The organism is Williamsia sp. z71, assembly GCF_059553375.1.
In genome coordinates this window covers 519,045-634,387 of the sequence record NZ_JCANWX010000001.1, presented here as the reverse complement: position 1 = coordinate 634,387, position 115,343 = coordinate 519,045, and the positions used below count along the sequence as shown (strand labels likewise).

Genomic DNA, 115,343 nt, shown 5'->3' with positions numbered 1-115,343 from the left:
ATCTTCACCTGCGCGGTCGCGAACGGGTGTCCGCGCTCGGTGCCGGTGGAGTACAGCATCGCCTGTCCGTCAACGGTGACCCCGTCGATGGCGCCTCCGGTGGTGCCGTACAGCGTGACCGCCGAATAGTTCGTCCCCGGCGGGAGTTTCAGCTGGGGATTGCCGAGACTTCCCGCCACGTACGGCGGCAGACTCGTATCGGTCAGGGTGTTCGTCAGCTTCACCTCGACGGTTGATGTGCGCTTCTCACCCTCACAGCTGCCGGACCGGTAGCTGATCGACCGTTCGAGGTAGTAGTCGATCTTGTTCCCGGCCAGGTTGCCGAGGACGACGTTGGCGTACGGCGCCGTGGTTTCGGCCACCTCGTGGGTCAGGCCGGCGGCGGCCAGCAGTCGCTGCTCCTCCTCGTCGGCGCTGTAGACCATGAGCCGTTCCTCGTGGACCGCATGCCCCAAGGCCTCCAACACTTTTGCGGTGTTCCCGCGCAGCGACGAGATCTTGGAGACCGCCATCTGCGCGATCTCCTGCAGGTAGGCCTTCCGGGCCCTGTTGTCGTTCTCGAATTGTTCGTACGAGGTCGACAACGTCAGCTCGACGACGTTGTCGCCGGTCACCTTCTGTCCGTCGGCCAGGGTGATGGGGCCGGCCGCGTCCAGCAGATAGCTCAGCGCGATCGGATCGAGCGCGATCGCACCGTCGAGTTCCATCCCGGATTGCTGCTGCCACATCGACATCCAGATCTGCGCCGCGTACGGGAAGTGTGCACTGATGTTGCTGTTCCGAACATCGTTGTACGGGCGGTTGATGCCGTAGTTGTAGTTGAATTCCTCGCCGAGGTCGAGCGGGTTCTGCGGGGCGTCGATGTCTGTGTTCGCACCGAGATCCTCGACATCGACGCGACCGTTCTCCGCACTCACCACACCGTAGGCGCCGAGAAGCCCTCCGGTGGGCCGGGATTCGGCCGGGGTCTGAAATCCGAAGAAATAGTTACGCTCTCCACTGTTGCCCAGCATCGGTGGCAGCAGCCTGGCCGCGGTGTCGGTACCGCGGATGAACCGGGCCGACTCGGTGAGCTGATCGAGCAATTGGGTGCGCGCATCGGACACGGTGCTCAACCAGGTGCCGTCGGTGCCCTCCACGTCCGCCAGAACCGCCTCGGCGCGATCAGCGATGAGCGCCAACTCCGGTTGTGCCTGCGCCAGTGCGGCGGTGTTGATGGCGCTGTCCTCTGTGCGGAGATTGTCCGGGCTGATGACATCGGCCAGCTGCATGGTCGGTGACAGCACGTCGGTGGCCAGCGCGTCCACGGATTCGGTCAGCTCCTGGACCGACTTCAGCGGATCCCCCAGCCAGGGAATCGCCGCTGCCGCGGACCAGACCACGTTGTGCGCATCGTCTTTCGCCGAACTCGCGGCGCTCACCGCCGCGTCGGCCGATGTCGCAGCCTTGTCTGTCTCACCGGCGAGGAAGGCGCGCTGCGCGGTGGTGACGTGTCCGCGCGCCGAGTCGATCGAGTCCTTGGCCTTCAACGCCAGGTAGCCGAGATACAACCCGGCGAGCACGAGGAGCACCAGGACTGCGAGCCCCCCACCGATCCACCATCGAAGTCGGTGAGACTTCTTCTCGGTGGTGGGCCCTTCCGGTACTGCGTCCGTCACCTGGTTCTCCTGCTCACTTCGTCGGTTCCGATGTCTCACCGGAATCTGTCACATGGTCGTCGCCCGGTAGATGCCGGATCACCAACTCGGCAATCGTCGCCATCGCCTCGGGGGCACCCATCGCGTGATGGGCCACCGGGATCTCTTCGATGACCATCGCCCCGGATACCAGCGATCGCCATTGCGCCGGGTTCGGATTGTCCAGCGCTGCGGCAAAAGCCGTGATCCCGGCGGTCACCGGGGCCGGCCGGTAGGCCATCGCCGCCGCGATCGCCTCGGCGCACCGGGTCCGGTACTGCTCGAACCGCTCGGGGTCGATGGCGCGCAGGGTCCGCTCGAGTGTCTCGTCGATGACCGCGCCGCCATGGGCGTCGAGATCGAGGCGGGGATCGAGCAGCACCAGCATCTGGACGGTCTCACCGGCCGCGGTCAGCTGGCGGGCGACCTCGTGCGCCAGGATCGCTCCCAGCGACCAGCCGAGAAGACGGTATGGGCCGGACGCCTGGTGGCGCCGAATGCTCTCGACGTGATGCGCGGCCATCTCCTCGATCGAGAACAGGTGAGGCGCAGCGGGATCGTCCAGACCCGGCATCTGCAAGCCCAGTACCGGGATCGGCAGCATCTCCCCCAGTGGGCGGTAGTCGAGCACCAGACCGCTGATCGGATGGATGCACCACAGTGGTGTGCCCCGCCGCTCGCCGGTGGACAGTTCCACCACCGAGCTCAGTGCCGACACCAGATCGGCGTAGTGGTCGAGGGCCGCGGCCAGTGCTGCCGGTGTCGACTGCGCGAACAGCACAGCGGCCGGTACCGGACGGTCGAGCCGCTTGGTCAAGGCCGCCGCGGCCGAGGCGAGGAGCAGCGAGTTGCCACCGATCGCGAAGAAGTCGTCGTAGATCCCGATCTCCGGAATTCCGAGAACATCCCGGAACACCTCGACCACAGCCGATTCGGTGTCGGTCCGCGGTGTCCCGCCGACGACCGACCAGGACGGTTCGGGAAGTGCTGCGGTGTCGAGTTTGCCGACCGGGGTGCGCGGAAGTTCGGTCATCGGAACGATCGCGGCGGGAACGAGGTGATGTGGCAGGGTCGTGACCACCGCATCCAGCAGGTTCTCGGGCGTCAGGTCCGAACCGTCCGTGGTCACGTAGGAAACCAGCACCGGGCCGGCGGGTCCGGCGCGCAGCACGGTCAACGCGGTGCGGGCGCCCGCTGCCACCAGGGCCGCGTCGACCTCGGCCAGCTCGATCCGCTGGCCGCGGATCTTGACCTGACGATCGGCCCGGCCGTGGTATTCGAGGTCACCACTTTGCAACCGGCGCACCAGATCTCCGGTGCGATACATCCGCTGCCCATCCGCGGCGGCGACGAACCGGGAGGCCGTCAGCGGCGTGTCCCGGTGATAGCCGATGGCCAACCCCGGGCCGGCGAAGTACAGCTCTCCGAGCGCTCCATCTGGTGTGGGGCGCAGGTGGGCGTCGAGCACATGGGTCCTCATGTCGGGCAGGCCCCGACCGATGATGGAGGCGGTGTCCGCCTGCATGGGTCCATGCGAGGTTCCGATGACCGTTGTCTCTGTGGGGCCGTACCCGTTGATCATGCTGCGGCCGTTGCTCCACCGGGAGACCAGTTCCGGCGGGCAGGCCTCACCACCGACGTAGATCGTGTGGAGCCGCGGTAATGCGGTCTCGTCGAGGGTGGCCAGGACCGAGGGGGTGATGATGGCCTGGTCGACGGTGAGCCACCGGAGCTGCTGCGTGAGACTGCGGCCGCCGGCGTCGTCGGCACGGACCACCGCGAGGGTCACGCCCGACCCGAACGCCCACACCATTTCCATGATCGATGCGTCGAAGCTGGGGCTGGCCATGTGCGCGATCCGCTCCTGCGGGCTCGTCGTGAACACCGTGGGCTCCACCAGAGCGCGCAGTCCGCGGTGCGCCACGACCACACCGTTCGGCACTCCGGTGGTCCCCGAGGTGAACAGGAGATAGGCCGGATGGCCCGGGGTCACCGACACCCAGTCCACCGCCGACCGGCCGAGGTTCTCCGGGTCGGGTACCTCGATCGTGGCGCAGGTGTACTGCGACGCCGTGCGGGACGCGATGGCGACCTGGGTGCCGCTCGCCGACAGCATCCGTTCGATACGTTCGGCCGGATACCGCGGGTCGATGGGTAGGTAGACCCCGCCGAGGCGCGCGATCGCCCAGAAGGCCACCACCGATTCGAGGCTGCGCGGCAACATCATTGCCACCGGGTCACCCGTGCGCACCCCGGCCGCGACCAGTTCGGCCGCCAGTGCGGACGACCACCGGTCGAGTTGGGCGTAGGTCTGGGTTCTCGTCCCGTCATCCACGGCCACCGTGTTCGGCCGGCGGAGCACCGAGGCCTGCAGCATCTCACCGAGGGTCAGAGCGGGCCCACTGGTGCTGCGGTGCAGGCGGTCGGCGCACTCTTCTTCGGTCCGAAGGTCGGCGGTCTCGAGTGACGGGTTGTCTTCGGAGACAACAAGTTGCAGGGCAACGTTCCAGCGCAATGCCAGGGTTTCGATGGCTCGTTTGTCGTACAGGGCGGTGGCGTGGGTGAACATCGCGGCGTCGCGGCCGACCGTCACCTGGAGGTCGAACTCGGAGGTGGGGCTGAGCTCGTCGGGGACCTGGCCGCCGGGTTCGTCGTTGACGGCCAGTGTCACCTGGACGATCGGGTGCCGGCCCATCTCCCGGATCGGATCTTGTTGCGCGACCACCTCGTCGAACGGGAGCAGGGCGTTATCGAGTGCGGCCAGGTCGGTGTCGCGGACGAGGTTGATCAGGTCCGCCGTCCTCATCCCGGTGTGCAGCGTTGTTCGCAGCGCCACCGTCGAGACGAACATGCCCACCATGTCGGCGGTCTCCGGATGTCGCCGCAGTGACACCGGTGTGCCGACCGCGACATCGTCGGTGCCGCAGGCGATCGAGAGTGTGAGGGCCAGGGCGGCGTGATGGACGTGGAATTCGCTGACACCGAGGCGCCGAGCGGTCCGGGCGACCGCGTCGGTGATGCTCTGATCGACCGGAACCGACACCGTTGCGGTCGCCAATGACCGTCGCGGGTCCCGCGGGGCGCAATCGGGCAATTCCAGGACTCCCGGGTAGCCGGCCAGGGCATGCTGCCAGAACTCCAGCATCGGTGCCCGCATCCGGGTGTTGACCAGGTGCTGCCAACGGGCCACCTGCCCGTAGTCGACAGGCAACGGCGACAGCGGGTTTCCGGCCAGTGCGGTGGCGAGGTCGCGGTGCAGCACACTGACCGACTCCCCGTCCATCGCGATGTGGTGGGCGACGATCACCAGGAATCGGTGTCCGGATTGCTGGACCAATGCCACCCGCACCGGGACCGACGCCGTCAGGTCGAAGGGCGTGGCGAGCAGGGTACCGACAACATCGGTCAGTTCGCGGTCACCGAGATCGACGACCTCCGGGGCGTCCTCGAGGGTCACCTGCACCGGCGCACCGCCGGACTCGGGATACAGCGTCCGCAGTGGTGCATGCCGAGCGGCGACCGCACGCCAGGCCGCGACCGGATCCGCCGCCGCGGGCACACCGACCACCACCGGGACCGCGTAGAGCGGGCGTTCCGGCAGCATCTGTTGCACCAGCCACAGGCGGTGCTGGGCCGGCGAAAGCGGGATTCCGCCGACATCTGCGGGCGCACCCGCACCCGTCAACGGGGGAAGTGTCTCGGCGGCAACGCTTTCGGAGGAGCCGAGCAGGGCTGCCAACGCGGCCGGGGTCGGTGCCGCGAACACATGTCGCACCGGCACGGTGGCGGCCGTCGCCTCTCCGATGATGGCGACCACCTGGGTGGCCGAGAGTGAACTGCCACCGAGGTCGAAGAAGCTGTCGGTCCGGCCGATCTCTTCGGTGGGCAGTCCCAAGACGGTGGCCATCGCCGCGGTGACGACGCGTTCGAGTTCCGGGTCGCCGGCGACGGGTGCAGCCGGCAGCGCGACGCCCACCTCGCCTGCCTCGTCCGCCGGCGCGCGGGCACCGGTGTCGGCGGTGTGCAACACCGGGAACGGCTGACCCGGCGCGGTGGCGATCGCGTGCAGCAGTTGTTGATAGTCGGCGATCAATGCGGTCGCCAACTCTTTCGGTATGGCCGGGCCGTGCACCAGGGTGATGTCGAGCGTCCCGTCGGTACCCGACGCCAACACCACCTCGATGTCGTATTTCGGGGCGACGAGAGATGCACTGTCCGTCACGATTTCGACGTCCAGTCCGGGCACTGCCAGGTGGTCGGCCGACAGTGAACCGAGGGCCTCCTGATGCACCAGCAGTACCGAGATCAGCGGATCTGCGCCCGCGCCGCCGACCACACCGCTGCGCCCACCGGTCACTGCTCGCGCCACCGCGTCGTACGGGACGTCGGCGTGAGCATGCGCGGTCAGGTTGGTGTCCCGCACCCGGCGCAACGCCTCGCGGACCGGCTGATCGGGGCCGATGGTGGTGCGCAGCGGCAGGGTGTTGACGAACATCCCCACCACCGACTCCCAGGCCGGGTCGTCTCGGCCCAGCACGGGTACCCCGATGACCAGATCCTGGTCACCGGTGCGCTGCGCGAGCAGCGCTGTCAGTGCGGTGTGGGCGACGTGGAAGAGGGTGGCCGACTCCGACCGGCCCACCCCGGTGAGGTTCCCGAGCGTCGTCGCGTCGATCGAGGCGTGGACCGCTCCCCCGGCAGCGCGCGCGGGGCTGTTCGCGAGCCGGCCGGGCAACCGAACCGGTCCGGTGACGCCGGAGAGTTCACGCTGCCAGAACACGATCTGCGTGGCATATCGACTGTGCGGATCGGACGGGTCACCGAGCCGCGCATTCTGCCACTGGGTGAAGTCGGCATACGTCAATTGTGCTGCCGGACTTGGATTTCCCACGTATGCGCTGATGAGGTCGGAGACCAGCAGCGGCATCGACCACCCATCGGCGGCCACGTGGTGCAGGGTGATGACCAACCAGGTCTCGCGCTCACCGCTGACCAGGATCTCACCGCGGAAGCCGGGCTCGGTGGTGAGGTCGAAGGGCGCGGTGACCAGGTCGATGATCCGCTGCGGGACGTCCTGGGCGGCGAGCTCGACCACCGAGGGGGTGATCACCCGATCCGGATCGCCGATGAGTTGCCGTGGCCCCTGCGGGGTTTGCGGGTATGTGGCGCGCAGGCTGTCGTGCCTGCGCTGGATCCCGGCGACCGCCTCGGCCAGGCGTGCGGTGTCCAGGTCGCCGTCGAGTCGCAGTACCAACGGGATCAGGTACGCGGTCGAGTCGGGGTCGATCCGGTTGAGCACCCACAGTCGCTGCTGCGGATAGGCCAGACCCAGATCCGTGGGCACGGGCAGATGCCGGGGCGCCTCGCCGGCCGGCAGTACGGCCGCCAACGTGTCCATGGCCCCGGCCAGGTCGGCGAGGGTTCGCGAATCGAGCACCTGCCGCACGGTCACGTCACGGCGGGTCTGTTCCCGCAGTCTGCCGGCCATCCGGCTGGCCGACAGCGAGGTTCCACCGGCGGCGAAGAACTCGCTCTGCCGCCCGATCGTGTTCACCGGGATCTCCAGGACCTCGGCCCACACGGCTGCGACAACGAGCTCGGTCGGTGTTTGTGGTGGCGTGAGTGTGTGATCCGTCGGCGCGGGCACCGGCAGCGCGCGCCGATCGAGTTTGCCGCTCGGGGTCATCGGGAAGTGGTCGACCACCGTGATGTGGGTGGGTATGTGGGTGGCAGGCAGGATCTCCCGCAAGCGCTCACGTACATCCTGGACATCGCAGGGGCGATCGGGATCGGCGATGAGCCAGGACGACAGCACCGGCTGCGCACCCGCCGACGAGATACCGGTGGTGGCACGTTCGACGCCGGGCAACGACTCCAGTGCCGTATCGATCTCGTTGGGTTCCAGCCGGATACCGCGAATCTTGATCTGACTGTCACTGCGTCCGTGCACCACCAGGTCACCGGATACGTTGCGGTGTACCAGATCCCCGGTTCGGTACATCCGTGAACCGCGGGCGCCGTACGGGTTCGCCACGAACCGCCCCGCGGTGATCGCACTGGCCCCCACGTAGCCACGGGCCAGGGCGGCACCCGACAGGTACAGCTCACCGACAACACCCCGCGGGACCGGCCGCAGTCTGCTGTCGAGAACGTAGGTGGCGGCAGCGGCCATCGACCGACCGATGGGGATGACCGCATCGGCGACCACGGATGGGTTGGCGGTGACCGCGATCGTGGCCTCGGTGGGACCGTAGAAGTTGACGATCCGGCGCTCGGGCGACGCCCAGCGGTGCGCGACCGTCGCGGACAGTGATTCCCCGCCGGTGGCAACAACTCTGACCGTGGTCAGGTTCTCGGGGTCGATCGTTGCCATCACCGCAGGTGTGGAGAAGAAGGTGGTGATCGATCGGCGTTCGAGCAGGTCACCGAGTTCGCTGCCACCGATGATCTCCGGCGGACAGACGACCACGGTGGCCCCCACGGCGAAGGCTGGGATCAGTTCGATGAGGTGCGCGTCGAACCCGGTGGCGTAGTTGTGCAGCACCCGACTCGACGGCCGCAGACCGGTGTGTTCGACCACCGCGTCGACCAATGCCGGAAGTCCGGCGTGAGTGACGCTGACGCCCTTGGGTTCTCCGGTCGACCCCGAGGTGAAGATGATGTAGGCCACGTCGGCGGGCATGATCGGGCGCACTCGTTCGCCGGTGTCGAACGGCAGCACGCCGGTCGGACCGGCCGGCGCTGCAACGATCTGCGACAGGTCGAGCCAGTCGAGGTCCAGTGCCGGTCGTCGATCGGGTGCGTGCACGCCCAGTGTTGCCCCGGACGCGGTGGCCATGGCACGTTGGCGGCTCTCGGGGTCGCCGACTCCGAGGGTGACGAAGGCTGCGCCGGTCTTGGCGATCGCCCACGTGGCGATCACCGACCACATCGATCGCGGTGCGCAGATCGCGACGACATCGCCTGGCCCGATGCCGCGTGCGATCAGTGCCCGGGCGGCAGTGGTACTGGCCGAGTCCAGGTCGCGGTAGCTCAGCTGCCAGTCGCCGTCCTCGCATGCGACGGCTGTCGGGTGGGAAGTCACGTTGCGCTGCAACAGTTCCGGCAATGTCCGGCCAACTGACACCGAGGGGACCGGCTCGTACTCCTCGACGGTTCCGACCAGATGTTGTGCCGGCGCCGCATCCGGATCGTCGAGCACCGCAAAGAGCAGGTTCGCGAGTCGATCCATGAACAGGTCGGCGTCCGCGGCATCCATGCGGTCGGCGGAGTAGGCCAGCCGGATCTGCAGGGTCCCGTCGACCTCGACGATCATCAGATCCAGGCCGAAACGCGCTTGGGGTTCTTCGGTCCCGCTGCGGAGCACATCGTCGGGCGCCTCGCCCAGGTCGGCCAGGAACACGTCCACCACCGGGCGTGAACCGCGGCCGTGATCGGGATCGGCCAGCGCGGCGACTGCGTCGGCGGGATATGCCGCATGCGCGAAACTGTCGAGATCGGTGCGGGTGACCTGACGCAGGATCGCCGAGAACGGCTTCTCGATGTCGATGGCCGTGCGCAACAGGACCGTTCGTGCAAGCATGCCGACGGTGCGGGCGAACTCCGGTACGTCCCGGCCGGCCGCGACGGTGCCGATGACCACGTCCGGCTCGTCACCGAGCCGCGACAGCAGGACCGCCAACGCTGCGTGGATGACCATGAATGGTGAACTGTGATGCGCCTGCGCCTGTTCGCGCAGTTGCCAGTACCTTCCCTGATCAACGGTGATCTCGGCGGTCGAGCTGGGCCCGGGTTCGCCCGACGGCGGTCGCAGGCCTGGTAGTTGCGGCCTCGCCACCGGTTCGGCGAACACGCCCTCCCAGTATCGGCGCAGGATCTCACCGCTGTGCGCGAGCACGTCGTCGGACCAGACCGCGTAATCGCTGTATCCGAAGTCTTGTGACACCAGTGGAATTCCGGCACCGATGTTCGCTGCCTCCTGCTGCAGGATCCGGATCGATTCACCATCGACCGCGATGTGGTGAACGACCGCGGCGAGCTGCATCCCATGCATAGGCGACTCGAACAACGCGACCCGCCAGGGCAATTCCGCGGTCAGATCGAACGGCCGGTCCAGCTCCGACAACGCGGCCACCGGATCGGCGACCACCTGCGTGTCCAGGTCCAGCTCGACCGAACCGGATTCCCACAGCTGTTGCCAGGGGCCGTCCTGATCTGCCGGAAAGCTGGTGCGCAGGGCCTCGTGCCGCGCGATCATCGTGCGCACCAGTGCCTCGACCCGGTCGGCGGGAATGTCCTCGATCGAGACCAACCCGCCGAGGTTGTAGTCGGTGCGATCCGGGGCGACCTGCCAGTGCAGCCAGAGAGCTTGCTGTTGCGGTGTCAACGGCAGCCGATCCGGGCGCGGCCTGGCCACCGGATGCACCATCGGAAGCACGGACGCGTGCGCACCGGCATCGTCAACCGCCGTGGCCAACAGTGCGATCGTCGGGCGTTCGAAGATCGACCGGACCGGCAGGTCAGAGCCGGTGAGCGCACTGATCGCCGCCGAGAGCCGGGCCGCCGACAGCGAATTGCCGCCCAGTTCGAAGAAGTTGGTGTCCGGGCCGATGGCGGCCACCGGGATGTCGAGCACCTGTGCAACGGCAGCGGCGACACCGACCTCGGCGCCCCGCAGCGGCAGCCTGGCCTCGATGGTGGTGAGCGCGGGCAGGCGGGAGACGTCGAGCTTGCCGGTGGACGTCGTCGGCCAGTCGGTGACGATCTGCACCTGTGCCGGGACGAGGTGGACGGGCAGGACCGCGGCACACGCCACCCGGAGTGCGGCCGTGGACACCTCGTCGGAGTCCACGACGACGTAGCCGACCAGTACCTCGTCGCCGGCGCGACCGCGGTTGTGCAGGAGCACCTTTGCATCGGACACCCCCGGCTGTGCGCGGAGGACGGCGGTGATCTCGCCGGGCTCGAAGCGGTGGCCACGGATCTTCAGCTGCGCGTCGCTGCGGCCCAGGTATTCCAGGTTCTCCTCGTCAACCCACCGCGCGAGATCACCGGTGCGGTACATCCGGGTTCCGGGCGGACCCCACGGCGCCGCAACGAAGCGGATTGCACTCAGCCCGGGCATATTTGCGTATCCCGCGGTGACCTGCGGCCCGGTGACATACAGCTCGCCGGTGGCACCGACCGGTTGTGGCCGGAGGTACCGGTCGAGGACCAGCAGCCCCAGACCCGGCAGCGCGGATCCGATCAGGCTGCGCGCATCCGTGACGTCGACGTCCGTGACCGATGTGTGCACCGTGGTCTCGGTGATCCCGTACATGTTCACCAACCGGACGTCGGGATGTCCGAAGTGCCAGTCCGACAGTGCCTTCGGATCGAGCGCTTCACCGCCGAAGAGGACCAGCCGGACCGAATCCGGCAGTGGCGCATCGGGCAGCTGCACCAGACGCGAGAACGCCGTCGGGGTCTGGTTCAGGATTGTCACGCCATGGCGACGCAGCAGCTCAACCAGATCAGCGGGTTCGCGTGCGGTGTCGTGGTCGACCACGATCACCTGTCCACCTGATGTCAGTGGCCCGAAGATCTCCCAGACCGAGAAGTCGAACGCGGCCGAATGGAACCAGGTCCACACGTCGCCGCGGGTCGCATCGACCACCGACAGTGCCGACTGCAACAGGGTCGTCATGTTTGATCGGGTCACCATGACGCCCTTGGGTTTACCCGTGGAACCCGAGGTGTAGATGATGTACGCCGGATCGTGCGGCAGCGGCGCCGAATCCCGATCCTGGAGTTCGCGCATCGCCTCTTCGGACGGTGAGACCACCGTGATGTCGATGATGTTGCCGAGCTCGGGGGTGATCGAGGCATGCCGGGTGTGTCCGACCACCGCGACGGGGTTCGAGTCGCTCAGGATTGTGGAGATCCGGTCGGCCGGATAGTTGGGGTCGATGGGCACATACCCTGCACCCGCGAGCAGAACTCCGACCATCGCCACGACGGTGTCACGGCTGCGGTCCGCCATCACCGCGACGAGGTCTCCCCGGCGTACTCCTCGGGCGCTGAGCACGCCGGCGACAGCAGAGGCTTGTTCGACGAGTTCGGCATAGGTGGTGCTGCCGTGGATGTCCACGGTCGCGATCGCGTCGGGCGTCGCTTCCGCCTGCAGCACAATCCTTTCGGTCACGTCCACGAAGTCATCGGGCTTCGGCTGCTCGAGCGACAGTGCAGCGTGCGCCAATTCGTCGGTCCGTGGCGTGGTGAGTTGGTGTATGGTCACCGCAGCCGGATCGGCCGCGTCCGCCATCGCCTCGACCGTCCGGAGGAAGGCTCCGGCCAACCGCTGCGCCATGGCCGGGTCGACGTGCCACAGGCCGTAGCTGAGTGTGACCTCCATGGCCGCACCGTCACCGTGGTCGGTGATCGTGAATTCCAGCGGGACGCGAGCGTGGCCGATTCTGATCGGGGTGACCGACAGATCCTGCCCTGCCGGGGCTTCCGGGGCGAGCTGATACGCGACCATCACATCGAGGTAGGCGTCCGACCCGAGTGATTGGGCCGGCGCCAGGTGCGCTTTGACCTCTTCGAAGGCGACGTCGGCGTGGTCCACCGCGTCGGCGACCACCTGATGGCTGGCGCTGATGGCCGCCCGTAGAGAGGCAGCCGGCCGGGCATCGGTGCGCAACAGCACGGTCTGGACGAACATGCCGACCGCCGAGAGCATTTCGGTGGTGCGGCCGGCGGTGGGTGTCCCGATGATGATGTCGTCGGTACCGGTGAACTGGCCGATCGTGGCCGCCAGCGCGGCGTGCAGTACGTGGAAGGCACTTGCACCTTCGCCAGTGGCCAAGCGCTGCAATGCAGTACGTGTTCGCGCCGGGATCGTCACGTCGAGATACTCAGCGGGCTCGGGCCCCAGTGATGCCTGACCCTGATGTGCCCGGAACGGCAGCGGCAGGTGGATCGGGGCGTCGTCGAGCATCGATGACCAGTGCTCCAGCACCCGGTCACGACGCGCGGTCGACCGCTCCTGCGTCCCCATCGATCGCATCGTGCTCCACGCGTGATCGCGGTACTGCGCAGCCGGCGCCGGCCAGAGCGGGGCGGTACCGGCCACCCGGGCCTGAAGAGCCCGGCCGAAGTCCTGCGCCAGAACTGCCATCGACCAGCCGTCGACCGCGACGTGATGCGCGACGAGTAACAGCCGGAGTCCGGAATCGGGACCGGCCGGTTCGAACAGATCACCGCGCCACGGGAGGTCGGTGGTCAGATCGAACGGCCTGCGCGCCTCCGACCTCAGGTTCGACTCCGCATGGGCGTCCGGCAGCGGCCGCGGTGTCAGCATGCCGGTCAATCGATTCCGGATCTGGTCCAGCGGTAGCAGCTGCGGCTGCGGGAGTCCGCCGTGATCGCTCAGTACCGTGCGCAACACCTCGTGCCGGGCGACCACATCCATCAATGCGTCGACCGCGGCCCGCGGTGTTGCCGCCGCCGGGAGTTCGATCACCGCGGGCAGATGGTAGACGGCGCTGCTCGCGTCGATCCGGCTGAGCGCCCACAGCGCCCGCTGCTGAGGTGTCGGCGGCGGCGGTGCAGTGTTGCCCGCGGAAGCCTTGTCGCGGCTGTGCAGCGGAGCCGCGTTCACCGCGGCCTGCAGGTCGTCGATACTTGCCGCACCGGCGACCATGCGAACACTGACATCGCGTCCGGTCCGCTCGGACAGCAGCAGCGCGATGTGCATGGCGGACAGTGAGTTCGCGCCGAGATCGAACAAGCTGACGGTCGAGTTGATCGTGTCGGGGTCGACGGCCAGCACCTCGGCCACCACCGCACAGACCGGCGAGTCGAGGTCTCCGTCTTCCGCACCACCTGCGGAAACCCGGATCGGGGGCTCCGGCAGCGCCGAGATGTCACGCTTGCCGGAGGCGTTCAGGGGCCACTGCGGCACCACCACGATGCGCGCGGGGACGAGGTACGCCGGCAGCAGCCGCTGGGCCATCGCCCGCAGGTGTTCTTCACCGGGCCGCTGGTCGACCGGCAGCTCATCGTTGAGCCGAACGTAGCCGGTGATGTCGCCGCCGCCCGCCGATTCGGTGTTGCGGATGACCACCTCGGCCTCGGCCACTTCCGGGATCGCCTGCAGCCCTGCGGCGATGTCGCCGGGTTCCACCCGATGTCCACGCACCTGGACCTGCCGGTCCGAGCGCCCGCGGTATTCGAGTTGTCCTTCGAGGGTTCGCCGGACCACGTCGCCGCTTCGGTACATCCGGCCACCACCGAGGTCGGCGGGGCAGGCAACAAATCGCTGGGCGGTCAGCCCCGGCCTACCGACGTATCCGCGGGTCACCTGCGGCCCACAGGCGTACAGCTCGCCCCACACACCGGCCGGCACGGGTTGCAGATTGCGGTCGAGCACCAGCAATGCCGAACCCGCCAGTGGTTCACCGATCAGCGACCGTCGATCCTCCGGTGCCACCGCACCGGCGGTCAGATGCACCGTGGTCTCGGTGATCCCGTACATGTTCGAGAGCAAAACGCCATCGCCGAAGGTGTTGTGCCAGTCCATCAATCGTTCGGGACGCAGCGCCTCACCGGCGAAGATCACCGCACGCAACCGGCCGAGCTCACCGCCGCGGGCGGCCACCGTCGCCAGCGGGTAGAAGGCCGACGGTGTCTGCGACAGGATCGTGACGCCGTGGCGCCGGAGCAACGGCCAGAGCGCCTGGGGGTCGCGGACCGTCAGCTGGTCGAACAGGACCACCTGCGCACCGGAGGTCCAGGCCGCGAAGATCTCGAATACGGAGACGTCGAAGGCGGTCGAGTGGGTGCAGCTGAACACGTCGTCGGCCGTGAAGCGGTAGACCTGCTCGCACGCATCCAGCAGCGCGAGGGCGTTGCCGTGCGTGACGGCAACACCTTTGGGTCGTCCGGTGGAGCCCGAGGTGAAGATGACGTAGGCGCCGTCGGTGGCCGCGAGACCGTCGAGTTCCGGCGCCGAGCCCCCGACATGGTCCCGAACGTCGGCATCGATGAGCCGCATTCCTTCCGGAATACGGTGGCGCGTGGCCGAACTCACCAGCACCACCCGTGGTTGCGCGTCCTCGAGGATGGCGAGGATGCGCTGCTCCGGGTAGCCGGGATCGAGCGGCACGTATGCCGCGCCCGCCCACATCACCGCAAGTTGGGCAACAAGAGCCCGGCCCTCGCGGGGCAGGGCAACAGCCACCAGGTCACCACGGGTGACGCCGGCGTTCACCAGGACCGTTGCCAGCGCCCGAGCCTCGTCGACCAGTCGGCGATAGGTGTATGTCTCGTCCCCGAACGCCAGCGCTGCCGCGTCCGGAGTCTGCTGCGCCACCTCCAGAATCCGGTGTACCAGTGTGCTGGACGCGGACGCCACCGCGGGAATGGGCACGTGCTGTCCTGGAACGAGTTGCGCGGGAGCCGCATTCGGCGCGGCCACCGACTGGGCGATGGCCGTCACATACGCATGGCACAGAGTTGCGGCCATCGGTGCGCTGAACCGGTCGCTGCGGTAGGTCAGCTCGATACGGAGTCCGTCCGCGGTCTCGTCGACGATCCATTGCAACGCGACTCGCGCGTGGACCGGCTCGTGGGGATGGACCTCGATGTCGAGACCGTCGATGTTCCATTGTCCGAGTGGATGGTTCTGGTAGGTCAGGAGGATGTCGGACAGCGGTGTTGTGGTGACGTCGCGCCTCGGTTCCACTGCAGACGCGACCGCGCCGAGCGGGACATCAGCAGAGTTCAGCGCGAACCCGATCGCTTCGGCCGATCGAGTGAGGACGTCCTCGAACGTGCCGGCCAGGCTGTTGCGCGAGCGAATCGCCACCGGATTGACGTACATTCCGACGGCATTGTCGAGGTGCGACCCGGCCCGCCCGGCCTGTGGAACCACGATCACGAAGTCGTCGGTGCCGGTGTAGCGGGCCACGGTCACGGCGAGGCAGGCGTGCAGCCACGCGAAGGTGCTGATCCCCCGCTCGGCGGCGGCCGCAGCGAGCAGAGACGACATCGATGCACCCAGGGTCCGCCGCACCACTGCGGCCGGGGCGAGCGCGTCCGCCATCACGGCGCTCACATCCGCGGGCAGCTCGGGACGCGGTGGCAGATCGGCGAGTTCGTTCTTCCACAGTTCGAGCTGCGCGGCAACAACTTCCGGGGCGGGGGCGCCGCCGACGGTCGCGTCGACGTACTGGGTCGTCGGCGCCCACGCCGGTGCAGATCCCGCCAGGCGGGCCCGGTAGGCGGTTGCCAGGTCGGCCGTCAGGACGCCCAGGGACCAGCCGTCGACCGCCGCATGGTGGGTGCGCACTGACAACCGGTGCGTTTCCGGCGCGATCTGCGTCAACCGCACGACCAGGGGCGGCCGGATGGTCGGATCGATCAGGTCGTCCGCAACCTCGGATTCGCTGCCGGTCACGTCGACACTGATCGAAGTCAGGGCATCTCGGGTATCGACGACGTCCTGCCAGGCGGTGCCGTCGGATTCCATCCGGATGACGGTGCGCAACGCTTCGTGCCGGTCGACGACATCGGCGAGCGCGGCCGCGAGTGCATTGCGGTCCAGCGGTCCACGGAGTTCGACGTCCGCGCCGAGATGATTCGCGGTGGATCCGGGTTGTAGCCGGTCCGCAAGGATGAGCGACACCTGACCTGGCGTGGCCGGTGGGCGCGCTGCCCTGGTGGTCACGTCGTGGCTCTGCGCCGCCTGGGTGGCGGTGCGGTCGATGATCTCGGCCAACTCGGCCAGGTCCGCGGCCTGGAGGACATCGCGGAGGCCGAGCGGGCGATCAGTGAGTTCCCTGATCCGTGCCGCAATGCGGGTGGCATCGAGCGACGAGCCACCGAGTGCCAGCACATCGTCGTCCATCGATGGGTCGGGAATGTTCAGGATCTCCGAGATGGCCTGCGCCAGTGCCTTTTCGGTCTCGGTTTTGGCCGGGCGGTGCGAGCGCGCCTCGGTGAGGTCGGGATGTGTAAGGGCGGTGCGATCCAGTTTTCCGGTGGTGGTGACGGGCAGCGCATCGATGACCACGATGTGCGCCGGCCACATCGACGTCGGCAGCCGAGAGGCGATGTGCTTGCGGACGCGTTTGGGTAGCCGTCGATCCTCGGAACCGGTGACCAGGTAGAGAGCCAACTGGTCCCCGCGGCCGACGTCGACCACAACAGCCGCGGCCTGCTTGACGTCCGGATGGGTCAGCGCGGCCATGGCGATCTCGCCCGGTTCCACGCGTACCCCGCGAACCTGGACCTGATCGTCACTTCGCCCCACGTAATGAAGCTGCGCGAAGGTCTCATCCCAGCGGACGCGGTCACCGGTGCGATACATCCGTCCGCCGTCCGGATTCCATGGGTTGGCCACGAACGCCGTTGCCGTGAGCGAGGACTGGTCTGCGTAGCCCCGCGCCAGTGCGGGCCCTGCCAAGTAGAGGTCGCCGACCACGCCGCCCGGCACCGGACGCAACCGGTGATCGAGGACCAGACAGGTCATGCCGGCGATCGGCGCTCCGATTGCCGGGCGTTGATCACCGGCCGCCAAGGGCGCGGTTGCCGTGGCCATGACCGTCGATTCGGCCGGACCATACAGGTTGAACACATCGCGGCCACTCCCCCAGCGGCGCACCACGTCTGGTGGGCAGGCCTCACCGGCCAACATCAACGTGCCACACACGTCGGCGCGCAGTTGGTCGGGATCCATCGTGCCCAACACACTGGGGGTGATCACCGTGTGCGTGATCGTGCCGGTGACGAGGAAATCGGCCAGTTCCTGGCCGGCGACAACATCAGTCGGCGCCGGACACCATGCGCCACCGCCCGACGCAGCGAGCAGGATCTCGAACACGGAGGCGTCGAAGGCCGGCGACGCCAAACCCGAGACCCGCGATCCCTCAACCACGCCGAGGAGTCGCTGCTCCTCCATCAGCGCGGACAGTCCCCGGTGGGTGACCTGCACCCCTTTGGGGGTTCCGGTCGAGCCGGAGGTGTAGACGAGATAGGCGACGTCGTCGACAGACAACGGACGAGCCGGCTCGACCGGTGTGTCGGGTGTACCGGCAAGCTCGACGTCGGACAGATCCCACCAGCGGTCGCCGGACTCGGGCTCAACTCCACCGGCAGCCGTCAGAACGACGATCGGTTCAGCCTGGGCAAGCACGGCTTTGACTCGCTCACGCGGGTGTGCGGGATCGATCTGCATGATCGTCGCGCCGGTCTGGGCCACGGCCCAGAATGCGAGCAGTTGGTCGAGACCCCGTCCGGTGGCGATGGCCACGGTGGTGCCCGGCCTGGCGCCCCGCGCCTGGAGATGGTGGGCCAACTGCCGCGACCGCGACGACAGGTCCGCGTAACTCCACTGCACCGACGTTGCGTGGACTGCGGGCACGGCTCCGTAACGGCAGGCGGCATCGTCGAGAAGTTCGCGCAGGGTTGCGGGGGCCGGGGCGGGGTGCGGAGTGCTCGGCACCCGGCTGAGTTCACCCGGTGCCATCAGCGCAAGGTCGTCGAAAGTCTGTGCAGGCTCGTGTAATGCCGTGTCGGCGACCGACGCCACGAAGTTCAGGAGTCGGGTGTGGTGGCCGCGGACTTCTTCCTCGGTGTAGCGGTTCGGGTTTGCTTCGAGGTCGAACCTGAACTCGTCGGGTTCGCTCGGGTTTCCGGTGCGGTACAGGTTGATCGCGAGATCGTCGACCGCGCTCGTCGACAGAATATGCAGCGATCCGTCGGCATCCCCGAACTGCAGAGCGTCAACGGTGAGCATGAGATTCAACAGAGGGCCGGTGAACTCCCGACCGGCCAGCGGGGAGTTGTCGCCCGGCATCAGCTCGAGCATGTCTTCGAACCGGAAGCGTTGGTGCCGAAGGGCACCCATCATCGCGGCCTGGGTTGAGCTCACCGCAGACTCGACGTTTGTCTCCGCCCCGATGCCAGTCGGCAGCGGTACGACGTTGGACACCGTGCTGAAGCTCTTCCGCAGCAAAGCCGTGGTCCGTGCGGCCACCGGCAAGCTCAATGCCACATCACCACGGCCGGTCACGCGCGCGAGATAGCCCGCGGCCGCGGCTGCGACAAGCACCGGCAGCGTTGTGCGCAGCGATGTCTCGGCGCGCTTCAGCGAGCTCACGGTTTCACGGGGAACAACCCCCGAGACACGGAGCGGCCCGGCTTCCGCCGGGCCCACACGGTGAGACAAGCTGACTGGAGGTGCCAGCTGCGCCACCTGTTGACGCCAATACTCCCGGTCCTTCTCGTACCGTGGAGAAGATCGGTAGTCGACGTCTGCCTGGGCGAGACCGGCCAGGTCCCGTGCAGGAACCGGCTCGCCGGTGCCCTCGGCGAAGCGCCGACCGTAGGTGCCGGCAACCATCTCCAACATCGAAAATGCGCCGGCCCCGTCGAACACCAGATGATGTCCGCGTTGGTAGAACAACCACGTGTCATCGGCAACCTGAAGGATCGCCGATGCCATCAGCCGATCGGCGAACAGGTCGACAGGCCGGGTGTAGTCGGCCCGCATCCACAGCTGCGCGGCAGCCATCGGGTCCGGCTCACCGCGAAGGTCTTTCACGGTGATGTGGTCGCTCAGGTCGCGGTCGACGACCTGCTCGACACCGTTGTCGGTCTGTTCGAACCGGGTAAATGCGATCCCGGTCTGCCGGCCGACCTCTTGGGCCACCGTACGGAGAAGATCAACATCGACGAACCCCGTCAGTTCGATGTATTCGGCGATGTTTATGGGGCACAGTGGCATCGCCTGTTGAACCGCCCACAGCGCCTGCTGTGCACGGGTCAACGGTTGACGAACCACCATGCCCACGACCCGCTCCTCACCTGAGTTGAGGCGCGTTGTCACCTATGTCTTCCGGGCGACACCGGCTCGAGAGCAACTTCGATGTCCTGGTGCTTACGCTGCTTCTTGCTGAAGCGTCCGAAGAACCCGGGCTTCTTCATGACGTCCGATGAGGTGTAGTAATAGCCGTATTTGTACGCTCCACCACGGGCTGGAACATCGGTCAGCACGACACCAACCAACTCGGCGTTCACGGCGTGGATCTGATCAACTGCTGAGCTGACTTCAGGCACGCGTGACTGGTTCGCCCTGGCAACCAACAAGATGCCGTCAGCCCATTGCGCCAACACGGCAGCATCAGTCACCGGCAACAGCGGAGGAGAGTCGATGACCACATAGTCGAACATTGCTGCCAGTTCCTCGATCGCCTGGCCAGCTTTCTTGGAACCAAGCAGCTCAGCGGGGTTCGGCGGCTGAGGGCCAGATGCAAGAATTTGCAGCCCGTCCACTTCACTCGATTGCAAGAGATCCACGATGGCTCCGTCACCTTTGAGGTAGTTCGTGAAACCAATGTCGCCCATACCGCCCGTCCGGTGATACACCTGCGGACGACGGAGGTCGGCGTCAACCAGGACGACCTTTTTGCCCGTCTCCGCCAACGCCGCAGCGAGGTTCATCGCAGTTGTCGTCTTACCTTCCGCAGCCAGTGCGCTGGTGACGACGATGCGCCGCGATGGCTTATCGACGCTGGTAAACGCCAAGTTCGTCCGCAACTTTCGGTAAGCCTCGGCGGCAAGCGTCGCGCCAGAGCTGAAGTCGATAAGACCTTGCTCCTTCAGGAGGTCGTCAGATGGGACGGCGGCAAGAACCGATGACCCGGTCACCAACCCGAGCTCCTCCTCGCCGCGAATTTTATTGTTGTACCGATCGCGGACAAATACTATTGCCAGGCCGACAATCAGGCCCCCGATCAGAGCAAGAATGGCGTTTTGCGGGATGTTCGGAGAAACCGGCGTCCCGTTCACAGTGGCCGGAGTCACAACCGTCAACTTCGCGAGCGGATCACTGCCGCCTGCAGGCGTTTCCAACTCTTTGACGTATGTCGTCATCGACTGAGCCGCGGCATTCGCCAAATTTGCGGCAGCGTCCTTGTTTGCGGTGGACGCAGAGATTTTCAGCAGAACAGTATCGGGGGTGGTAGTCGCCGTCAGCGCCTTCTTCGCGGCTCCTGTACTCAATGGAACGTCACCGGCATCGATAGCGGCCTGCACGACAGCTTGCGAATCAACCAACTGCGCATACGAATCGACACGCTGCTTAGATGCCAGTGAGCCTTGATAAGCGGACTGAGTGTTCGATTCACCACCCGATGTCACATACAGAGTTGCGGTTGATTTGTAAACCGGGTCCTGAAGCAATGAGTACACCAGCCCTGCGGCACCGAAAATCAGTGCCGCCACGACGACGACGACCCAACCGCGTTTGACCACCTCGACACTGGATCGCAGCGAACCTTTGCTCGACTGTTGTAGATCGTACGGTGTCTGGTCCATAGAACCAGGCCTCCCATTCCCATCGATGGTGAACGCATTCACTGAACAAATGTATTTTTCGGGCCGCCCCAGACCCCCGCAAAGTTGAACAGGAGCACCTTAATTCGGCGCCTGCATGCCGGCAACATCAGTTCACAAATGCCTTCGACTCCCGCGCGGCGGGCAGGGTCCTCAGATACGGTGTGCTTCAAATTATGCATTGCCTGGGCCCGCAGCGCTCACTGAGGGTGGGACAGGTGAGAATTTTGCAACTTGCGCGAAGCAACGACGTAACGGAGGTAAATGCTTCTGGTTCACCGCCCTCCCCCACAGCACCCAACCGGCCGCCATTTGTCGCTCAAGGGTAAGTCGAATTAGCTAAGTCACCTTTTCGAAACACCGGCAGTCAACGGCTCAAAGGGAGTCAACTCAAGCCTTCGATCGGTTCCGCCGCCCCGCGCCTCAGCCAACGTGATCAAATCGGCACTCAACATGGAATATTTCGACGTGACCAACCAGGTCACGGCACCTAGAATCGCAGGGTGCACAGAAGACCCAGGGCGCTGCGGAGACATGCTAGGGCAATAACATACGCGTCGAAGCGGAACGGGAAACGTTCTCATATACCTGCGCGGATTTTGCGAATCGGGCTGATCGCGGCAATCGTCACCGCATGTCAAGTCCAGTTCGGGTCAAATGCAAGTGTGCCCTACGGCTGCGTACCGAGGCCCGTTGCGACCTTCACCGCCGATTTCCAGAAATTCGGCGTCTCGCAATATACCTCATTTCATCACCGCAACAGGATGAAGCTTGTCAAGGATCCAGTACCGGACAGTAAATACAAGGTATTGAAGATGAGTGTCCTGCGCGGCGATGTCGGAGCCACCAGTAATCCACGGGCGCAGATGTCGACACCAGGACGAACGCTCGAAGAATGCACCGAGTTCTGGGCCTCTGTCACCCTCATGATCCCAGAATTCAGCAAATCGGAGCTGCGGGAGATAGCAAGGTCCAAAGGCCACATCATGTATGCGCAAATATATGGATACCCCTGGGCTGCCACCGCACCGTTGAGAATCGGCTGGAACTACGATTCCGAGAACGAACGACATCAGTTCGGCGTCGGCGGTGTGTCCATTGATGGCTCGTCCATCCACGCCGAGGACATCTGGCGAATAACTCCGATCGTCGACCGATGGATTACCGTTGCCGTTCACATGAAGATGTCAACGGACGCGGCCGACGGATTCGTCGAGGTATATGCCGACCTAGATGATGGCAATGGTCTGCGCAGACAAGTCTTGGACGGCGACGTGCTCCGTAAGAACTACGCAACATTGAATGCGGCAAACCACGAGAAAGAAGCCTACCGGGGAAATTCGATGGACCTCAACGTCTACCGCCCGAAGCGGATAGCGATCGAAGAGGTCACCGCATACTTCGCCGACAACCGAATTGGCAACTCGATCTGCGATATCTACGCGGGGAATCGCTTCCTAACGCCCGATGTCAACCTTGCTGCGGACTGCGAGAAACAGCCGGGGTGAAACCCTCGCGAGCCCAAATGTCAGACCGCGTGAGAACTCTTTGCTCGCGATTGCCATACGGACGCTGGACAAGGAGATCGATTTCTTGGCCTCGGCGAGCAGTTCACGTTGTTCGACCGGCGAATACTCCGAGGCTCCGACGTCCCTGATCAGCGACAATCCAAGGTTTCGCGAACGGAAGTATGCGACTGCATCCGGTGACGAATCGAACTGACCGGCAAGCTTTACGACGAAATCGCAGACCATACGAATCGAATCCACTCTGCGTCTCGACCGGCCGATGATCGAGCCTTCGCGGACGACATACCGATAAACCACATCCGGAATCTGCACCACGCAGTCGGCGCGGGCCAGTGCCTGCGCGGTCAACGGCAGGTCAGAATGCACTGGTGCTCGAACGATATCTGCGCCATCGAACAACTGCCTTTTGATCAGTTTGTCCCAGAGTTGGCCTCGAATGCGCCCCTTCAGCAGTAGTTCGAATGCCTGACCGCCGGTCATCATTGAAACACCGGGCACGTCCCCACCGCCCGATATTCCGCGGCCTTTGAGCGCCATCACCTCGGCTGCGCCGATGACCACGTCGGCATCCTTGCTACTCGCAGCGGCGACCAGCGCACCGAGCGCGTTAGTGGGTATCACGTCGTCAGCGTCGACAAACCAGACGAACTCTCCCGTCGCCTCGGCCAACCCCCTCTCCCGCGCGCGGGCGACCCCGCCATTGGTCACCAGGGAGATGAGCGTGACATTCTGTCGGTCCTCGACGAACTCCTGCACCACGTCAGCAGACGAATCACTGGACGCATCATCGATGACGACGATGTCCAACCTGCATGCGGTGTCCTGGTCGAGCAGATTCTGAAGTACACCGCGGATGGATTCGCCATCGTTGTGAACCGGGACAATCGCCGTCACCGATCGGGTCGCGGTGTTCATGCGTACATCACGTCAAAGAACTCCGACCGGAGCTTTCGCAACTCGATCCGCGCATTGTCAACAACGACGAGGGGATCCGTCTGTCCCGCGATCACGGTCTCCATCGTCTTCTGGATCAGAGCCGCATTGCAACCGCGGGTATCGAAAGCCACATTCCCGAGTCCGACTGCATCAAAGTGACGCTGAACCTTGGCCGATCCGCCCGGCACGGCTGCACTGACCTTCGCTCCCTCAGTGATGCCCGCTATCAATACATGAAGCCGGTTGCTCACAATCAGGGCCGATTCGGCGTACACGGCGCGCAGGTCGGTCTCCAACTTCACCATGTCGCGATCCCCGAACTCGAGTGCATCACAATCGAGTTCGCGCGCAAGCCATCTCGTTCGCTCGTCATCACGACCCACCTGGCTGACAGCGATGAGTTCGAGCCCGCGGGCATGCGCCACCCCACGAACGCCTGCCAGCCATTGGCCATCCGGTGTGGGGAGGTCTCCACGGAGGGACACCGTCATTCGCGGACGGCGGTCGGGCCAGTCGGCCGTTGTCGCGCCCTCTCCGAACGCGAGGTCGGGAATGGTGCGGCCCTTGCGAAGTACTCGGGTCGTCTCTTCGTCGCGCCACCACGACAGTACGGAGAGCCGGACCGACGGTGAGCAGGCTAATGCGTACACGCGTGAATCGCCGCGCGCACCCACGCCGACGCGCGCAACCTTGCCACCGCGGGCACGGACGAGCGCAAGAGCCGGCAACATCCCGAGATGTTCCTTCATCCCGGGAGCCGACAATTGGATTTCACCTGGCTTGAACACGTACGTCGCGGCCCGTTCTGCGCGCGTCAACTCCCGTGCCCAATGCCGGAACGAGGTGTGCGTCCGCATACGTGGATCGAGCTCCAGACCGGCAACGAAGTCCGCCGGAGCGTGTCCCACATAGACAGAACTGTCCGGTTCGAGCCATCTGCCGAGCTGGCGTCGAAGAATGATGTCCCCGATGTTGTCGTACTGACCGCGTAACGGTACGAACGTTGTCACACGAGCTCCCTGTTTTTCGACGACAAAGCCTTGCTCCAAACATCTTCCAGCTGCTGAAAGACCAGTTCGGCACTGTATTTCTCTTCGACAACGCGTCGCCCGGACGCACCCATCTGGGCAACGAGGTCGACGTTGTCGATCAACTTCTGCAACGCGGTAGCAAGCGCGTCCACATCACCGGGCTCGACGAGCAGTCCACGGTCGCTGCCGATGAGTTGCGGTATTCCGCCCACTGTTGTTGAGATCACCGCGTTCTCGCGCGCCATGGCTTCCAGCAAGAACATCGGAAGTGCCTCCGCGCGAGACGGAAGGACGGCAACCATGGACCGATCGAGCACACCAAGCAACGAATCATGATCCAATGGACCCTCAACGGCCGCCTGCGGCAGGTCGTTCCACGCATCGATGGACATCTCCACCGGACCGAACACTCGTAGCATCCAATCGCGGGGTTCGACCTGAGTCCAGGCGCTGAGCAGGGTGTCAACACCCTTTCGCAGACCAACCGTTCCGCCGAACACGATCGTCTTGGATTTTGTTTCGGTGAGTTCAGGGACCACCACCCCATTGGCCAGCTTGTGTACCGCGGCGCCCGGCAGCAACTGGGTCACCGCCGTCTCGGTCTCGTCCGAGAGAACGACAACCGCGCAGGCCCGTTTGAGCACGAACGAGCATCGGCGCCGGTTCTTCGCCGAATAGGCCGCAAACGCACTCCCGTGAAGGTGTGCGACAACCGGGAATCCGAGTGCGGACGCCACCAGCACGATCGCACCTTCCCGCAGGAACGAACCGCCCTGGGACAAGTGCGCAGCGATCACGGTCCGTCTGCGATTCCGGAATTGCGATGCCAGATGCAGCAATACCTTCGACGTCCGGAGGACGGTTCGAAGCGGCGAACCACTCGAGCGCGTCGGCAGCACGCCGACTCTGAAGTTCTCGAAGCGGCCGCGCTCTATCGCGGCGATGACCTGAGACAGGCCACCGGCAATATCTCCTGCCCCACCGATCTGGAGACAGATGGCGTCACGCTCTCGCTTCATCGAGTCCGCCCGCTGAGTGTTCCTGAACGACACGGGTCAGGACGGTCTGAATCGCCTTGCCGCTGGAGGTCTCGGAGAAGGTTTCCAACCACTCGGAGGCGTCGCACGGGCCCTTCGCCGCTTCTGATTCCACCGCATCGGCAAAGTCCTTGACCACGGGTTCGGCCACCAACACACCGGTGATGCCCGGGACCACGGCATCAGCCACGCCGAGTGCTCCCGAATATGCCACCGACCTGATCCCGACGCCGGCAGCCTCGACAAGAACGTTGCCCAGGCCTTCCTGGTCAGAAGGCAGGAAATGGACTGCACCAGTGGGCACTTCACGGAACCAGCAATCGGTCCAGCCCATGTCGACCAGCTTGACGTTCGACTCCGACGCCGCACCACGAAGGTTCTCTGCCAATGGCCCGGCTCCGAAGACCCACAGCTCCACCTCGTGGCCTCGGCTGTTCAATTCGGCAGCGACCTCGACCGCGACCAACGGCCGCTTCTGCGAAACCAGCCGACACGCAAGGACGATCACGATCTTCTGGTTCGGACCGGCGGCGGGTGTGGTCAGCGACGACCCGTCCGCCGAACCGACTTTCGCCAGCGACGGGTTGTTCACAACCACGCAGCGTGCCGGTTCGACCGCGAAGGCGCCGACCAGATCTGCGGCGACCGGATGTGAGATCGCGACGACCCTGTCAGCACGCCGATACAGCAGCTTCGCCAATAGAATCTTTGCGCGGTGCGATGCTCCTTGCCGACTCTTACCGATGGACACGAGGTTGCGCTCGCTGATCACCACCGGCGGCGAGCCGCCAAGGAGCGTGGCCGCCAGCAATTGCAGATTCGGATACAGCTGCAGACTCAGGCAGACGTCGGGCGAAGTAGATCGGACCACTTGCCGGAGCGAACGGACCAAAGCCAGATGACCGAGGCTCGATCCGGGGGACGACCACGTGATCTGCTGATCGAGCGCTTCGGGCCTCTCAAAAGAGGCCAACGTATGCACATGGACGCCGTGTCCGTTCCGTGCCAGCCAATTCGACCATGTCAGCGCAACGAACTCGGCACCTCCGCCACGCAACTTCGGCACTACGACCAGGATCTTCAACTTCTAACCTTTCGGAACACGGGGATCGAGCGAGAGCAGCGGATCAGGGTCATGTCCTGGTTCGCAACTCGGACTTGGGGGGGCGGAGGTTGGGCTTGAGGCCGGATTCGGGTTTGTGACCGGCAGTGAAAGCAAACGCCCCCATCAGCGCCCAAAGAGCGCCAGGGACACCCTGATTGGTGAAGTAGGGATTGATGAACGAGCCCACGATCAAGCCGATGAGCAATGCCGATGCCACTAGTGAAACGCCAGACCCGAGCACCGCCCGGGATCGCCTGATCACGATCAGCCACACAGCAAGCAAGAAGGCCAGTGCCAACATGCCGATTGCGCCCGACGTGACCATCGCCTTGGCAATTTCGGACTCCGGATATGGCCACACGATACTTGTCGGACGTTCCGGCCAGTAGCCACTCTGCCCGAATACCGATTGGCCCCAACCGGTCCAGGGCCGCTCGCTGAATGCCGGCCATGATTCGCTGATCCAGAGATCGATGCGAACTGCGATAGTGGAAGGTACCCAATCGTATTCGGCGGAAAGGTAGGTCGTGTACCTCGTCTGCACAGCAAGCCTGCTCTGGATCGATGGCAGAAAGTACCACACGATGAGGAAACCGATTGCCACGCCCGCGACCACCACGCGGGGCGATGGACGGAAGATCGTCGCAACAACACCGAGCACCAGGATCGCGATCAGAATCGGTGCGACGGTGAAGGTCGAGACGATCCCCGCACAGGCGAGGACAATCGCGGAGATCACCCATTTCGGCTGGGTGGTCCAGTGCCTTATTCCGTCACCGCGGTCTTCCCGGCGAAGTATCAAGATGACGAACAGCATGGCGAGGCTCACGCACAGGTAGCCGCCGAGCGCTGACCAGTGACCGATCAAACTGGTGGCACGGGTCATCCGGTCGTCCTCCAGTCGTCCCGCAGCGCCTGAACTCGACGTGAACTTGAGCAGAGTCGAAGTGACAGAAGAACCCAAGGCCACCTGCGCCACCGCGATCAGTGCGACCGGTGCACTCCACGCGACAAAGGTGCCCAGGAATGCCCGGAGCTGGCCTCGGTTCTGCACTGCCGAACGGGCGAGGAGGAAGACCAGGAAGTACCAGCAAACATTGGACGCCACAGCCATGTTCGCTGAATGACCTGTGGAGACACTATTGAATATCTCTGTTGCGGTCCTGGTGAGGATGTAGACCACCGCAGCCAACTCGAGCAGACCCCAGCGGATGTACTGCCGGTTCTTCGGCGCATAGACCAGAAGGTAGGCCAGCGCGACCAGCGGTATCAGCGACTGTGGATGCAGTCCAAGGATCGAGACCCGCACGCCGATGGTGGCGGCATACATCCCCAGGATGGCGCCCATGACCCGACTGAATCCGACGTCCACGTTCAGCGACGGATTCATCGTGGTGGGCACGTGTGCTCGTCCCCGTGTTCGACCCGCCTGTGAAACAGCTGCGCGCAGCGGCGCCGCGTGCGTCATCCCCGCGACCACAGGTCGACAGGAAATGCTCCCACAAGAGCATCCAGATCCGCAGTGTGACCCGGCTCGCCGCCGAGTGCGACTGCCTCGTCTACTGAAGTCGCGGGGCGGTAATTTGACCGACCGCTGCCCCGGTAGTAGTCGTCGTACTTCACCGACGACTCAACGGTCGAGGTGACGAGCCTCGCTGGAATTCCCCAAGACTCCGCGACCACAATTGCGTGCAGCGAGGAACCAACCACCAATTCCGCACTCGCGATCCGGCGCAGACAGTCTCGAAGCGGCGTCCGAGGATCAAGGAAGCCCGACGGCCAGCTTCCACGCTCGATGTCGTTCAGGTTGGGCGCGACCAGGACGTCCGTCGCAGGATGGCCGATGAAGTCCTTCCGATCGAAGTAGCGTCCGACGAGCAGGCCCGGGTCGCCCGTCACATCACCCACGGAGATCCCACGGGCACGAAGGAACTCAGCAGTGACCGGGCCGCGGACCGCCCGCACATCGAGTGATGAGAAGCGATACCACTTGTCGCTGTGCTTGCCACTGATGCCCGATCCCCACACAACGTCGCCATCGGCGGCCTGATGGATGATCGACCCGATGGACAGCAGCCTCTTCTGAGAGGGAATACCGGCGTCGCGGCCGGTTGGGGCGAGCCTTTCCTCGACCACGTTCCCAACGATGACCGGCCCCAGGAGGTCACCGAAGTTGTTGACCCGATAAGGAACTCGCTTGAACCTGGTGCTCAGCTTTCGCGGGGAATACCGAACCGGGTTCCAATGCACGATCTCGACACCATTGACAAATCGACCCGAGTCGTCCTCGACAGTCGGACTATCCGGAATGCTAGCCGTCATTTCTGTATCACCTCGTTGTATACCTGGAGATGCGCTTTCCCCGCGTCCGGCCACTCCCTGGCCGACAGATTCGGCAGACCGGAAGCAACCGCCACCCCCGCCGTCTTCAACGCCAGCAAGATGTCCTCGATGCGAAGAGGTGGCTCATATGTGATCAGCCAGTCGGAGCCGAATTCTTCTGCGTGCGCGATGGATACCGGATTCCGCGGGACAAGCACGGGCCGACCCACAGATAGTGCCGCGATCAGTGCTCCTGAGTTGTGCAGGTCGCGGTAGGGCAGCACGACCAGCGCGGACTCCAGAATCGACCGGGAAAAATCGGCGTCGTCGACGTATCCGAAGTGAAACTCTATCCGCGTGTCATCCCCGGCGCGACTCACCAGTGCGTCCGCGTATGCACGGTTGGCCGGCGTGCCCATCACCTTGAACCGGATGTCGGCACTTCGATCCGCCTTGAAGGCATCGATGACGTCTTCGATCCCTTTGTAGGGGCGCACCATGCCGATGAACAGCAACTGCCGTTCGTCCGCCGGTACCGAACCCTGAGGTAGCGCATACCAGTCCCGGTAGTGACCGTGCGGGATGACGACGGTACGCGCGCCGGCGAGAGATGACTCGTTTAGCTCGATGGTTATCGCCGTCATCTTCTCGAGTCGCCGAATCAGGAATCGACCGACGGCGCCGATGGGTTCATGAGCACTCTTGTTGTGGACCGTTCGAACGATCTTCGTATTGGTCAACCGTATGCGAATCAGCAGGAGCGCGAACAGGAGTGGTTTGCGGAATCTCTCGAATCGCCCCCTACCGCGTACCAGCCACTCGGGCCAATGGACATGGAAGACGTCATAGTGCCGCGTGAAGGCCGTCTTCCAGTCGAAGAACAGGACATTCGCGTCGGTCTGCACCGCATCGACGAGCTGGTTGACATACGGATTCGACTTGTTGCCGGGCTTGGCAAATGAGAAGAGAACTGTTGGTCGACTCATTTCTTCTTCCGCCGAACCAGAGCAGCAGTGTTCTTCAGCTCCCCTAGATCTCGCTTGGCCGCGGGCAAAGCCAAGAAGGTCACAACGCACACCACCGCGCACGCGGCGAGCCCGGCCAGCAACGACACGATCGCCGGCACATCAGCCAGCACCTCGGTTGTCACAAAACCCGCGGCAGCCGCAGGCACATACGTCAGAACTATGCGCAGGCCGTTCTTGAGCAACGCTAGCGACGGCGCCTCAGACACTCGACTGAGCCACCACAGTCCAAACGGCCACATCAAGAACAACCCGATGGCGTAGCCGGTTGCCACACCGGTCATGCCGAACATCGAACCGGCCAGAATGCAGAGGATCATGCCCGTTCGGGCAACCAGCGTATAACGAAGATTGGCTCCGGTTAGTCCGAGAGACAGGAAGGCCCAATACACGGCATATCCCGCCGCCTGGAACAGACCACCCACGATGAGGATCCGCAGAATCGGGATCACGCCGTCCCAGCCTCCACCCAACAGAACATCGACCAGCGGAGGGGCGACCGCGAAAGCGATTGCGAACAATGCAACCACCACGTGCATCAACGCCGTCTGGCCGCGGAGGATGAAGGCGGCGAAACGATCCTTATCGTCTTGCAATCGCGACAGAACCGGCAGTGCAACCTTGGTCGCGGGTGAATTCAGCTGATTCATCGGAAGCATGAACAGCTGAAATGCTCGACTGTAGATACCGACATCCGCCGCGCTAAAACGTGCGCCGACAATGATGGTGTCGATGTTCCTGCTCGCATACCCTACGGCTTGAGTGGCAAGCAGATTCCATCCGAAACGCAAGAATGTCCGCGTTCCCACCCCGCGTGTGAACCAACTGGGAACCCACGGATTCGCTATGGCGACAAAGACACATGCGGCAACGGCTTGCGCAACGTTCTGCCAGACGAGCGACCAGTAGCCGGCGCCGGCTAACGCGCAGAGAACACCGACCGCCATGGCGCATGCCTGTGCACCCACATCCACGACGACAACCGCTTTGAAGCGGAACCGTCGGTACAGATCGGCACGATGCTGCGTGCATGCGCCGTTCAAAACGAATGTCGCGGCAAGGCCCCAGGTGATCGCAGTGAGCTCCGGGCGCCCGTAAAGCCAGGCAATAAGAGGCCCGGCTCCGAAGGCAACACACGACAAAATTGCGCCCAGCCCAATGTTGATCCACCACAGATTCGAACGCTGTGCTTCGGTTACCGTGCGCGCCTGAATTGCTGCAGAGGACAGACCGAACTCTCGAATGAGATCCGCGATACCGACGATTGCCAGAACCATCGCAACCAGGCCGTAGTCTTCGGGCGACAACAGTCGCGCGAGCACCATAAGGCCGCCGAACTGAATGACGACCCGCGACAACTGCCCGGCAACCGTGATGGCCGCCCCGCGAGCAGCTTTGGAACCGAGTGACTGCGACTTCTCTTCGATATCAGGCATTCTGTGCGTCATACTGTGCCCACACTAGCCGTCGCGCGGCTCTTGCCGAGTTTCGCCTCGACGAGCCCGCTGAGTTCATCTGCATGACGCTGGAGCTGGGCTTGCGCCTTCTCGACCGCTGCCCCTATCTCCGCCGAGCGCGCGTCCACGGCGTTCAGGTGATCGAGCACCTGGCGGTGGGTCGCGTTCCGGGTATCGAGACAGACCCCGGAAATCCCTGCGGCGTCAAGCGTTCGGGCAAGTTTTTCCGGATCGCCCGTGGTGAGCCCGATGGGCAACGCACCCTCGGTGGCAGCAATCGCCAGCCCATGTAGGCGATTGCTCACCACGGTGTGGCAGTCCCGGTAGACCTCACGCAGGTCCTTCTCGGCGACGTCCAGCGAAGGACTCGTCCATTCGACGACGGAACCGCCGAACCTATCGGCATTCTCGCGTGCAGGCACCAGATCACGTTCGGTCTGGGCGGTCAGAACGATTCGCAGTTCTCGCTTCTCCGCGTATTCCCGGACGGCCGAGACGAATTCGTCCGACGGCCGATCCCGGTCGTGCCGCAACGCCACAGCCAGGGTACGACGATCTGCATCGTGACCGGATCGAACCTCGTCCGCCGGACCGGCACCGAACGCCCAATCCGGTTCCACCGACCCGATTCCGATCAGCCGCGCGCTCGTTTCATCTCGCCACGCAACAAAAGTGCAGGCCCGCAGTACCGTCCGGACCATCCGCAACCGGATGGCATCTTTGATTCCGCTGCCGATACCGCCACGAAGGCCGAGGCCGCAATGAAGAACTGCGCCCCGCTTGAGCCTGACCATCGACACCATCGGGAGTTGCTTCGCGTACGAGACGGCGAGCTTCGTGGTCAGGATCATCTCGCCGACGTGAAACGCGTAGACCACAGGTTCCCGCGCAGCGGTTTTATACGCAGCCGAACGCCACGCCTGCCGATTCGGATAGACGGTGTCGCGGTCGTCGAGTTCCAACCCCTGCAGGTATGTCTCCGGCGCAGAACCCAGCGTGACGTGAAGCTCCCCTATCGTTCGCAAGGCATCGAGATACGCGCGCCGCAAGGCCGTGTCCCCTACGTTGTCCCGCTGCCCACCAACGGCGATGAAAATCTTCGGAGTCATTTGCCACCTTGCGAAATCGACCACGCACAAGTGCGACGAAGATCGCTGCGCCTCATTCGGCGACCCACCGCATCGGCGCCGCACTCGCGCCGAAACCAGGCGCCGTCGTGTCACGTTCTGAGACAGAGATGTTCACCGAAGACGTCGCAAGGATCGACTCCAAGGTGATGTCGTCGACCTCCGCTGCCACCGCAAGGTTTCGCTTCGCCAACTCTCGGGCGATTTGTCCCTGGTGGTCGTCGACGTGCTCGCCGTGGGAACTCCGCCGCGGAACCAGAACCGGACATTTTCCCAAATCCAGTATCTGCATTGCCGATCCGACACCCGAATGGCTGATCACGACGTCAGCGTCCTCGATGTAACCCCGGAAGTCGTCGGCAGGAACGGTGCTGTGCACTTCACCCGGAAGATCGTCACGGACCGTATCGCCCAGTTGCCAGACGATCTCGAAACTCTCGGGGATCACCTCGAGCAACTTGTCGACGAGTCGATCGAATCGATACGGCTTGATCGTCCCCAACGTGACGAAAACCTTCTGCGGGCGGTCGTTGGCGACGCGTCCGGGGCCACTGACAGCGGAATAGTCCTCCAACACGGAGAACTGGTATTCCCACTTGTCACTCATCCACGCCGGATGCTGTGTGAACGTCCGGACCCCCGGGAACCTCGACACGAGTTTTCCGGTGACAGAGGGACCGTCGAACCGCGAGACGCTCTCGATGTACCACGCCTCGCGGCGCAGCGAACGAGACAGAGGCAGCACCAGCGAGGCAATGGCGGCTCCGGTGCTGATCGCCACGTCGAACTTTTCTCCGCGGAGAGCTTTCACAATCGACGGCGCAGCAAAGGCGAGTCCCCGATAGTCACGAGGCGCGATATAGGGCACGTACTTGACGCGCCGCCCTTCCAGAAGTGATCTGGATTGCGGATGGTCGAACGTAATGAACAGGGGGTCGTCGTCGATCGGAAGGTGCGGCAGCAAACGCACCATCTGCGCCAGGTGACCACCTGTGGATGCAGCGAGCACGGCACGCCGTTGCGTAGAGACAAGACTCATTTCGACTGCCCCCTGTCGGTGGCGTGGTTCCCGAGTGATTCCAGAACGAACTCGCACTGCCGTCGGGCCGGGCGCACGTCTGAATAGACCTTTGTCATGACTGTTCTCCGACCGCTCGTACTGCTAGACCGTTGCTGCGGACCAAGTGCCTCGACCCATGCCTCGGTACTCCCAACCCGCTGCGCTCCAGCGCTCGGGATCGAGGCAGTTGCGTCCGTCGATCACTTTGCGGCTCCGGACCTTTCGGCCCACAAGCTTGGGATCGAGCTTGCGGAACTCGTTCCATTCAGTCAGCACGAGAACCACATCTGCGCCCTCACAAGCCTCATTGCTCGTGCTGGCGTAGTTCAGCGTCGGAAACAGTCGCTTCGAGTTCTCCATCGCCTGCGGGTCGTAGATCATCACGGCCGCACCCTGGAGTTGGATCTGCCCGGCCACGTTGAGGGCAGGCGAATCCCGAACATCATCGGAGTCCGGCTTGAACGCCGCACCCAGAACAGCCACGCGAGTTCCCAGGAACGAACCGCCACATGCTTCGCGCGCTTGTTCGACCATCCGGGTCCGGCGTCGCATGTTGATGTTGTCGACCTCACGAAGAAATGTCAGTGCCTGATCGGCACCCAATTCGCCTGCTCGAGCCATGAATGCCCGAATGTCCTTGGGCAGGCAGCCTCCTCCGAAGCCGATACCGGCGTTGAGAAATTTCCGTCCGATCCGATCATCGTGCCCGATTGCATCTGCGAGCTCCGTGACATCGCCGCCGGCTGCCTCGCACACCTCAGCGATTGCATTGATGAATGAGATCTTCGTTGCCAGAAACGCATTCGCCGATGCCTTCACCAACTCTGCGGTGGCCAAGTTGGTCAGCACAAAGGGAGTACCCCCGGCGATCGCCTCGGCGTAGATCTCGCGCGCCAACTCTTCGGCGCGGCCGCCGCGAGACTTGTCCACCCCCACCACCAAGCGATCCGGGCGCAGCGTGTCCTCGACGGCGTGGCCTTCGCGTAGAAACTCGGGATTCCACGACACCTCGACGTCCACGTCGGACGGTGCAAGTTCCCGCACTCGGCAACCGAGTCGTTCGGCGGTCCCAACAGGGACGGTCGACTTCCCGAAAATCACCGACGGTCGGGTGATCAGGCGACCGATGCTCTCGATCACTCCGTTCACGTAGTTCAGGTCGGCTGCGTACTCGCCACGCTTCTGCGGGGTTCCCACCGCAAGGAAATGCACATCCGCGAACTCGGCGGCCTCTTCGTACGAATCCGTGAATCGCAGGCGTCCCGCGTCGATGTTGCGCTTTAGGACCTCTTCGAGCCCGGGCTCGTAGAAGGGCACCTCGCCAGCCTGAAGCTTGGCAAGCTTCGACGGGTCAACATCCACACCGAGAACTTCATGACCGAGTTCGGCCATACATGCGGCGTGGGTTGCACCCAGATAGCCGGTTCCGAGAACGGTCATACGCATTGGAAGATCTCCTACTTCGCTACTTGTTGAACGGGGACGTGCTGGACGATCTGGCGCTCGATCCAAGCCACCAAGCCGGCCATTGTCGCTTCAATGTCTTTGGCCACGCTGTCGAAGACATCGGCAGAACGGCCAATCGGGTCTTCGATGTCCAAACCGACATCGTTGGGTCCCGCGAACCCTCCTGAGGAAAAGCCCTTTTCGGTACTCGATCCCGAATTCTGGTCACCACTTGCGATCTCGCGAAGCGTGTGCATGTGGCGCCACCGCACGGGCGCGAGTTGACGCGCCGCGGCGCGATGATCCCGCGTCAGCCCAAGAACCAGATCTGCGGTGGAGGTGAGTGCTGGCGTCAGCAACCGACTGGTGAACCCCTCTGAACTGATGCCGCGTTCGCTCAACACCCGTACGCTCTCGGGGTGCATCGGCTTGCCGTTCAGTGCACGGGTTCCTGCGCTGCTGACCAGCAGATCCAAACCCAGTTCGGCAGCTCGTTGGTGCAACATTCGTTCCGCAACCGGGGACCGACAAATGTTGCCGGTACACACGAACAGAATCTTCATCGGCTCAGTACGCACCGTCACTCCGCACGACAGCCTTCAGTGTCCGCCACAGGATCATCGCGTCCTGCATGATCGACCAGTTCTCGACATACGAAAGATCGAGTCGCACAGATTCATCCCAACTGAGGTCGGATCGTCCGGAGACCTGCCACAGTCCGGTGATCCCGGGGCGAACGAGCATGCGACGAGACACGATTCCGCTGTATTGCTCCACTTCACTACGAAGAGGGGGCCGGGGCCCGACCAGGCTCATCGTGCCGCCCAAGACGTTGAACAGTTGTGGGAGCTCATCAAAGCTGTAGCGGCGAAGGAACTTGCCGACGGTGGTAATCCGGGGATCATCCTTCATCTTGAATAAGACGCCGGCACCCTCGTTTAGATTCGCCAGCGCGAGCTTTTGCTTGTCGGCCCCGTCCACCATCGTGCGGAACTTCCACATCTGGAACGGCGCGTTGTTCAGTCCGATTCGCTCGGCCCTGTAGAAGATCGATCCCCGCGAATTTACCTTTACTGCAATCGCACAAACGACCATCACCGGCGAAGCCAGAACTAGCATCGTCGCTGCGCCCAGCCTGTCAAATGCGGCCTTGAAGAACTTGTTGGCACCTTCGTAACGCGGTTTGTCGATGTGGAGCAACGGCAACCCCGCGACCGGCCGAACCATCATCCGTGGACCTGCCACGTCGGCGACACCAGGCGCAACCAACATGTCGACGTGCATGCCTTCCAGGTCCCACGAAAGCTCACGCATCACGGAATGACCCAGAGTTTCAGCGCAAGTGACAGCCACTGCTGTCGCGGCAGACTTCGCGACTCCCTCCCGCGCGTCGCTGCAATCACCGAATACCGCTAGGCCGCGATCACCGATCGTCACCATGTCCCGATGCCTGGCCGGGTGGCCTGGCGGCACGCAGAGGCCGACCACCTCAAGACCAAGGCTGGGATTACGATCGAGATGAGTGATGAGCGGTCCTGCCGATGTAGGCGTTCCAACCACGAGCACCCGATTCATACTTTGCCGATGGCTGCGCCGACGAGCAAGATTCCACCGCGCTCCCCACCTCGCTAGCAGTAACCCGAGTGTGCCCGCAGGTAGAGCGATCGCAAGCATCCCTCGGGCAACATCCCACTTGAAAAGAAGGTCCACTATCGCGAGCAACCCGAATACAGCGACCGATGCTCGAACAATTCGGCTATATTCCTCGGGACCAGAACCGACAACCCGCTTGTCGGTGCTCTGCACCACCCGAAGCGCAACCACCCACGCCAAAATAAACCCCGCCGAAACGAAAATGGCTGGAGTGCTGAACCGCCCAACGGGATCGACTACCGAAGGGAATCCAAACCGTATCTGCTGGGCTCCGAAGACCGCGACGATGATGATCAAAACATCAAAGCTCTGCACACGGCGGACATACGTATCTGCCCAGGTCTTCAGCCGCGGACGCGTCACTGGCTGCTGCGAACGAGTCGCGACACTCCACTCAGCACTCGCCGCCTTGGTGCTACGAGTCATACCCAACCTCCCCGACGCGTGATATGCCACCCCTTTGGACAAACGAGGGATACATGACCCCAGGCCGTCCCTAGGAAACGTCGATATGCAAATACTTGATGGTCACGGAGCGCTTCACTGCACGAACATTTAATGCAAGTCGCGCTCGGAACAATAGAAGCTTAACGCCTCCGGTATGTTTTCGCGACCTAAGCCTAATGATTTACACGCGAAACCCCTAGGTCACAAAAGATTACTAACATGCGGTGACACGTATCACAATCAGGAAAATATTTTGCTCCGGTCACCTCGGCGAGCAACCCTCCCCTGGACGTTAACCGTTCACCAATCCCGCTGGTAGAACATCAATTTGACCTAGTTTCGAATGTCGCACGATGCGCAGGGCCCCACTGACCATCGCACGCACTAAATCCAGGTGAACTCGGCGTTACGGCAGTGGACATTGCTCCACAGTTCCACAAGTTAATGTCAGCAACGGATCCCTAGCGCTCAGTCGTAACAGTAGCGAACAAACAAACAATACTGCGGAAACGTACATTAAAGAAAGGAGCAATTGAATTACTGCGCAACAAATGCGGACCCTCAGAAATCAGTCACCGTAGAACCCGCGCCACTCCCCAACCGTTCACACTTCAACGAGCTCATCTAACGCCCCGGTTCTCGGTGACGCAGCACCAACCGAATGATCTTTACGGTCATTTATAGCCCATATGGCGGGCCGTGTCCATTTTGTTGCCTAGGTATTGTGAACCAGCGCGATGTTACTTGCCGGTAGTCGGTCTCAGATTGGCCGCGATTCAGACCACGGTCTTTCAGACCCCACAAGGGTAGGCGACATGCGTCCACGAGAAACCCTCGCGTGAAGATGAAGCCTCGGACGTCGGGCCGTTCGGGCGGACTCACGGTCCCCATCGCGAGATATCGCATTCGGCAAATGCCAGACCAGCGATCAATACCGATCAAGACACCCGTACAAGCCTGGTGATCAGCTTCAGGTCATTCTTGGACCAGTTCCCACGACGCCACAACTCCCAGTCGCCCACGATACTTCGAAGTGCGAGGCCCGAGCGATCGTCCGCTCAGTTTCCCCAAACCGAACAAACGACAACGTTGCGACACTCAGCCAATACCCAGCGAACGCGACAGCATAGGCCATGACGCGTGGAAGTCGTCGTTCCAATAGCTCCAGGCGTGGGTGCCCGTGAACCTGAAATGTGTGGTCGGCTTCATGCCGAGGGACGCCAACCGAATTGCGAAGGCCCGCATACACGCATTGGAAACCGCCTCGATCGATCCGCCCGCGATTATCTGGTCAGCGAGCTTGGCGATATCGCCGTCGATGTACGAGTTGTTCAGCGCATCATATTGCCCCGGTAGGCCGCTACCCGCAGACAGAAAGACCTCGGTCCCCCGCAGTCGCTCTGCATGCACAAACGGGTCGTGTTCAGCCCAGGCCGGGTCACTCGGCGGGCCGTACATGTTTTCGGGCTCGCCAACTCCAACATGGTTCATGGTGATCCGGATCAACGCTTGCCCCACCGGGTCGCTGACGTTGGCACATCCGCTATACGCGGCAACTCCTTGGTATAGACCTGGTTTCGCGATCGCGAGTTGCAGCGCCGACGTCGCCACTCGGGACATGCCGATCACGGCATTGCGCCCTGTTGTGTCGAGCATCTCGTCGATGACCGGCGGCAGCTCCTCGGTCATGAAAGTCTTCCACTTGGCCACGCCCAGGTCGGGATCGGTCTTCTGCCAATCCGTCCAGTACGCGTTGATGCCGCCGGTCGGTGCCACGAGGTTGACGTGATCGTCCTCGAGGAACTCCTCGATATCGGTTCCGCCGTAGCGCCCACCGCCGTCGAGTAGGTACAACACAGGGGCAGGCGTCGACGTGTCCGCCGGCCGACGAACATGGACCGTCACATCCCGGCCCATCGACTCCGACCACACCGGCACCTTGAACTCGCGCGGCGCCGCGGCTGATCTGCTCAGCAACGATCCGTCCCTGCGGGATAGTTCTCGATCCCAATACCCGATGTCACCGCTGTCAGCAGCACCTGACTGAGATGGAGCGGGTTCACCGACCGCAGTACCGGTTCCCGCCAACAGGCAGGCAGTGGCAGCCGTACAGATCCCTACACGTGCAAGGAACGACGTGGTCGACAATTCCCTAGCCCCCATCCAATGACATCAAGAAGAACTACATCCGTAGCAGGCTAACCCGTATGGCAGGCGTCGGCATATTCGACGGCGACGTGTTACCCGATCGCACTCAACGCAGACCGCCAGGTATTAAAGCCATTTGGGCCGGTCGTCCACCGAATTATCAACGTGTGCGTCGTCTGAACGTATGAAAATATAATGGTTTGCCCGTGAAAGCAGCCAATGGCATTGTGCGCCAGGCGTTCACGCGCAGCGCTTCTCAGGTCCCGCGCGGAGCAAACAACCGCTAGTCTTTTGGTTTAGACCTGATTTTGAGCACCGCCCAGACTCTGCGTGCGGGGTTTCGATGGGCAACATCAACCAAATCGAGTGGAGAACATCGATGCACGACGCTGCTGTACTCGGGATCTCCATCGATACCGACGAGATCACCTCCGCGGTGATCGACGCCCGCACCGGCGAAGTGTTGACCCGGGCTCGCGTTCCGATCGGGTACCACTCCGATGTGCTGGCGAGTCTTGACGAGTTGGTCGAATCAGCACCCAGTGGGATTCGCGTGATCGGCATTGCCTGCACCAACCCCGCCACCCAGAAATACCTGTCCGGTCTGATGAAGCTCCCCACCGACGCACCGGAGGGCAACGGGCCAATGGCCCCGCTGTGGTTGGCGCGGAGCACCATCATGGCAACCTCGACCGCGCTGGCCGCCGCCGCGTCAGACCTGTTCACACATGGTGGGCGCGTGGTGATCGCGAATGTCGACGCAACCGGCCGGCCAGTACGCCATCAACCGCTCATCCTCGTCGATCCGTCAAACAAGAGAATTGTCGACACCGCGAACCTGAAACTGCCCGGAGCGACGCCGATACCCATCACCGAGACTGCCGGGGCCGAGTCGCTGGCCTCCGCACTCGCGGAATTACCGTTGAGCGGCAACAACACCGAGCTGATCGCCTTGGCCGGCGCAGGCGCGGGAATCGCCGACCTCGCTGCCACATTGGCCACCGCTCTGAACCAGCCCGTCCGCATACTGCGAGACAGCACGTACGTTGCTGCACGTGGCGCCGCATTGTTTGCGCGTTCTCCCCGCACGAATCCTGGCGCCGCCGCACGACCACTGGGCCGTCGCCGCGGCCTGTTGATCGCGGCCAGTGCGGTCGGGCTCACCCTGGTGGCGGTGGGCGTCGTCGCCGCGGTGACGATGGGAGACACATCCGAACCGGAGAACACCGGCCGCCCAGTGCTCAGTTCCACGGCGGTGTCGTCGACGGTGCCATCGGCCGTCCGCAGCACCTCCACCCCGCAGCGGAGTCGCTCGTCGCCGGCGACCACCCGTAGCAGCCCGCCGCCCGGAACTCCCGCGACCACCAGCGGTCAAGCGCTTCCCGTACTGCTGCCAACCTTCCAGGCCTCGGAGCCCGTCCGTCGCGCGCCCACCTCGCGTTCACGTTCCGCAACCGAAACTGCCACGCCGCGTAATCCACCGACATTCACGCAGCAGACGCGCCTGACAACCAGCACGCCTACATCATCGCCGTCACTCTCCCCGTCCACGGCCACACCAGTTACACCGACCTCCGACGGCGCCCTGTAAATCGCCTTCGCCAGCATCGATCTCGGCGATGGACTCGGATCGCCCCGGCCGGTCACACGTCAGTCGACGGCAACGGAATAGATGCGGAACTGCGCTCCCCCATTGGGGCCGTGGATGGTCATCACCAGAGTGGCAAACCCGGCGCCGTCTTCCCAGAAAGTGGGATACCGGACATTGATGGAATCGAGCTCACCGAGTCCGGATGGCCTGGGCGCCAGAATGTATCGCACACCCTCGCGAGCCGGATCGTTGAGCTTGGTGAAGAAGTCGTAGTCACTGCGCACCACAAACTGTTTCGGGTGTTCCGACCACAGCCACATGCGCGAAAGACCGAAGGTGTCGACGAGGATCGATCCTTCGGGAAGGTTCTGTGCATCAAACCATCGAACGGTGTTCCTCGAGACTTCACCGAACCAGTAGAACCAATACTCCGACTTGGGATATTGCCCGGGCCAGAATGCGGACCGTAATCCGTACTCTTCCTTACCTATCGCCGGGTTGAGCATCGAATTCCACGTCACCGGTACCGAGGTCAACAACACCGCAGCCATGAGCACCGTGGCCCGCGCCGATGGTCGTCGCCACCGAGACGACTTGGCAGCGGACCGAGCTCCCGGTGGTCGCCACGTACACATCAATGCCACCACGACCAGGGGAATGGAACCCATGAAGAACCTGAACCAGCCGAACGTCGATCCCGACAGAATGGCGTACGACTGGAAGGTGAGCACCGACCCGAACACCGCGAGTGGCGCTGCGGCCTGGAGCGTCCGATTCCGAACAGAGAAGGCCACCACCGTAATCGCGACCACGAATATCAGCGGTTCGGTCCCGAAAAGGTTTGCCGCAATGGTCTTCAGCAGCGGAACGTACCCAGTGCTCTCGGCTGAGACGATACCGGCTGCCTCCACCTGGGCCGCGTTACCGTACTGCGAGGTGAACTGGGCGAACAGGGAGCCGTCCAACATCCAGCCAGTCAGTGCCCAGAGCGCAAAAGCACCAGCCAACGGGAAGGTGACGATCACCACGTCGTGAACAGCCAGTGCTGCAGCTGATTTCAGCGCTCGCCCGGCACGATGCTGCCGAAGCACCGACACACCGGCCACCAGAATGGCGACAGCCACACCGGCCACCACTGCCTCGTAACGCGTCAGATACGCCAAACCCAGCGCGATGCCTGCCCAGGTGAGGTCGTCGACGCGTGCCGTTCGCATCCACTGCAGCAAGCGCCGGCACGCCCACAGGAGCAGAAAGAAAAACGGCGCCTCACTCATACCCGACCCGGCGTACAGGATCACCATCGGGTTCAACCCAAAGGCCGCTACCGCAAGCCATCTCGCGGCCTTCGGGACCTGACAGTCGAGTCCGATCCGGCGTATCTGCCAGACTGCACCTGCCATGAACAACGCGCTCATCACGGCGCCGGCGAAGCCCACCGTCTTCAACTCCGGCCACCACGCGCTCAACGGCAAGAGCGGTATTTCCAGAAGACTGGGCAGCGGATTCCACACGAAACCGATGGCGCCCAGGTGAGGATCACGACTCATGATCGTGTAGCCGGCATTACCGACCCGGCTGCTGGCGTCGGGGTTGATGTACCCGACCACCAGATAGAGGTAGTAACCCACCGCGAGGTATGCACCGGCGGCGAATACGAACAACGCCAGACCCCAGCGTTTCTCGCTTTTCCCACGCAACCGGTCCCGCTGACCGATGTCGACCGCCTCGGCGTCACCGCCCGTGGTCGGCGCGATCAGTTCAACTGTCATGATCCGCGGTGGTCGGATCTGCGGTGGTGGAGCGGCGGCGGCGGAAGACCAACAGCCCTGCAGCCATGGCGCCGAGACCTATCCCGACCACCACAGCGGCCCATACCCACACCGTCCAACTGTCTCCGACGCCGGGTCCGGAAGCCGTCAGTCCGTCATCGTGAACGGTCAGGACCGTCGGCACTCCCCCACGACCGGCGACCAGGACGTCACCGGTCAGGTTGCTCAAGCCGCTTTCCAGGGAGTCGAGATACCCGAACAAGGGGTCGACCAATGCCCAGTCTCCGGATGTCGTCACCAGGACCAGCGTCCGATCGCCCTGTGCGTATGACTGGATGCTGCCGAGCCCGCTCGGGATCTCCGCCACAATCGCTGCCGGCACGTCGATGGTGGTGGTCTCCCCCACCGTGTCGACCGGTGGATCCAGCCCTGCCGTGGCGACCAGCTCAGCTGACGCCACGATCAGGGCGCCCGAACCACTGCGTGCGGCCGTGTCCAGATCGACGACGATGGGCCGCAGGATCTCCGGCGACAACCGTTGTACCGCAGCAACCATGTCAGCTGCATGGGTGAGCGCACTCGGGTCGGAGTCGTCCGTCGCCACCTGGAACGTAGGAGCCCACGCCAGCGGCAGCGCCGAGAAACCCCCGACCGCCCCATCGCGCGTGTGGGCCGTGGCCGTAGAACTCGGCTCCACCTCGAAGGTCAACGGCACGGTCCGCGGATTGCACGGGCCAGGTGCCGGCTCGTACGACACCACGATCGCCAACTCGGCGCCGGACGCCACGCGTTGGGCCGGAATCGTGAATTGGGCGTGCAGCTTCCCGCTCTCGCCAAGGGCCGCCGAGTAGATCGTCTGCCCGTCGGCCTGCACCAGCACCGTGGACTTTTCAGTCGTCTGCACCGGCGTGTAGATGGCCCGCAGATCAACATCGACCGTACCGGGGTTACTCAACGCGAAGACCGCGGAATCGAACCCGGTGTAGAGGGTCGCCTGGCCCAGCACCGATAGCTTGAGATTCTCCGAAAAGTGCTCGAACATCACCGTATTGGAACCCTGCACCGAGGACGCATCCGCGGAGTCGACGGCCACTGAGGGGACTTGTGCCAGCGCCAGCAGTCCGGTGGTGAACAGTTCGACCTGCTTCGCCAACGCCTCGTCTTCGCCGGTGATCGCCAGATACGGTGCGCCGCCGTTCGGATCCAGCGTTATCGCCCCGTCCACGGAGTCCCGGACCACGATGGTTCGCGAAAAGTTGTCGAACTTCGCCTGTGGTGGTTCGATGTTGCGGCCGAGCGTCCGGACCGAGATGTCGATCGGGATCGGACGGTAGTGATCTGTCAGTGCTGCAACAAGACTCAGAACCGCCTGCTTCTCAGAAGCGGTCGGCACCGGATCCACGTACACGACGGCGTTCGGCAGTATCGACGGGAAGAACTGTTCCACCGTCGCCGGAAGTAGCGGCCCGCCCGCAAACCTCACCGCCAGATTACTCAAGGTCAACTGTGGGATTGGACCGCAGACCTCGTCGACATCAGCCGAACGAAGCACCAGCCTGATCACGGCGGCATCGCCCTGCACACCTGCCGCCGAGAGGTCGACGGTGAACGGGGTCGCCCGCGCTGCGGCATTGGCCGCCGGAACCGGTATCGCGCCGATGACCTGTCCATCACCGCTCTGGACCTCGACGTAGCCGTTGACGACGTTCACCGCCGGCTGCAACTGCCCGGTCAGTGTCGTGGGCCGAACACCGTCGGGAACCGGAATCGTCACGGTCTGAGGCGCATTCATCGCGCCGAACGAGACCGCCGATCCCATCCCCAGCTGCCGCCAGTCCAGCGTGGTGCTGGTTTCGGCTTCGTCGCCGGGCGCAGCCCACGCCGGCCCAACACCCCACACCAGGCCGAGCACGACCAGGAGAGCACTACACAAACGACGCAACGTCTTCACTTCTTGTCCACTTTCTTCGAAGACAGCCCGTGGACTGTCTTCTCCCAATACGAAGGTTTGTAAGCGATTTGGAGCAGACCCTTCACCGCTGCGAGGGACTGCAAGATCCAGTACGCCGGCACCAGGAGCGCGGCGACCAACAGATACGGCTTCTCTCGCGCGCGCGTGGAGATGATGCCCAACATGATCGTCAACAGATTGCCGACGGTGAACATCAGCAGACAGACGTAGTAGACCGGGCCGGGAAACAGATTGAGCATGAAATCCGGGTGCCCGGCGTACCAGACCAGCAGCGACGCCCAGAACGCCAGATTGAGCACGTTGGCCACCGGCATGCCGACCGTCAGGTTGGCGATCCGCAACAGCGGGACGAAACCGACCTGGCGGTACAGCGACAGCGGTTGACGGGCGTGCACCAAAAACGTCTGGACGTACCCCTTGTACCACCGAGAGCGTTGCCGAATCCAGTTCACCACATCGGGATTCGCTTCCTCTTCGGTCAGCGAGTCGAGCACCAGAGTCCGGTAGCCCTGGCGGCCGAGCCGGATACCGAGGTCGGCGTCTTCGGTGACGTTGTAGGCGTCCCACCCGCCGAGAGCCCGCAACACCGAGGTTCGGATGTGGTTGGAGGTACCACCCAGGGGAATGATGCAGTTGGATTCGCTCAGCGCCGACAGCATGTACGAGAACCACTGGTCGTACTCGATCGCAAACCACTTGGTGAGCAGGTTGTCACGTTCGTTGTAGTACCCGAGCCGCGCTTGAATCGACGCCACGTCCGATGGACTGTGCGCAAATACCCATGCCGCCCTGCGTAATTGGAGCGGATCCGGAACGTCCTCGGCATCGTAGATGGTGACGTACTCACTGCGGTCGAGGTCCAGCGCCATCGCGTAGTTGCAGGCTTTGGGCTTGGTCCGGGGCTCACTCGGCGGTACGAGGACCTTGGTCACACCCGCCAGTTCAGCGGCTTCGTACGCGGCGATCGTGGCCTTGTCGTCGGCCTCGAGCACCAGGAAGATGTCGAGTTTGTCTGCCGGATAGTCGAGTTGGCCCACACCCTCGACCAGGGTCTGCACAATCTCGGGTTCGTCGTATACCGGCAACAGCACCGTGTACCGCGGGAGGTCCTCGTCGGGTATCGCCAACGCCTCCTCGTCCGAGACCTGCACCAGCCCCTTGCCGTACAGCCCACGCAGCAGCAGCACTGTCTTGTCGATGGTGGAGATCAGAAAATAGATCGACGCCACCGACGCGAGGCAACTCAGCGCCGCCCGCCAGCTCAGGATCGACGCCACCACAACGACAAGGACGAACACCACACCACCGACCTGCTGACCACCGGTGAACGGGCGGCGCGCAGAGAACTCATCGGGCAACGGGACCGTGCGATCACCTTCGAAGGTCGCGCTCATCGGCGATCCTGCGCGGAATCCACGATGATCTCGGCCATACCGGTCAACTGCGGTTCGAGGTTGGTTCGGGTGCCCTGGTCCGACGTCGGTGCGATCAGCAGCCACTCGAGTGGCTTCAACACGGTGTTGGTGTAGTTCAACGACGACGGTTCGGGAACCCTCTCCGGCGCTCCCTCCTCGCGCGAACCGAGCAGATACACCGTCTGATACTGCGTATCGGGACCGTTTTTGGTGCGCCACAGCCAGTACCGTGCCGCCCAGAGCGACTGCCCCGGCGTCGTGGCCGTATCAAGTTGGTTGCTGAGTTCTCCGAATCGGGTGACCTCGCGATCGTTCCCGACAAATCCGGCTCCCAGTACCACCGGAGGCGCCGACGCGTACCAGATCCCGCGCCGGAAGCTGGAGAACCGGCCGAGATGCGGGCTGGTGAAGACGTCGAGGAATGCCACCTCGTCGCCGATCTGCACCCGGTGGCGCACCACCGAACCGTCATCACCCATGAACCTCGGACCCCACTCGAACGTCTGAGGTTCACCGACAACAACGCCGCTGGTCCTCAGGTTGTCGATCCAGTCGGATTGGGCCCAGATCAGTCGGTCCGAATCGGGCAAATCGAGCGGGCGTGGTCCGGTCGCCAAGATCACGAACGCCAGCGAGAACGCCACCACGACGGATACAAGTGACCGTTGCGGCAGCGAGATCCTGGTCGGAACGTGAACGCGCCGCGCCACCAGGACGATCACACCAGCAGTGCACACGGCAGTCGGCAGCAGATAGACCACCGGGGTCGGCTGCTCCTTGAGCAACCAGGTGCCCGCCATTCCGATCACCACAAACGCCGGCGGTACCGACCACTTCAAGGGCGAACCGCGCAACGCCAGGAACGCGGCCGTCGCACCGTAGAAGACGGTCACCGCACCGAAGGCGAGGGTGGATCCACCCAGAAGCTTCCCGAGCATCAGAAAATTGGGTGGGAAGCAGGCCACCATGAAGACCCAGGTCAGGTAGTCGCGGACGACGCGACGGATACCGAACGCCACGATCGACACACAGAAGATCCAGATGAGGGGTGGGATGAGGTCGGCATGCCAAAACGCCGCCACCCCCGGGAGCCGAGGTATGGCCGCGTTGGCACAGATGATGCCGATGGTGCCGAACACCACGGCAACGATCCGGTCGAACTCCCCGTCGTTGATCTCTTTACCGCGCGGAGTCCGATCCAAGCTGTAAGTGATCATCCCGGACCAGACCGGAGCAAAGAACAGGTACGCCACGGCCGATCCCGCGAGCACCCACTCCATATTGGCAACCCACACGGGCCAAAACGCAATAACGGTACTGCCGATTGTGACAAAAACCCGGGTGTTGAACGAGAAGTCGCGGGGGCGCCCGACGGCCGAGAGAAACCTCGACAATTGCTGACGCGGCAGGCGAGAAGGTGGCGAAGGGGCGCTGGAGTCATAAACGTCCGGCGAATCCACCGTCATCGCGACTTCCCCGAGCCAGACTCATTCGAGTGACGGAAGCAGATTTCGAGATCGTCAAACCCGCCGCGAATCATCTGCAATGTCGACGTTCCCGCGCATTTCCTCACGGCATATACCTTTTCACTCGGCTAACTACTTACCAATTCACACATGCGTTGACACAGACTGTCAATTCGAGCCGAATCGAGGTCACGCCCCCCGAGTGTTGAAGTAACGCAGCAACTTCAACATATGAGTGTCACGGTCATAGATATGTGATCGTCTCGATCATAACTGCATTTAGAAGTCTAGTTTGGGCGGTTGACGTCCGCGTGTGTGAGGTGAAACCAGATATTCATCCAATTTGTGCATGAGTTACCTCAGAAGGTGCGTCAAAGGTGCGCAGTCGGGGATTCACATTCCAGGAACGACAAACCACAGTGCGCTACTCAGTGCGACGCTGCGCGCCAGCCGGGGAATCCCCGGTTCCCAGGACCGCAAATCGGCGACAACTCGAACCACCCCGCAAAGAATCGCGCTTCGAACGCCACACGGCCCTCAAGCGTGAAAGTCGGGGTCGAGCCCGCAACTATCCCGGAATGCAGCGATTTTCATCACACATGCGTCATCATATTTACGGTTCAAGTTCTCGCGGTCGAAATATTTGTGTTCGATAAACGTCCGCGAGGAATTACGAGCCACCCACAGTAAACGGAAGGAACGCATATGTCGTCAGCATTCTTCGGGTTCATTGAGCTCATCGGCCCCATCGCCGAGTTCATCGCCACTTCGCTCGTTGGCGCGCTCGGTAGTTCATAACCGAGCGATCGGCGGTCGGATCCGGAGTCAGCAACTTCCGGGTCCGGCCGCTTTCCCTCGCGCGGCCCAACCGATGCGCCTTTCGCCGCTCCCGGCACCTGCGCCGACCTTGCCCCCTTGCCCGTTCGGGCCCAGTCCCCCGACGGCCGGCAAAGCCGTCGACGTGTGGCCTGACGCTACGGGGCAACACACCACGAGAATCGGGCAACCGGTGCGAACCGCCTGACGGTTCGAGCTCACCGCGAAGCAGCCCCCGAGCCGTGGCCACCGAGAGCGGACGTCCACGCCGCCATAGCATCAATCCGGGCAGAATGGCTAGCGCCCGAATTGATTCTTTCGGGTAGTCCGAACGCTTGAATCTTCACTCGAAGACAGAAATTTGATTGCGAATTAACCCGTAGTATAAACGGCCGATATTTCCACATATCCCATGAGCAGACATGTGATTGTCACGTTCATATTCGATTCATAGGTGCATGGTTTCCAGTTCGGCCCGCCCAGCACCCATGCCCTCGTGGCTCGACGTTGATCGCCGAGGTCCTCAGGTCAGAGTCCTCAGAATCTGTTGTGCGGCAATCATTTAACACGATATCTTCCCCTGCAATCTACCCCGGACCACACAACTCTGCAGCCCACATGTGCAGCGTCCGGTCGAGGTGGTTCGAGCGAAGCCACGCGGCCTCTTCTCGTCGATCCAGAGGCACTTTCGTCGGAATATTCGACCAGTCTTGGAATAGAGTGCCTACACGGCTGGAAAATCAATCGAGGGCGCGACTGCAGCCGGACGATTCAAAGGAGACCCATGGATAAGGCATTCCGTGCCGCTGTCATTGGTTCCCCCACCTCGCGTCCAGTGCCGGCGTCCGGGCGGCAGGCAGCAGACCTTCCACGTGCCATGGGTGTGACCGGTGGTTAGCAACCAGGACACACCGGCAACAGATCGGTCACCGCACGATGAGTTGGGCATGTCAGCCTCCAAAGCGGTGCTCTGGAGCTTCGGAAATACTGCGCTCTCACGTTTGGGCACCCTGGCAATCGGCATTTTCCTCGCCCGCCAGCTGGGACCGACCGAGTACGGCACATTCGCAGTCGCAACAGTTGCCCTGCTGGCAGTACTCAGCTTCAACGAATTGGGTATCAGCCTGGCCATCGTCAGGTGGCCGGGCGATCCGCGGGTGATCGCTCCCACGGTGATGACGATCTCGGTGGCCAGCAGTGCGATCCTGTTCGCGGCAACCTACCTCTGCGCCCCGCAGTTTGCGTCCGCCATGGGCGATCCTGCCTCGACAGATGTCGTGCGGGTCATGGCGGTCTGCATCATCCTCAACGGAATGGTCGCGGCTCCGGCGGCCCTCATGCAACGAGAGTTCCGGCAAAAGGAACGGATGGCGATCGACCAGGTGAACGTCTGGCTGGGAGCCGCAATCTCCGTGGCACTGGTGCTTGTCGGTGTCGGTGCGATGAGCCTGGCAATCGGTCGAGTCGTCGCGACAGTTGTTTCCGGGCTGATGTTCCTCGCCTATGCGCCGGGTGGGCTGCGGTTCGGATTCGAGCGCTCCCTGATTCGGCCACTTCTGAGATTCGGACTCCCACTTGCTGCCGCCAGCGTGCTCGTCTTCGCTGCCGGTTACTCAGACCAATTGATAGTCGGATCCACGCTCGGCGCGACGCAGCTGGGTTTCTATGTGCTTGCTTACAACCTCTCGTCGTGGCCGGTCAGCCTGCTGTCACAACCACTTCGCAGCGTCGCGCCGGCGTTGTTCGCACGTGTCCGTCATGACCCCGAGGTCATGACTTCGACGGTTCGTACGATGATCGGCCTGGTCGCGGCCGTCTCCGTGCCTACCTGCATGGTCATCGCCGGCGCCGCCGGCCCGATCGTCGAGTTCGTTTACGGATCAGAGTGGGCACCCGCCGCATCGGTCCTGACTTTCCTCGCAGTCTTCGCACTACTCCGGATCTTGTTTGAACTCATGTACGACTACCTCGTCGTCGTCGGGCGCTCGACGCAGATTTTCGCGATTCAATTCGGCTGGTTGATCGTCCTACTCCCAGCCGCGTTTGCAGGTGCCACCTTGGTGGGGATCGAAGGTGTCGCGCTGGCGCAGGTTCTGGTCGCTGCACTTGTGGCACTCCCCCTCTATTTCGTTCTCATCCACTCAACCGGCCTTGCCGTCACACACGCCCTCCAACGATTGGCGCTGCCCGCCGCGAGTGGCATCGCTGCGTTGGCTGCCAGCTGGGCTCTCTCCATTGTCGTGCCGTACCCCGGCGTTGCCTGCCTTGCCGCAGGCCTTGTAGGCGTCGCCCTCGCGGTGGCGCTGTTGTTCCGGGATCGCCACCAACTTTCCGAAGTGCGCAACCTGCGCGCCGCATAGGTGGAATCTGATGAAAATACTGGTGTACCCGCATGACCTCGAGATCGGCGGCAGCCAACTGAACGCGATCGAGCTCGCGGCGGCTCTCTCAGCGCAGGGGCAAGAGGTCACGGTCTTCGGCTATCCAGGAGCCATGGTCGACTACATCAACGAGCTGGGTCTGGACTTCGTCCCGGCTCCCCGCCCGCGTCGACGCCCGTCGCCCTCAGCGGTCTACGCCCTGATCAAGATCGTCCGGGAACGAGAGATCGATGTGCTTCACGGCTACGAATGGCCGCCCGCCTTGGAGTGCTGGCTGGCGGCCGCATTCACCCGGAAGCGCAGCATCAGTACCGTGATGTCGATGTCCGTAGCGGACTTCTTGCCTCAATGCGTTCCCCTCATCGTCGGGACCGAGCAGATAGCGGCTGCAGAGCGCTCTACCGGTCGCAGACGCGTCTCCACGCTTGAGCCGCCCGTCGACCTCACACTCAACAACCCGGCAAAAGACGCCGGGGTCGGAGCCTTCCTTGAAGAATGGGATATCGACCCTCACACGCCGACAGTGGTGGTGGTCGGCAGACTGTCCACCGAACTGAAGCTCGAAGGCCTGCTCTCTGCAATCGACGCCTTCGGCGAGTTGAGGACGGTCACGCGAGCCCAACTCGTCATCGTGGGCGACGGACCGGCCGCAGAGACCGTTCACGCCCGGGCTCGCACAGTGAACGCACGCTTTCCCGGCACGATAGTGCTGACCGGGTCGCTTGCCGACCCGCGACCTGCGTACGCCGCCGCCGATGTGTCGCTCGGCATGGGGGGTTCAGCATTACGTGCATGCGCTTTTGCGAAACCCGTTGTGGTGCAAGGAGAACAGGGCTACTGGAAACTCCTCGACGCCAACTCCGTAGATGAGTTTCTGTGGTCGGGTTGGTACGGGGTCGGTGATGGTACCGAGGTCGGCAAGCAACAGTTGATCGATATCCTCACTCCGCTATTGCACGACCAGGCGAAGCGCGAGGAACTCGGGGCGTTCGCGCTGGACGTGGTCTCCGATCGATTCTCGTTGACAAAAGCCGCGGAAAAACAACGGGCACACTACGAGAACGCATTGACGAGCATCCCGGCTCGGCGCCTCCGAATCGTCGATGGTGTGCGCTCGGCAGGCCGGTACCTCCGCTACTTCGTGGCCAGAGAGATGTCCACGGTCATTGGTCGGGCGACAGCCGATGATTTCAATGCCACGCCTGTCGCAGCCGAACGCACCACAGAAGGTGACCATGTGAACGGCACGAAGGCGATCGTGTTCTTCGCCGGCAGCAGGTGGGACGAGATCCCCGGCACAGACGCAAATCTGGCACTCGCACTGTCTGATTCATGTCCCGTTGTCTGGGTGGATCCGGCGGTGCCGGCAACCTGGTACCTACGTTCGAGAATCCGACCGCCTGCGCATGTGTCCGCGATCAACAAAAATCTGGTCCGTTTCAGCGTGATCGGATTGCCTGCTTCGTCGAAACCGGTGAGCAGGAGTCTGACGCAGACCATCGTCCACCGCCGACTGCGGTCATACCTCCGGGCCTCGCACATCGAACCGGTCGCAGTTGTCGTTGCATCGCCAACGATCACGTTCCCCCAAAGAATCGGCGGGACAAAGGCCTACGTGGTCACCGACAACTGGGCCGCAGGTGCCGAGATGATGGGGATCGGCAGGGGGAGAATCACTGAGGTCATGCGGCGGAACCTCGAAGCCGCCGACGTCGTCACGGCCGTCACACCCGCATTGACCGAAACCCTCACCACGCTGCGGCCCGGGATCGACGTGCACCTCGTACCCAACGGGTGCAGCCCGGAACTGTACGCGCAGGAATGCGAGCGACCCGCGGGGATCGCCGACGGACCCTACGCCGTGCTGGCCGGGCAGATCAACGAGCGGATCGATATCGCTGCCATTCGTGCAGTGGCAGATGCGGGAAGCGACCTGGTCCTCGTAGGTCCCAGGACGGAGTCTGATCCGGAATGCACCGCGGCACTGGATCAGCTGTTCACCCACCCACGAATCAGCTGGGTCGGCTCGAAGAACAGGACCGAGGCGGCTTCCTACATCGCACATGCAGCGGTCGGATTGACGCCCTACAAGATCAACGAGTTCAACAGTCAGAGTTTCCCTCTCAAGACGCTCGACTATCTCGCAGCCGGCATTCCGGTTGCCTCGACAGACTTACCGGCGACTCGATGGCTTGCCACGGACCTTGTTGCGGTGACGGGCTCCGCTCACGAATTCGGCAAGGTTGCCGACAACTTCTGCCGCAATCCTGCAGCCGGGTCAGTTGCCTCCCGAGAACGACGCGAACTGGCCGCGACACACAGCTGGACAGTGCGTGCAGACGCCCTTCGTCAGTTGCTCGACAACTCTTCGGAAAACCAACCAGGAAACGCCATGGACTCCAAAAGCACTGGCAGGCAACGCATCGATCACGCCCTGCTGACACGATTCAACTTGCCCTCAGAGGGCAGGGAGCAACGGATCCGCCTCGAAGACGGCTGGTTGACGGAGCGATGGGAGCTCTTCACCAGATTTTGCGCTCCCTCCGTCGAGCGCCAGACCAATCAAAGCTTCTCGTGGATCATCTACTTCGACCCGGAGACGCCGCACTGGTTGCGAGAGAAGGTATCGGAGCTCAGCGCGGGTGGTCTCTTCACACCCATCTACCGAGGCTCCGTCAGCCATGCCGAACTCTTCTCCGATATCGCAGAGGCCACCGGCGGCAATGGCGAAGTTCTGATCACCACCAACCTGGACAACGACGACGGACTCGCGAACGATTTCGTCGAGCGCGTGCAAGCTGCCCCGCCGGATCAGCAGCGGTACGCGATCTACCTGACCAACGGACTGATCCGACGAGAAGGCAGGCTATATCGGCGGACAGATCGCCACAATGCGTTCTGTTCGGTCAGCGAGACCTGGGAAGAACCGCGCGGTTGCTGGGCCACGTGGCACAACCTGCTCGCGAAAGAGCTACCGGTCATCGAGGTCGGCGGCGAACCAGGTTGGTTGCAAGTCATTCACGGCCGTAACGTCAGCAATCGGGTACGCGGCAGACTCACCTCCCCGGTCGACTTCCGGCTCAGGTTCCCGGAACTGCTGGAGGACGTGACCGTGCCGACCCGCTCGCAGCGGCTCTACGACCTTTCGGTTCAACGTTCATCCAGGACCGCCTATGAGGCCGCACGGAGCGCCACCAAGTCGGCCGCAGTTGCTGCATTTGGAGCCGAGGGAATGGCGCAGACGCGCAACCGAGCAGAAGAACAATTGACGAAAGTTCGTGCGCTGAAGCGAATTCGGCGTGCACAGACCGCCGCCGCAGCGACCAGCGGACTTGATCAGGAGACAAACTAATGGATTTGTTCGACGTAGCCAGGGCATGTGCCCGACGCTGGTACATCACTCTGCCCTTGGTGTTGCTGACGTTGGTGATCAGCGGCATCACTTATGCGAGCGTGCAGACGAAATATGTTGGCACCACCGTTCTCGGAATCGCGCCGGCGGTCGCACCTGCGAGCCCTGGTTCTGGGCTGCCCTCCAATGGGTTGATGGATACCGGCGGTATCGGTTTGCTCTCGAACCTGCTGTCCCTCGGCCTCCAGGACGAAGCCGTGCGAATGCAGATCGAGAGCAGAGGCGGACTTCCAACCTACGTCACCGCCGTCTACGCCGTGCCGGGAGGTCAATTGCCGCTGGTGACAGTTGAATCCACGTCCTCCGATCCCGAGGAAGTCGCGAAAACCCTCACGCTGGTGACACAGCAGGCGCAGGACACTCTGAAGCAGATCCAAGAGGGCGCCGGCGTTGTCGCGTCCACCCAGGCGACCACTTACCCGGTCAGACCCCCCACCGCACCTGAGGCGCGTAAACCAGGACGGGCGCGTACCACTGTGGCCATATTCGTCGTGGGCATCGCGCTGTCTGTATTGATCGGAGTAGCCGGTGACGTGGCGATCCGACGACGCTCTCGTCGTCGCGAGGCGGCGGCCGATGGAGCAGAATCGGCGGACCAGGTGGTCTATCCGGTCACCGAACTCAATCACCATCCGGTTGCAGGCATGCAACCGAAAAAACAGACCAGCGATACGTAGTGCAATGACAACGGCCAACACGTCCGTCTCCAAAGTCACCAGAGAATCTGTCCCATGGCTGGCCGCCATCGTCTGCTTCATCGTTCCGGTCATCCCGACCATCTCCGTATTGCCTGGCCCCCTGCGTGGCCACGGCTCACCGGCACGAATGCTTGCTTATATCTGCATGCTGCTGGTCGTGGTCGGATTCTTGAAAGCGCGCGCAAAGCCGAAGCAGGCAATGCCGAACACCGGCACACTCCTGATGCTCGGGTTCCTGTTCCTACAACTGCTGACATATGCAATGGGACTGCTGGACGTCGGCAACGCAGTCGTGGAATCCAGCAAGACTCGGACGGCGCTGATAACGCTGGCGGATGTCGGTGTCGCGCTGTACATCATCCAATCGGTCCACACGTTCCGCCAACGCTCTATCGTCCTGGGCACGCTCGTGTCCGGATTGGCATTTGCCTGCGCCGTCGGAATCCTGCAGGGCCTGACTCCGCTGGACCTCCGATTCATGCTTGTGCCACCAGGGTTCGTGGAAAACCTCGAAGCGTCCGGCCTCTCTGTCCGCGGCGCGGCCGTCCGAGTGCTCGGAACCTCTGATCATGCAATCGAATTTGCCGTCGTCGCGGCCGCCACGGTGCCATTGGCTCTCCATTTCGCCCGTTTCGGCAGCACACCCATTCGGCGCCAGCTGAGCACGATCGCGTGCGTCCTGGCGTTCATGTCCGTACCTCTGGCGGTTTCACGCACTGGCGTCATCACGCTGATCGGCGCGCTGATCTTCTACGCCTTCTCCATGAGACTCCGATTCCTCGGCAATGCAGCAGTCATCGGAGTGGGCATCCTGCTGTTCTACAAGATCGTCTACCCGGGCCCATTGAACTCGCTGATATCAACGATCACCGGCTCTGGGACGGACGACAGCATTCGCACGCGCACCGAAGACTATGAGGCCGTACGCGAACAGTTCCGGGAAGATCCGTTCTTCGGACTCGGATTGGGCGGCTACCCACCGACCGAGTTTCGTTACCTGGACAATCAGTGGTTGCAAGCCATCGTGCAGGGCGGACTGGTCGGTTTGACCGCCATGGTGGTGCTCACGGTGGGCGGCATTGTCGGAATCACATCCAGCCTGCGTCGATCGACCACCGAACGCGACCGGGACCAGTCGTACGCGATCGGGGCGGCATTCATCGGGTGCCTCGCATCGAGCTTCACCTTCGACTTGTTCACCTTTCAACAGGCGACATTCATCGTCTTCATTCTCTTCGGTCTACTGTGGTCCGCACGCGGCCGGGACACGACGGAAGCCGGAGAAGCCGCCACCACGGCGACGATCAAGTCCTGATCGGTACCGGTCTCGGAGCTACTATTCCGCCCGAGGGGTTGCACGAATCAGCTGCCGAACGAGCCGGACGAAGAACCCACCGCGATCTTGTAGATGTGGTAGCTCGACTCCGAAGCGAAGTCGTCTGAGAATGTTCCGTCGCTGACCTGTAGCTTCCGGTCCTCGCCCACCACCTCGACCGAGTCCGACAGGCCTGTCGGCACCACAAACGTACGTTCACCGCTTTCGCCGTCGGTCATGGCGAAAACGTATGCAAATCCATCCTTGACCTTGAGCATCGTGTCGGTCCGATCCCCGAAGTCCCATTCATAGCTCTGCGTGTTCAAAACGGCTGCCTGCGAGCGGAGAAGGTTGTTCACCTCCGACATCGCTGCCACCTGATCCTTGCCACAAAAGCTCTCGCCCTGGTCTTGGGCGTTTCGCAGCGATTGTGAGGTCTGGCAGGCGCCGGCAAATGACTGTTGGAACCACACAATTCCTCGTGCCTCGTTGATCACCGATGCCATCGCCGCGCCTTTCACCTCGTCCGGCGCAATCTCGCGCACATACGACTTCTCGTCCCCTGCACCGTTCAGTACCTCGACGAAGTTCCATATCGGTTGGAGTTTTCCGTCAGCAGAGTCACGTGTACGCAGGGAGTCGGTCATGCGGCCGTAGCTCGAAGCGGTTCGGCAGGTGGACTGTGGAATCGGGTTCACGTAGAGGTCTCCTCGGTACTGTTCCCAGTCGCAGAACGGAATCGTATAGAGATACATGTCGAGACTGACCACATCTGTGAAGTCATTGACATACTTTTCCTGAGCCGAGACGGGCAGGTCAGAGCCGACGACCATCTGGGTGTAGTTGCCGTACAGGAACTGCCCGCGATCGCGCAGCTTGTCTTCTATCTCCTGGAGATAGGCGTGGCCGTCGGCCGGATTCGGGAAACGTCCGTCGACCTCATCATCCGTGATCTGCCCGGGCCAGTTCTTGGAGGTCTCGTCAAACCCTTCATTCACTTTTCCTCCCACCCAGTACATTCCGGTGCTTTCGAGGGTCTCGAAGGATGAGTCCTTCCACAGTCCTCCGGTGTAGAAGTTGATGCCCAACTGCTGGTCCCACCGAACCTGTTCCGCAGTGTCGAACGATCCGTACCAAAGACCTATCGGAAAGAAGTCTGGAGACGTCCAGTCTGAGGCATTTTCGAACTGTGCCCAGTACTCGGGCCCGCCTTCCCACGCGACCTTCGGCAAGTCCGTGACACTACTTCTGGAGTCGGCCCCCGAATTCCCCTGCGTTTCGCACGCGGTGGTGGCCAGGCATAGAACGACTGCCATTGCCGCGAACCCGCGAACCGCCGTCGACGAAGGAATACGCATTTCTCTAAACCAATCTGATAACGACTGCGGTTGCAGTATCGGACAGGATCCTGTGCTGAATCTCGAGCGCGCCGAAAGCTCCGGCGTCCCCGAGTTCGTTCATACGGAGACCGCAACCTGTTTGCGACTGCTCTCGTCCCGCTCCCATGAACCGGGACGAACATGACGCGCATCGCGCCTGGCGGCGACGGTGAGTGCGACGTACGTGCCTGCATCCCAAGCTGATAGCGGTCCGCGAATACCGCTGACCACGGCATGGAGAGTACGCCCGGCGCCCGGAGCCGAATCGACCTCGGCCTTGCCTCGGTATACCCGCTTCAACATGTGCAGCAAGCTGCGCCGGTCGCGCGGGACAACAACTGCAGTCGGTACTGTTTCGACGACAGTTTTCTCATGCGCTTCGAACTGGGCGTCCACCCAGAGGTCGTCTCCGGTCAGGTCCGGAAACGGGCCGATCCGGCGATGCCCGGCCTCGCTGAGCCCGTACGCACCAGCACCCCACAATGCCGTGCGGAACCAGGCGATCCGAGAGCGGGCGCGATAGTACGAGCGCACAATCGCATCGGCGCCTTCCACATCGAATCTCGACGAGGGCCGCGCAGCGAGCACGGGGCCTGATCGGAGTTCATCAAAGACCTGCGCCACAGCCGATATGGAGACCTGAGTGTCTGCGTCGAGGTAAAGACGTGGCCACGACCTGGCCGCGTCGTCCCCCAAGTTCAGCGCAGCGATCTTCGAGGCCTCCGCGGTTTCCACCACCGTCACGCCCTTGTATGCGCGAGCGACTTCCGCAGTGTCGTCGGTGCATCCGTTACAGACGACGATGAGTTCGATCGTCCCCTCGGAAGCAGCAGCGGCCAACGGTTCAAGCGTCCGCCCGATGACGGCAGCCTCGTTGTGCGCGGGCACGATCACCGCGCCGAGGCCGCGCCCCTCCATCCGAATCGGGGGTGATGCCGCACTGGGCAACTTTTGCCACCGGGCAGCATCACAGAGGTACCCGAGTGTTCTTCTGTGACCACCGTCGTACGCCCGCAACAATTCTCCGAGGATGACCGCTGTCCGAAAGCATCCGGAACGGATCTTCCCGTGGTGGTTACGGAAATAGCGGACTCGGTTGACTGCCATCAACGTTGACAATGCAGGTGAGCTACCCGACCCTGCTCCGCGGTGTGCCACCACTGCCGCCGGCTCGTACCACACCACGTACCCGGCTTCCCGAACCCGACGGAGACAATCGACTTCTTCGGAATACAGGAAGTATCTTTCGTCCCAGTCGCCGACGGCCTTGTCGACATCAGCGCGTATCAGCAGCGCGGCGCCGGTCGCCCAATCGACCCGATGAGGATACTCATACTCTGCCGGTTCCCAGACGGTCTCCGACATCCATCCGGGACGCCGGGCGAAGTGGTGTCCGAACATACTGTCGCCCAGTGCATTACGAACAGTCGGCTCGATACGCAACGACGGGTAGGTCTCGCCGTCTTCGTCAACGATTCGGGGAATGATCACACCCGCACGTCCGTTGTCGAGTGCATCCAGCATGATCCGCACAGCACCGGGCCGGATGCGCAGATCCGGGTTCAGTATGAGGATCGCGCGACAGTCACCAGCATATCGGCGCGCAACGTTGATCCCCCCGGCATAGCCGATGTTCGCACCAGCCGATATAAAGATCACATCATTGTGCTTGGATACGAGTTCCATTGTGCCGTCCGATGAATCGTTGTCGACCACCACCACGCGCATCGAACTCGCCCCGGCCTCGCGTCGAAGATCTGCAAGTAACCAGCCGATGTCTCCACAGCTGTTGTAAGTCACCACGACCACTGCCACATCAACTGGGCCTTCGGCTCCGAGAAATTCACCGACATTCGTCATGACGCAGCGCTCCCGCTTGGTTCGAGCACGTCCCCATCGCATCGATAGGTGCTCCCGCAGTCACCGCAGATCAGATCGTCGGGCAGGCGTTGTCCACACAGGCACGCCCAACCAACCCTCCGGCCGGGATTTCCCACGATGAAGCCGTAGGCCGGGACATCAGCGACCACCACGGCACCCGCGCCGACGAAAGCGTGCTCCCCAATTGTTGTTCCGCACACCACAACGACGCCGGCACCCAACGTCGCGCCGCGTCGCACCCGGGTGGTCGACAGCGCATCACCGCCACGCTTGATGTGAGCGCGTGGACGCAGGTCGTTGGTGAAGACGACCGCGGGACCCAGGAACACGTCATCTTCGATGGTGACTCCCTCGAAGATCAGGACCCTGTTCTTGACGGTGACCCGATCCCCGACCACCGCCCCGCCCTCGATGTAGGCATGGTCGCAGATATTGCAGTCACGCCCGACCCGTGCCTGGTCGAGGATGTGGGCGAACGCCCAGACCCGGGTGCCCGGGCCGACATCGCCGCTTTCACACAACGCCTGCGGGTGGATCCGCACGTCGGGGTCACTGAGCACAGTCATATCAGTCGCCTTCATAGCTATCCGCACCGCGCGTTCACGGTGTGGTCAGGGTGAGTGTTTTCGGTGTCGGGCAGGACCATTCGGTTCCGGTGGGGTCGGCGGCGCGACCTCGGCCGCAATCCACGCCGAAGCAGCAGGGCTACACCCACCCGACTTATGTCGACAAGCCTCGCGACCCGGCCGACCTTCGTGTTGAGGGCATCGACATATTCTTGGAGTTGCCGCTGAACTGCTTCACCCAACCCGTAGGCCGCCACCACTTCTCGTGAATACGTGCCCCGGTACTCACGAAGTCGCTCACTCTCGAGTAGCGGCTCGAGTGCAGTCAGTAGTTCAGTTTTCCCCAGACGAGTTCCGCTACCGACGCCGTACCATCCACTCCAGGTGAACTCCTCGATGGTCGCATGGCTCAATGGCCTGAAGAATCCCCGTTCACCTGCAATGACAACCGGTTTCCCGAAGGCCATGCCATGAGCCACCGAGCTGCCGGACGCCACCACCACGTCTGCGGCCGCGTACGCAACTCGACGATCGAGCAATTCACCTGCAAGCACGACCACCTCACGCCCGGAACGCGCGTTGAATTCGGTTGCTCGCACCGCTGCCGACCCGTGTAGTGCTCCATCGCCGACCACCAGCAGTTGCACGGAGGTGCCTTCGGCCGCGATGTCCCCGATTGTCTCGATCACAGTCATCAGCCGGCTGATGGATCGTTCACTGTCCAGTGATGTCACCAACGCCACCACCAACCCGCTGGTGTCGATGTGGCAGCGCTGCAGGAAGTTTCCGGTGGCGGCGGGTAGTCCCGGTTCGTTCTCCACTGTGTCGACCCACGGCTCCAGCACACCCACCCGAGCGAAGCCGGCGATCCGCTTCTCCGCCGCCGCGCTCCGGGCTCCCATCAGCAGGGGGACCGTGTGCGGCAGGATCGGGGATGGGCCTCTCGAATGAATCGTGCCGACCACTGCCACTTCCCGGCTGCTCAGATTCGCGGCGATGAACGCTTCAGATATTGCTTCCCACTCGAAGGCGTGGATGACATCGATTGATCGCTCCCGGATGACCTTCCGCAACCGCAGGACCGTCTGCAAGGTGCTCTTCACCGGACCGCAAGGCAGCAAAACCAGCTCCACATCGAGCTCGCGTACCCGTTCGACCAGCATCCCGGGCACGCCGATCACTGTGACCGAATGCCCGATCGCAGCCAGGGCCCCTCCCAGTTCGACTGCACTCCGCTGGCTATCGCCGGATCGGAGGTCTTTGGGATAGACCAGTATTCGCATTCGATTCACCTTCGACGACGGTTCCCACACCAACGTGGTGGTCGCAAGCACTGCCTCATCTGGCGCCACCGACGATCATCCCCAAACAGTCGGCGACGCGCTCTTGCTGACCGCTCGAGATATGCGGAAACATCGGCAGCGAAAGTATTTGACCCGCCGCCTGCTCACTGACCGGGAATTGCCCGGTCCGATGTCCCGCCCTGTATGCCCCCGTCAGATGAATCGGTGTCGGATAGTGGATGCCCGCGCCGATCCCTTCGGCGCCGAGTCCCTCGAGTACGCGGTCGCGGTTGTCCACCCGCACCACGTACAGGTGCCACACATCGACATTTCCCGGGGCCGAGCTGGGCACGCGCACGCCCTCGAAGGTCGCGAGCAACTCGCCGTATCGGTCGGCGGCGTTACGCCGCAGTTGATTCCACCGTTCCAGATGTCCCAGCTTTGCCCGCAGGACCACGGCCTGGATGGCATCGAGCCTGGAGTTCAGACCGATCAGATCATGCACATACTTTTCCCGACTCCCATGGGCAGCAATGGTCCTGACCCGATCCGCTAATGATTCATCACTCGTCAGCACCGCACCGGCGTCACCGGCTGCGCCGAGGTTCTTGCCCGGGTAAAAGCTTGTCGCCGAGGCGATCCCGATCGTCCCTGCCGGGACGCCGTATCGACTTGCACCCTGGGACTGGGCGCCATCCTCGATGATGGCCACACCGTGCCGGTTCGCCATGTCAACAAGCTCTGCAACGGGCGCACTCTGACCGAACAGATGGACGGGGATGATCGCGCGGGTGCGGGTGGTGATCGCCGCCTCGACCTGCTCCGGATCGATCAGCAGGTATTGCGGGTCCACATCGACCAGCACCGGCGTCGCACCTGCTCGGCTCACGGCCTCGGCAGTCGCGATGAACGAGTTGGCCGGCAGAATCACCTCGTCACCCGGTCCGATTCCGACTGCGCGCAGCGCGATCTCGATGGCATCGGTGCCGTTTCCGACGCCAACGCAGTGGCGCGCACCAGAATAAGCAGCGTATGCCGCCTCGAAATCTGCCACCGGTTTCCCGCCTATGTACCCGGCGCTCTGCAGCAGGTCTTGCACCTGCGGCATCACCTCGGCGGCGACGTCGTCGAACTGCGACACGAGATCCACAAAGGGCACTTCGGTGCGCGGGGCAAGTCGCTCTATCGTCATTCCCTGCTGGCTCCATGATTGATGGGATGGGCGGGGTTACCCGCCCAGACCTGGTGGTCCGGTAGGTCGACCAGCAGCACCGAGCCCATGCCCAGAACCGCACCAGTTCCTACCCGCACGTTCTGTTTGACGGCGCTGTTCATACCCAGATACGCCTGTTCTTCCACCACGACGGACCCGCCGAGAGTCACTCCAGCACAAAGGGTCCCGAAGTCCGCGATCCGATTGTCGTGCGTACAGACCACGCGCGGCATCAGCACGGCGTGGTCTCCGATCGACACCGAGGTGGTGAGCACGGTGCCTGCCAGGAGAATGGCCCCCGAACCGACCTCGGAATCCGTGGGGATTCGCACGTCCGGGGCGATGACAGTGGCATACCGCGCACTGTCGATTCCCAGCCGGAGCAACCGTTCGACTATCAGCCGGCGCGACCGGCCCGATCCGGTGCAGACCAGGAAGTCGGAGTCGTCGTGGTCACCGGCCGAGTCGATCCCACCGAGAACGGGCAAGCCACCAATGTCGGTGCCGTGCACTGTTGTGTTGTCGTCCAGCAGACCGATCGCCTTGTACTCCGAAGAGTCTTCGAGCAATGCGATGACCTCTCTGGCGAGGCCGCCGGCACCGATCAAGATCACCGATCGCATCAGTTGCCCCTGATCACGTCCACGACCCGGAACAGGTCGTCAGAGGTCATCTGGTGAAACAGTGGCAGGATCAGCGTCGAATCGGTCAACCGTTCGGTGACTGTCAGGTCAGCGTGCTCGCGCCACGCATGCGCAGGCTGACGATGCGCGGCCATGATTCCCCTGCGGGCCGAGATTCCGACCGTTGCGAGTTCACCGAGTAGTTCGTCACGGGAGTTGCGATGCCCGGCACCGACTTCGATCCAGAACGATTGGAAGTTCGCTCGCCCGCCGACGGGGTCGGCCACGCAGCGCACGCCGGGCATATCCGCGAGCGCATCCTGATACATCCCCGCCATGACACGACGCCGGGTCACCATTTCGCCGAGCCGACCCAGCTGCACGATGCCGACCGCAGCCTGTAGGTCGGTCATCCGGTAGTTGAATCCGACCTCGAGGTACTGCTCTGCCGGAGCCAGTACGCTCTGGTGACGTTGTGTTGCACTCACACTCATCGCATGCTCACGTAACTTCCGCGCACGGTCGGCCCAGTCCGGCCGGTTGGTGGTCAGCATGCCGCCTTCACCGGTGGTGAGCAGTTTGCGCGGATGAAACGACCACACCGCGATGTCGGCGTGCACCCCCACCGGGCGGTTCGCGAGCCGTGAACCCGCCCCGCACGCCGCATCCTCGATCACCGTGATGCCCCGTGGTTCGCACAGCGCCTTGATGGCGGCGATGTCGGCGGGTACGCCGCCCTGATCAACGGCGATCACCGCAGTGGTTCCCGGTGTCAGTGCGGCTTTGATGGTCGCGGGGGTCACGTTGCCGGTGATCGGATCGACGTCGGCGAACACCGGGTTGGCGCCGACATACGTCGGCGCGTTGGCGGTCGCCACAAATGAAAATGACGGCACCACCACGTCGTCGCCAGGCTCTACACCTGCCACCACCATCGACAGATGGAGGGCGGCAGTACAACTCGACACTGCAACCGCATTGCGGGAGTCCACCGCCGCAGCGAAGCGGGTTTCGAATTCCGCGACCCTGGGGCCTTGTGCGACCCACCCGGATTCGAGGACCTCGGTCACCGCCGCGATCTCTTCGTCACCAAGGTACGGCTGCATCACGTTTAGCCTGGTCACGGCAGTCATGAGGCCACGCCTCGCCCGGCCGCGATGCTTTCACGCTGAGGTTCCCACCATCGCACGAGCGCACGTAGTCCGTCCTCGACATTCACTTCCGTGCTGAAGCCGAGGTCACGCCGGGCCGCTGCGACGTCGGCGAGTCGTCGTGCCACCCCGTTCACGGCTCGCTCCGGACCGTGCTCTACCGACAACGGCGAATCCATGGCGCGCAACAGGGAATCGGCAAGCTCCAGCAGTGACGTCTCGGCGCCGCTGGCAATGTTGTAGACCCCTTCATCGATGTCACTGAGAGCGGCCAGAATGTTCGCGCGTGCGATGTCTTCGGTGTACGCGAAGTCCATCGTCTGCGACCCGTCACCGAAGATCACCGGCGGAAGGCCATCCGCGATCCGTTCCATCCAGCGGACCAGCACCTCGGTGTACAAACCATGCACATCCATCCGCGGCCCGTACACGTTGAAGTACCGCAGTGCGACGTACTTCATCCCGTACATCGCCCGAAAGCTGCGGAGCATGCCTTCGTTGAAGCTCTTGGCCGCACCGTAGAAGGTGTCGTTGTTGTGGTGGTGGTGACGCTCATTCGTCGGGAACTGCTCAGCCATTCCGTACACGGACGCAGACGATGCCGCGATCACCTTGCCCACACCGTGCGCGGCGGCCGCTTCCAGCACCGTGAAGGTACCGTTGACCAGCACATCGAGCGCAAGCCGCGGCTCTTCGGCGCACTGGGTGATCCGGATGGCTGCCTGATGAAACACCAGGTCGGACCCCTTGGTCAGATCATTCACCAGATCACGATCACGTAGATCGCCGACCACCAACTCGGTACGTGGATCATCGAGCGCGACATAAAGATTCGCCTCGCGACCACGAACCAGGTTGTCCAGGACCACGATCCGATCCACACCCTGATCCAACAACTGGTCGACGATTGTTGATCCGATCGTGCCGGCGCCACCGGTCACCAGGACGGACGCACCTGTCAATGCGGTCATGACGCACTCCGGAAGGCAAGAGCCTTGTCGTGCTGACGCGGCTTGATCGGGCGCCCACGCGCGGCCAGGCTTTCCGAGACCGCTTCGAGCACCGACAGCACCCGCAGGCCAGCCGCGCCGTCGGTGCGTGCCGTCCGCCCGGATCTGATCGCGTCGGCAAACTCTCCCACCATCGTCGCGAGTGCTTCTTTCTCGTTGAGTGCCGGAACCGTTATGTCTCCCAGGCGGTATGAGACTCGCGCGGCCTGCCGTTCATCCTCGGACCGGCCGAAGGCCAGGTCGACACCCCGGTCGTGAACAGCCACCCGGCGTTGCGCGTCGAGATCATCCCAGACGACGGTCCGATGGCTGCCGCCTATGACCATCTGCCGAATCTTGGTGGGCGAGAGCCAATTCACATTGATGTGGGCTGTCGAGCCGTCGATCATGGTCAGCGAGATGTGACCGACGCAGGCATTGCCGACCCGAAGCGGGTCGGCGCCGGTCGCACTCACCTCAACCGGATTGAGTCCTCCCGGAAGAATGAAGTCGAGAATCGACAAATCGTGCGGCGCCAGGTCCCAGAAGACGTCGACATCGGGCTGCACCAGTCCCAGGTTGATCCGAGTCGAGTCGATGTACATGATGTTGCCGAGCGTCCCGGCCTGCACGGCCTGGGCGATGTACTGCACCGCCGGTGTGTAGCAGTACGTGTGATCGATCATCAGGACTCGATCCGCGTCACGAGCGGCCTCCACCATCACCCCCGCCTCGGCCACACTCGGGGCCAGGGGCTTCTCCACCAGCACATGCTTGCCGGCTTCGAGTGCGGCCATCGCCAGCGCCGAGTGGGTCTGCGCCGGTGTGGCGATCGCGACGGCGTCGATGTCATCTCGCTCCAGCAGTCGCTCGAATGACGACTCGGCGACCACCGTCGACCGCGGTCCGATCACCGCGCGAGCACGCTGCTGGTCCAGGTCACACACCGCGACGAGATCCCAGTCCGGCGAGGCCCGGAAGTTGCGTACCAGGTTCGGGCCCCAGTAGCCGGCGCCGACGACTGCCACGCCGAGTTGCTTCTTCATCGATTGCTCCTTGATAGAACGCGTGGGCGACCACCGAGGTAGCCAAGATGCACGCTCGTCCGGGCGGATGTGTCCGTCTCCCGGTCGCGGACGTGGGTCACAATGCCGATTATGCGTGGGGTATTGCCGAAATCGCGAGCCAGATTCGAAACTGAATACGTTCAGACGATCTTCCTTGTGATTAGCATAAGTACCGTTTGTAGGCGGATTGATTGAATTTGTTCGTAAGCAGCCAGAAAAGCCCGAAGTAAAGGCAATGACTTCCGACCTCACATACGCGCGTGTGATGCATATCTGAGCTTTAAGTTCATTCTGAGCTTGGCTATGGATGATCTTCTATTGATATAGATACCTACCGACTCACAACCAATTCTGAAATTTATCGGGTCACATATTTGTCCGAATCACCCTGTAACCCAAATGGACTATGTGGTCAGTCAAGTGATCAGCGGTAATTTCGCCCATATTCGATTACTGGTGGCATCAGAAAACCTGCATCCACACTCGAAATACGAACAGTGGAAGGGGTACGGCGGTCATGCTGAACGAAGCGCACACTGCACCGACCCAGACCGACAGACCACCCCTTGAGCTGGTAACCGGCACTTTAGAGCGATGGGCGGCGGCGTATGTGCGACGCATCCGCTGGACCGACCTGACGTTGGTACTCGGCGCAGTGGCCGGCGCGGTAATAATCCGATTCTCCAGAAACGGCGATTTGGCAATTGCTCATAAAGGCCATCTCCTCATCGAGACAATTGCGCTGTCACTGGCATGGATTGTGGCACTGCGAACAACGCAGAGCACAGACAAGAGAATCATCGGATCGGGCGCGACAGAATACAGTCGCGTAGTTACTGCCTGTTTTATGGCTTTCGGTTTCTTGGCGATTTTTGACTTGGTATTCAAACTGGATATTGCTCGCGGGTTCGTGGCAGTCGCATTGCCCTTCGGCACAATTTCCTTACTCTTCGGGCGATGGGCGTGGCGTAAGAATCTGACCCGCCAGCGGGCGAATGGAACAAACCTCCAACGAATACTTGTGGTGGGTGATTCCGATTCTTCGATTCCGTTGATCGACCGCATCGAAGACAACCCGATCCTGGGTTACAAAGTGGTCGGCCTGGTGAACACCAGGGGCCATACGTCTTCCACCAGCGGCCACCATGGTTCGAGTGCGACGCCGCTTGGGCCGCGTCAACCGCCGGCCGCGGACCTTGACGGGCTCACCAACGCCGTCAAACAGACCGGTGCCACAACCGTCGCGGTGACTTCCGCATCGGCCCTTGGTTATTCGGTGATGCGCGAGCTCTCCTGGGAGCTCGAGGCGATGGACGTCGACATGGTGGTCGCGCCCGGCGTCACGGACATCGCGGGGCCCCGGATGATGTTGCGCCCGGTGGCCGGGCTTCCGATGGTGCATATCGATAAACCGCGTTATGCCGGCGCAAACCGGTTCCTCAAAGCCGGAGTCGACCGAATCGGAGCAGGCGCGCTTCTGCTGCTCCTGACACCCATCCTTTTGACCTGTGCAATTGCGGTTAAGTTCAGTTCGCCCGGGCCGGTCTTCTATCGCGCCGAGCGGATGGGACTCAGCAATAACCCGTTCCTCATGTGGAAGTTCCGCAGCATGGTTGACGGCGCTGACCAGCAAAAGGCTGCGCTTGCCGAGAACTCCGATGGGAACGGCGTCCTGTTCAAGATGCGTCAGGATCCCCGCGTCACTCGTGTCGGCGCCTTTCTGCGGCGTTTCAGCCTCGACGAGCTCCCCCAACTGATCAACGTCCTGACCGGCGAGATGAGCCTGGTCGGACCGCGACCACCACTGCGCGAAGAGGTCGCGCAATACCGCGGCCCGGTGGTCCGCAGGATGCTCGTTCGCCCCGGGATGACCGGACTCTGGCAGATCTCCGGGCGATCCGAGCTGTCCTGGGACGAATCCGTACGCCTAGACCTGCTCTACGTCGAGAACTGGTCCATCATGCAGGACCTCGTAATCCTCTGGCGCACTTTACATGCCGTCATCAAGAGCCACGGCGCCTACTAGCCGGATCACTCGCAACACCACCCCATTTTCAGGAGAGCGACGATGCACTCACAAACAACCCGGGCACCCCAGACGGTCACGATGATGGTCGGGGACGTCCCCGTCGAGCTCTGTACGGAAGAGCTGGTGCTCGATGCAGTGCGCAGACGCCTGAGCGGTCCGCGGACCACACCGCTGGCGATCGGGTCGGTCAACCTCGATCACCTTCATCATTTCGCCTCCCCCAGCGGCTCCCGGCTCGACCACCCTGACCGGCACGGCGATGACGGTGTCGACTGGACGCTGCTGGCCGACGGGGCGCCCATCGTTGCGCGCGCGACGAAACTGACAGGGCGACCCTGGCCGCGCTTGACCGGCGCCGACCTGCTGCCATCAATACTTGCGGAAGCAGATCGCGCCGGAAGCAGCGTCGGTTTCTACGGTGGCTACCCTGACCTACACCAAAAGCTGGACACGCGAATTCAACAGGACTTCCCTGGCGTCGGCCCCGTGCGCTACTGGTCTCCTGATCGCTCCGACCTGGCCGACCCGCGCAAATGCGTGCGGGACGCCGACGAGATCCGCAATGCCGGCGTCGACATACTCGTGGTCGGATTGGGCAAACCTCGCCAAGAAATGTGGATTGAGCACTTCGGCACGCGTACCGGATCGCGCGCATTGCTGGCCTTCGGGGCGGCGGCAGATTTCCTGGCGGGAACCACCGTCCGCGCCCCGGTTCAGCTGCAACGCCTGGGCCTCGAATGGCTTCACCGGCTCGGATCCGATCCCCGAAGGTTGGCTCGCCGATATTTACTCGAGGGCCCGCCGGAATTGCTGACATTGCGCCGCGCAAAAGTCATCCGCGATTTCCGATCCGCCATTGTCGAATCGACAGTCGCTGTCCCGTCTCGATCCACGGCTCCGTTCGACGCGGTGAATCAGGCCTGTCTGGACCCAACTGCAGGGTCACAATCCCGTGTATCGGGAACACATTCACAGACGCGCGTATCGACGTCGACGCCGTCCACAATCACCACCTAATCCTGCGGTTTGGGCAGGTGAGCGCTAGGATATGTTTTGACCAGCTCAAGTACATGGGCCCGAGTTCGAACAGAACCGGCAAAATAAACGTCGTGTCTGCTCAGGCACGGCATGACTTAGTAGGTTCCACCAATGGAGGCATCCGCTATTTCTCACCGTGTGACCCATGGGTGAGACGCGCGAGTTTGCCCGAATTGGAGTCGTAGAAGATTTTGCGACCACTCGGCGGGGCCTCGTCTCGATCATCGATCAAGCAGATGGGTTGTCGGTGGTGGCCGACGCGCCTACCGTGCCGAAGCTCATCGATCAGGGGGAACCGATCGATCTTGCTCTGCTCGACCTTCGACTTTCCGACGATTCGAGGCCGCGTGGCAATATCGAGCAGTTACACACACTCACTCCCAATGTCTTGGTATTCACCTCTGCATCCGAGCCATTCCTGATCCGTGAAGCACTCGCCTCCGGGGTGCTCGGCATCCTGCGGAAATCGGTCGACGTAGACGAGCTGATCAGCGCGATCAGGTCGGCACTGTCCGGCATGGTGGTTCCCACGATGGAGTGGGCAACCGCCATCGACTCCGACCCCGACCTCGCAGCGGTTGACCTCAGCCCCCGACAGCGGCAAATCCTGGAGCTGTACGCCGCGGGTGAACCGGCAACGCGGGTGGCCTCGATCACCGGACTGTCGGCCGAAACCGTGAACTCCTATGTGGGGCGGATCAAACAGAAGTACTCCGAGGCAGGTCGTCCGGCACGCACAAAGACCGATCTGTACAAACGGGCACTGGAGGACGGATGGTTACCAATGCCGCGGCGCTTTCGTCGCTGAGGCCGGCGGCGCTGGCGTTGCCGCTTCCGACATCGGCCATCGATCTCACCGCCCGACAGGTCAGCCGCTTCGGGTCGATCGCGATGTGCCTGTACCCACTTCTGCTGATCACCCCGATCCGATCGCTCGCCGAAGTGGTTCCGGAGTGGTGGACCATCGCCGCGCTGGTACTCATCGTGGTACCCGCCGCGACCATGTTCGTTTCCACATACATCCCGGACACCCGTTGGACCTATCGCACCGCATGGGCGGTCTCGATCGCCTACGTTGTTGTCTTCACCTCGTTCCCCCTCGTGTGGGACGGAGTGCCGACCGCAAACGGCGGCGGCGCTTGGATCACGCCGATCGTCGGCGTCGCGAGCGTTTCGGCAGTCGTTGCGATGCCGCTCCCCGCAGCGGTCGTCTATTTATTGGTGTCGGTGACGTCAACCCGCCTGATCAGTGCGTCCGTGGCAGAGCGAACCACCGCCTCCGAGTTCGTCACCGACCTCGCGTGGGGACTGTTCGTGGCAGCCGTTCCGTTCAGCATCGCGGTCATGGCCCTGGAAATCGGGAGGCTTCGCGATCGCGCCCAGGTCCGCGCCAAAGCCCGTGCCGAAGCCGCCGCCGCCGAGCAGAGCCGACGAAATGAGCGCGCGCGACTGGACGCCATCACGCACGATCGCGTCATGTCGGTCATGTGGGCTGCGTCCCGCGAGGGGACCAACGCCGAATTGCAGAGTCAGGCGCTGGCCACCCTCAAACAACTCGACGACCTTCGAGCCGATGACGATCTGCAGCGCGCCATGGCCCCCACCGAGGTGATAGCGGAGGCCGAGTCCGCCGCCGAGATCGTGGATCCCGGCTGCCAGGTACGCAACGCCGCAGCGATCGAAGTGTCGACGACCTATCCGCAGGACGCCGTACACGCGATGATGTCCGCCATGTCCGAGGCCTTGCACAACAGTGTCCGGCACGCCGGGCCCGAAGCCACGCGCTCGGTCCTGGTGACAATGCGCACCGACGCACTCATCACCGAGATCTCAGACGACGGGGTCGGATTCGATGAAAGTCTCATCCCGTCAGATCGTTTGGGCATTGCGCTGTCGATTCGCGGAAGGATGGAACAGATCGCGGGCGGTTCGGCGACGATCAGTTCGCAACCCGGCCATGGAACCACCGTTGTCCTGACCTGGCGGCGATCGACGTGACCGCCAGAATCGTCGTCGCCCTGGCGTTCCTGAGTTTTGTCGTGATCACCGCCTTTGTTGCCTTCGGCAGCCTGCCCGCCGACAGCTCCGTCTGGCCGGTCATCGTCACGCTGGGGTTCCTCTGCCTCTCCGCAGGCGCGATCACGTTCGGGCGCAAAGACCCCCTTGAACCCCGATCCACGGCCATCGCCTGCCTGGCACTACCGGCAGCGGTGCTCACGCTACTGATCGCTGAGCCCGAGTTGATCGAGAGCAGCCGGCCACCTTGGTTGTTGAGCTTTGTGGCCATCCTGTGCGTGATTCTCTGTCTACGCGGTCGAATCCTGCTGTCCTGGGCTAGTTTTGCCGGCTGCTACGTCCTGATCCTCACGTGGTCCGCGCTGTTCTCCGAGGGACGCCCAGACGTTGTCTTGTTGATGCTGGTACCTGGCCGACTGGTCATCGGCACCGCCTTCGCGGTGGTCCTGCGGCATTCGATCCTCGCCATCGAGGCCATGAACCGCGCCGAGTCCGACGAGGCGGCCCGAACTGCCGCCCTCAACGCCGCCCGTGAGGAACGCATATCGCGGCTGGCCGATCTCGAATCGATGGTCCGGCCGATGCTCACGCGGATCGCCGAGGGTCAACAGCTCTCCGACGCCGACAAGAAGACCTGTGCCTTGCTCGAGGGTGAGCTCCGCGATCAGATACAGGCGGCGGCACTGACCAACGCGTCGGTCGCCGGCAACGTACGTGCCGCCCGGCGCAGAGGTGTCGATGTCGTGATGATCGACGACGGCGGGCTCACCTACATTTCGCCCGCGGTCCACCAGAGGGTCACGCAGCATGTGAACGAGGTGCTTCACACCTCCGATGGCGGGCAGCTGAGAATCCGCGTTCTACCACCCGGCCGGTCCAGTTTGATCTCGATCTATCGCAGTGACGAAAAGTCTGGCACGATGCGGATTGATCTTGACGTGCATGGGGATCCGGCCTCCGACCTTGCTAGCTAGTTAGGGTAACGATGAGGCATTTCTGGTGTAACCAGAAGATGTGTCTATCCGAACGCCGCCATTCGTAAGAAGATCATCCTGGGCCGGGAACCCAATCACCAGGAGATCTTCCGATGACCTTGTCACTTGCCCCTCTGAGCATCAGAGGGCTTGCCATGCCACGTCTGACCGCGCGAGAAATCGAAGTGCTGCGCTGCTGGGTGAAACATGACTCGAAGTCCAGCGCTGCCAGCGAATTGTCCATCACTGCGGCGACCGTCAATACCCACGTCAACCGGATCCGAGGTAAATACGCGGCCAGCGGCCGTCCGGCACACACCAAAGCGGCGCTCCTGGCGCGCGCCCTGCAAGACGGCTACGTCACGCTCGACGAGTTCTGACATCCCGGAAACCACACGGCAGCGCACGGCGTTGAGTGTGGCGCTCGATTGGCACCCGCAATCGGGGTAGTCCGCTACCCCACCCCCGCCATCCGAATCGGATGACGATGCACGGGTGGCCACCGATACGCCTGATCACGACACCGCCATGAGTGAACTGCCGGTGGTGTATTCGATCGCGCTTCGTTTGCGGGCCGCCGGAATCCCGGCACCAACGGTCGCCGACTGCCTCGACGTCGACATCACCGCGTTGCCGATGCTCTACGCCGTCGCCGAGCAAAAGCTGGCACACCTACGCCGGCGACGCATTCAAGCGGACTAATTCGCTTGATCGCCCAGCCGGCCGGACCTAGCGTCACACGTATCGACGCGGCAGTCGCAGCCAGACCGGACAGAGCTTTCAGACATCGTGAATTGTGATCGAGGGGGCCGATCATGTTCGTCGAGTGGCCGATCGCAGGACGCCGCGAAGAAGTCGAACTCGCCACTGCCGCGATCACCCGTCGCGGCGGCGGCGGCGGCATCATCATCGGTGGCGCCGCCGGTGTCGGCAAGACCCGACTGTGCACCGAGGCCCTCTCAGCGGCAGGCCGCCTGGGATACCGGTGTCATCGGGTGTCCGCGACATTGTCGTCGCGGGAAGTACCCTTGGCCGTTTTCTCCGACATCGGCCTCGACTTCGACGTGGACGCACAGCCACTTCGGCAGATTCGCGGACTGCTCGACCAGCTGACGTCGTCGGACGAGACGACCCTGATCGTGGCGGTCGACGACGCCCACCTACTCGACAACCAGTCCGCGTTCGTGATCCATGAACTGACCGTGCGCGGGCTCGCCAATGTGCTGGTGTCGATACGCTCCGGAGAAGCCGTGCCCGATGCCATCGCCGCACTCTGGAAGGACCGGCATCTGCCGCGCCTGGAACTGCAGCCGCTGTCCCGGGACGAGACCCGCCGGCTCCTCGAACGAGCTTTCGGCGGACCGATCGAATCGACAAGCCTCAACCGGCTGCACACCCTGTGCGACGGAAATGTCCTGTTACTGCGGCAACTCGTCGACGAAGAACACGCCGCGGGCCGTTTCAGCAACACCTCCGGCTTGTGGTTCTGGTCAGGTGACCTGAGCATCTCTCCGACCCTGGCAGAAGCGATCCGTGCCAACATGACCACGCTCCCACCTGCAATAGCGAATCTGGTCGACCTCCTGGCCGTCAGCGAGCCGCTGACAACAGCCGAACTGGCCTCACTGGTCGACGAGCCGACGCTGGAACTCGCGGAATCATTGGGCGCCGTCAGCACCCGCGCCTCACCGGCGGGAACGATCACCGTCCGACTCGGACACCCCCTGCTGGGCGAGGTCCGACGCGCCGAACTCGGTCTGCTCCGACGCCGGCGCCTGGCAACGGAGATCGCAAACACACTCTCCGACGGTGCGCGCCAGGAGCCATCCGCGGTGCTCCGGCACGCGGTACTCCTGATCGAGTCCGACCTTCGTCCCGATCCCCCGCTCCTGGCCCGGGCATCGCGGATCGCACTGCTCTCGCTCGACGTCGACCTGGCCACCCGATTTGCCACATCTGCACTGGCCCTGGACATCTCACCAGACGATGCCTACTTTCACCTGATGACCCTGGTGGTGGCCGGTCAGGGACTCCGAGCCGAGCAGGCGTTCACCGAGCACGCCGCCGAACCGGGCCATCCGGACTTCATCCGCTGGAACATCTTGCGGGCGGCGAACCTGGTCTGGATGCTCGCCCGCCCTGCCGAAGCATCGGAACTGCTCGATGACATCGATCCCGAAACACTCACCCCGGCCGTACGCTCGGAGCTCTACGCGGTCCGCGCCTGCATATTCTCGGTGCAGGCATCACCCAACGACGCAATCAGGTTGGCGATGGCGTCACTGGCCGAGACCGGTGCCGGCGACTTCTTCTCCATGATGGCCACGGCCGCGATGGTGATGTCCGCCGGAGCCATCGGAAAGTGCGATACCGCAACCGAATACGCACAACGCGGCTTCGTCAGAGCAGAGAGCTCCTGGCAGACAGCACAACTACAGTTCTGGCTCGCAGCCATCCACGCCCGCGCCTGCCGAGCAGCCGGACGCGTCGACCGCTGCCTCGACGAGGCCAACCGATTCACCGAGGTCGCACGTGATGTCGGCGGTGCCACCCACATCCAGGCGACGTTCCTACGCGGGCACGCGGCGCTGGCAAGCGGGCGGGTGCAGACCGCGATCACCGAACTCCTCGATACGCGAGTGGGAATCGAGAACGACACATCGAACCCGCACGGCCTGAGCCCGTCCTGTCTCATCTGGCTGGCAGAAGCGCAGGCCGTCAGCGGTGAAATATCCAGCGCTCGAACAACTCTGCAGACGCTGTCGGAGCTCTGGCCTTCCGAGTACACCTTCATGGAAGCCGGGTTGGCACTGGCCACGGTGTGGACCCACGCCGTCGAGGGTGCGGTCAGCCACGCGATCAAACTGGCAATCGCGTCCGCCGATGATGCGCGGCGCCGCGGCCAATTCGCCTACGAGGTGATGGCACTGCAGACCGCCACCCAACTCGGCTGCCTCACCCTGGCAGACCGTCTCGGCGACTTGACTTCTCGGGTCGACGGGCCTCGGGCGCTCATCGCCGCGCGGCACGCGGCCGCACTGGCGACCGATGATGCGGCCGGCGTGCTCGCTGCCGCCGGATACTACGAAACAATGGGTGACCGGCTGGCTGCCGCAGACACCGCGGCACAGGCAGGCCGGATGTTCACCAGCAGGCAACGGCGCGGATCGGCGCTCCTGGCCTCCGAGATGTCGCGCCGTCTGGCCATCGAATGCGGCCACACGGCAACTCCTGCGCAGCTGCAGTCCACGGTGGCCGTACCTTTCACGGCGCGGCAGTGCGAGATCATCACTCTGGCTGCAGCCGGCCTGTCCAACAGCGAGATCGCCACCCGGTTGACCGTCTCTGTGCGGTCCGTCGAAGGCCACCTGTACCGCGCCGCACAGCGGGCCGGGGTCAACAGCCGCGAAGAACTGTCACAGATCCTCACCGGATCCCGATTGAGGTAGTCGACTACTCGCCGCGGGCCTGATCGCGGGGCAAATACTGGTCGTCAGACACGTATCCAATTCCTGATCGGCGGTTGATCATGGTCCAGACAGTCGACCCCGTCGAGGTGGCCACCCTTCCCCTCGCGCCACGCAACCCCCTGCCCTACCTACAACGGCTGAAAACCGTGCGGAACTTTCACACCGGTCCGGAAATCCTCCGTGATGCCGGCGGGCCGGTCACCCGCCACAAACTGGCTCCCGCGTGGGTTTTTCCCGAGTTCGTTGTTGCCACATCACCGCAGGCAATTCATGACGTCCTCGACCGGCCCCACACTTTCGTCGACAAGGGTCTCCCGCTGCTTGTCGAGCAGCAGCGACTGCTCGGCGACAACCTCTTCAACGTCAAGCACGACAAGTGGCTGCCGCGCCGGCGCGCGATGCAGCGGGTTTTCACCAAGAATCATGTCGAGCAATACGCCGACAACGTGGCCGAGGCCGCCGAGTCCCTCTTCGAGAAGAGCGACAGCCGCGGCATCATCGACCTCAGCGAGCTGTGCCATGCCCTCACCCTGCGAGCACTGGGACGATCGGTGCTCGGGCTCGATCTCGACGAACACGTCGCTGAGATGGCCGACGCCATGAACATCTCGCTGAAGTATGTGACCGACCGGGGCATACATCCGGTCCGAGCTCCGAGCTGGCTGCCCACCCCGGCCCGGCGACGTGCCAGGACGGCTGCGACCGCAATGCACAACCGGGCTCAGACGATCCTCGACGAATGCCGTATCGATCCCACCAAGGATGCCCCACTGGTCCGTTCATTGATCGAAGCCAGGGACCCGGAGACCGGAGAATCACTATCGGACAGCCAGATACGCAGCGAGCTGATCGCGTTCATGATCGCTGGTCATGACACGACCGCGACAACCTTGACTTACGCGTTGTGGGCGATCGGCCGTCACACAGCGGTTCAAGACCGCCTCGCCGCCGAGACTGCCCAGCTCGGTGAGCGCAGATTGACCTCCGGCGACCTGCATCGTTTGCCCTACACGGTGCAGGTGCTGCATGAGGCCCTCCGGCTGTGTCCACCCGCTCCGGCACTGGGCCGGCGCGCCATCGCTGACGTGGACGTCGACGGCTATCGCGTCACCCAAGGCACATGGATGGTCATCGGAATCTATGCGATGCATCGTGATCCGGCGCTGTGGGACAACCCGCTGGAGTTCGACCCCGAAAGGTTCGGCCCCGAGCGCTCCGAAGAGTTGGACCGTTGGCAATATCTGCCCTTTGGCGGCGGACCACGCGGATGTATCGGTTCACACTTCGCAATGCTCGAAGCCACCCTGGCCTTGGCCACCATCGTCGGGCAGTATCGCATCGAAGCAATTAAAGACGACTTCCCCGTTGCCATCCCGTTCACGATGATCCCCAAGGGACCCATCCCGGCCAGGGTGTCCGCCCGCAGCCTGGTGTGACAAATGCCCAGAGGCCAACGCCCACGTAGTCGTTGGACTACGCGGGCGCGAAGACGGCGGGCGATTCTGCAGGTGCGCGATCAGCGGTGATTGAACTTCGCGTCGCGCTTTTCCACAAACGCAGCCATGCCTTCGGACTGATCCTCGGTGGCGAAGGTGGAGTGGAAGACCCTGCGCTCGAACAGGACTCCCTCGGTGAGACCGACCTCTTGCGACCGGTTCACCGCCTGCTTGGCCAGGATGGTGATCGGCAGCGAGAGTTCGGCGATCGTGTTGGCGACTTCCAACGCATCGTCGAGGTAGGACTCGGTGGGCACCACCCGGGAGACCAGTCCGGCGCGCTCGGCCTCCTCGACCTTCATCCGACGGCCGGTCAGGACCATGTCCATGGCCTTGGCCTTACCGATGGCGCGCGTGAGACGTTGCGAGCCACCGATTCCCGGGATCACACCGAGGTTGATCTCCGGCTGACCGAAGACGGCGTTCTCGGCGGCAATGATGATGTCGCACATCATCGCCAGCTCGCAGCCACCGCCGAGCGCGAACCCGGCCACGGCCGCGACAACCGGTGTCCGAACGCTGACCAGGCCGTCCCAGGCACTGAAGAAGTCCACTGCCAGCATGTCGACGTAAGACTTGTCGGCCATCTCTTTGATGTCGGCGCCGGCGGCGAATGCACGCTCGGAGCCGGTGATCAGGATGGCACCGACAGTCTGATCGGCGTCATACGCCTGTGCCGCCGCGACGACTTCGTTCATCAGCTGGGAGTTCAAGGCGTTCAAGGCCTTCGGGCGGTTCAGGGTGATGATGCCCACCCGGCCACGCTGCTCTGTGAGGATCGTTTCGTAGTTGCTCATCCGTTGATTCCGTTCGTCAGTTCGAGTTCTTTGGGGACCGGGTCGAAGAAGGCATCGATGTCGGCCTTCTCCACGGCGGTAAGACTTGGCGGTGACCACTTCGGTGAGCGGTCCTTGTCGATGACCTGCGCGCGAATGCCTTCCGCGAGGTCGTGATGGGCGAGGAAGTGAATCGACACCCGATATTCGGTCACCAGCGCGGTCTCCAGCGTCGTATCCGCGGTGATCTCGCGCAGCGACCGCACGGTCACCTCGACCGATGTCGGAGACTTCGCCGCAACCACATTGGCAGTGTCGTGGGCATCGGACTCGTCGTGGCCGCGCAGACGTTCCACGATCCCGACCGCGGTATCCGCGCCGAAGGCGTCGTCGACCCAACGCTTCTTGGTCATCAGGCCCGACGCCGGCGGTTCGATGCAGTATTCGGCGATGACCTCTGCCGCGGGACGCGTTGTCAGTGCCGAGATGAAGTCGGCGATCTTCTCTGACGGCAGATAGTGGTCGGCGAAGCCGATCGCGATGGCGTCGGCACCGTTGATCTGCGCGGCGGTCAACGCCAGGTATGTACCGATTTCACCCGGGGCATTGGCCAGCAGGTAGGTGCCGCCCACGTCAGGAGCGAAGCCGATCCCGACCTCCGGCATCGCCATCTTGGTGCGGTCGGTGACGATTCGAGTGTTGCCGTGCGCCGAGATGCCGACCCCGCCGCCCATGACGATGCCGTCCATCAGGGCTATGTACGGCTTCGGATAGTGCGAGATGTAGGCGTTCAGGACGTACTCGTCGTACCAGAACCTGCCCGAGGGCGACACGATCGCGTCCTCGAGCGTGGCGGACTGCAAGGCGTCGCGGTGGATGGCCACAATGTCACCGCCCGCGCACAGGCCCCGCTCGCCCGCTCCGTCGAGGACCACCGCTTCGACGGCGTCGTCATCGGCCCATTTTCGTAGAGCCGAGTCGATCTCGAGGACCATTTCGTGGGTGAGGGCATTGATTGCCTTCGGGCGGTTCAAAGTGATTCGGCCAATGCGGCCTTCCGTTCGGACCAGGACGGTGCTCTCATCTGACATGACACTCCAATGATCGACTGCGACGGCGCTCACAATACTTGCATATCCTAGTAACCCGGTCCAGGACTCCGCCGGGTGGCCAGGCTCACGGCGGCAGTTCCCGAAACAACGGGCTCGACGCGGCAATACTGTTCTGATGATGTCGCACGCAGCCTTCTACGGAGTCGTCGTGCTCAATCTCCTGTTCACCTGCTGCGCATGGACGCTGGCTCGGCCGAGTCGCCCGGCGGCATTCGTCTTGATCGGCGTATCGGTTGCGTGGGTCCTGTTCAACGGGCCGTGGGAGGGGCACGTCCTGATCCGGTTCACACCGTCCAACGGCCTCACCGTCTCCGACCTGTTCAGCGCCGTCGGACTCGGCATCGCCCTCTACGCCTTGCGGAAGCGCCGACGCTGGTAGGTCTCTACGGCTGACCCGGGTTTAGTTTGATGAACAGCCCATCGGCCTCGGCGCACAGGGTGTCGCCGTCGTGGAGGCTGCCTTTGAGGAACACCTTGCGGCCCTCGATGCGGTCGACCCACGACCTCATCACGAGCTCTTTGCCGAGCGGGGTGATGGCGCGGTAGCTGATGGTCAGGTACGCCGTCCGGGTGATTCCACCGGATCCGAGCGCGCCCGACATACCCAGTAGGTCGTCGAAGGCCACCGCGACCTGTCCACCGTGGGCGGCATTGTTCCCACCGAGGTGATAGCGCCGGAACGTGATCCGCGCCTTCACGCTCTCGGCCGTGGCCTCATCGACCTCGTAGGGCGGCAGAGTGATGTTGCCGCGCGCCGGCAGATCGATGCGTCCGCCCGACGGTGCCCGCCATTCGTCGATGGCCACGGCGTCGAGCCGGTCGTTCATCACTTTCAATTCGTCGATCAGCTCATCGACAAGATCTTCGGGCGGACAAGCCGCCTTCACCCGATCCATGAACGTGCGAACCTGCTCGATGAACTCGCCGTATCGCGGTCCGCCGCGGGTCAGATCGAGATCGAACTTCGGGCGAAATCCACCCTCATGACGCTCTTCGAGAGGTGTGTCGTCCCCGAAGGTCCCGGCAGTCTCTTCGAGTGGGTTTCCCTGGCTCATGGCTACGACAGTATCCATCGAGCCCGAACTTGCTCGAAGTGGCACCGCGCACGCATTCCGTTACTAAGCAATACTACTGATATTGGCGTCGAAGCCGGCCCGATCCGAGGAGCATGAGTACGGCGTGAACCGATTCAACTTGGTATCCGGCACCACCCCCGAAATCGTGCGGCAGCTACAGCTCCGAGCTCTCCGCATCTATTTGGCCGCAACAACATTCCTGTACACCATCGGTCTGCTGTTCCTCCTGTTCCCGGCACCCATCATGAAAGTCGACGGCGCCGACCCCACGGGCGCGATAGTTGCGGTGGCGATGGGAGTCTTCGGATTGGTCTATTTGCGACGCGGACCGGCCAATCAGGTTCCGGCAATTATCGCCGCAATGATCGCGACTCCCGCGGTGATCACATTCCAAGTGCTCGCCGGTTCGGCATTCGTCTGCCTGATCGCCGCCATGTTCTTGTCGATGTACATGATCGCGTTCCTGAGAATCGCTCTCGCCCGCACACTCATCGCCGTCCTGACCGTGTCCACGGTGTTCGCACTCTCGGTGTCGATTTCGGCATCGCCGCTGACCTATGTCGCATTTGTCCTCGCCATAGTCGGCGCGGCCGAATCGTTCGGCTTGGTGACGCGGGCGCTGATCACCATCGCGTGCACCGACTCCCTGACCGGACTGCCGAACCGGGCCGGCTGGGAGATCGCCACCGCCCACCGACTCGGCCGGGCGCGTTCCGCGCATACGACCCTGAGCGTGTTCGCGCTCGACGTCGACAACTTCAAGGCCATCAACGACGAGTTCGGGCATCAGGCCGGAGACCAGCACCTGATCGAGTTCGCCCGCCAACTCCGGTCGTCGATCCCCGAGGATGCCGTGTTCGCCCGCCTGGGCGGCGACGAGTTCGCGATCTGCATCGAGGGCACATCGTGCACACGATCCGACGACGTGCTCGCCCGGATCCGCCCACAGCACTTCGACACCAGCATCGGCGCCGCCTGCGCCCCCGCCGCGACCGTCACCATCGCCCAATTGCTTGCCGAGGCCGACGCCGACCTCTACCGGGCCAAACGGGCCAAAGGCCCCAGAGAGTTCGAGCAGACCTCCTGACCTGAACGGGAAATTCTGCCACTACGCTCAGAACCCATGAGCTCCTCACCAGATCAGCCGTTTGATCCAACGCAGTGGAAATCGGTCGAAGGTTTCGACGATCTCACCGACATCACCTATCACCGTCACGTCGGAGCAGGTCGCGCACACGGCATCGTGCGGATCGCATTCGACCGCCCCGAGGTACGCAACGCCTTTCGCCCCCACTCCGTCGACGAGCTGTACCGCGTCTTCGATCACGCGCGCCGCAGCCCTGATGTGGGTGTGGTGCTGCTGACCGGCAACGGCCCGAGCCAGAAAGACGGCGGCTGGGCCTTCTGCAGTGGCGGTGACCAGCGCATCCGCGGCCGATCCGGTTACCAGTACGCCGGCGGAGACACCTCCGACACCGTGGATTCGGCCCGGGTCAAGGCCGAGGGCGGCCGGTTGCACATCCTCGAGGTGCAGCGCCTGATCCGAACCATGCCCAAGGTGGTGATCGCGGTTGTCAACGGCTGGGCAGCCGGAGGCGGCCACTCACTGCATGTCGTCTGCGACCTCACCCTGGCCTCACGCCAACACGCCCGCTTCAAGCAGACCGACGCCGACGTGGGCTCGTTCGACGCCGGATACGGTAGCGCCTACCTCGCCAAGCAGGTCGGCCAGAAGAACGCCCGCGAGATCTTCTTCCTCGGCCGCGCCTACGACGCCGAGTCGATGCAACGGATGGGTGCGGTCAACGAGGTGGTCGATCACGCCGACCTCGAGGCGACCGCCATCGAATGGGGCAAGACCATCAACGGCAAATCCCCCACCGCCCAGCGCATGCTGAAGTTCGCGTTCAACCTCACCGACGACGGCTTGATGGGCCAACAGGTCTTCGCCGGCGAGGCCACCCGGCTGGCCTACATGACCGATGAGGCCGTCGAAGGCCGAGACGCCTTCCTGGAGAAGCGCGATCCCAACTGGGACGACTACCCGTTCTACTACTAGTCACAAACAGAACCAGGCCCCGCCGGATCCGGCGGGGCCTGGTTCTGTTTGACTGCCTGGCGTTGTCAGGCGCCGATCGGACGGGCCAGGGTCGGCCACGAAAGATTCAGCTGCTCTTCCCAATAGCCCCACGAGTGGGTTCCGGTCAAGGGGAAATCGTACGTCGCCGGGATGTTCAACTTGTTGAGCCGATCAACCAGCACTGCGGTGCACAATCCCGTCGCGGCTTCGATGCCACCGCCCACGATCATCTGATCCAGCAGCTTGGTCGGATCACCGTCTGCGCGCTCGAGGGTCTCGTACTTGCCGGGCAGGCCGGTGGCGTTCGAGATGTAGAGCTTCAGACCGCGCAGTTTCTCGGCGTTGAGGATGGGGTCGTTGGCCGCCCAGCCCGGTCCGTCCAACGGCCCCCACATGTTGGTCGGGTCGCCGCCACCACGCGCGTCGACCGTGATCCGGATGTACATCTGGCCGACTTCACTGGAGGTCGACGCACAGCCGCTGTACGAGCCGACCGCCTTGTAGAGCCCCGGATGCTCGATCGCCAGGTTCAGCACCGAGGTCGCGGAGGACGAGATACCGGCGATGGAGTTGAGCCCCGAGGTGCCGAGAGCTTCGTTGACGATGGGCGGCAATTCCTTGCCCAAGAACGTGGACCACTTGTTGCGACCCAGCACCGGGTCATCCTTCTGCCAGTCGGTGTAGTAGCTGAAAGCACCGGCGTTCGGGGTGACCACGTTGACGTTCTTGTCGGCGAAGAACCCGTTGATGTCGGTTCTGGCCTGCCAGTTCGCATTGTCCTCACCGCCACCGGCACCGTTCATCAAGTACAGCGTCGGCCGCGGCACCGACCGATCCCTCGGCAAGATCACCGAGAGCGGGATGTTCCGGTCCATCGATGCCGAATAGACGAGTAGATCGAGATTCTTCGGACCGGTCGGGGTAACCCCCACCAGCTTCGATCCACCGGGCGATTCGATGCCGATCTGCGGCAGGTCTTCAGCGGTGGCCGGCGACGTCACCAGCAGCGTGGTGGCAGCCATCACCGAGGACACTGCTGCGGTCAGCGCGACGCGCGCGTACCGACGGGTCTTTCCTGTACTCATTCGGGTCACGAAGCGACATTAGCCGGAAATCGGTCGAGCGGGAAAGTAATACCGGAACCACCGGCCCGGGTCGGGGCCGAACCAACTGTTCGATGTACCCACCAGATGGCGCACAACCAGCAGGATTTGCTATCGCAATCTTCCGATCCACTTGTCATCCGAGCGGCGTCCCCCCGACACGTCATCGCCTCCGGTCGCGACATTTGGGGACACAAATCAAAAACTAATTTTCCATATTAATTCCAGCTCAAAGCGACATATTCAAACCATTTGAAAATTAGCCGACGAAAACACATGACATATCTGAATTACGATGGCAGGGTGAAGTTGGCTCAAGTTGGTCGGGGAGTTCAACACTCGAGCCCCCTACGACGAGTCGTGTTCAACCAAATGAAGTCTACGGAAGGTAGAAAGCATATGGGATCGACAGACCTGTCCTCCGAAATCGGACTTGGCACAATCATTGCGATCATCGGGAAACTCCTCGGTGGCGGCGGCGAGACAACTCCCGCCGAATAGATAAGCAGCACAAGACAATCCCCCCGGGGCTCCCAACGGGAGTCCCGGGGGGATCGCTGTCGGCAGGTGAGACAGCACCTCTGTGAGTATCACCCGATCGGGCGGTCGACGAATCGGCTCGCATCGAGACCTGCCCAATGCGCAAGGAGAATGTCGCCGCCGGGAAAGTATCGGCAGGAGCACCACGCCGATGACCCGTCCAACTATTTCTCAACGGTATCCCGTTTTCCGACTTGCAATTACCGCCACATGGCGCACGCCCTCGCGACGCCGCACGCCCACCCTTTCTCGAGAACGGGCGGATCAGCGAACACGCCGACCGCTCATCTGAAAACCAGGGTGAAACGATTCGGCCAAGTAATCCCGACCCTGCCGGCAGACAACGTGATAGGCCCGAGTGGAACGTCGCCGTTGCGCCAAATCGCCCATATCGGACACGCGGTCTCGAGTTGGTAAAGGCAATGGCAAACCTTCCCGGTGAACGCGGAAGCACGCAGCCCACCGCAGAGCAGTTCACCGAACCGACAATTTTCCCGACCTGCTATCGCCACCCACGCACACCCCCGATGCCCGGCCTTCGCGATTCCGAATTCTATTCACACGCTGGGTGATTCGAGAACGGAATGGTACGAGTCAAATGCATACGCATGCAATTTCCATTGATCCTGCGGCTCAGAGGTTTTCGGCGATCAAATCGGACGTCACCGCACAAACCTCCAGTTGCGGTCTACTCCAAAGCTTTTCAATGATCTTGAAGCTCAGTCAATTTCGCCATATGATTTTGTTCCGCTAAAGAAGGACGTCGCGAATTGGTCGGGCGCAGTTGAGAATTCATTTCATCAGTTTTCTCAAATGTCCTTGCGATCAATCTGTATGTGTCAATCTGATCACGACTCGCCTGGTCGGGGGCTCCAAAAGGCCAAAGCCAACGGGTCGCAGTAGTAATCACAACAAAGGGAGAAAACATGCTCGCATCATCGCAGGACATCGAAAACCTATTCGCTCAGTTGCTCGCCTTCGTCGGCACCCTTCTGGGAGCTGCCAGCTCCGAGCCGACGACGCCTTAGGGTCACCGCGCAACTGGCGTGATAGCACGTCCCTGAGGTGCGTTTATGCATCTCAGGGACGTGCTGAGCTATACCAAATCGAGTTCTCCGACGCCCGCCCGGCGCCTTTGTAACCTTTCTGACGGAAGGTGACAAACTGCTGCGGGGATGGCATTGTTACACAGGCTCATTACCAAATGAAATGGGCTATGTAGAACAACGTCGAAGGGAACTCTCAATGAGCTCGTCAGAAACAGGTTTGCTTGCATTCATCGCGCTGATCGGAGGCATCATCCAGGGCCTTTCCGGTAGCGCGAGCTAGTTCAAGCGCATAGTTTCCTGTCGCGTCCCCGGTGGCGCCCTGACGGGCCCCGGGGACGCGTGGGTGCGTATGACAAAAATTTCTGACAGAGTTCTGACCACGGTATTGCGGCCACATGCCCGCGCCCTCCGCGGTCCACTACTTCTATTGTTTTTCCTGCAGTTCACTGCTGCGGTGACAACACTGTTGATGCCCAATCTCAACGGCCGCCTCATCGACGACGGTATCGGCCGGGCAGATATGGACGCGATCCGAACCATCGGCGCGATGATGCTTGCCCTGGCCGTCGTCAGCCTCGTCGTATCCGTGTTGGCGACAATCCTCGGGTCATACATCTCGACATCCGTCGGTCGCGACCTCCGCAACCAGACCTACGCGCGGGTGCAGAGCTTCGCCGACACCGATTTACACCGGTTCGGTATCCCGTCCCTCATCACCCGCAGCACCAACGACATCAACCAGCTGCAACTGATGATCTTCGTCGTGATGACCATCCTCGCCACGGCACCGGTCCTGGTCATCGGCGGCGCCGTGATGGCCCTGAGTGAGAACTACCGGCTGGCACCTTTGGTGGTGCTCGTCGCCGCCGCGCTCACGGTGATCGTGGTCGTCATCGTCGGCAAGCTCGTCCCGCACTACGAGAAGTTGCAGAAGTCGGTCGACCGGGTCGGACGGGTGCTCCGCGAACAACTCACCGGCATCCGGGTCATCCGCTCGTTCGGCCGCGAAGACCTCGAGACCTCCCGCTTCGCGACGGCCAACACCGACCTCACCAAGACCGCGTGGAGTATCGGCTCGCTGCAGGCCCTGCTGTTGCCCAGCATCATCTTCATCGCCAACATCGGCGCCGTCGCGGTGATCGGCGTCGGAGCCGTCCTGGTCGACAACAATTCGATGCAGGTCGGCGGGATCGTGGCATTCGTCGGATACCTCACGCAGATCGTCATCGGGCTCTCCATCGGCGCGGCCATGGTTGCCCTGCTGCCCAAGGCGAAGGTGAGTGCTCGCCGAATCCATGAAGTGCTCAGCACCGAGCCTTCGGTGCAGGACCCGGCTGCCGGCCGTACCCCGGACTCACGGACGGGCCACGTGAAACTCTCAGGCGTCGGTTTCCGCTACCCCGGGGCACAGCACCCGGTCCTGCATGACATCGACCTCGACTGCCGACCGGGCACCCTCACCGCGGTACTGGGTGGAACCGGAGACGGCAAGAGCACACTGCTCGGACTCATCCCACGCTTCAACGACGTCACCGCCGGGCAGGTCCTGATCGATGGCATCGACGTGCGCGAGCGTCATCGATCCGAACTCTATGAAGACATCTCCTACGTCTCGCAGGTGCCGGCCCTGCTCTCGGGCACTCTCGAATCGAATCTGCGTCTGGGTAATCCAGCGGCGAGCGACGACGAGCTACGGTCTGCGCTGCAGATCGCCTGCGCCACCGACTTCGTGTTCTCGCACGAAGACGGCCTCGACCAGCGGGTGCAGCATGGCGGCAAGAACTTCTCCGGGGGCCAGCGCCAACGTCTGGCGCTCGCACAGGCCATCGTCGCCAAACCGCGACTGCTCTTGCTCGACGACCCCTTCTCTGCCCTGGACCCCGAGATCGAGAGCATCGTGAAACATCGCCTGCGCCAAGAACTTGCCGACGCGGTCATCATCCTGACCGCGCAACGCGTGTCGTCGGCGCGCGGCGCGGACACGATCGTCGTCCTGGCCGACGGCCGTATCGATGCCCTGGGTACCCACGACGAACTGGCCGTCTCCAGTTCGGTGTACCGCGAGATCCTCGACTCACAGGCCGCGCTGCGATGAACCTGAAGTGGTTGTTGGCCAGGCTCGCCCACGAGCGGCAGAAGCTGGTCATCGTGGGACTGGTCGCGTTCACCAATGTCGTCACACTCATTGCGGCGCCGCTGATCCTGGCAGGCATCATCAATCAGATCTTCTCCGGCTCCATCGGTATGACCCTTCCCGGGGGCCTGACCACCGACGAAGCCGTCGCCCGGCTGCGTTCCGAGGGCCGAGAGGAATACGCCGACGTCGTCCGGGGTGCCGACGCGGTGCCGGGCGTGGGCATCGACTTCGACACCGTGTGGAAGCTGCTCGCGGCGCTCGTCGTCGTGTATGCGCTCGGCTCCCTGGGCAATTGGGTCCAGGCATCGATGGTCAACAGCATCACCCAGCGGGCGATGAACCGGATGCGGGCCGACATCGAGCAGCACATCCACCGACTGCCGGTCGCCTACTTCGACACCGCCGCCCGCGGACAGATGCTGACCAGGGTCACCGCCGACATCGACAACGTCTCATCGGTGTTCAGTCCGCTGTTCGTGAAGTTGCCGGGGGCGGTGCTGACCATGGTCGCGTTGCTGGTGGTGATGCCGATCATCTCCTGGCAGCTGAGTTTGGTTGTGCTGGCGTCCATTCCGCTCATCGTCACGTTCGGTGTGCTGATCGCGAAGCGGGCCAGACCCCACTTCCAGGACCAGTGGGAGGCCACGACGAATCTCACCACACACATCGATGAGAGCTACGCGCAACTCCACACCCTGCGGGTCTACGGCGCACAGGAACGGGCACGTGACGACTTCGAGGAGATCACCGCCGGACTGGCGCATTCGTCGCGAAGCGCGCAGTCCTATTCAGGATCGATCCTGCCTGTGCTGCAGGCGATCACAACGCTCAGTTATCTCACCGTCGCGGTGGTCGGAGCGTTCCAGGTCCTTGCCGGCTCGCTCAATGTCGGACAGGTTCAGGCCTTCGTCTCGTTCTCGCGCATGTTCAGTCAGCCGCTCAACGACCTGACCGCGATGATGAGCCAACTCCAGTCGGGTTTGGTGTCACTGGGCCGCATTCGGTCGCTGCTCGAAGAACCCACCGAGGATGCGCCGGCCATCGACGAGGTGACGCCAGAACACATCGGCCGCCATACCGAGCCGCCGGCACTCGATTTCGACAAGGTGCGGTTCGGGTATCGCCAGGCGTCGGACGACGAGAACCGGACGGTCGACGTCATCAATGACCTCTCACTCCACATCGACAGCGGTTCCACGGTTGCGATCGTGGGACCGACCGGCGCAGGAAAGACGACCCTGACCAATCTTGTTCTGCGGCTCTATGATCCGTCATCCGGATCGGTGCAACTCGATGGTCGGCCGCTCGAGCAAGCACAGCGGTCGTTCGTCCGCAGCCAGTCCGCCATCGTCACGCAGGACCGCTGGGTGTTCACCGGGACCATCGCCGACAACATCGCGTTCGGCCGCCCGGACGCCACCCGCGCCGCCATCGAACAGGCGGCCCGGGACAGCCACGTCGCGCAGTTCATCGATACCCTCGCCGACGGGTACGACACGATCATCGGCGATGGCGGGACCGCCCTGAGCGAGGGGCAACTCCAACTCATCACCATTGCCCGCGCCATGATCGCCGAGCCGAGAATCCTGGTGCTCGACGAGGCGACCAGCGCGGTCGACTCCCGCACCGAACTCCTCATCGCGCGCGCGTTGGAGACCCTGCAGGACCGCACGACCACAATCGTTGTCGCACATCGACTCTCAACGATCCGTGAAGCCGACAGCATCGCCGTCGTGGAGGCCGGCGTGGTCACCGAACAGGGAACCCACACCGAACTCCTGAAGCACGGAGGCCGCTACGCCATCATGTACAAATCCCAGTTCGAGTAGCCGCGCGCTCTTCTCACGCTCGCTCGGCCTGCAGAGCGAGCGTGAGTGAGGACAATGAGCGGGGGCAGTCGTCCCCAATTTCCGGACTCATCCACAGGTCGAGCGGAACCGGGCTCACCTAACCGGCTCCGTCGAGGCAGATCCCCCATGGTCATCGCATGGGGGACTTCACCGAGGACAACGATGGCCTGATCTGGCGCTCGACGGCAACAGCGCAGGGGCATAGCGACCAGGAGATCAAGCGCGCAGTACACAGCGGACAACTGCTCCGCATCTGGCCGGGTGTGTACGTATCTGCCACTCACCGATTCACGCCGGACGGGCTGGCACGCCTGCGTATCGTCGCCGCGGTCCGCAGTTGCGGCGAGGCCATGCCTGTTTCGCACCAATCCGCCGCCCTTCTACATCGCCTGCCGACGCTGCAACCTTCTTACGACAGAGTGCATCTGACAAACGGGCGCGACGGCGGAGGACGTATCGAAACCCGACGGCACGTGCATTCGGGACTATTACTGCCTGGCGACCTCACCGAGATCGATGGCCTGGCGGTTACCACAATCGAACGTACTGCTGTCGATACCGCGCAGGCGGGAACGTTCGCGCAGGGTCTGGCCGCATTCGACGGCGCACTGCGGCTCGACGCCGACCGCGAGCGGCTCACCACCTTGACCGACGGCCGACGCGGTAAACGCGGTGTCGGAAGCGCCCGGCGCGCTCTCGCCTGTGCGAATCCCTTGTCGGAGAGCGTCGGCGAGTCGTGGAGTCGCGCCCAGATGCTTGCGTGCCCCGACATTCCCGAGCCCCGCCTGCAGCACCGTTTCTACTCCGCGGACGGCAGATTCGTCGCCCGCACCGACTTCGACTGGGACGGACGGCTCGTCGGCGAGTTCGACGGCCTGATGAAATACGGTGGTGGATCGATGAAGCCTGGTCAGACCGCCACCGACGTGGTCATCGCCGAGAAGATCCGAGAAGATGGCCTGCGCCGGATGGGGATAGAGGTGGTCCGATGGGTATGGGCCGATCTCGTCAACGGCACCCTGCCGGCGATTCTTCGCCAAGCGTTGGTCCGCGCAGGACTACGTTGACCTTCTCGCTCACCGTTCTCACGCTCGCGAGGCCTGCAGACCTCGCGAGCGTGAGAAAACTGAGCGGAGATCAGATCAGCTGGTGAATTCCTTGAGCTGCCGGATCTGGTCGACACGGGCCTCGTGAGTCGGGGCGGGTGAACCGACGAGCAGCATGCTCAGGCCCGCCTCGTCGAACGCGGCCAGACGCTCTTTGACGTAGCTCGCCGGTCCGATCAGCGACATGCCGGACGCCAGCTCGTCCGGGATCGCCGCGGCCGCTTCGGCCTTCTTGCCGTCGAGATAGAGGTCTTGGACCTTCTTGGCGGCGTCGGCGTAGCCGTAGCGCACTGCCAGGTCGTTGTAGAAGTTCTTGCCGCGCGCACCCATGCCGCCGATGTACAGCGCCGAGTGGTGCTTGACCATTTCGAGAGCGTTCTTCTGCTCATCTTTGTCGTCGGTGATCAGTGCCGTGACGGTGGCCGAGACTCCCAGCTTGCCGAGTGACGGGTCGCGCTTGGCGTTGCCCTTCGCGAGCGATTCACCAAAAACGGTGGTCAGGTGCTCGGGATGCAGGAAGATGGGCTGCCATTCCTCGAACATCTCGGCGGCGAGTTCGACGTTCTTGGGGCCGATGGCGGCGAGCAACATCGGGATCCGCTCGCGGATCGGATGGTTGATGATCTTGAGCGGCTTGCCGAGTCCGGTCCCGCCGTCTTCCTTCGAGAACGGCAGCTTGTAGTACTTGCCGTTGTACTCGGTCCGTTCCCGGCGCCAGACCATCCGGCAGATCTCGGCGGTCTCCCGCGCGCGACCGACCGGGGCGTCGTACTTCACGCCATGGAAACCCTCGATCACCTGCGGTCCGGACGCGCCGATGCCCATCACGAAGCGACCGTTGGAGATGTAGTCGAGGCCGGCTGCGGTCATTGCGAGGTTCGTCGGTGTGCGCGTGTACATCGGCAAGATGCCGGTTGCCAGTTCCAAAGTCGTCGTCTTGGCTGCGATGAAACCGAGCTGACTGACGGCGTCGAAGCTGTACGCTTCCGGAACCGTGATCCGGTCGAGGCCAACCTTTTCGAAGTCGACAAGATTGTTGATCGTCTCGGCAAAATCCCCCGAGTAGTTGATGCCCATACCGATCTTCATATGTGTCCTCCCAAAGAGCCGCGCAGATCTACGAGACAGGTTTCGAAAAGTGTGTCACATCACCCTGAACCCGCTTCAGCCCGTCCGGGGAGCGGCACAAAGGTGAACAATGAATGAACATATTTGCGGAGCAAAGCTAACCGCTGGTCAGGCTGTGTTTCAGATCGGTGACCGTTTAGGCGATTCCGCCACGTCGACCGCAGAATATTCAGCATGAGCGCAGAAATGTTGATCCTCGTGCTGCTCGTCATCACTGCACTTGGGTTCGACTTCACCAACGGCTTTCATGACACAGGGAACGCGATGGCAACGTCCATCGCAACTGGCGCACTCAAGCCCAAGACAGCGGTGACGATCGCCGCCATCCTGAACCTGGTCGGCGCCTTCCTCTCGGTCGAGGTCGCTGCCACGATCACCAAGGATGTGCTGAAGATCCAGCAGACCAGCGGTGACGATGCCGGCAACCTGATCGGCGGTCTCGACGCCCAGAAGGCAATGCTCATCATCTTCGCCGGCCTCGTCGGCGGCATCCTGTGGAACGTCTTCACCTGGCTCTTCGGACTTCCCTCCAGCTCATCCCACGCACTGTTCGGCGGATTGATCGGCGCCGGTATCGCCGCGCTCGGCTCGTCGGGCGTCAACTGGGAAGGTCTGACCAAGAAGATCCTCATCCCCGGCCTGATGGCACCGGTCATCGCGTGCATCGTGGCCGCCAGCGGCACGTACCTCATCTACAAACTCACCAAGACGATCGCCGACAGCAAGAAGGCCCAGGGATTCCGGGTCGGCCAGGTTGCGACCGCATCGCTGGTCGCGCTCGCCCACGGCACCGGCGATGCCCAGAAGACCATGGGCGTGATCGCCATGGCGATGATCGCCGGTGGACACCTCGACGCCTCGAGCGTGGAGCACGGCCTGCCGTTCTGGATCGTCTTCAGCTGTGCCGCCGCCATTGCGCTGGGCACCTACCTCGGCGGCTGGCGCATCATCCGCACCCTGGGCAAGGGTCTGGTCGAGATCGAATCCCCGCAGGGCATGGCGGCCGAGGCATCGTCGGCGGCCATCATCCTGACGTCGAGTGCCGCCGGCATGGCGCTGTCGACCACGCAGGTCGCCACCGGATCGATCCTCGGCTCCGGCATCGGCAAAAAGGGCGCCTCGGTTCGCTGGTCGGTGGCCGGCCGGATGGCCACGGCCTGGATCTTCACGCTCCCCGCAGCCGGGCTGATGGGTGCGGTGTCGTTCGCGATCGCCAACCTGACCGGCGGCGCGGCCGGCGCGATCGTCATCTTCGCGATCCTCGTCGCCGCGTGTGGCTACATGTACTGGCGCGCACAGCAGCAGAAGGTCGACAGCAACAACGTCAACGCCGATTGGGACGAGACCACCGGCAGCGTCATCCCGGCCGAACTCGCCACCAAGGAATCCGACGACGCGGCCATCACCGCTGCCATGCAGGCGAACATCCCGGTCGCGATCATCGACGACGCACACGCCGCCGCATCTCCCAGACCGTTCAGCCACAAGGAAGGGGTCTGAGCCCGATGGGAACCTTCGAATCGATCCTGCGCGTTCTGGTTGTCGGCCTCATCCTCGGCGCCGGTTTGCCCGCCATCTACGCGATCGGCATCCGCCTCTACGCGGCCGGATCCGGGGACGTGCAGGCCGACGGAACGGTGACCGGACCGAATCTGCTGTTCAAAGGTATCGCCTACGTGCTGTTCGCGATCATCGCAGCTGTCATCCTGGTCGGCATCCTGTGGATCACGCGCGGAACGATCGACTATTACTTCGGCATCGACCTGTTTCCGTTTGTCGAGGGCTGATCAGAAACGAACGTAGATGAGCTGGATCAGTAAAATCGGGTGAGCCCGGGCAGTCTGGAAGAGGCTGCCGGGGAACGCCTCGAGTTGCGAAGGAGGCGAATATGGATCGGCCGCAATTTCTCACCAGAGTGGTCAGTTGGCTCCGTGAGGGCTATCCCAATGGTGTCCCGTCCAGTGACTACGTGCCCCTGTTCGCTCTACTTCGCAGACAGCTGTCCGAAGAAGAGGTCACGTCGGTCTCCCGGCAGCTGATCAGCAGCGGGCAGATCCCCGATAACCGGCCCACGCCCATCACCTCGATCGACGCCGGGGTCCTCATCACCAAGATCACCGCGGAACTGCCCCTCGAAGCCGACATGGAACGGATCCGCAAGCACCTCGAATCCAAGGGCTGGCCGTTCGACCCCCACCCCCTGACCGATACCGCCGGTAGATCCGAAACCGGTGAGTGACCTGCGGGTCCTGCAGCCACTGCCGTTGTCGGCGACACCCGATACCGGCGCATTGACCGATCTGCTGGCGGGATCGGCCAGCTACCTACCGGTCCCGGCCGCCGACCCGATCGAGACCGCCCGACTGTGCGCCGCGTTGGGTGCCGGGGAGCCCATCGACCCCGATGTCGCGCTGGTGGTCGCCACCTCCGGGACGACCGGCACGCCCAAAGGGGCACTGCATTCGGCGACCTCGCTGATCGCATCCATCGACGCCACCCACGAGTATCTCGGTGGTCCCGGCGGCTGGTTGCTGGCGCTGCCACCGCACCACATCGCCGGACTGCAGGTGCTCCTGCGGTCCATCCGGGCCGGCCACGTCCCGATCACCATGGATGTGTCCGCCGGATTCGACGCCGCCGCCCTGGTCGATGCGATCGCCTCGATGACGTCCACGCGGCGTTACACCTCGCTGGTGCCGACCCAGTTGCTCAAAGTCCTGGAGCATCCCGCCGCGACCACCGCGCTCAGCGAGGTCGATGCGGTACTCGTCGGTGGTGCGGCAACCCCGGCACCGTTGCGTCGCAGGGCAGTCGACGCCGGGATACCCATCGTCCGGACATACGGCATGAGCGAGACCTGCGGCGGCTGCGTCTACGACGGCAGACCCCTGCGCGGGGTCGAGATCCGCATCGACGGCACACCGCCGGGCCGTGTCGTCCTGGGCGGCCCGATGGTCGCCTCGGGCTACCGCGGACTACCCGATCATCCGGCTTTCGCCGAGGACGGATGGTTCCGGACCGACGATCTGGGGCAGGTCGAAGAGAACGGTGTGCTCACCATCATCGGCCGGGCCGACGAGGCGATCACCACGGGGGGTCTGACCATCGTGCCGCAGGTGGTCGAGGCCGTGTTGCTGTCGGATCCGGCGATCAGCGAGTGCGCTGTACTCGGATTGCCGGATGACCGTCTCGGCGAGAAAGTGGTCGCGGCGGTGGTACCGGCACGGGGTGCTCAACTCAGCGCGGAATCGGTCAAAGCCGTTGCCGCCCAACAACTCGATCGTACGGCCGTACCGCGCGAGGTATACCTCGTCGACGAGTTGCCGAGGCGGGGTCCGGGCAAGGTCGATCGCGCTGCGCTGCGCGTGCTCCTGCGCCGATAGCGCTCGCCACCGGAGTCTGCGGGTATGGAATCCCGGGATATCGGGTAGTCGACTACCCGAGACCCACACGAGCCTCACAGAGCAAACTGTGAATCAGGCACTCGTCAGATCCGAAAGGCCGTCGACATGACTTCCATCCTGACCCGAAGAGCGGTCGCCCCGCCGACGGCGTACTGCAAGGTCGACGACAGCGGCGGTCCGATCATCCCCGGAGATCTACTGATCCCGTCCACCACCACATTCGGCCACGCGATGAAAGTTGATGGTCCAGATAACAATTCGGCCGTCATCGGTGAAGCCCTCGAACCATTCGACGGCGGCTGCGGATTGATTCGTATTGCCATCGGCGGCAAGCAAGCGACTGTTATGCGAAAGCAAATCGCCAAGACCAATCGGCGAAAGAATCCAATTTACCGGTTCCTCAAACATTCATGAGCACGTCGGTCGATGTTTCATTCCAGGTTGCGATGGGTAAAGTTAGTCCACAACCCGGAATTTCGGCCGCGCGGCAGCCGAAGCCGTGCAGGAAATTTCTTGTGCCGGGGCTGGAAATGAACGCGGGCTCCCCTACCCGAGACCTTCGTGTGCGGGGCCCGGCGATGACCGGGGGGACAGGTGAGCATCAGCGATTCAGGACGCAGCTACCGGGTAGGTGTCGTCGAGGATTTCGAGTCGCAGCTCAAGGGTCTGCAAACAATCATCGAAGAAGCGGATGGAATGACGTTTGCCGCAGGTGCGGCCACCGTCAGTGAATTGCTCGACGTATCCACCGATCTAGATGTCGTTGTACTCGACCTGCGTCTCGAAGACGGTTCCAGCCCGCAGTCCAACGCCGAACAATTGCACGCCCACAACATCAACGTCCTGGTGTTCACCACCGCCGACTATCCCGATCTGGTCCGGTCGGCGATCGCCGCCGGGGTTGCCGGCGTGATGCGCAAATCCGCCCGCAACGAAGAACTCGTGGAGGCCATCCGGCTTGCTGCCCAGGGACATACGGTGGCAACCATGGATTGGGCGGCAGCCATCGACGCCGACCCCGACCTGGCCACCGTCGACCTGAGCCCGCGTCAACGTGAAGTGCTGGAGCTGTATGCCTCCGGGGAGCCGGCGGCGCGCGTGGCATCCATCACGGGCCTGTCGATCGAGACCGTCAACGCCTATCTCTCCAGGATCCGGCGTAAATACGCCGACGCCGGTCGGCCCGCCCCGACCAAAACCGATCTGTACAAGCGGGCTCTCGAGGACGGGTGGCTACCCATCCCGAGATTGTTCCGTCGTTGAATCAATTCGGTTCATCGCTGAGCACATCTGACTCCGGCAGCTCCGCGGACAACATCTTTCGCCAGTTCAGTCGCTATCTCGGAGTCGCGTACATATTCAGCTTCTTCGCATTCCTCGGCACCATCGTCGACACCCTCGAGGTGGTCCCGCTCTGGTGGACGATCGCAGTCGTCCTGGCCGTCCACGGCACCGCCGTGGTGATGTTCGCAGCCTCCTTCCGTCGCGGGGACGTCGCCTGGGTGCGGTGGTCGGGACGAGCCCTGGTCATCGGCTACGGGCTTGCCGTCGCGACCTGGCCACTGGTGTGGAACGGCGAACTCATCGACGCCAACTACGGCATGTGGTTCACCCAGTTCAACGGATTCGCCGCGGTCACCGCCGCCGTGGTCTGGCGCGTTCGGTGGTCGCTGCCCTATCTGATCTTCGTGCTGGTGTCGGTGCAATTCGTCAACGACGCCGTCCGCATACCCGTATACGCCGCGAACGTACCCACCGACATCGCCTGGAGCGTCTGCCTGTGCGCGATTCCTTACGCGATCGCGGTGGCCGCGCTTCGATCCGGGCGCGTACTCGACGCCACCCGGGCCCAGTCGGCCCAGGCCGTGGCAGACGTCGCGGCCGCCGTCGCCCGAGCCGACGAGCGCGCCCGTTTCGATGCGTTGACCCACGACCGCGTGATGGCGACTTTGCTGAGCGCCGCACGGCATCCGATGTCCGATGAACTCGTGGCACAGGCGACGAGCACGCTGTCCAAACTGGAGGTCCTCAAAGCCATCGGTGAGGCCGACGTTCGTCCGCTCGAGGTCGACGACGCGGTTCGAAAGATCATCTTCGCCGTCACCGAGGTCGATGGAACCATCGCTGTGCACACGGATATCTCATGGCGGGCCCGCGATGAGCTGATTCCCGGACCGGTGGTCGGCACCGTTGCCGAAGCGGCGGCCGAGGCGGCGCGCAACAGTATCCAACACGCAGGTGCCGAGGCGACGCGAGCGCTGAACATCATCGTGACCGACGGCGAGCTGTGCGTGGAGGTGGTCGACAACGGTGTCGGATTCGATCCGAACAGCATCCGCCCCGATCGGCTCGGCGTGTCCGGGAGCATCCACGCGCGCGTGGAGGGACTGACCGGCGGGAGCGCCGAGGTGATTTCCGCCCCAGGCCAGGGCACCATGGTGCGGATGCGATGGGACAGAACATGACCGATCCGGTGCGCTACGTCGACCCCGTGGACGTCCGCGACATCTTGGGCCTTCGTACCCCGGTGACCTGCGCGATGGTCGGCCTGGTGGTGGTTGCGATGCTGTTCGGGGCAGCCCAGAGTCTGGCCGGAGTGTCGCCCCGCTGGCCGGTTCTGCTGGTCACCGGGATCATCGCCGCGGCCACGATCGCCCTGATCACCGTGCCGCACGATCCACTGCCGCTCGGCCCCGCCATCGCGATCGCCCTGGCTCCCCCACTGGCCGCCGCCATCCTTTTGTTCGTCGTCCCGGTACCGCTGGCCATCGGCAATCAGGTGTGGGTGTCGGGGTACGCGACCCTCATCTACGTCTTCATGTGTATCCGTGGACGGTATTTCCTCGCCTGGGCCAGCGTCGCGGTCTCGGTCGTCGTGCATGCCGGGTGGTCCACCGCGACCGACCAGGGCATCTGGGCGGGCGCACAGATACCGGTGTTCAACGCGGGAGCACTCCTGGCCGTCACATTGATCGCCCACGCGCTTCGGACGACCACCGCATCGGTGCTTTCACTGCGCGCTGCCGGCTTCCAACGGGTGGCCGATGCGTCCGCCGTCGCCGCCGCCCTCGAGGAGCGGCACGCCCGACTCACTGAACTCGGCGAACTCGCACAACCGACTCTCGCTCGCATTGCGACCGGGGTTCCGTTGTCCGATGCCGAGCGCCAGTCATGCGAGTTACTCGAAGCCAATCTGCGCGACCAGCTCCGCGCACCGGCACTGGTCAGCCCGGAAATGTCAGCGGCGACCCGCGCGGCCCGCGCCCGGGGTGTCGAGGTGATGCTGATCGACGACGGCGGGCTGGTCGATATCCCCGAACCGATCAAATCGGTCGTCCGACGCGAAGTCATCGCGGCACTGCAGAGCGCCGACGAGGGCGAGGTCCGGGTCCGGGTGATGCCGCCGGGCCGCAGTAACGTCGCGACCATCTATCAACACGACGAGACCGGAACCCACCGGATCGACATCGACGGCATGGGCAACCTGGCGAAAGACACTCGGGCGCCTCACCTCCCGGGTCAGCCACAGACAATGTAGTTAGCTCCGCCAAGGATGACCCCCGAACGGGTGGCACACCCTTTGGCGACTACCGACGCCACCGGCGCGCTGGTTAGGGTTATCCGCCGGATAGCCCCATCCGGTATCCGAGGAGTACCCCCGAACATGTCGCTGCCGTCGAACACTTCTGAGCCCCTACCCGCGCCCAAACTCACAGCTCGCGAAATCGAAATTCTGCGTGAATGGGCCATGCGGGACACCAAATCCGAAGTTGCCGCGACCCTGTACATCACACCCGCGACCGTGAGCACCCACATCAACCGGATCCGGCTGAAATACGCCGCCATCGGACGCCCGGCCACCACCAAGGCAGCCCTGATCGCACGCGCCTTGCAAGACGGACACGTCCACCTGAACGAACTGTGAGTTGGGGGGTGCGCGCCCTCCCCCCACCAACCGCAGACCTCTGTTCAGCAGGGCCCGAAACCGGCGCGGATTCATCAGGTCGGCCCACGTCCAGTACCGCCAACGCCTCGAGATAGTCACCTTTCCGCGCGACGTCGGCCACGGTCCGCGCCAGGCTGGTCACCCGATGCCCATCGACCATGACCACATCACCCGGCAGAACATCCGACTCGTGCAGGTGATCGGTCATCGCACCGGCGCAAACACCCTCCACCCACTGAGGTGTCAGACGAGGTGACAGCCGACGACAGCCGGTGTCAGTGAGACGACAGGACGTCGATGCACTGTCTGTTCCATGAACACACCCCTGCACTCCGGTGCGCCGGCCATCGAGGCCCGCGGACTGGTCAAACACTTCGGCTCCACCAAAGCCGTCGATGGCGTCGACCTGGTGGTTCCCACCGGGACGGTCTACGGCGTCCTCGGCCCCAACGGGGCCGGCAAGACCACCGCCGTCCGCATGCTCGCCACTCTCCTGCGCCCGGACGCCGGGCAGGCCAAGATCTTCGGATACGACGTCGTCGACGATTCGGTCGCGGTGCGGTCGCTGGTCGGTGTCACCGGCCAGTACGCCTCCGTCGACGAAGACCTCTCGGCCACCGAGAACCTCATCGTCTTCAGTCGGCTGCTGGGCAAGAGTCGACGAGCCTCGCGGCAGCGAGCGAGTGATCTGCTCGAGGAGTTCGGCCTCACCATGGCCGCCAAGCGGCCACTCAAGGAGTTCTCCGGCGGTATGCGGCGACGACTCGATCTCGCCGCCAGCCTGATCGCCACTCCCCCGCTGCTGTTCCTCGACGAACCGACCACCGGACTCGATCCGCGGACCCGAGCCCAGATGTGGGACACCATCCGGCGACTCGTGGCCGGCGGCAGCACCGTCCTGCTGACAACCCAATACCTCGACGAGGCCGACCAACTCGCCGATCGCATTGCCGTCATCGACCACGGCCGGGTCATCGCCGACGGAACCGCCGACGAATTGAAGAACTCCATCGGCTCGACCACCTTGCAACTCACACCCGCCGACAAGTCCCTGGCACCGGCCGCGTTGGCGACCATCGAGCGGATTCTTTCCGAACACGCCACGCTCAGCCCCGAGGCCGGAAGGATCACTGCCCCGCTGGTCCACCCGGATCTGTTGCCCGACATCCTCATCGCACTGCGTGAACAGGGCATCGTCGTCGAGGGCATGAACGTCCAGAAGCCGAGCCTCGACGAGGTCTTCCTCACCATCACCGGCAAACCCGCCGAATCCGATACCACCTCGCAGGAGGACGCAGCATGACCACCATCATCGAAAAGCCCACCACCACAGATCGATCCGGACCAGAAACCGCCACCAGCATCGGGCTCCGCGACACGATCACCCAGTCGTTCACCATGGGTTACCGCGGACTGCTCAAGATCCGCCACAACCCCGAGCAACTGTTCGACGTTGTCCTGCAACCGATCATCTTCACCCTGATGTTCACCTACATCTTCGGTGGAGCCTTGGCCGGAAGCGTCGCCGACTACCTGCCGATCATCATCCCCGGCATCCTGGTCCAAACAGTGATCGTCACCAGCATCGTCACCGGCACCCAACTTCGCGAGGACATGGACAAAGGGGTCTTCGACCGCTTCCGGTCGTTGCCCATCGCCCGGATCAGTCCACTCGCCGGCGCGCTGCTCGCCGACGTGGTCCGGTACCTGATCGCCACGGTGATCACCTTCGTCGTCGGTATCGCCATGGGCTGGCGGCCCGACGCGTTCGGGGTGATCGGCGCGACGCTCCTGGTGATCGTCTGCAGCTTCGCCGTGTCGTGGATTTTCGCCTTCATGGGTACGGTAATGAAGAAAGCATCTGCAGTGCAGGGTGTTTCGATGCTCATTCTGTTCCCGCTGACTTTCATGTCCAACGCATTCGTACAACCCGACACCATGCCGGGCTGGATGCAGGCCTTCGTCAAGGTCAACCCGATCTCACATCTGGTCACGGCCGTACGCGAGTTGACCAACAACGGTCATGTCGGCATCCACGTGCTCTGGTCACTCGTCGGGGCCGCGATCATCATCGCGATCATGGCGCCGCTCACCGTGAAGTCGTACATGCGCAATGCCTGAATCAGGCGACGGCAACGTACCTTTCGGTGATCGACAAGATGTCCTGCACGGCCTGCCTGCGGGACATCTTGTCGATTTCTGCGCCCAGTTCCCGCCACTGCGCATCACCGAGACCGGCCAACTCTTGCCGCCGGTCCATCACAGCGACCAGCGCCGGGTAGTCCAGCCGGCACCCGACCCTCTTCGCCAGGTGCAGCAGTCGGGCACCTTCGAGCGAGCCGAACGACCGTCCGCAGACCGAGGTCCCGAAGGCCATCGCCACCGAACCGAGTTGCGGAATGTCACCGAATCCAACAGGACCGAACATGTACTTTGCCACGTTGGCCAGATTCGGTAGGTACTGTTCGGTCTTCGCTGCTCTGCCCGCCAGTGTCATCCCACAGACACTGACGCTGATCACCATCGCGACAAACGGATCCTGCTCCGCCAGTGGATGATTCTCCAGCAGTCCACGCACCGACCGCTCGAACAACTCTGCAGCGGCCTCGCCCCGGCCTTCGGACCACTCCAATTCCGCTGCCGCCAACATGATCCCGGCAGCGATCTCAGGGTGGACGCGTGGGTCCGGATCCGCGGGCACCCAACCCTCGGCGAACTGCGCGAACTCCGCGCGCGCCTCATCAAATCGTTTCGCACCGATCAGCGCGGCCACGACATGCCCACGAGTCTGACGGCCATCGTGCTCCGAACCGATCATATCGAGCAACTCGATTGCCCGGCGATAGCTCTCGATGGCCGACTCGAACTCTGCCGCCTGACCATGCAGGCCACCGATCTCGGCCAACGTCATCGCCGTGATCCAGTGGTCCTGCCGGGCCTGCGCCACCACCAGATTCGCCCGCGCCATCCGCAGTGCCCCGAGACGATCGGCCTTGTTCTCACGGGCATTGACGCACAACATGGTCGCGATCATCCGCACCTGCGGAGCCGGACGTCGCGCACCGGCCACCAGTCGGCGCAGTGTGCCGAATCCGCTGTGCGACAGCACCAGCGATGACACAAAATCCATCGGACGATCGTCGGCGCGATCACCGCGGTACAGGAACCGGAGTTGCCACTTGGCAACTGCCAGTGGACGCAACCGGCGGGACATCAACAAATGACCACCGGCAATCAGATATGTCGCCTGCCTGCGCTCACGTTCCGCCTCACCCATCGCGTCGACCGCGGCTCGATCCAGGTGCGGCAATTCCTTGATCACCCGGGGAGACCAAGCCATCACCTCGCCGTGGAGCCCGCGGATGGCCCAGAATCCCGCGATGACCGGGAAACAGCTGACAAGTGTTCGTTCCCAATCCTCCGGCCGCACAGCCACATCGGCCTCCATGCAACGGCGCAGGACCCAGACGAGGTTGTCGACCTCTGCAGAGACCGCGGCCACCACCTCCGGTTGGCGCCCATCCTCGAAGGGCGCATGGGTGTCGTCGGCAAACCTGCGAGCCCATGCCGCTATCGCCGAATTGACCTGCATCCCTTCATCAGCGACGGCCAGCTGCTCCTCACCGAACTCGCGAACCGTCTCGAGCATCCGGTACCGTACACCGTCGTTCTCGACAACGTTCAGGAGCGACTGATCCACAAGCGCGTCGAGAACATCATCGAGTTCGAAGCCGGTGACCCCGACCACTGCGCCGGCGGCGGGGCGCGAGAACCCGCCGGGAAATCGGCACAACCGGCGCAACGCGATCCGCGCCGGCTCGTCGAGCAACTCCCAGCTCCATTCGATGACCGCATGCAGGGTCCGATGCCGGGCAGGCGACGACCGGTCGCCGGTACTCAGCAGGTCGAATCGGTGCGACAGACGCTGCAAGATCTCACGAACACTCATCGTCCGGACCCGCGCCGCGGCCAACTCGATCGCCAGCGGCAATCCATCCAGCGCCCGGCAGAGTTCGGCGACCACCGCGACGTCGATGCTCACGTCGGGCCGGATCGCGTGGGCCCGAGCGGCGAACAGATCCGTGGCCGCCGAACCGTACTCGTCGATGGAAAGTGGCGGAAGTTGATGGATCACCTCGGCGCCTACCCGCAGCGGCGAACGGCTGGTGGTCAGTATCCGCACATTCTCGGACATGCCGACGAGATCGGCTGCCATCCGGGCACAGGCATCAACCAGGTGCTCGCAGTTGTCGAAGATGACCAGGGACTGCGCGGTCAGCGCGTCGGTCAGCCTGGTCCGCAGGTTCGTATAGGCGACCCGGGGCCGACCACCGGGACCGGTGTCAGATTCACCGACCCCGAGCGTTGCCGCCACCGCGGCCAGCACGTCGTCCTCACTGCGTACGGAGGCCAGTTCCACAAAGAAAACCCGGACGCCATCGGCGGCGACCAGGTGTCCGATGCGGTTGGCGGTACGTGTCTTCCCGGATCCTCCCGGCCCCTGGATCGTCACCACTCGGGACCGGTGGAGCAGCGCGAGAATGTGCGCTACGTCCCCGGCGCGGCCCAACAACTCATTGGGTTCCGCCAACAATCCGACCGACGTCGCACGTCCGGCTCTGCGCGCGGGTGAAGCCACGGCCGGATGCAGCAATTGTTCATGGAGAGCGATGATCTCGGGCCCGGGATCCGTTCCGAGTTCGGTGGACAACGTCCGGCGCAGGCGCGCGAACACGGCCAGGGCCTCGGCTGCACGCCCCAACCCGGACAGCGCACGCATCAGGGCCGCGTGCGCCGACTCGTCGAGCGGATCGGCGTCGCATCGGCGCTGGGCCAGGGCCCTGGCGGTCTCGAAGTCGTCGTCGGCCAGCGCATTTTGCGCCCGGCGCTCCTCGAGTTCGATGCGGACACGGTCGGCGGCCTGGCGAACCGATCGGGCGAGGTCGTCGTCGCCGAGATCATCGCCAGGATCACCGCGCCACAGCGCGGCAGCCGCTCGTAACGCATCGGCCGAACCGTCGGCGAGCAAGGAGCCGACCAGGAAGACATCGACGTCTTCTGGCGCCAGAGTCAGTCGATATCCGGCCGGGCCGGCTTCGATGGCACCCTCGGGGAGCAGTGGCCGCAGGCGTGAGATCTGCGTGTGTAGCGCGGATTGCGGCGACCGCGGGAGGTTGTCGCCCCAGACACCGTCGATGAGCGCCGACTGCGACCGGTGGCTGCCCGGCATCAGGGCCAGGACGGCCAGCAGCCGACGTGCCCGGATCCCGGGAACCGGTCGCATTTGCCCGTTTTCGTCCGCGATCGAAACCGGTCCGAGCAGTCCGATGATCGGCACTACTGCGGGAGGTGGCACGTTTTCCTCGCAAATCATGGGCGGATTCGATGCATAACTGCAGGTCAGTGGAACTCGCTACAGACTAGCGCGGTGCCGAGCTCAACTGTTCGGTAGAGATTGCATGTGGCCGGATGGAGCATAGTGCGGGGGCCGGACAACAGGTATGGCTCGGTACGGAAGGATGCTCACATGGCTTCCGCAGCGCAATGGTTCGAAGGATCTCGGCCCCGTACCTACCCGAACGCGATCGCCCCGGTGATCGCCGGAACGGGCGCGGCCGGCTGGGCCGGCGACATCGTGTGGTGGAAGGCAGCGCTGGCCCTCGTGGTCTCGGTGGCGCTGATCATCGGCGTCAACTTCGCCAACGACTACTCCGACGGCATCCGCGGCACCGACGATGTACGGGTCGGACCCATGCGTCTGGTCGGCTCCAAGGTGGCCACCCCGAAGTCGGTGAAGACCGCGGCGATGGTGGCTTTTGCTGTCGCCGGGATCGCCGGGTTGGTGCTCGCATTGTCGAGCGCCTGGTGGCTGATCCTGGTGGGCCTGGCCTGCATCGCCGCCGCCTGGTACTACACCGGCGGCCGAAACCCATACGGCTACAGCGGTTTCGGTGAGGTCTCCGTTTTTGTCTTCTTCGGTCTCGTCGCCGTGCTGGGCACGCAGTTCGTCCAGGCCGAGGAAATCGACTGGGTGGGAGTGCTGGCCGCAGTCGCCGTGGGCTGCTACTCCAGTGGGGTCCTGGTGGCCAACAACCTCCGCGACATCCCCACCGACACCGAGTCCGGCAAGGTGACGCTGGCGGTTCGGTTGGGCGACAAGCGGACCCGGATGCTGCACACGGCACTCGTGGCCGTTCCGACGCTGGTCACCCTCGCGTTGATCGCGGCGACGCCGTGGGCGTTGCTCGGTTTGATCGCGGCTCCGCTGGCCTACAAGGCCAATGCGCCGGTTCGGGCCGGTGCCGGTGGACCGGCGCTGATTCCAGCGCTCGGCCTGACCGGCCTGGCCATGCTCCTCTGGTCGATCGGCACGGCCGTCGGCCTGCTCGTCGCCTGACCCCGCCCCCCGATGATGTGCCCTTTTGGCGGCGCCCACCTGGGCTTTTGTTCGCCAGAAGGGCACACTATCGGCTAGCTGGTGGCCTGTAGCACGGCCTCGCGCAGGGCTTCCGGGGTTGTCACCGATTCGATGAGTGCCTTCGAGGCAGCATCACCGGTGTCCAGGATGCCGAGCAGGACGTCCTCGGGCAACAACTCGCGGCCGGCATCACGGGCGGTGATGCCCGCGCGCGTGATCGCGGCCTTGGCGTCGAGGGAGAACCGGGGCCGACGCATGCCACCGCGGGGTCCACGACGACCTCGGCCGCCTTCCCACGGTCCGCCGTCACCTTCTTCGCGGTCCCACGGGGGTGTGTCGTCCCCTTCGGGACGCTCCCAGGGCCCTGGCCGAAAACGGCCGTGAGGTCCGTGCGGTCCCCCGCGTCCATGCGGTCCGTGCGGACCACCCCGGCGACGCCTGTCCCCGCCACCGCGGCGTTTACCCCAGTTCTCGGTGATGTCGTCGCCGAATTGGGATTTGACCGCTGCGCGAACCTTGTCGAGATCAATTCCGATGGCCGCAAGGGCGTTCCGGTCTTCGTCGACGTGGTCTTTGTCGGCATCGGTCTTGTTGGCCTCGTGGTACTCGCGCACCACTTCACGGGCCTGAGCCAGGCTCAAACCCTGCTCACCGAGAATGTTGAACACCGAACTCCGGGCGTTGCAGAGCATGCCGAGGATGAGGTGGTCGTTGCCGAGTGTGGGATGTCCGAGGTCGGCGGCCTCCTGATATGCGAAACCCAGGGTCATCCTGTTTTCGCGAGTGAACTGGTGAAACATGTTGTCTCGCTTCCTGATGTGGAATGCGGCGGCTATTCGCCGCGGGAATGCTTTTGGTGCACGGCTTGACGGCTCACCTGCAGGATGTCGGCGATCGCTTGCCAGCTCCAGCCTTGTTGCCGAGCATTGGCGACCTGTACGTCTTCGAGGCGATCGGCCAACGTACGCAGTGCCCTGACCGCTGCCAACCCTTTGGCCGGGTCACGATCTGCCACTGCCGTGGTGATGTCATCTTCGTTGTCTTGCACGATTGTCAAGTTACCCTGACAACATCAGGGTGTCAACATTTATTGACACCCCGCCTCCCTTACCCCGATAGTGTGCCCTTTTGGCGAACAAAACCCCAGGTGGGCACCGCCAAAAGGGCACATTATCGGGGTTTGGGGGCCCATCCGCGCAGGGTGAGTTCTCGTCGAAGCTGGGCAACGAACTCATCCCGTCCGCTTCTGATGTTCTGCGCGGTGACCGTGATGACGACCCATCCGGCAGCCCGCAGACGATTCCACCGTTCCAGATCCAGGGCGTGCTGATGCGGGTCCCGATGGTGTTCACCGTCGTATTCGACCGCCACCAACAGATGCGGCCAGGCGGAGTCGAGTCGGTAGCGGCCGTCCATGACCCGGTGCTGCAGAACGAACCCGTGGAAACCCTCGTCGATGAAGACGAGTCGGAGGCGGGTTTCCCACGGCGACTCCGACAGCGGATCGACCAGCTTGAACGCGGTGATCGCCTTGCCGATCCCCCAATGACGTTCCCAGCGCCGCAGTGCCGGCCGGACGTCCTCGAGAAGTCCCGGATGCCGACGGGCCAGGGAATCCAGGGCGGCTACCGCGTCGTCGCGGGAATTGAAGCGTCCCAAGTCAATTGCCGTGCGCGTCAGCGTGGTGACCAACGATCCGTCGATCTCGGTGTATTCGTCCTCGTCGATCTGCAGCCGGCGCACCTTGATCCCTCGGAACTGACGTCCGTTGATCGGCACGATGACCTCGGGTTGCACGTCTTCGGGCCGATACACGTTCCCCCACAGGTCGGCCGCCGACCACCCGCACAGAATGCCCGGCACGTCCTTGTCGCCCCCGGGATAGGCGAGCCCCGCCGCGAAACTCAGCATCGTGAAGTCGACGACCTGATCACCTCGGACCCAGACGCCCCGAAACAGGAGCCGGTAGTTCTCCCGCAGCTGATACCGCGACATCACCGCAAGTAAGTTCTCCGCCCGCATCGGGCCGGTTGGTAATTCCCCCATACCGACACCGAACACACCCCGACCGACCGAAGGCGCACTCCACCACCGAGTTATCCACAGCCCTGAACCCGAAAGTGTGCCCTTTTGGCGAACAAAAGCCCAGGTGGGCCCCACCAAAAGGGCACATCATCGGGGGCGGGGTTACTCGGTGAGGAGGGACTCGCTTATGTTCATCCGACCGGCGCGGGCGGCGGGGAAAAACGAACCGGCAAAGCACAGGACAAAGGCCACAACCACATATCCGGCGATCAAGATCTGCGGCGAATATTCGATCTGCACCGACGTCGTCTGGGTCAGGATCTTGTTGCCGATGACGTGCATGACGGTCCCCATCACCACACCCAACAGCGACCCCACCGCCGCCACCGCAGCAGCTTCGGCAAGAACCATCCGCCGGACGAACTTCCTCGACGCACCCATCGCCCGGAGGACACCGATCTCGCGTTTGCGTTCGATCACCGAGAGCAACAACGTGTTCAGCAACGCAATGGCCGCGACCACGGCCACGATCCACTGAATGGCGATCGCGAACGCGCCGGACTGTTCCACCGAGGCCTTCGTGGCGTCGAGGCCCTCTTGGCCGGTGTAGATGTTCACGGGCATGGTGGACGCGCCCGCGGCCGCGGCTTCGAGCTCCGGACGAATCTGCTCCTGGTCGACACCGGGTTCCAGCGTCACCTGCAGATAGGTGTCGCCGGGCCGGTTGAACCACTGCGTCAACAGGTCGTAGGAGATCGCCGCCGTCCCGGAGTTGATGCTCACGTAGTCGACGAGCTGCAACACCGGCAACGAGTGGTAGCCCGTCGGCGACGCGATCTCGACGGTGTCACCGGTCCCGACATCGAGGTTGCGGGCCAACGTGCGCGACATGATGATGCCCCGGCCGGCCAACACCTCCTCGATGACCTCCGGGGAACCCTTGCGGATGAACGGGGCGATCGTCCCAGGGGCCAACCCCTGCAACATGACCCGGGATTCACCGACGTTCACCGACGCCCACTGACCGCCGAGCACATTCTCGACGCCATCGACCCGCTCCACCGCTGCGGTCACGGCCGGATCCAGGATCGGACCATCAGGGATCGTCGACTTCTCCTGCGACGACACGTAGAAGTCGGTGTCGCCCAACCCTTCCAACGAACCGGAGATCGAGGAGACCAGGTTGTTCATCACACCGGACGTACACAGACCGACGGTGATCGCCACTGCCACGGTCATCAGCGTCGCCCAGGCCCGGCGCGGGGCCCGGTCGGTGTTGACGGCGCTGAGCTTGCCCGGACCACCGAGGCGGCCGGCCAGCCAGGTCACGCCCGCCACAAGCGGTTTGGTGAGCGAGTAGCAGATCAGCAACATCCCGACACAGACCACGATGCCTGCGAACGCAACACCTTGGTTCTGGATCTCGTTGGCCATCACCCAGCCGATCACCATCAGGATGACGCCGACCACCGCGGACACCTTGGCGGCCACACCGGTCCCGGCCTTCTGATCGGCCACCGCGCCACCGGTCATCGCCTCGATCGGCGACACGGTGAACACCGACCGCGCCGCCAGCATGCTGGCCCCGGCACAGGCGAGGACACAGGCGATGACCGCAACGGGTGCGGCATAGGACGGCAGGCCGAATTCGATGGTGGCGCCATACGACGACAACACGTCGGGCAGTTGCCCGATTGCCCAGCGCCCGGCCAGGATTCCGACCGGGACGCCGATCAGACCCCCGACCAGGCCGAAGAGCGCGGCCTCACCGATCAGATCGGTCACCAGCGGACCCCGACGACCACCGAGGGCGCGGATCATCGCGATCGACGAACGCCTCGACGCCACCGCCATGTTCATCGTGTTGAACACCAGGAAGCCGGCGATGACCAGTGAGATCAGGGACACCAGCAACGTCGAGTCCCGGGTCACCGCACCGGCGGTCTCGGCCTGCTTGGCCCGGAAGTCCGGATCGACGACCACCGCACGGCCATCGACAAGGTCGTTCAACTGCTCCCGCAGCGCAGCGGTGGACGAACCCGACTCCTTGGTGACCAGGATCGAATCGACGCGACCGTCATGCCCGGTCAGCTGTTGCGCCAGCCCCAGGTAGGCAAAGATGAACTGGCCGTTGTTGATCGACCTCGCCGCCGGCGCGTCGATCACCATCGTCACGGTGGTGTCGACACCGTTGATCGAAACCTGTTGGCCCTTCTGGAATCCGGTCGCCTTGCCGACGCTGATCCCCGACATCAGCGCGGTGACATCAGCACCCTCTGTGGCCGACGCCACGGCATCACGCAGACCGCCCTGGATCGAGGCGATGTTGTTGTCGCTGCCAAGCACGGTGGTGCGTTTGCCGTCGACAAAGATCGAGCTGTTGATCAGCGGGACAACATTTTTCGCGGCCGGGGCGTCGCGGCGGATCTCACCCATCAGTTCGTCGTCGACACCCGAGTCGACGATGCCGGCGATCTCCAGATCGGCGGATCCCGAAATGGTCGCGCCGAGCTTCTGCACCGACGACGTCAACGACCCGTAGGTTCCCAACACCGCCACCAACAGTGCTGAGGCAACCACGACCACCAGCAGCGACGTGGTCACCCGCAGGCGATGGCCGAGTAGTTCCCGAAGATTGACAAGCCTGATCCGCGTCAGGCCGGCGCGCACCGCCCCGAACAGTGCCGACGGCTTCACTCCTGGATCTTCCCGTCGCGCACGGTGATCGTGCGATCGGCGTGCGCTGCGGCCTTGTTGTCGTGGGTCACCATCACCACCAACCGGCCGTCACCCTCGCGGGCGACCTCGGAGAGCAGCTCCAGGATCGACTCACCCGTCTGCGAATCGAGGTTTCCGGTCGGCTCGTCGGCCAGCACGATCCGCGGGCTCATGATCAGCGACCGCGCGATCGCGACGCGCTGCATCTGCCCGCCGGACAACTCGGACGGGCGGTGCTTCGCACGTTCGCCGAGCCCGACCCGATCGAGCAGCGCGATGGCCTCCGGTTTGGCCGACCGCAGAGACTTGCCGTCGAGCAGCCGCGGCAATGCGACGTTCTCCCAGGCCGACATCGTCGGGATGAGGTTGAAGAACTGGAAGATGAATCCGACCCGGTTGCGCCGGAATGCGGACTGCTCTTCCTCGGACAATCCCGCCAGGTCGAGACCGTCGACGATGATCTGTCCGGAGTCCGGGACGTCCAGTGCCCCCAGGACGTGCAGCAAGGTGCTCTTGCCCGCACCCGACGGCCCGACGATGGACACGAACTGACGCGCCTGAAGGGTCAGATCGAGACCGTCGAGCGCCCGGACCTTCTCCTGGCCCATCTGGTACTCCCGCACCAGATCGATCGCCTCCACGATCGGCCGTCCATCCATCTCCCGGATGTCGCCCAGTCCCGAGCCCTGCTCACTCAATCCACTCCCCCGTCGTGAAGAACGTCTCCAGTGTCGCTTCGGCGCGGGTCAGATCCAGACCGGCACCGGCAACCCAGTCGTCGTTGTAGTACGTGCCGGAATACCGGTCCCCACCGTCGCACAGCAGGGTCACGACACTGCCGGGCGTCCCTTCCCGCCGCATCTCGGCGACCAGACGCAGGGCGCCCCAGAGGTTGGTGCCAGTCGATCCACCCACCCGCCAGCCCAGAACATCGCTGGCGCGCCGGGCGGTGGCAATGCTCGCGTCATCGGGCACCGACACCATCCGGTCGATCACCTGTGAGACGAACGACGGTTCGACCCGCGGACGACCGATCCCTTCGATGCGTGAGCCCGGCACCGGTCCGGCCAGGGCGTCCGGATCACCGTCGCGATAGGCGGGGTAGAACGCCGAGTTCTCGGGGTCGACAACACACAGCCACGTGTGGTGCCGCCGGTACCTGATGAAGCGGCCGATGGTGGCCGAGGTCCCGCCGGTTCCGGCTCCCACGACCACCCAGGTCGGCACGGGGAACTCTTCCTGCGACAGCTGGCTGAAGATCGATTCGGCGATGTTGTTGTTGCCTCGCCAGTCGGTGGCGCGTTCGGCCATCGTGAACTGGTCGATGAAATGACCGTTGGTCTGATCGGCCAGCTGCTGCGCGGCGTCGTACACCTCGTCGGACCGCTCCACGAAATGGCACAGTCCACCCTGCCGCTCGATCAGCCCGATCTTGGCCGGCGATGTCGTCGCGGGCATCACCGCGATGAACGGGACACCGATCAGCTGCGCGAAGTAGGCCTCGGACACCGCCGTCGACCCCGACGAGGCCTCGATGACCGTGGTCCCCTCGGTGATCCAGCCGTTGCAGAGCGCATAGAGAAACAACGACCGTGCCAGACGATGTTTGAGCGAACCCGTGATGTGGGTGCTCTCGTCTTTCAGATAGAGCGAGATCCCGGTGGCACCGGCGCCGGTGCCCCACCGGGACCAGGCCGGCAGCGGAAATCTCAACAGATGGGTATCGGCACTCCGGGTCGCATCGGCGTCGATCAGCCGGATCGCGTTGTCGACCCACCGCCGATCACCCCGTCTGTCGACCTCACGCGTCCACTGCGCCCCGCCGCCACCGTTCACCATGATCTTTTAGGTGTCAGATCCGTTTTCACCACGCAGTCGCGACGTCAGGTTCTCGCGCTGCGCCTTGCGGCCGGCGTCGACCGTCGCGATCCCGACGTTGACGCGGTCGCGCAGACCCTTGAACAGCAGCATCCCCAACGGCAGCGCGATGATCACCGCAAAGAACGCGGCGACCAGGATCGGGACGTCGATCCCCACGGCCTGGCCGATCAGGTAGATCCCGGCGGCCAACGCGATGACGAGGGCGATCCGGGCACCGGTGAAGAGCACCAGGTCGATCGCCAATCGCCGTCCCGCACCGGGCGTCGGTTCCACGGCGGGAGGGGTGCGGTCCTTCTTTGCAGAGGACCGATTGTTTCCAGAGGGCTCATTCGTGCTCACGCCCTAGACCTTACTGCGCAAAGAGCAGGGCTGACACGTGCACCTTTGCAATCGCATTACCAACACTTAACTATTCGAATACTTGGGCATTTCGGTGTAACCATGGTGTTCGTAGGCTCCTCCAGAGACATGTGGGAGACCTGCACACAATCCGTGCCACAGCTCCACCCTGAGTCGCGGCATGCGGTTGACGGCCCACTCGATAGGAGCAGCCATGACGTTTGCAGGCCCACTCGGACAACACACACCCAGCCCAGCTCTGAACAACCCCGGCCCGGTTCTCTCACCCCAGGCCGCCAGCCAGCACACGCTGACTCCGGGCCAGGTGGCCGCGATGTTCAACGTCAACCCCAAGACCGTCGCCCGTTGGGCCAGTTCGGGGCTACTGGGGGCGATCCGTACACCCGGTGGCCACCGGCGGTTTCGGGAAGAAGACGTGGTCGAACTTCTCAATCGGCGTACCCCCGCGACCGGTAGCTGACCAACGGACCGATTCCGACAGATCCCCAGGCCCCCACCCGGACGGTCTGGGGATTTTCGATCTGCTGTTCGGCGCAGCCGGCACCGCCCGCTGACGCCTCCAGTAGCCTGGCGTCAACGGCTTTGATTCTTGGAGGTGCCGAAATGATCTACCTACTTGCCATCATCGGCTTGCTGGCACTGACCTACCTCGCCTGGCGCGCCTTCGGCCCGGACGCAGCCGGCGCAGAATCCAGCGGGCCACCGGTTCCACGGCGGCAGATGAAGCGCGGACCGGTCGGCCCGGACGACGATCTCGATTTCCTGAACGACCTGGAGCGCAAGGCCCGCGACAAGAACCCGAAGTTCAAGTCCGACGGTGACGAACGACCCAACCCCACCGATTGACGCCGGCGATCCCGGCTGGGGTTCAAGAAACACTGAACAACTGTCCAAGTTTTTTTGGCCTATTGTCCAAGAATTAAAATCCAATTGCGCTTTCGCATTTGCCGGACTAAGTCCGAAATTAACGTGCGCAAATTGCCGGAAGTCGCCCGCTACTCGGTACCCCTTTTGCGAACTTTAAAGGTAGAGTCACGCTCTAGTTCGACCGCTTCACACTGCTGCGGTCCAATCAGAGGTCTGGGAGTTAGATAAGTGGCTGCTGTACACGATGGAAAAACATTCGCCGACCACCTGAACGAATTGTTCAGCACTGTGCGCGACGAGAATGGAATCCCCTACACGGGCAAGAAGATTGCCCTCAAGGCCAACCAACTCGGCTACACCTTGAGCGACGCGTATATCTCCCAGTTGCGGACCGGCAAGGCCAAAACTCCGTCGTTTCGAACCGTCGAGGCAATTTCCCGGGCATTCGAAATCAGCGTCACGTATTTCTTGACGGACCCGGATGAAGATCTCAAACGTGTCGAACAGCAACGTGAATATGTGCAGATGGCCGCCGAGACCGGAGCGCACCTCGCGGCCTTCCGTCACGAGGCCATCTCCACCGACACGATCGATGTCGTGATCGAACTCCTGAAGGTCGTCAAGAAGCAGCAGAATGACCGCGTGAGCTGACCTACGTCGGAGAAGCCCTTGATCTGCCCGTCGTCGGCGCCGATGTGTGCGCGCCGATGACACACCCCTGATACGCCAAAAGGCGCCCGGACCCGAAGGTCAGGGCGCCTTTTGGCGTGGTGTCAGAGCCCGGCGTAGGAGTGCAGGCCCGAGACCACCAAGTTGATGATGAACAGGTTGAACAGCATTGCCACGAAACCGGCGATGTTGATCCAGGCCGCCGCCGTGTTCCGCCAACCGGCGGTGGCGCGGGCATGTAGGTACGCCGCGTAGATCACCCAGGCGATGAACGACACGGTCTCCTTGGGGTCCCATCCCCAGAACCGGCCCCAGGCGGCTTCGGCCCAGATCGCGCCACAGATGACGCCGAGGCCGAACAGTGGGAATGCGAACACAACCGTCTTGTAGGCGAGCCGATCCAGCGTCTGGGCCGACGGCACACGTTGCAGGATCCGACCCCAGAACCGGTCGCTCGGTTCGGGATACTTCAGCTTCAGCAGGTACAGGATGCTCGCGACACCCGAGACCAGGAAGACGCCGGATCCGAGTGCGACGATCGAGACGTGGACGGCCAGCCAGTACGACTTGAGCGCCGGGACCACGGGTGCGGCGTTGGTGTAGAGATACGTGCCTGCGACGAACAGCAGGATGACAACCGGCAGCAACACGAATCCGAGCAGCGGACGGTACTCACGCTTACGCAGCACCACCAGCGCCGCGACCATGCCGGTGGCGCAGGTGATGGAGACGAACTCGTACATGTTGCCCCAGGGCGCCCGGCCGGTCGCGACGCCGCGCAACACGATCGAGGCGATCTGCAGCGCGGTCGCCAGGAGGACCACGCCGTAGGCCATCTTGGCCAGCCGGTCCCCCAGCGGTGCTTTCTCTGTGGTCTGGAGCTTGCCGGGCGTACGCACATCGTCGGCGCCGACCAGCGGCGAACCACCCGACACCCCCGCGGCGACGAGCTCGTTCGACTTCTCGACGGTCTTGTTCTTGGTGGCCAGCGAAGCCAGGAACATGACCATCGCCAGGACGTACACGGTCAGCGCCGTGCCGTACGTCAGGTCGGAAAACCGAGAAAGTGTCTCATCGACGTTCATCAGTCACCTTTTCCCAGCATTCATTTTTTGCGTCCACCTTGTTCTCTGCCACCAGGCTTGTTCTTGTTCGCATCGGGGTCGATGCCCAACAGATCGGCGACCATGTCGGAAAAGCCCTCGCCCCAACCAGCCTGATCCGTGCGCGCCAGACCGGCCATTTCTACTACAGAGCGTCGCACATCCGCCGTAGAGGTGCCATCACCCGGCGGCCCGGTCAAGGGTGTGATCCGCGCCCACACCCGGCGCCGCTTGATCAGCAGGGAGACCAGCAGGCCGACGAGCATCGCGATGGCGGACACCAGCACCCAATTCTGGGCGGGATCGTGTGAGACCTGCAACGAGACCCAGCGCTGGAAACCTTCGAACTGCACGGTCGTGCCGTCCTGCAGCGTCGTCGATTCGCCCATGTTGAGGTTGACGCGTTCCTGCTTGAGCAGACGTCCCTGGTTGATCAGGTTCACATCGAGGGTGAAGACGTTCTGTGGTCGTCCGGTGTCGAGCCCGGTGTCGCCCTTGTAGATGTCGATGGCGACCGCGGGAGCCTCCGGCAGCGGGAAGCTCGAGGTCATCAGGCCGCCGTGGAAGGTGGCCGTCGGCGCGAACAGTCCTTCGATCGCGATCTGG

Annotated in this window: 81 protein-coding genes (2 of these 81 cut by a window edge); 36 read left to right on the top strand and 45 right to left on the bottom strand. The window is 63.4% G+C overall.

The annotated features are described in order from the left end of the window. The 3 genes in view from AC51GR_RS02710 to AC51GR_RS02700 are tightly spaced (at most 13 nt apart) and all read right to left on the bottom strand, a layout consistent with a single transcriptional unit that may run on beyond the window. Positions 1 to 1,658, bottom strand: the 5' portion of a protein-coding gene (locus AC51GR_RS02710) for a DUF4012 domain-containing protein (RefSeq protein WP_496323094.1). It extends 130 nt beyond the left edge of the window; the window shows 1,658 of its 1,788 coding nt (coding positions 1-1,658); it begins with the start codon at positions 1,656 to 1,658; its stop codon lies beyond the left edge, outside the window. Positions 1,659 to 1,671: 13 nt separating this feature from the next. Beyond that, positions 1,672 to 19,548: an amino acid adenylation domain-containing protein gene (locus tag AC51GR_RS02705; protein WP_496323093.1), complete on the bottom strand. Its 17,877-nt coding sequence runs from the start codon at positions 19,546 to 19,548 to the stop codon at positions 1,672 to 1,674. Further along, positions 19,545 to 21,038, bottom strand: a complete 1,494-nt coding sequence (locus tag AC51GR_RS02700; RefSeq protein WP_496323092.1) for a tyrosine-protein kinase domain-containing protein — start codon at positions 21,036 to 21,038, stop codon at positions 19,545 to 19,547. The genes AC51GR_RS02705 and AC51GR_RS02700 overlap by 4 nt, the downstream gene beginning before the upstream one ends. A gap of 683 nt (positions 21,039 to 21,721) precedes the next feature. On the opposite strand from AC51GR_RS02700, the gene AC51GR_RS02695 reads away from it, so the two are divergent. Next, positions 21,722 to 22,564 (top strand): hypothetical protein, encoded by an 843-nt coding sequence (locus AC51GR_RS02695; protein WP_496323091.1) that lies wholly within the window; start codon positions 21,722 to 21,724, stop codon positions 22,562 to 22,564. Here AC51GR_RS02695 and AC51GR_RS02690 read toward each other — a convergent pair. From AC51GR_RS02690 to AC51GR_RS02625, 14 genes are all read right to left on the bottom strand, one after another. Beyond that, positions 22,514 to 23,500 carry a glycosyltransferase family 2 protein gene (locus tag AC51GR_RS02690; RefSeq protein ID WP_496323090.1) on the bottom strand — a complete coding sequence of 329 codons (987 nt, stop codon included), beginning with the start codon at positions 23,498 to 23,500 and terminating at the stop codon, positions 22,514 to 22,516. The genes AC51GR_RS02695 and AC51GR_RS02690 overlap by 51 nt on opposite strands. Then, positions 23,497 to 24,531, bottom strand: coding sequence for a hypothetical protein (locus tag AC51GR_RS02685; protein ID WP_496323089.1), 1,035 nt, complete (start codon positions 24,529 to 24,531; stop codon positions 23,497 to 23,499). The genes AC51GR_RS02690 and AC51GR_RS02685 overlap by 4 nt, the downstream gene beginning before the upstream one ends. Next, positions 24,528 to 25,571 carry a glycosyltransferase family 4 protein gene (locus AC51GR_RS02680; protein WP_496323088.1) on the bottom strand — a complete coding sequence of 348 codons (1,044 nt, stop codon included), beginning with the start codon at positions 25,569 to 25,571 and terminating at the stop codon, positions 24,528 to 24,530. Before AC51GR_RS02680 ends, AC51GR_RS02685 begins: the two co-directional genes overlap by 4 nt. Then, positions 25,555 to 26,673 (bottom strand): glycosyltransferase, encoded by a 1,119-nt coding sequence (locus AC51GR_RS02675; protein ID WP_496323087.1) that lies wholly within the window; start codon positions 26,671 to 26,673, stop codon positions 25,555 to 25,557. Before AC51GR_RS02675 ends, AC51GR_RS02680 begins: the two co-directional genes overlap by 17 nt. 49 nt (positions 26,674 to 26,722) lie before the next feature. After that, positions 26,723 to 28,096, bottom strand: a complete 1,374-nt coding sequence (locus AC51GR_RS02670; RefSeq protein ID WP_496323086.1) for an O-antigen ligase family protein — start codon at positions 28,094 to 28,096, stop codon at positions 26,723 to 26,725. A gap of 62 nt (positions 28,097 to 28,158) precedes the next feature. Beyond that, the gene (locus tag AC51GR_RS02665) at positions 28,159 to 29,016 is read right to left on the bottom strand and encodes a polysaccharide pyruvyl transferase family protein (protein ID WP_496323085.1); all 858 of its coding nucleotides are present in this window, start codon (positions 29,014 to 29,016) and stop codon (positions 28,159 to 28,161) included. Further along, positions 29,013 to 30,002, bottom strand: coding sequence for a glycosyltransferase (locus AC51GR_RS02660; RefSeq protein ID WP_496323084.1), 990 nt, complete (start codon positions 30,000 to 30,002; stop codon positions 29,013 to 29,015). Before AC51GR_RS02660 ends, AC51GR_RS02665 begins: the two co-directional genes overlap by 4 nt. Further along, positions 29,999 to 31,477: a lipopolysaccharide biosynthesis protein gene (locus AC51GR_RS02655; protein ID WP_496323083.1), complete on the bottom strand. Its 1,479-nt coding sequence runs from the start codon at positions 31,475 to 31,477 to the stop codon at positions 29,999 to 30,001. Before AC51GR_RS02655 ends, AC51GR_RS02660 begins: the two co-directional genes overlap by 4 nt. 8 nt (positions 31,478 to 31,485) lie before the next feature. Further along, positions 31,486 to 32,607 carry a polysaccharide pyruvyl transferase family protein gene (locus AC51GR_RS02650; RefSeq protein WP_496323082.1) on the bottom strand — a complete coding sequence of 374 codons (1,122 nt, stop codon included), beginning with the start codon at positions 32,605 to 32,607 and terminating at the stop codon, positions 31,486 to 31,488. A 52-nt stretch (positions 32,608 to 32,659) separates the two neighbouring features. Further along, positions 32,660 to 33,598: a glycosyltransferase gene (locus AC51GR_RS02645; RefSeq protein ID WP_496323081.1), complete on the bottom strand. Its 939-nt coding sequence runs from the start codon at positions 33,596 to 33,598 to the stop codon at positions 32,660 to 32,662. A gap of 189 nt (positions 33,599 to 33,787) precedes the next feature. Continuing rightward, entirely contained in the window at positions 33,788 to 35,131 is a 1,344-nt protein-coding gene (locus AC51GR_RS02640; protein WP_496323080.1) for a UDP-glucose dehydrogenase family protein, read from the bottom strand. Positions 35,132 to 35,142: 11 nt separating this feature from the next. Further along, the gene (locus tag AC51GR_RS02635; RefSeq protein ID WP_496323079.1) at positions 35,143 to 35,709 is read right to left on the bottom strand and encodes a low molecular weight protein-tyrosine-phosphatase; all 567 of its coding nucleotides are present in this window, start codon (positions 35,707 to 35,709) and stop codon (positions 35,143 to 35,145) included. Further along, positions 35,699 to 37,210 carry a sugar transferase gene (locus AC51GR_RS02630; protein WP_496323078.1) on the bottom strand — a complete coding sequence of 504 codons (1,512 nt, stop codon included), beginning with the start codon at positions 37,208 to 37,210 and terminating at the stop codon, positions 35,699 to 35,701. The genes AC51GR_RS02635 and AC51GR_RS02630 overlap by 11 nt, the downstream gene beginning before the upstream one ends. Positions 37,211 to 38,329: 1,119 nt before the next feature. Next, positions 38,330 to 39,208: an alpha/beta hydrolase gene (locus tag AC51GR_RS02625; RefSeq protein ID WP_496323077.1), complete on the bottom strand. Its 879-nt coding sequence runs from the start codon at positions 39,206 to 39,208 to the stop codon at positions 38,330 to 38,332. A gap of 550 nt (positions 39,209 to 39,758) precedes the next feature. On the opposite strand from AC51GR_RS02625, the gene AC51GR_RS02620 reads away from it, so the two are divergent. After that, positions 39,759 to 40,970 carry a hypothetical protein gene (locus AC51GR_RS02620; protein ID WP_496323076.1) on the top strand — a complete coding sequence of 404 codons (1,212 nt, stop codon included), beginning with the start codon at positions 39,759 to 39,761 and terminating at the stop codon, positions 40,968 to 40,970. Positions 40,971 to 41,029: 59 nt separating this feature from the next. Here AC51GR_RS02620 and AC51GR_RS02615 read toward each other — a convergent pair whose 3' ends face one another. The 4 genes from AC51GR_RS02615 to AC51GR_RS02600 are packed head-to-tail and all read right to left on the bottom strand — an operon-like array spanning position 41,030 to position 47,397. Next, entirely contained in the window at positions 41,030 to 42,739 is a 1,710-nt protein-coding gene (locus AC51GR_RS02615) for a hypothetical protein (RefSeq protein ID WP_496323075.1), read from the bottom strand. After that, the gene (locus tag AC51GR_RS02610; protein ID WP_496323074.1) at positions 42,729 to 44,690 is read right to left on the bottom strand and encodes a hypothetical protein; all 1,962 of its coding nucleotides are present in this window, start codon (positions 44,688 to 44,690) and stop codon (positions 42,729 to 42,731) included. The genes AC51GR_RS02615 and AC51GR_RS02610 overlap by 11 nt, the downstream gene beginning before the upstream one ends. Continuing rightward, the gene (locus AC51GR_RS02605; RefSeq protein ID WP_496323073.1) at positions 44,687 to 46,105 is read right to left on the bottom strand and encodes a glycosyltransferase family 2 protein; all 1,419 of its coding nucleotides are present in this window, start codon (positions 46,103 to 46,105) and stop codon (positions 44,687 to 44,689) included. The genes AC51GR_RS02610 and AC51GR_RS02605 overlap by 4 nt, the downstream gene beginning before the upstream one ends. Continuing rightward, positions 46,102 to 47,397 carry a hypothetical protein gene (locus AC51GR_RS02600; RefSeq protein ID WP_496323072.1) on the bottom strand — a complete coding sequence of 432 codons (1,296 nt, stop codon included), beginning with the start codon at positions 47,395 to 47,397 and terminating at the stop codon, positions 46,102 to 46,104. Before AC51GR_RS02600 ends, AC51GR_RS02605 begins: the two co-directional genes overlap by 4 nt. 1,958 nt (positions 47,398 to 49,355) lie before the next feature. Between AC51GR_RS02600 and AC51GR_RS02595 the strand changes: the two genes are divergently transcribed. The 4 genes from AC51GR_RS02595 to AC51GR_RS02580 all read left to right on the top strand — a co-directional run bounded on the left by AC51GR_RS02595 (position 49,356) and on the right by AC51GR_RS02580 (position 56,214). Continuing rightward, positions 49,356 to 50,768 carry a lipopolysaccharide biosynthesis protein gene (locus AC51GR_RS02595; protein ID WP_496323071.1) on the top strand — a complete coding sequence of 471 codons (1,413 nt, stop codon included), beginning with the start codon at positions 49,356 to 49,358 and terminating at the stop codon, positions 50,766 to 50,768. Positions 50,769 to 50,778: 10 nt separating this feature from the next. Then, positions 50,779 to 54,141, top strand: coding sequence for a glycosyltransferase (locus tag AC51GR_RS02590; protein WP_496323070.1), 3,363 nt, complete (start codon positions 50,779 to 50,781; stop codon positions 54,139 to 54,141). Positions 54,142 to 54,215: 74 nt separating this feature from the next. Then, on the top strand, positions 54,216 to 54,878 hold the full coding sequence (locus AC51GR_RS02585) for a hypothetical protein (RefSeq protein WP_496323069.1): 663 nt from the start codon (positions 54,216 to 54,218) through the stop codon (positions 54,876 to 54,878). 4 nt (positions 54,879 to 54,882) lie between these two features. Then, on the top strand, positions 54,883 to 56,214 hold the full coding sequence (locus AC51GR_RS02580) for an O-antigen ligase family protein (protein ID WP_496323068.1): 1,332 nt from the start codon (positions 54,883 to 54,885) through the stop codon (positions 56,212 to 56,214). A gap of 47 nt (positions 56,215 to 56,261) precedes the next feature. On the opposite strand, the gene AC51GR_RS02575 is transcribed toward AC51GR_RS02580, so the two are convergent. The 9 genes from AC51GR_RS02575 to AC51GR_RS02535 form a co-directional block, all read right to left on the bottom strand. Continuing rightward, positions 56,262 to 57,302: a hypothetical protein gene (locus tag AC51GR_RS02575; RefSeq protein ID WP_496323067.1), complete on the bottom strand. Its 1,041-nt coding sequence runs from the start codon at positions 57,300 to 57,302 to the stop codon at positions 56,262 to 56,264. 369 nt (positions 57,303 to 57,671) lie between these two features. Further along, positions 57,672 to 59,453 (bottom strand): glycosyltransferase, encoded by a 1,782-nt coding sequence (locus AC51GR_RS02570; protein ID WP_496323066.1) that lies wholly within the window; start codon positions 59,451 to 59,453, stop codon positions 57,672 to 57,674. Further along, positions 59,450 to 60,040: an acyltransferase gene (locus AC51GR_RS02565; RefSeq protein ID WP_496323065.1), complete on the bottom strand. Its 591-nt coding sequence runs from the start codon at positions 60,038 to 60,040 to the stop codon at positions 59,450 to 59,452. The genes AC51GR_RS02570 and AC51GR_RS02565 overlap by 4 nt, the downstream gene beginning before the upstream one ends. A 17-nt stretch (positions 60,041 to 60,057) precedes the next feature. Continuing rightward, positions 60,058 to 61,323, bottom strand: coding sequence for a glycosyltransferase (locus AC51GR_RS02560; RefSeq protein WP_496323064.1), 1,266 nt, complete (start codon positions 61,321 to 61,323; stop codon positions 60,058 to 60,060). Positions 61,324 to 61,378: 55 nt separating this feature from the next. Further along, a complete protein-coding gene (locus tag AC51GR_RS02555) occupies positions 61,379 to 62,515 on the bottom strand; it encodes a DegT/DnrJ/EryC1/StrS family aminotransferase (protein WP_496323063.1) in 1,137 nt (378 codons plus the stop codon). Further along, positions 62,512 to 63,159, bottom strand: a complete 648-nt coding sequence (locus tag AC51GR_RS02550) for a NeuD/PglB/VioB family sugar acetyltransferase (protein ID WP_496323062.1) — start codon at positions 63,157 to 63,159, stop codon at positions 62,512 to 62,514. The genes AC51GR_RS02555 and AC51GR_RS02550 overlap by 4 nt, the downstream gene beginning before the upstream one ends. Continuing rightward, entirely contained in the window at positions 63,159 to 64,265 is a 1,107-nt protein-coding gene (locus tag AC51GR_RS02545) for a DegT/DnrJ/EryC1/StrS family aminotransferase (protein WP_496323061.1), read from the bottom strand. Before AC51GR_RS02545 ends, AC51GR_RS02550 begins: the two co-directional genes overlap by 1 nt. 23 nt (positions 64,266 to 64,288) lie before the next feature. Continuing rightward, positions 64,289 to 65,281: an NAD-dependent epimerase/dehydratase family protein gene (locus tag AC51GR_RS02540; protein ID WP_496323060.1), complete on the bottom strand. Its 993-nt coding sequence runs from the start codon at positions 65,279 to 65,281 to the stop codon at positions 64,289 to 64,291. Next, a complete protein-coding gene (locus AC51GR_RS02535) occupies positions 65,278 to 66,345 on the bottom strand; it encodes a Gfo/Idh/MocA family protein (protein ID WP_496323059.1) in 1,068 nt (355 codons plus the stop codon). Before AC51GR_RS02535 ends, AC51GR_RS02540 begins: the two co-directional genes overlap by 4 nt. A gap of 538 nt (positions 66,346 to 66,883) precedes the next feature. On the opposite strand from AC51GR_RS02535, the gene AC51GR_RS02530 reads away from it, so the two are divergent. The 9 genes from AC51GR_RS02530 (at position 66,884) to AC51GR_RS02490 (ending at position 77,329) form a co-directional block, all read left to right on the top strand. After that, positions 66,884 to 68,392: a sugar transferase gene (locus AC51GR_RS02530; RefSeq protein ID WP_496323058.1), complete on the top strand. Its 1,509-nt coding sequence runs from the start codon at positions 66,884 to 66,886 to the stop codon at positions 68,390 to 68,392. A 42-nt stretch (positions 68,393 to 68,434) separates the two neighbouring features. Further along, the gene (locus tag AC51GR_RS02525) at positions 68,435 to 69,412 is read left to right on the top strand and encodes a WecB/TagA/CpsF family glycosyltransferase (RefSeq protein WP_496323057.1); all 978 of its coding nucleotides are present in this window, start codon (positions 68,435 to 68,437) and stop codon (positions 69,410 to 69,412) included. 166 nt (positions 69,413 to 69,578) lie between these two features. Continuing rightward, entirely contained in the window at positions 69,579 to 70,241 is a 663-nt protein-coding gene (locus AC51GR_RS02520) for a response regulator transcription factor (RefSeq protein WP_496323056.1), read from the top strand. Continuing rightward, positions 70,208 to 71,431, top strand: coding sequence for a sensor histidine kinase (locus AC51GR_RS02515; protein ID WP_496323055.1), 1,224 nt, complete (start codon positions 70,208 to 70,210; stop codon positions 71,429 to 71,431). Before AC51GR_RS02520 ends, AC51GR_RS02515 begins: the two co-directional genes overlap by 34 nt. Further along, complete coding sequence (locus AC51GR_RS02510; RefSeq protein WP_496323054.1) at positions 71,428 to 72,423, top strand: DUF8320 family protein; 996 nt, start codon at positions 71,428 to 71,430, stop codon at positions 72,421 to 72,423. The genes AC51GR_RS02515 and AC51GR_RS02510 overlap by 4 nt, the downstream gene beginning before the upstream one ends. Before the next feature lie 113 nt (positions 72,424 to 72,536). Further along, positions 72,537 to 72,803, top strand: coding sequence for a LuxR C-terminal-related transcriptional regulator (locus AC51GR_RS02505; RefSeq protein ID WP_496323053.1), 267 nt, complete (start codon positions 72,537 to 72,539; stop codon positions 72,801 to 72,803). A gap of 115 nt (positions 72,804 to 72,918) precedes the next feature. Then, complete coding sequence (locus tag AC51GR_RS02500; RefSeq protein WP_496323052.1) at positions 72,919 to 73,125, top strand: hypothetical protein; 207 nt, start codon at positions 72,919 to 72,921, stop codon at positions 73,123 to 73,125. Between the two features lie 113 nt (positions 73,126 to 73,238). Next, positions 73,239 to 75,872, top strand: a complete 2,634-nt coding sequence (locus AC51GR_RS02495) for a helix-turn-helix transcriptional regulator (RefSeq protein ID WP_496323051.1) — start codon at positions 73,239 to 73,241, stop codon at positions 75,870 to 75,872. 80 nt (positions 75,873 to 75,952) lie between these two features. Next, on the top strand, positions 75,953 to 77,329 hold the full coding sequence (locus tag AC51GR_RS02490; protein ID WP_496323050.1) for a cytochrome P450: 1,377 nt from the start codon (positions 75,953 to 75,955) through the stop codon (positions 77,327 to 77,329). An 80-nt stretch (positions 77,330 to 77,409) separates the two neighbouring features. Here the strand turns inward: AC51GR_RS02490 and AC51GR_RS02485 are convergent, their stop codons facing one another. Both AC51GR_RS02485 and AC51GR_RS02480 read right to left on the bottom strand, forming a co-directional pair. Beyond that, positions 77,410 to 78,186: an enoyl-CoA hydratase gene (locus AC51GR_RS02485; protein WP_496323049.1), complete on the bottom strand. Its 777-nt coding sequence runs from the start codon at positions 78,184 to 78,186 to the stop codon at positions 77,410 to 77,412. Further along, positions 78,183 to 79,256, bottom strand: coding sequence for an enoyl-CoA hydratase/isomerase family protein (locus AC51GR_RS02480; RefSeq protein WP_496323048.1), 1,074 nt, complete (start codon positions 79,254 to 79,256; stop codon positions 78,183 to 78,185). Before AC51GR_RS02480 ends, AC51GR_RS02485 begins: the two co-directional genes overlap by 4 nt. Before the next feature lie 136 nt (positions 79,257 to 79,392). Here AC51GR_RS02480 and AC51GR_RS02475 point away from each other — a divergent pair, with 136 nt between their 5' ends. Beyond that, positions 79,393 to 79,656 carry a hypothetical protein gene (locus AC51GR_RS02475; RefSeq protein ID WP_496323047.1) on the top strand — a complete coding sequence of 88 codons (264 nt, stop codon included), beginning with the start codon at positions 79,393 to 79,395 and terminating at the stop codon, positions 79,654 to 79,656. A 4-nt stretch (positions 79,657 to 79,660) separates the two neighbouring features. Here AC51GR_RS02475 and AC51GR_RS02470 read toward each other — a convergent pair whose 3' ends face one another. After that, on the bottom strand, positions 79,661 to 80,332 hold the full coding sequence (locus AC51GR_RS02470) for a PaaI family thioesterase (RefSeq protein ID WP_496323046.1): 672 nt from the start codon (positions 80,330 to 80,332) through the stop codon (positions 79,661 to 79,663). 124 nt (positions 80,333 to 80,456) lie between these two features. Here AC51GR_RS02470 and AC51GR_RS02465 point away from each other — a divergent pair, with 124 nt between their 5' ends. Next, a complete protein-coding gene (locus tag AC51GR_RS02465) occupies positions 80,457 to 81,440 on the top strand; it encodes a GGDEF domain-containing protein (protein ID WP_496323045.1) in 984 nt (327 codons plus the stop codon). Between the two features lie 36 nt (positions 81,441 to 81,476). Further along, positions 81,477 to 82,412, top strand: coding sequence for a 1,4-dihydroxy-2-naphthoyl-CoA synthase (locus tag AC51GR_RS02460; RefSeq protein ID WP_496323044.1), 936 nt, complete (start codon positions 81,477 to 81,479; stop codon positions 82,410 to 82,412). A 65-nt stretch (positions 82,413 to 82,477) separates the two neighbouring features. Here AC51GR_RS02460 and AC51GR_RS02455 read toward each other — a convergent pair whose 3' ends face one another. Then, positions 82,478 to 83,518, bottom strand: a complete 1,041-nt coding sequence (locus AC51GR_RS02455) for an alpha/beta hydrolase (protein WP_496323043.1) — start codon at positions 83,516 to 83,518, stop codon at positions 82,478 to 82,480. 1,956 nt (positions 83,519 to 85,474) lie between these two features. On the opposite strand from AC51GR_RS02455, the gene AC51GR_RS02450 reads away from it, so the two are divergent. From AC51GR_RS02450 to AC51GR_RS02440, 3 genes are all read left to right on the top strand, one after another. Continuing rightward, complete coding sequence (locus AC51GR_RS02450) at positions 85,475 to 87,220, top strand: ABC transporter ATP-binding protein (protein WP_496323042.1); 1,746 nt, start codon at positions 85,475 to 85,477, stop codon at positions 87,218 to 87,220. Further along, entirely contained in the window at positions 87,217 to 89,091 is a 1,875-nt protein-coding gene (locus tag AC51GR_RS02445; protein WP_496323041.1) for an ABC transporter ATP-binding protein, read from the top strand. The genes AC51GR_RS02450 and AC51GR_RS02445 overlap by 4 nt, the downstream gene beginning before the upstream one ends. A 158-nt stretch (positions 89,092 to 89,249) precedes the next feature. After that, entirely contained in the window at positions 89,250 to 90,179 is a 930-nt protein-coding gene (locus AC51GR_RS02440; RefSeq protein ID WP_496323040.1) for a hypothetical protein, read from the top strand. 75 nt (positions 90,180 to 90,254) lie between these two features. Here AC51GR_RS02440 and AC51GR_RS02435 read toward each other — a convergent pair whose 3' ends face one another. After that, positions 90,255 to 91,307, bottom strand: coding sequence for an LLM class F420-dependent oxidoreductase (locus AC51GR_RS02435; RefSeq protein WP_496323039.1), 1,053 nt, complete (start codon positions 91,305 to 91,307; stop codon positions 90,255 to 90,257). A gap of 213 nt (positions 91,308 to 91,520) precedes the next feature. Here AC51GR_RS02435 and AC51GR_RS02430 point away from each other — a divergent pair, with 213 nt between their 5' ends. The 11 genes from AC51GR_RS02430 to AC51GR_RS02380 all read left to right on the top strand — a co-directional run bounded on the left by AC51GR_RS02430 (position 91,521) and on the right by AC51GR_RS02380 (position 100,817). Beyond that, on the top strand, positions 91,521 to 92,846 hold the full coding sequence (locus AC51GR_RS02430; RefSeq protein WP_496323038.1) for an inorganic phosphate transporter: 1,326 nt from the start codon (positions 91,521 to 91,523) through the stop codon (positions 92,844 to 92,846). Positions 92,847 to 92,851: 5 nt separating this feature from the next. Next, positions 92,852 to 93,133, top strand: a complete 282-nt coding sequence (locus AC51GR_RS02425) for a hypothetical protein (RefSeq protein WP_496323037.1) — start codon at positions 92,852 to 92,854, stop codon at positions 93,131 to 93,133. A gap of 101 nt (positions 93,134 to 93,234) precedes the next feature. Next, positions 93,235 to 93,585: a DUF3349 domain-containing protein gene (locus tag AC51GR_RS02420; protein ID WP_496323036.1), complete on the top strand. Its 351-nt coding sequence runs from the start codon at positions 93,235 to 93,237 to the stop codon at positions 93,583 to 93,585. Continuing rightward, positions 93,578 to 94,729 carry an o-succinylbenzoate--CoA ligase gene (menE, locus tag AC51GR_RS02415; RefSeq protein ID WP_496323035.1) on the top strand — a complete coding sequence of 384 codons (1,152 nt, stop codon included), beginning with the start codon at positions 93,578 to 93,580 and terminating at the stop codon, positions 94,727 to 94,729. Before AC51GR_RS02420 ends, menE begins: the two co-directional genes overlap by 8 nt. 126 nt (positions 94,730 to 94,855) lie before the next feature. After that, complete coding sequence (locus AC51GR_RS02410; RefSeq protein WP_496323034.1) at positions 94,856 to 95,164, top strand: hypothetical protein; 309 nt, start codon at positions 94,856 to 94,858, stop codon at positions 95,162 to 95,164. A 180-nt stretch (positions 95,165 to 95,344) separates the two neighbouring features. After that, a complete protein-coding gene (locus tag AC51GR_RS02405; protein WP_496323033.1) occupies positions 95,345 to 96,013 on the top strand; it encodes a response regulator transcription factor in 669 nt (222 codons plus the stop codon). Continuing rightward, positions 96,010 to 97,215 (top strand): ATP-binding protein, encoded by a 1,206-nt coding sequence (locus AC51GR_RS02400; RefSeq protein WP_496323032.1) that lies wholly within the window; start codon positions 96,010 to 96,012, stop codon positions 97,213 to 97,215. The genes AC51GR_RS02405 and AC51GR_RS02400 overlap by 4 nt, the downstream gene beginning before the upstream one ends. Then, positions 97,200 to 98,288 (top strand): DUF8320 family protein, encoded by a 1,089-nt coding sequence (locus AC51GR_RS02395; protein ID WP_496323031.1) that lies wholly within the window; start codon positions 97,200 to 97,202, stop codon positions 98,286 to 98,288. Before AC51GR_RS02400 ends, AC51GR_RS02395 begins: the two co-directional genes overlap by 16 nt. A gap of 126 nt (positions 98,289 to 98,414) precedes the next feature. Continuing rightward, positions 98,415 to 98,675 carry a response regulator transcription factor gene (locus AC51GR_RS02390; protein WP_496323030.1) on the top strand — a complete coding sequence of 87 codons (261 nt, stop codon included), beginning with the start codon at positions 98,415 to 98,417 and terminating at the stop codon, positions 98,673 to 98,675. A 334-nt stretch (positions 98,676 to 99,009) separates the two neighbouring features. Next, positions 99,010 to 99,999: an ATP-binding cassette domain-containing protein gene (locus AC51GR_RS02385; protein WP_496323029.1), complete on the top strand. Its 990-nt coding sequence runs from the start codon at positions 99,010 to 99,012 to the stop codon at positions 99,997 to 99,999. Beyond that, entirely contained in the window at positions 99,996 to 100,817 is an 822-nt protein-coding gene (locus tag AC51GR_RS02380; RefSeq protein ID WP_496323028.1) for an ABC transporter permease, read from the top strand. Before AC51GR_RS02385 ends, AC51GR_RS02380 begins: the two co-directional genes overlap by 4 nt. Position 100,818: 1 nt before the next feature. Here the strand turns inward: AC51GR_RS02380 and AC51GR_RS02375 are convergent, their stop codons facing one another. Further along, positions 100,819 to 104,070 (bottom strand): AfsR/SARP family transcriptional regulator, encoded by a 3,252-nt coding sequence (locus AC51GR_RS02375; RefSeq protein ID WP_496323027.1) that lies wholly within the window; start codon positions 104,068 to 104,070, stop codon positions 100,819 to 100,821. A 153-nt stretch (positions 104,071 to 104,223) separates the two neighbouring features. Here AC51GR_RS02375 and AC51GR_RS02370 point away from each other — a divergent pair, with 153 nt between their 5' ends. Beyond that, on the top strand, positions 104,224 to 105,093 hold the full coding sequence (locus tag AC51GR_RS02370) for a 1,4-dihydroxy-2-naphthoate polyprenyltransferase (RefSeq protein ID WP_496323026.1): 870 nt from the start codon (positions 104,224 to 104,226) through the stop codon (positions 105,091 to 105,093). A gap of 74 nt (positions 105,094 to 105,167) precedes the next feature. Here AC51GR_RS02370 and AC51GR_RS02365 read toward each other — a convergent pair whose 3' ends face one another. The 7 genes from AC51GR_RS02365 to AC51GR_RS02335 form a co-directional block, all read right to left on the bottom strand. Continuing rightward, positions 105,168 to 105,884: a Clp protease N-terminal domain-containing protein gene (locus AC51GR_RS02365; protein WP_496323025.1), complete on the bottom strand. Its 717-nt coding sequence runs from the start codon at positions 105,882 to 105,884 to the stop codon at positions 105,168 to 105,170. Between the two features lie 62 nt (positions 105,885 to 105,946). Further along, complete coding sequence (locus AC51GR_RS02360) at positions 105,947 to 106,162, bottom strand: helix-turn-helix domain-containing protein (RefSeq protein WP_496323024.1); 216 nt, start codon at positions 106,160 to 106,162, stop codon at positions 105,947 to 105,949. A gap of 122 nt (positions 106,163 to 106,284) precedes the next feature. Further along, positions 106,285 to 107,160, bottom strand: coding sequence for an endonuclease domain-containing protein (locus tag AC51GR_RS02355; RefSeq protein ID WP_496323023.1), 876 nt, complete (start codon positions 107,158 to 107,160; stop codon positions 106,285 to 106,287). A gap of 141 nt (positions 107,161 to 107,301) precedes the next feature. Next, complete coding sequence (locus AC51GR_RS02350) at positions 107,302 to 109,836, bottom strand: ABC transporter permease (RefSeq protein ID WP_496323022.1); 2,535 nt, start codon at positions 109,834 to 109,836, stop codon at positions 107,302 to 107,304. After that, positions 109,833 to 110,516 carry an ABC transporter ATP-binding protein gene (locus AC51GR_RS02345; protein WP_496323341.1) on the bottom strand — a complete coding sequence of 228 codons (684 nt, stop codon included), beginning with the start codon at positions 110,514 to 110,516 and terminating at the stop codon, positions 109,833 to 109,835. The genes AC51GR_RS02350 and AC51GR_RS02345 overlap by 4 nt, the downstream gene beginning before the upstream one ends. Before the next feature lie 31 nt (positions 110,517 to 110,547). Further along, entirely contained in the window at positions 110,548 to 111,696 is a 1,149-nt protein-coding gene (gene cds1 / locus AC51GR_RS02340) for an L-cysteine desulfhydrase Cds1 (protein ID WP_496323021.1), read from the bottom strand. 6 nt (positions 111,697 to 111,702) lie between these two features. Next, positions 111,703 to 112,077 (bottom strand): DUF4229 domain-containing protein, encoded by a 375-nt coding sequence (locus tag AC51GR_RS02335; RefSeq protein WP_496323020.1) that lies wholly within the window; start codon positions 112,075 to 112,077, stop codon positions 111,703 to 111,705. Positions 112,078 to 112,291: 214 nt separating this feature from the next. On the opposite strand from AC51GR_RS02335, the gene AC51GR_RS02330 reads away from it, so the two are divergent. The 3 genes from AC51GR_RS02330 (at position 112,292) to AC51GR_RS02320 (ending at position 113,616) form a co-directional block, all read left to right on the top strand. Continuing rightward, entirely contained in the window at positions 112,292 to 112,558 is a 267-nt protein-coding gene (locus tag AC51GR_RS02330) for a BldC family transcriptional regulator (RefSeq protein ID WP_496323019.1), read from the top strand. 143 nt (positions 112,559 to 112,701) lie between these two features. Further along, positions 112,702 to 112,944, top strand: coding sequence for a hypothetical protein (locus AC51GR_RS02325; protein WP_496323018.1), 243 nt, complete (start codon positions 112,702 to 112,704; stop codon positions 112,942 to 112,944). Between the two features lie 249 nt (positions 112,945 to 113,193). After that, the gene (locus AC51GR_RS02320; RefSeq protein WP_496323017.1) at positions 113,194 to 113,616 is read left to right on the top strand and encodes a helix-turn-helix domain-containing protein; all 423 of its coding nucleotides are present in this window, start codon (positions 113,194 to 113,196) and stop codon (positions 113,614 to 113,616) included. Positions 113,617 to 113,738: 122 nt separating this feature from the next. On the opposite strand, the gene ccsB is transcribed toward AC51GR_RS02320, so the two are convergent. After that, the gene (ccsB, locus tag AC51GR_RS02315) at positions 113,739 to 114,719 is read right to left on the bottom strand and encodes a c-type cytochrome biogenesis protein CcsB (protein WP_496323016.1); all 981 of its coding nucleotides are present in this window, start codon (positions 114,717 to 114,719) and stop codon (positions 113,739 to 113,741) included. A 20-nt stretch (positions 114,720 to 114,739) separates the two neighbouring features. Continuing rightward, positions 114,740 to 115,343, bottom strand: partial view of a cytochrome c biogenesis protein ResB gene (resB, locus tag AC51GR_RS02310; RefSeq protein ID WP_496323015.1) — the 3' portion only. 1,106 nt of this gene lie beyond the right edge of the window; only the last 604 of its 1,710 coding nucleotides appear in the window; its start codon lies beyond the right edge, outside the window — the gene reads right to left on this strand; the stop codon is at positions 114,740 to 114,742.

Coding starts and splice junctions, on each gene's coding strand:
- AC51GR_RS02410 (WP_496323034.1), top strand. CDS start 94,856: ATGACTTCCATCCTGACCCGAAGAGCGGTCGCCCCGCCGACGGCGTAC.
- AC51GR_RS02525 (WP_496323057.1), top strand. CDS start 68,435: ATGCACTCACAAACAACCCGGGCACCCCAGACGGTCACGATGATGGTC.
- AC51GR_RS02445 (WP_496323041.1), top strand. CDS start 87,217: ATGAACCTGAAGTGGTTGTTGGCCAGGCTCGCCCACGAGCGGCAGAAG.
- AC51GR_RS02515 (WP_496323055.1), top strand. CDS start 70,208: ATGGTTACCAATGCCGCGGCGCTTTCGTCGCTGAGGCCGGCGGCGCTG.
- AC51GR_RS02355 (WP_496323023.1), bottom strand. CDS start 107,160: ATGGGGGAATTACCAACCGGCCCGATGCGGGCGGAGAACTTACTTGCG.
- AC51GR_RS02370 (WP_496323026.1), top strand. CDS start 104,224: ATGGCTTCCGCAGCGCAATGGTTCGAAGGATCTCGGCCCCGTACCTAC.
- AC51GR_RS02425 (WP_496323037.1), top strand. CDS start 92,852: ATGGGAACCTTCGAATCGATCCTGCGCGTTCTGGTTGTCGGCCTCATC.
- AC51GR_RS02660 (WP_496323084.1), bottom strand. CDS start 30,002: ATGAGTCGACCAACAGTTCTCTTCTCATTTGCCAAGCCCGGCAACAAG.
- AC51GR_RS02375 (WP_496323027.1), bottom strand. CDS start 104,070: ATGATTTGCGAGGAAAACGTGCCACCTCCCGCAGTAGTGCCGATCATC.
- AC51GR_RS02540 (WP_496323060.1), bottom strand. CDS start 65,281: ATGACCGCATTGACAGGTGCGTCCGTCCTGGTGACCGGTGGCGCCGGC.
- AC51GR_RS02455 (WP_496323043.1), bottom strand. CDS start 83,518: ATGAGTACAGGAAAGACCCGTCGGTACGCGCGCGTCGCGCTGACCGCA.
- AC51GR_RS02390 (WP_496323030.1), top strand. CDS start 98,415: ATGTCGCTGCCGTCGAACACTTCTGAGCCCCTACCCGCGCCCAAACTC.
- AC51GR_RS02450 (WP_496323042.1), top strand. CDS start 85,475: ATGACAAAAATTTCTGACAGAGTTCTGACCACGGTATTGCGGCCACAT.
- AC51GR_RS02700 (WP_496323092.1), bottom strand. CDS start 21,038: ATGGACCAGACACCGTACGATCTACAACAGTCGAGCAAAGGTTCGCTG.
- AC51GR_RS02615 (WP_496323075.1), bottom strand. CDS start 42,739: ATGACAGTTGAACTGATCGCGCCGACCACGGGCGGTGACGCCGAGGCG.
- cds1 (WP_496323021.1), bottom strand. CDS start 111,696: ATGGTGAACGGTGGCGGCGGGGCGCAGTGGACGCGTGAGGTCGACAGA.
- AC51GR_RS02530 (WP_496323058.1), top strand. CDS start 66,884: ATGCTGAACGAAGCGCACACTGCACCGACCCAGACCGACAGACCACCC.
- AC51GR_RS02680 (WP_496323088.1), bottom strand. CDS start 25,571: ATGAAGCGAGAGCGTGACGCCATCTGTCTCCAGATCGGTGGGGCAGGA.
- AC51GR_RS02565 (WP_496323065.1), bottom strand. CDS start 60,040: ATGACTGTGCTCAGTGACCCCGACGTGCGGATCCACCCGCAGGCGTTG.
- AC51GR_RS02560 (WP_496323064.1), bottom strand. CDS start 61,323: ATGCGAATACTGGTCTATCCCAAAGACCTCCGATCCGGCGATAGCCAG.
- AC51GR_RS02475 (WP_496323047.1), top strand. CDS start 79,393: ATGATGTCGCACGCAGCCTTCTACGGAGTCGTCGTGCTCAATCTCCTG.
- ccsB (WP_496323016.1), bottom strand. CDS start 114,719: ATGAACGTCGATGAGACACTTTCTCGGTTTTCCGACCTGACGTACGGC.
- AC51GR_RS02605 (WP_496323073.1), bottom strand. CDS start 46,105: ATGAGCGCGACCTTCGAAGGTGATCGCACGGTCCCGTTGCCCGATGAG.
- AC51GR_RS02330 (WP_496323019.1), top strand. CDS start 112,292: ATGACGTTTGCAGGCCCACTCGGACAACACACACCCAGCCCAGCTCTG.
- AC51GR_RS02430 (WP_496323038.1), top strand. CDS start 91,521: ATGAGCGCAGAAATGTTGATCCTCGTGCTGCTCGTCATCACTGCACTT.
- AC51GR_RS02640 (WP_496323080.1), bottom strand. CDS start 35,131: ATGCGTATGACCGTTCTCGGAACCGGCTATCTGGGTGCAACCCACGCC.
- AC51GR_RS02505 (WP_496323053.1), top strand. CDS start 72,537: ATGACCTTGTCACTTGCCCCTCTGAGCATCAGAGGGCTTGCCATGCCA.
- AC51GR_RS02570 (WP_496323066.1), bottom strand. CDS start 59,453: ATGACGAATGTCGGTGAATTTCTCGGAGCCGAAGGCCCAGTTGATGTG.
- AC51GR_RS02645 (WP_496323081.1), bottom strand. CDS start 33,598: ATGGTGCGTTTGCTGCCGCACCTTCCGATCGACGACGACCCCCTGTTC.
- AC51GR_RS02545 (WP_496323061.1), bottom strand. CDS start 64,265: ATGCAGCCGTACCTTGGTGACGAAGAGATCGCGGCGGTGACCGAGGTC.
- AC51GR_RS02395 (WP_496323031.1), top strand. CDS start 97,200: ATGGGACAGAACATGACCGATCCGGTGCGCTACGTCGACCCCGTGGAC.
- AC51GR_RS02650 (WP_496323082.1), bottom strand. CDS start 32,607: ATGACTCCGAAGATTTTCATCGCCGTTGGTGGGCAGCGGGACAACGTA.
- AC51GR_RS02345 (WP_496323341.1), bottom strand. CDS start 110,516: ATGGATGGACGGCCGATCGTGGAGGCGATCGATCTGGTGCGGGAGTAC.
- AC51GR_RS02440 (WP_496323040.1), top strand. CDS start 89,250: ATGGGGGACTTCACCGAGGACAACGATGGCCTGATCTGGCGCTCGACG.
- AC51GR_RS02470 (WP_496323046.1), bottom strand. CDS start 80,332: ATGAGCCAGGGAAACCCACTCGAAGAGACTGCCGGGACCTTCGGGGAC.
- AC51GR_RS02380 (WP_496323028.1), top strand. CDS start 99,996: ATGACCACCATCATCGAAAAGCCCACCACCACAGATCGATCCGGACCA.
- AC51GR_RS02630 (WP_496323078.1), bottom strand. CDS start 37,210: ATGACTCGTAGCACCAAGGCGGCGAGTGCTGAGTGGAGTGTCGCGACT.
- AC51GR_RS02485 (WP_496323049.1), bottom strand. CDS start 78,186: ATGAGCAACTACGAAACGATCCTCACAGAGCAGCGTGGCCGGGTGGGC.
- AC51GR_RS02655 (WP_496323083.1), bottom strand. CDS start 31,477: ATGCCTGATATCGAAGAGAAGTCGCAGTCACTCGGTTCCAAAGCTGCT.
- AC51GR_RS02535 (WP_496323059.1), bottom strand. CDS start 66,345: ATGAAGAAGCAACTCGGCGTGGCAGTCGTCGGCGCCGGCTACTGGGGC.
- AC51GR_RS02385 (WP_496323029.1), top strand. CDS start 99,010: ATGAACACACCCCTGCACTCCGGTGCGCCGGCCATCGAGGCCCGCGGA.
- AC51GR_RS02460 (WP_496323044.1), top strand. CDS start 81,477: ATGAGCTCCTCACCAGATCAGCCGTTTGATCCAACGCAGTGGAAATCG.
- AC51GR_RS02365 (WP_496323025.1), bottom strand. CDS start 105,884: ATGACCCTGGGTTTCGCATATCAGGAGGCCGCCGACCTCGGACATCCC.
- AC51GR_RS02620 (WP_496323076.1), top strand. CDS start 39,759: ATGCACGACGCTGCTGTACTCGGGATCTCCATCGATACCGACGAGATC.
- AC51GR_RS02435 (WP_496323039.1), bottom strand. CDS start 91,307: ATGAAGATCGGTATGGGCATCAACTACTCGGGGGATTTTGCCGAGACG.
- AC51GR_RS02420 (WP_496323036.1), top strand. CDS start 93,235: ATGGATCGGCCGCAATTTCTCACCAGAGTGGTCAGTTGGCTCCGTGAG.
- AC51GR_RS02595 (WP_496323071.1), top strand. CDS start 49,356: ATGTCAGCCTCCAAAGCGGTGCTCTGGAGCTTCGGAAATACTGCGCTC.
- AC51GR_RS02690 (WP_496323090.1), bottom strand. CDS start 23,500: ATGAACACCGCGACCCGATCGGTGACGGCGATTGTCCCGGTTCACAAC.
- AC51GR_RS02325 (WP_496323018.1), top strand. CDS start 112,702: ATGATCTACCTACTTGCCATCATCGGCTTGCTGGCACTGACCTACCTC.
- AC51GR_RS02590 (WP_496323070.1), top strand. CDS start 50,779: ATGAAAATACTGGTGTACCCGCATGACCTCGAGATCGGCGGCAGCCAA.
- AC51GR_RS02555 (WP_496323063.1), bottom strand. CDS start 62,515: ATGACGATAGAGCGACTTGCCCCGCGCACCGAAGTGCCCTTTGTGGAT.
- AC51GR_RS02580 (WP_496323068.1), top strand. CDS start 54,883: ATGACAACGGCCAACACGTCCGTCTCCAAAGTCACCAGAGAATCTGTC.
- AC51GR_RS02480 (WP_496323048.1), bottom strand. CDS start 79,256: ATGTCAGATGAGAGCACCGTCCTGGTCCGAACGGAAGGCCGCATTGGC.
- AC51GR_RS02665 (WP_496323085.1), bottom strand. CDS start 29,016: ATGACGGCTAGCATTCCGGATAGTCCGACTGTCGAGGACGACTCGGGT.
- AC51GR_RS02550 (WP_496323062.1), bottom strand. CDS start 63,159: ATGCGATCGGTGATCTTGATCGGTGCCGGCGGCCTCGCCAGAGAGGTC.
- AC51GR_RS02490 (WP_496323050.1), top strand. CDS start 75,953: ATGGTCCAGACAGTCGACCCCGTCGAGGTGGCCACCCTTCCCCTCGCG.
- AC51GR_RS02520 (WP_496323056.1), top strand. CDS start 69,579: ATGGGTGAGACGCGCGAGTTTGCCCGAATTGGAGTCGTAGAAGATTTT.
- AC51GR_RS02495 (WP_496323051.1), top strand. CDS start 73,239: ATGTTCGTCGAGTGGCCGATCGCAGGACGCCGCGAAGAAGTCGAACTC.